99 protein-coding genes (2 of these 99 cut by a window edge) are annotated in these 114,042 nt (G+C 62.7%); 42 read left to right on the forward strand and 57 right to left on the reverse strand.

The window, feature by feature from the left end; translation table 11 throughout:
- From ABDB87_RS10135 to ABDB87_RS10175, 9 genes are all read right to left on the reverse strand, one after another.
- A protein-coding gene (locus ABDB87_RS10135; protein WP_345926575.1) for a S9 family peptidase crosses the window boundary here: on the reverse strand, positions 1-1,299 show its 5' portion. The gene continues 831 nt to the left of window position 1, outside the view; only the first 1,299 of its 2,130 coding nucleotides appear in the window; its start codon is at positions 1,297-1,299; its stop codon lies off the left edge, out of view.
- Positions 1,299-2,198 carry a pirin family protein gene (locus tag ABDB87_RS10140; protein ID WP_345926577.1) on the reverse strand — a complete coding sequence of 300 codons (900 nt, stop codon included), beginning with the start codon at positions 2,196-2,198 and terminating at the stop codon, positions 1,299-1,301. The genes ABDB87_RS10135 and ABDB87_RS10140 overlap by 1 nt, the downstream gene beginning before the upstream one ends.
- Positions 2,199-2,294: 96 nt before the next feature.
- Complete coding sequence (gene aspS / locus ABDB87_RS10145) at positions 2,295-4,091, reverse strand: aspartate--tRNA ligase (RefSeq protein ID WP_345926579.1); 1,797 nt, start codon at positions 4,089-4,091, stop codon at positions 2,295-2,297.
- Between the two features lie 66 nt (positions 4,092-4,157).
- On the reverse strand, positions 4,158-4,757 hold the full coding sequence (locus ABDB87_RS10150) for a DUF502 domain-containing protein (protein ID WP_345926581.1): 600 nt from the start codon (positions 4,755-4,757) through the stop codon (positions 4,158-4,160).
- Between the two features lie 15 nt (positions 4,758-4,772).
- On the reverse strand, positions 4,773-5,024 hold the full coding sequence (locus ABDB87_RS10155; RefSeq protein WP_345926583.1) for an FmdB family zinc ribbon protein: 252 nt from the start codon (positions 5,022-5,024) through the stop codon (positions 4,773-4,775).
- Positions 5,025-5,148: 124 nt separating this feature from the next.
- Positions 5,149-5,997 carry a prepilin peptidase gene (locus ABDB87_RS10160; protein ID WP_345926585.1) on the reverse strand — a complete coding sequence of 283 codons (849 nt, stop codon included), beginning with the start codon at positions 5,995-5,997 and terminating at the stop codon, positions 5,149-5,151.
- Between the two features lie 75 nt (positions 5,998-6,072).
- On the reverse strand, positions 6,073-7,311 hold the full coding sequence (locus ABDB87_RS10165; protein WP_345926587.1) for a type II secretion system F family protein: 1,239 nt from the start codon (positions 7,309-7,311) through the stop codon (positions 6,073-6,075).
- 18 nt (positions 7,312-7,329) lie between these two features.
- A complete protein-coding gene (pilB, locus tag ABDB87_RS10170) occupies positions 7,330-9,045 on the reverse strand; it encodes a type IV-A pilus assembly ATPase PilB (protein WP_345926588.1) in 1,716 nt (571 codons plus the stop codon).
- A 148-nt stretch (positions 9,046-9,193) separates the two neighbouring features.
- Positions 9,194-10,006: a cytochrome C assembly family protein gene (locus tag ABDB87_RS10175; protein WP_345926589.1), complete on the reverse strand. Its 813-nt coding sequence runs from the start codon at positions 10,004-10,006 to the stop codon at positions 9,194-9,196.
- Positions 10,007-10,068: 62 nt separating this feature from the next.
- Here ABDB87_RS10175 and ffh point away from each other — a divergent pair, with 62 nt between their 5' ends.
- Positions 10,069-11,439, forward strand: coding sequence for a signal recognition particle protein (gene ffh / locus ABDB87_RS10180; RefSeq protein WP_345926591.1), 1,371 nt, complete (start codon positions 10,069-10,071; stop codon positions 11,437-11,439).
- Positions 11,440-11,611: 172 nt separating this feature from the next.
- Here ffh and ABDB87_RS10185 read toward each other — a convergent pair whose 3' ends face one another.
- Positions 11,612-12,244, reverse strand: a complete 633-nt coding sequence (locus ABDB87_RS10185; RefSeq protein ID WP_345926593.1) for a c-type cytochrome — start codon at positions 12,242-12,244, stop codon at positions 11,612-11,614.
- Positions 12,245-12,356: 112 nt separating this feature from the next.
- On the opposite strand from ABDB87_RS10185, the gene yihA reads away from it, so the two are divergent.
- The 3 genes from yihA (at position 12,357) to ABDB87_RS10200 (ending at position 14,755) form a co-directional block, all read left to right on the forward strand.
- Positions 12,357-12,986: a ribosome biogenesis GTP-binding protein YihA/YsxC gene (gene yihA / locus ABDB87_RS10190; RefSeq protein WP_345927289.1), complete on the forward strand. Its 630-nt coding sequence runs from the start codon at positions 12,357-12,359 to the stop codon at positions 12,984-12,986.
- 274 nt (positions 12,987-13,260) lie between these two features.
- Positions 13,261-14,262 (forward strand): porphobilinogen synthase, encoded by a 1,002-nt coding sequence (gene hemB / locus ABDB87_RS10195; RefSeq protein WP_345926594.1) that lies wholly within the window; start codon positions 13,261-13,263, stop codon positions 14,260-14,262.
- Positions 14,263-14,278: 16 nt separating this feature from the next.
- Positions 14,279-14,755 carry a GNAT family N-acetyltransferase gene (locus ABDB87_RS10200; protein WP_345926596.1) on the forward strand — a complete coding sequence of 159 codons (477 nt, stop codon included), beginning with the start codon at positions 14,279-14,281 and terminating at the stop codon, positions 14,753-14,755.
- On the opposite strand, the gene ABDB87_RS10205 is transcribed toward ABDB87_RS10200, so the two are convergent.
- From ABDB87_RS10205 to ABDB87_RS10245, 9 genes are all read right to left on the reverse strand, one after another.
- Positions 14,741-15,391: a pyrimidine 5'-nucleotidase gene (locus ABDB87_RS10205; RefSeq protein WP_345926598.1), complete on the reverse strand. Its 651-nt coding sequence runs from the start codon at positions 15,389-15,391 to the stop codon at positions 14,741-14,743. The genes ABDB87_RS10200 and ABDB87_RS10205 overlap by 15 nt on opposite strands.
- Positions 15,392-15,446: 55 nt before the next feature.
- On the reverse strand, positions 15,447-16,325 hold the full coding sequence (locus tag ABDB87_RS10210; RefSeq protein ID WP_345926600.1) for a methyltransferase domain-containing protein: 879 nt from the start codon (positions 16,323-16,325) through the stop codon (positions 15,447-15,449).
- An 80-nt stretch (positions 16,326-16,405) separates the two neighbouring features.
- A complete protein-coding gene (gene recJ / locus ABDB87_RS10215; RefSeq protein ID WP_345926602.1) occupies positions 16,406-18,115 on the reverse strand; it encodes a single-stranded-DNA-specific exonuclease RecJ in 1,710 nt (569 codons plus the stop codon).
- A 146-nt stretch (positions 18,116-18,261) separates the two neighbouring features.
- Positions 18,262-19,461, reverse strand: coding sequence for a flagellin (locus tag ABDB87_RS10220; protein ID WP_345926604.1), 1,200 nt, complete (start codon positions 19,459-19,461; stop codon positions 18,262-18,264).
- Between the two features lie 374 nt (positions 19,462-19,835).
- Positions 19,836-23,594: a glycosyltransferase gene (locus ABDB87_RS10225; protein WP_345926607.1), complete on the reverse strand. Its 3,759-nt coding sequence runs from the start codon at positions 23,592-23,594 to the stop codon at positions 19,836-19,838.
- Complete coding sequence (locus ABDB87_RS10230; protein ID WP_345926609.1) at positions 23,591-24,715, reverse strand: DegT/DnrJ/EryC1/StrS family aminotransferase; 1,125 nt, start codon at positions 24,713-24,715, stop codon at positions 23,591-23,593. Before ABDB87_RS10230 ends, ABDB87_RS10225 begins: the two co-directional genes overlap by 4 nt.
- Entirely contained in the window at positions 24,715-25,131 is a 417-nt protein-coding gene (locus tag ABDB87_RS10235; RefSeq protein ID WP_345926611.1) for a sugar 3,4-ketoisomerase, read from the reverse strand. The genes ABDB87_RS10230 and ABDB87_RS10235 overlap by 1 nt, the downstream gene beginning before the upstream one ends.
- 11 nt (positions 25,132-25,142) lie before the next feature.
- Positions 25,143-26,234 (reverse strand): formyltransferase family protein, encoded by a 1,092-nt coding sequence (locus ABDB87_RS10240; protein WP_345926613.1) that lies wholly within the window; start codon positions 26,232-26,234, stop codon positions 25,143-25,145.
- Between the two features lie 106 nt (positions 26,235-26,340).
- Positions 26,341-27,471: a flagellin gene (locus tag ABDB87_RS10245; protein ID WP_345926615.1), complete on the reverse strand. Its 1,131-nt coding sequence runs from the start codon at positions 27,469-27,471 to the stop codon at positions 26,341-26,343.
- A 522-nt stretch (positions 27,472-27,993) separates the two neighbouring features.
- On the opposite strand from ABDB87_RS10245, the gene ABDB87_RS10250 reads away from it, so the two are divergent.
- From ABDB87_RS10250 to ABDB87_RS10265, 4 genes are all read left to right on the forward strand, one after another.
- Complete coding sequence (locus ABDB87_RS10250) at positions 27,994-28,332, forward strand: P-II family nitrogen regulator (RefSeq protein WP_345926617.1); 339 nt, start codon at positions 27,994-27,996, stop codon at positions 28,330-28,332.
- A 167-nt stretch (positions 28,333-28,499) separates the two neighbouring features.
- Positions 28,500-29,633 carry a chorismate synthase gene (gene aroC / locus ABDB87_RS10255; protein ID WP_345926619.1) on the forward strand — a complete coding sequence of 378 codons (1,134 nt, stop codon included), beginning with the start codon at positions 28,500-28,502 and terminating at the stop codon, positions 29,631-29,633.
- A complete protein-coding gene (locus ABDB87_RS10260) occupies positions 29,626-30,807 on the forward strand; it encodes an MFS transporter (RefSeq protein WP_345926621.1) in 1,182 nt (393 codons plus the stop codon). Before aroC ends, ABDB87_RS10260 begins: the two co-directional genes overlap by 8 nt.
- Before the next feature lie 5 nt (positions 30,808-30,812).
- On the forward strand, positions 30,813-31,649 hold the full coding sequence (locus ABDB87_RS10265; RefSeq protein WP_345926622.1) for a M48 family metallopeptidase: 837 nt from the start codon (positions 30,813-30,815) through the stop codon (positions 31,647-31,649).
- On the opposite strand, the gene ABDB87_RS10270 is transcribed toward ABDB87_RS10265, so the two are convergent.
- Entirely contained in the window at positions 31,650-32,447 is a 798-nt protein-coding gene (locus tag ABDB87_RS10270) for a helix-turn-helix transcriptional regulator (RefSeq protein WP_345926624.1), read from the reverse strand.
- Between the two features lie 161 nt (positions 32,448-32,608).
- Between ABDB87_RS10270 and leuC the strand changes: the two genes are divergently transcribed.
- From leuC to purF, 15 genes are all read left to right on the forward strand, one after another.
- Positions 32,609-34,012, forward strand: coding sequence for a 3-isopropylmalate dehydratase large subunit (leuC, locus tag ABDB87_RS10275; RefSeq protein ID WP_345926626.1), 1,404 nt, complete (start codon positions 32,609-32,611; stop codon positions 34,010-34,012).
- A gap of 12 nt (positions 34,013-34,024) precedes the next feature.
- Positions 34,025-34,663, forward strand: coding sequence for a 3-isopropylmalate dehydratase small subunit (gene leuD, locus ABDB87_RS10280; protein WP_345926628.1), 639 nt, complete (start codon positions 34,025-34,027; stop codon positions 34,661-34,663).
- Positions 34,664-34,727: 64 nt separating this feature from the next.
- Positions 34,728-35,789 carry a 3-isopropylmalate dehydrogenase gene (gene leuB, locus ABDB87_RS10285; RefSeq protein ID WP_345926630.1) on the forward strand — a complete coding sequence of 354 codons (1,062 nt, stop codon included), beginning with the start codon at positions 34,728-34,730 and terminating at the stop codon, positions 35,787-35,789.
- 297 nt (positions 35,790-36,086) lie between these two features.
- Positions 36,087-37,211, forward strand: a complete 1,125-nt coding sequence (asd, locus tag ABDB87_RS10290; protein ID WP_345926632.1) for an aspartate-semialdehyde dehydrogenase — start codon at positions 36,087-36,089, stop codon at positions 37,209-37,211.
- A 324-nt stretch (positions 37,212-37,535) separates the two neighbouring features.
- The gene (locus ABDB87_RS10295; protein WP_345926635.1) at positions 37,536-40,268 is read left to right on the forward strand and encodes a motility hub landmark protein FimV; all 2,733 of its coding nucleotides are present in this window, start codon (positions 37,536-37,538) and stop codon (positions 40,266-40,268) included.
- A gap of 27 nt (positions 40,269-40,295) precedes the next feature.
- The gene (locus ABDB87_RS10300) at positions 40,296-40,907 is read left to right on the forward strand and encodes an energy-coupling factor transporter transmembrane component T family protein (RefSeq protein ID WP_345926637.1); all 612 of its coding nucleotides are present in this window, start codon (positions 40,296-40,298) and stop codon (positions 40,905-40,907) included.
- Positions 40,895-41,695: a tRNA pseudouridine(38-40) synthase TruA gene (truA, locus tag ABDB87_RS10305; RefSeq protein ID WP_345927292.1), complete on the forward strand. Its 801-nt coding sequence runs from the start codon at positions 40,895-40,897 to the stop codon at positions 41,693-41,695. The genes ABDB87_RS10300 and truA overlap by 13 nt, the downstream gene beginning before the upstream one ends.
- Before the next feature lies 1 nt (position 41,696).
- Positions 41,697-42,320, forward strand: a complete 624-nt coding sequence (locus ABDB87_RS10310) for a phosphoribosylanthranilate isomerase (protein ID WP_345926639.1) — start codon at positions 41,697-41,699, stop codon at positions 42,318-42,320.
- Entirely contained in the window at positions 42,310-43,521 is a 1,212-nt protein-coding gene (gene trpB / locus ABDB87_RS10315; protein ID WP_345927294.1) for a tryptophan synthase subunit beta, read from the forward strand. The genes ABDB87_RS10310 and trpB overlap by 11 nt, the downstream gene beginning before the upstream one ends.
- Positions 43,522-43,540: 19 nt before the next feature.
- Positions 43,541-44,353: a tryptophan synthase subunit alpha gene (gene trpA, locus ABDB87_RS10320; RefSeq protein ID WP_345926641.1), complete on the forward strand. Its 813-nt coding sequence runs from the start codon at positions 43,541-43,543 to the stop codon at positions 44,351-44,353.
- A 16-nt stretch (positions 44,354-44,369) separates the two neighbouring features.
- Complete coding sequence (gene accD, locus ABDB87_RS10325) at positions 44,370-45,233, forward strand: acetyl-CoA carboxylase, carboxyltransferase subunit beta (protein ID WP_345926643.1); 864 nt, start codon at positions 44,370-44,372, stop codon at positions 45,231-45,233.
- Between the two features lie 3 nt (positions 45,234-45,236).
- Positions 45,237-46,511, forward strand: a complete 1,275-nt coding sequence (gene folC / locus ABDB87_RS10330; protein WP_345926645.1) for a bifunctional tetrahydrofolate synthase/dihydrofolate synthase — start codon at positions 45,237-45,239, stop codon at positions 46,509-46,511.
- 5 nt (positions 46,512-46,516) lie between these two features.
- Positions 46,517-47,230 carry an SPOR domain-containing protein gene (locus ABDB87_RS10335; RefSeq protein WP_345926647.1) on the forward strand — a complete coding sequence of 238 codons (714 nt, stop codon included), beginning with the start codon at positions 46,517-46,519 and terminating at the stop codon, positions 47,228-47,230.
- Positions 47,227-47,715: a CvpA family protein gene (locus tag ABDB87_RS10340; protein ID WP_345926649.1), complete on the forward strand. Its 489-nt coding sequence runs from the start codon at positions 47,227-47,229 to the stop codon at positions 47,713-47,715. The genes ABDB87_RS10335 and ABDB87_RS10340 overlap by 4 nt, the downstream gene beginning before the upstream one ends.
- 16 nt (positions 47,716-47,731) lie before the next feature.
- Positions 47,732-49,258: an amidophosphoribosyltransferase gene (purF, locus tag ABDB87_RS10345; RefSeq protein ID WP_345926652.1), complete on the forward strand. Its 1,527-nt coding sequence runs from the start codon at positions 47,732-47,734 to the stop codon at positions 49,256-49,258.
- A gap of 49 nt (positions 49,259-49,307) precedes the next feature.
- On the opposite strand, the gene ABDB87_RS10350 is transcribed toward purF, so the two are convergent.
- From ABDB87_RS10350 to ABDB87_RS10370, 5 genes are all read right to left on the reverse strand, one after another.
- On the reverse strand, positions 49,308-50,033 hold the full coding sequence (locus ABDB87_RS10350; RefSeq protein ID WP_345926654.1) for a UDP-2,3-diacylglucosamine diphosphatase: 726 nt from the start codon (positions 50,031-50,033) through the stop codon (positions 49,308-49,310).
- A 66-nt stretch (positions 50,034-50,099) separates the two neighbouring features.
- Positions 50,100-50,591 (reverse strand): peptidylprolyl isomerase, encoded by a 492-nt coding sequence (locus tag ABDB87_RS10355; protein WP_345926656.1) that lies wholly within the window; start codon positions 50,589-50,591, stop codon positions 50,100-50,102.
- A 50-nt stretch (positions 50,592-50,641) separates the two neighbouring features.
- Complete coding sequence (locus tag ABDB87_RS10360; protein ID WP_345926658.1) at positions 50,642-51,244, reverse strand: peptidylprolyl isomerase; 603 nt, start codon at positions 51,242-51,244, stop codon at positions 50,642-50,644.
- The gene (locus tag ABDB87_RS10365) at positions 51,241-52,461 is read right to left on the reverse strand and encodes a L,D-transpeptidase family protein (RefSeq protein WP_345926660.1); all 1,221 of its coding nucleotides are present in this window, start codon (positions 52,459-52,461) and stop codon (positions 51,241-51,243) included. The genes ABDB87_RS10360 and ABDB87_RS10365 overlap by 4 nt, the downstream gene beginning before the upstream one ends.
- Positions 52,458-53,570, reverse strand: a complete 1,113-nt coding sequence (locus ABDB87_RS10370) for a nuclear transport factor 2 family protein (protein ID WP_345926662.1) — start codon at positions 53,568-53,570, stop codon at positions 52,458-52,460. The genes ABDB87_RS10365 and ABDB87_RS10370 overlap by 4 nt, the downstream gene beginning before the upstream one ends.
- Before the next feature lie 158 nt (positions 53,571-53,728).
- Here ABDB87_RS10370 and cysS point away from each other — a divergent pair, with 158 nt between their 5' ends.
- Both cysS and ABDB87_RS10380 read left to right on the forward strand, forming a co-directional pair.
- On the forward strand, positions 53,729-55,117 hold the full coding sequence (gene cysS, locus ABDB87_RS10375) for a cysteine--tRNA ligase (protein WP_345926664.1): 1,389 nt from the start codon (positions 53,729-53,731) through the stop codon (positions 55,115-55,117).
- A gap of 105 nt (positions 55,118-55,222) precedes the next feature.
- Complete coding sequence (locus ABDB87_RS10380; protein WP_345926666.1) at positions 55,223-55,855, forward strand: nucleotide-binding protein; 633 nt, start codon at positions 55,223-55,225, stop codon at positions 55,853-55,855.
- Here the strand turns inward: ABDB87_RS10380 and ABDB87_RS10385 are convergent.
- Entirely contained in the window at positions 55,852-56,358 is a 507-nt protein-coding gene (locus tag ABDB87_RS10385) for a hypothetical protein (protein WP_345926668.1), read from the reverse strand. The genes ABDB87_RS10380 and ABDB87_RS10385 overlap by 4 nt on opposite strands.
- A gap of 182 nt (positions 56,359-56,540) precedes the next feature.
- On the opposite strand from ABDB87_RS10385, the gene ABDB87_RS10390 reads away from it, so the two are divergent.
- Positions 56,541-57,125: a DUF4124 domain-containing protein gene (locus tag ABDB87_RS10390; RefSeq protein WP_345926670.1), complete on the forward strand. Its 585-nt coding sequence runs from the start codon at positions 56,541-56,543 to the stop codon at positions 57,123-57,125.
- A gap of 7 nt (positions 57,126-57,132) precedes the next feature.
- On the opposite strand, the gene ABDB87_RS10395 is transcribed toward ABDB87_RS10390, so the two are convergent.
- Entirely contained in the window at positions 57,133-57,741 is a 609-nt protein-coding gene (locus ABDB87_RS10395; protein ID WP_345926672.1) for an arylesterase, read from the reverse strand.
- Here ABDB87_RS10395 and ABDB87_RS10400 point away from each other — a divergent pair.
- Complete coding sequence (locus ABDB87_RS10400) at positions 57,740-58,441, forward strand: ABC transporter ATP-binding protein (RefSeq protein WP_345926674.1); 702 nt, start codon at positions 57,740-57,742, stop codon at positions 58,439-58,441. The two genes, ABDB87_RS10395 and ABDB87_RS10400, sit on opposite strands and share 2 nt — an antisense overlap.
- Positions 58,442-58,476: 35 nt before the next feature.
- Here the strand turns inward: ABDB87_RS10400 and ABDB87_RS10405 are convergent, their stop codons facing one another.
- Both ABDB87_RS10405 and ABDB87_RS10410 read right to left on the reverse strand, forming a co-directional pair.
- Positions 58,477-59,799 carry a sodium-dependent transporter gene (locus ABDB87_RS10405; protein ID WP_345926676.1) on the reverse strand — a complete coding sequence of 441 codons (1,323 nt, stop codon included), beginning with the start codon at positions 59,797-59,799 and terminating at the stop codon, positions 58,477-58,479.
- A gap of 205 nt (positions 59,800-60,004) precedes the next feature.
- Positions 60,005-60,871, reverse strand: coding sequence for a UDP-2,3-diacylglucosamine diphosphatase (locus ABDB87_RS10410; RefSeq protein ID WP_345926678.1), 867 nt, complete (start codon positions 60,869-60,871; stop codon positions 60,005-60,007).
- 139 nt (positions 60,872-61,010) lie between these two features.
- Between ABDB87_RS10410 and ABDB87_RS10415 the strand changes: the two genes are divergently transcribed.
- Together ABDB87_RS10415 and ABDB87_RS10420 are read left to right on the forward strand one after the other, a co-directional pair.
- Positions 61,011-64,766: a DUF748 domain-containing protein gene (locus ABDB87_RS10415; protein WP_345926680.1), complete on the forward strand. Its 3,756-nt coding sequence runs from the start codon at positions 61,011-61,013 to the stop codon at positions 64,764-64,766.
- 109 nt (positions 64,767-64,875) lie between these two features.
- Positions 64,876-67,155, forward strand: a complete 2,280-nt coding sequence (locus ABDB87_RS10420) for a GGDEF/EAL domain-containing response regulator (protein WP_345926682.1) — start codon at positions 64,876-64,878, stop codon at positions 67,153-67,155.
- On the opposite strand, the gene pabB is transcribed toward ABDB87_RS10420, so the two are convergent.
- The 10 genes from pabB to cysT all read right to left on the reverse strand — a co-directional run bounded on the left by pabB (position 67,152) and on the right by cysT (position 79,319).
- The gene (gene pabB, locus ABDB87_RS10425; protein WP_345926684.1) at positions 67,152-68,942 is read right to left on the reverse strand and encodes an aminodeoxychorismate synthase component I; all 1,791 of its coding nucleotides are present in this window, start codon (positions 68,940-68,942) and stop codon (positions 67,152-67,154) included. The genes ABDB87_RS10420 and pabB overlap by 4 nt on opposite strands.
- Before the next feature lie 6 nt (positions 68,943-68,948).
- Positions 68,949-70,178: a transglycosylase SLT domain-containing protein gene (locus tag ABDB87_RS10430; RefSeq protein WP_345926686.1), complete on the reverse strand. Its 1,230-nt coding sequence runs from the start codon at positions 70,176-70,178 to the stop codon at positions 68,949-68,951.
- A gap of 324 nt (positions 70,179-70,502) precedes the next feature.
- Positions 70,503-72,320 carry a translational GTPase TypA gene (gene typA / locus ABDB87_RS10435; protein ID WP_345926688.1) on the reverse strand — a complete coding sequence of 606 codons (1,818 nt, stop codon included), beginning with the start codon at positions 72,318-72,320 and terminating at the stop codon, positions 70,503-70,505.
- A 203-nt stretch (positions 72,321-72,523) separates the two neighbouring features.
- A complete protein-coding gene (locus ABDB87_RS10440) occupies positions 72,524-73,672 on the reverse strand; it encodes a methionine aminotransferase (protein WP_345926690.1) in 1,149 nt (382 codons plus the stop codon).
- Between the two features lie 69 nt (positions 73,673-73,741).
- Complete coding sequence (locus ABDB87_RS10445; protein WP_345926692.1) at positions 73,742-74,275, reverse strand: RBBP9/YdeN family alpha/beta hydrolase; 534 nt, start codon at positions 74,273-74,275, stop codon at positions 73,742-73,744.
- A 47-nt stretch (positions 74,276-74,322) separates the two neighbouring features.
- Entirely contained in the window at positions 74,323-75,330 is a 1,008-nt protein-coding gene (locus ABDB87_RS10450; RefSeq protein WP_345926694.1) for a sulfate ABC transporter substrate-binding protein, read from the reverse strand.
- 197 nt (positions 75,331-75,527) lie between these two features.
- A complete protein-coding gene (locus ABDB87_RS10455; protein WP_345926696.1) occupies positions 75,528-76,466 on the reverse strand; it encodes a CysB family HTH-type transcriptional regulator in 939 nt (312 codons plus the stop codon).
- Positions 76,467-76,468: 2 nt separating this feature from the next.
- On the reverse strand, positions 76,469-77,572 hold the full coding sequence (locus tag ABDB87_RS10460; RefSeq protein WP_345926698.1) for a sulfate/molybdate ABC transporter ATP-binding protein: 1,104 nt from the start codon (positions 77,570-77,572) through the stop codon (positions 76,469-76,471).
- The gene (gene cysW, locus ABDB87_RS10465) at positions 77,569-78,477 is read right to left on the reverse strand and encodes a sulfate ABC transporter permease subunit CysW (protein ID WP_385917868.1); all 909 of its coding nucleotides are present in this window, start codon (positions 78,475-78,477) and stop codon (positions 77,569-77,571) included. The genes ABDB87_RS10460 and cysW overlap by 4 nt, the downstream gene beginning before the upstream one ends.
- A complete protein-coding gene (gene cysT, locus ABDB87_RS10470) occupies positions 78,477-79,319 on the reverse strand; it encodes a sulfate ABC transporter permease subunit CysT (RefSeq protein WP_345926700.1) in 843 nt (280 codons plus the stop codon). The genes cysW and cysT overlap by 1 nt, the downstream gene beginning before the upstream one ends.
- Before the next feature lie 226 nt (positions 79,320-79,545).
- Here cysT and ABDB87_RS10475 point away from each other — a divergent pair, with 226 nt between their 5' ends.
- Complete coding sequence (locus ABDB87_RS10475) at positions 79,546-80,310, forward strand: class II glutamine amidotransferase (protein ID WP_345926702.1); 765 nt, start codon at positions 79,546-79,548, stop codon at positions 80,308-80,310.
- On the opposite strand, the gene ABDB87_RS10480 is transcribed toward ABDB87_RS10475, so the two are convergent.
- The 6 genes from ABDB87_RS10480 to ABDB87_RS10505 all read right to left on the reverse strand — a co-directional run bounded on the left by ABDB87_RS10480 (position 80,302) and on the right by ABDB87_RS10505 (position 86,705).
- Complete coding sequence (locus ABDB87_RS10480; RefSeq protein ID WP_345926704.1) at positions 80,302-81,303, reverse strand: amino acid ABC transporter permease; 1,002 nt, start codon at positions 81,301-81,303, stop codon at positions 80,302-80,304. The genes ABDB87_RS10475 and ABDB87_RS10480 overlap by 9 nt on opposite strands.
- 5 nt (positions 81,304-81,308) lie before the next feature.
- Positions 81,309-82,286 (reverse strand): amino acid ABC transporter permease, encoded by a 978-nt coding sequence (locus tag ABDB87_RS10485; RefSeq protein ID WP_345926706.1) that lies wholly within the window; start codon positions 82,284-82,286, stop codon positions 81,309-81,311.
- A gap of 46 nt (positions 82,287-82,332) precedes the next feature.
- Positions 82,333-83,367, reverse strand: a complete 1,035-nt coding sequence (locus ABDB87_RS10490; RefSeq protein WP_345926708.1) for an amino acid ABC transporter substrate-binding protein — start codon at positions 83,365-83,367, stop codon at positions 82,333-82,335.
- 176 nt (positions 83,368-83,543) lie between these two features.
- The gene (locus ABDB87_RS10495) at positions 83,544-83,981 is read right to left on the reverse strand and encodes an RrF2 family transcriptional regulator (RefSeq protein WP_345926710.1); all 438 of its coding nucleotides are present in this window, start codon (positions 83,979-83,981) and stop codon (positions 83,544-83,546) included.
- Complete coding sequence (locus ABDB87_RS10500) at positions 83,978-84,517, reverse strand: SirB2 family protein (protein ID WP_385917861.1); 540 nt, start codon at positions 84,515-84,517, stop codon at positions 83,978-83,980. Before ABDB87_RS10500 ends, ABDB87_RS10495 begins: the two co-directional genes overlap by 4 nt.
- A complete protein-coding gene (locus ABDB87_RS10505; RefSeq protein ID WP_345926712.1) occupies positions 84,429-86,705 on the reverse strand; it encodes a nitric-oxide reductase large subunit in 2,277 nt (758 codons plus the stop codon). The genes ABDB87_RS10500 and ABDB87_RS10505 overlap by 89 nt, the downstream gene beginning before the upstream one ends.
- Positions 86,706-87,080: 375 nt before the next feature.
- On the opposite strand from ABDB87_RS10505, the gene ABDB87_RS10510 reads away from it, so the two are divergent.
- The 3 genes from ABDB87_RS10510 to ABDB87_RS10520 all read left to right on the forward strand — a co-directional run bounded on the left by ABDB87_RS10510 (position 87,081) and on the right by ABDB87_RS10520 (position 89,719).
- Entirely contained in the window at positions 87,081-88,124 is a 1,044-nt protein-coding gene (locus ABDB87_RS10510) for a methionine ABC transporter ATP-binding protein (RefSeq protein WP_345926714.1), read from the forward strand.
- Positions 88,124-88,798, forward strand: a complete 675-nt coding sequence (locus tag ABDB87_RS10515; protein WP_345926716.1) for a methionine ABC transporter permease — start codon at positions 88,124-88,126, stop codon at positions 88,796-88,798. Before ABDB87_RS10510 ends, ABDB87_RS10515 begins: the two co-directional genes overlap by 1 nt.
- A 135-nt stretch (positions 88,799-88,933) precedes the next feature.
- Positions 88,934-89,719 carry a MetQ/NlpA family ABC transporter substrate-binding protein gene (locus ABDB87_RS10520; protein ID WP_345926718.1) on the forward strand — a complete coding sequence of 262 codons (786 nt, stop codon included), beginning with the start codon at positions 88,934-88,936 and terminating at the stop codon, positions 89,717-89,719.
- Positions 89,720-89,792: 73 nt separating this feature from the next.
- On the opposite strand, the gene ABDB87_RS10525 is transcribed toward ABDB87_RS10520, so the two are convergent.
- The 7 genes from ABDB87_RS10525 to ABDB87_RS10555 form a co-directional block, all read right to left on the reverse strand.
- The gene (locus ABDB87_RS10525) at positions 89,793-90,407 is read right to left on the reverse strand and encodes a PqiC family protein (RefSeq protein ID WP_345926720.1); all 615 of its coding nucleotides are present in this window, start codon (positions 90,405-90,407) and stop codon (positions 89,793-89,795) included.
- The gene (locus tag ABDB87_RS10530; protein WP_345926722.1) at positions 90,404-92,077 is read right to left on the reverse strand and encodes a PqiB family protein; all 1,674 of its coding nucleotides are present in this window, start codon (positions 92,075-92,077) and stop codon (positions 90,404-90,406) included. The genes ABDB87_RS10525 and ABDB87_RS10530 overlap by 4 nt, the downstream gene beginning before the upstream one ends.
- Positions 92,061-92,702, reverse strand: coding sequence for a paraquat-inducible protein A (locus ABDB87_RS10535; protein WP_345926723.1), 642 nt, complete (start codon positions 92,700-92,702; stop codon positions 92,061-92,063). The genes ABDB87_RS10530 and ABDB87_RS10535 overlap by 17 nt, the downstream gene beginning before the upstream one ends.
- Positions 92,699-93,355 (reverse strand): paraquat-inducible protein A, encoded by a 657-nt coding sequence (locus ABDB87_RS10540; protein ID WP_345926725.1) that lies wholly within the window; start codon positions 93,353-93,355, stop codon positions 92,699-92,701. The genes ABDB87_RS10535 and ABDB87_RS10540 overlap by 4 nt, the downstream gene beginning before the upstream one ends.
- 64 nt (positions 93,356-93,419) lie before the next feature.
- Positions 93,420-94,823: an efflux transporter outer membrane subunit gene (locus ABDB87_RS10545; RefSeq protein ID WP_345926727.1), complete on the reverse strand. Its 1,404-nt coding sequence runs from the start codon at positions 94,821-94,823 to the stop codon at positions 93,420-93,422.
- A 2-nt stretch (positions 94,824-94,825) separates the two neighbouring features.
- On the reverse strand, positions 94,826-96,778 hold the full coding sequence (locus tag ABDB87_RS10550) for a MacB family efflux pump subunit (protein ID WP_345926729.1): 1,953 nt from the start codon (positions 96,776-96,778) through the stop codon (positions 94,826-94,828).
- A gap of 15 nt (positions 96,779-96,793) precedes the next feature.
- Positions 96,794-98,008, reverse strand: coding sequence for an efflux RND transporter periplasmic adaptor subunit (locus ABDB87_RS10555; RefSeq protein ID WP_345926731.1), 1,215 nt, complete (start codon positions 98,006-98,008; stop codon positions 96,794-96,796).
- A 348-nt stretch (positions 98,009-98,356) separates the two neighbouring features.
- Between ABDB87_RS10555 and ABDB87_RS10560 the strand changes: the two genes are divergently transcribed.
- The 4 genes from ABDB87_RS10560 (at position 98,357) to ABDB87_RS10575 (ending at position 104,761) form a co-directional block, all read left to right on the forward strand.
- Entirely contained in the window at positions 98,357-99,220 is an 864-nt protein-coding gene (locus tag ABDB87_RS10560) for a cysteine hydrolase family protein (RefSeq protein ID WP_345926733.1), read from the forward strand.
- 11 nt (positions 99,221-99,231) lie between these two features.
- Positions 99,232-100,440, forward strand: a complete 1,209-nt coding sequence (pncB, locus tag ABDB87_RS10565) for a nicotinate phosphoribosyltransferase (RefSeq protein ID WP_345926735.1) — start codon at positions 99,232-99,234, stop codon at positions 100,438-100,440.
- A 128-nt stretch (positions 100,441-100,568) separates the two neighbouring features.
- Positions 100,569-101,714, forward strand: a complete 1,146-nt coding sequence (locus ABDB87_RS10570) for an exonuclease SbcCD subunit D (RefSeq protein WP_345926737.1) — start codon at positions 100,569-100,571, stop codon at positions 101,712-101,714.
- Positions 101,711-104,761 (forward strand): AAA family ATPase, encoded by a 3,051-nt coding sequence (locus ABDB87_RS10575; RefSeq protein ID WP_345926740.1) that lies wholly within the window; start codon positions 101,711-101,713, stop codon positions 104,759-104,761. Before ABDB87_RS10570 ends, ABDB87_RS10575 begins: the two co-directional genes overlap by 4 nt.
- A gap of 5 nt (positions 104,762-104,766) precedes the next feature.
- On the opposite strand, the gene ABDB87_RS10580 is transcribed toward ABDB87_RS10575, so the two are convergent.
- From ABDB87_RS10580 to ABDB87_RS10595, 4 genes are all read right to left on the reverse strand, one after another.
- Positions 104,767-105,147: a hypothetical protein gene (locus tag ABDB87_RS10580; protein WP_345926742.1), complete on the reverse strand. Its 381-nt coding sequence runs from the start codon at positions 105,145-105,147 to the stop codon at positions 104,767-104,769.
- Positions 105,148-105,263: 116 nt separating this feature from the next.
- Entirely contained in the window at positions 105,264-105,971 is a 708-nt protein-coding gene (locus ABDB87_RS10585; RefSeq protein ID WP_345926744.1) for a pectate lyase, read from the reverse strand.
- A gap of 377 nt (positions 105,972-106,348) precedes the next feature.
- Complete coding sequence (locus ABDB87_RS10590) at positions 106,349-107,758, reverse strand: ATP-binding protein (RefSeq protein WP_345926746.1); 1,410 nt, start codon at positions 107,756-107,758, stop codon at positions 106,349-106,351.
- Entirely contained in the window at positions 107,755-108,465 is a 711-nt protein-coding gene (locus tag ABDB87_RS10595; RefSeq protein ID WP_345926748.1) for a response regulator, read from the reverse strand. Before ABDB87_RS10595 ends, ABDB87_RS10590 begins: the two co-directional genes overlap by 4 nt.
- 214 nt (positions 108,466-108,679) lie before the next feature.
- On the opposite strand from ABDB87_RS10595, the gene ABDB87_RS10600 reads away from it, so the two are divergent.
- From ABDB87_RS10600 to ABDB87_RS10620, 5 genes are all read left to right on the forward strand, one after another.
- Positions 108,680-109,348 (forward strand): PepSY-associated TM helix domain-containing protein, encoded by a 669-nt coding sequence (locus ABDB87_RS10600; RefSeq protein ID WP_345926750.1) that lies wholly within the window; start codon positions 108,680-108,682, stop codon positions 109,346-109,348.
- A 16-nt stretch (positions 109,349-109,364) separates the two neighbouring features.
- On the forward strand, positions 109,365-109,886 hold the full coding sequence (locus ABDB87_RS10605; protein ID WP_345926752.1) for a DUF2271 domain-containing protein: 522 nt from the start codon (positions 109,365-109,367) through the stop codon (positions 109,884-109,886).
- The gene (locus ABDB87_RS10610; RefSeq protein WP_345926753.1) at positions 109,883-110,905 is read left to right on the forward strand and encodes an FAD:protein FMN transferase; all 1,023 of its coding nucleotides are present in this window, start codon (positions 109,883-109,885) and stop codon (positions 110,903-110,905) included. Before ABDB87_RS10605 ends, ABDB87_RS10610 begins: the two co-directional genes overlap by 4 nt.
- Positions 110,902-112,311: an NADPH cytochrome P450 oxidoreductase family protein gene (locus ABDB87_RS10615; RefSeq protein WP_345926755.1), complete on the forward strand. Its 1,410-nt coding sequence runs from the start codon at positions 110,902-110,904 to the stop codon at positions 112,309-112,311. The genes ABDB87_RS10610 and ABDB87_RS10615 overlap by 4 nt, the downstream gene beginning before the upstream one ends.
- A 353-nt stretch (positions 112,312-112,664) precedes the next feature.
- Positions 112,665-113,618 carry a PepSY-associated TM helix domain-containing protein gene (locus tag ABDB87_RS10620; RefSeq protein WP_345926756.1) on the forward strand — a complete coding sequence of 318 codons (954 nt, stop codon included), beginning with the start codon at positions 112,665-112,667 and terminating at the stop codon, positions 113,616-113,618.
- Positions 113,619-113,648: 30 nt separating this feature from the next.
- Here the strand turns inward: ABDB87_RS10620 and mfd are convergent, their stop codons facing one another.
- Positions 113,649-114,042, reverse strand: the 3' portion of a protein-coding gene (gene mfd / locus ABDB87_RS10625; protein WP_345926757.1) for a transcription-repair coupling factor. 3,041 nt of this gene lie beyond the right edge of the window; only the last 394 of its 3,435 coding nucleotides appear in the window; the start codon falls outside the window, past its right edge — the gene reads right to left on this strand; the stop codon is at positions 113,649-113,651.

Here is a 114,042-nt window from a genome sequence, read left to right on the forward strand (position 1 = left end):
TTTGAGCAGGGTGGATTGTCGTGTGATGGGGTCGTAGTCGAAGACCGAATCGGGCGTCGTCATCGATTCGTAGGTATAACGAAGGATCGGCGTGTCCCACTCCGGAAGGTCTTCCAGATCGACGACGCAGGCAGGATCGCTGAACGCGACGGGGTGCGTTTCTCCGGTGGCGAAGCGGGTCACTGCGAGTCGGGGTACGCCGTCGAGGCGTTCAGTAGCGATCATCCAGTCGCGGTAGAGATCGATGCCTTCGAGCACAATCGATTCGCGATGGGGCAGGACTTCTTCCCATGGCGATTCGTCAGCGTCGGGACGTATGCCGAGGCGCGCGGTGCAAGGGGCGCGGAGCAGCCGGAAGTTGGGCCCGATGTCGTTGCTGCGGAGGTAGAGGTGCTCGCCATGGTGATCCACTTCGTATTCCACGCCGGCACGCCGTTTTTGCACCACGCGCCACCGGCCGCAGGGTAGCAACGCCGGAAGCACGCGCGCTTCGCTGGTGATGTGGCTGCTGCTGCTGGCCACGATAAAGCCGCGCGAGCGGGTCTTGAAAACCAGCAGATTGAAGCGCTCATCGGTTTCCTCGAAGAGCAGCGTCGGTGTTTTTTCACTCAGGTGCTGACGCCAGAGCGAGCAGGCGCGGCGCGTCCTGGGGTCTTCCGTGACGAAGAAGAGCGTGAGGCCCGTATCGCTCTCGTCTTCTGCCCAGGCAAGACTGACCACGCCCTGGCGAGTCAGACGAAGATTCCGACCCGTTTTCAGATCGCGCAGGCGCAGCCGATAGCTGCGTTGCCCGCGGGTGTCTTCCGTCCAGGCCAGATAGCGGCCGCTCGGGCTGATTTCATAGTCGCCCACTTCGTAGAAGGCCTTGCCAGTAGCCTCAAGGTTTTCGTCAAGCAGGATTTCTTCGGCCGAGTCTTCCCAGTTGCCCGGGCCGTCTGGAATGCGCTTGCGCAGATGAACCGGATACTGCGCCCCCTGCTCGGTGCGACTGAGGTACATCCATTTGCCATATTTCACCGGAACGGAAAGGTCCGTTTCCTGGATTCGCGCGAGCATTTCTTCATAGAGCGCGTTCTGCAAATCCTGGGTCGGAGCCAGGACCCCGGACGCATAGGCGTTCTCCGCCTCCAGGTGCGCAAGGAGTGCCCGCGAGCGAGGCTTGTTCATCCAGAAATAGTCATCCGTCCGGACATGGCCATGCTGCGTCAGGACTTTGGGTTTGCGCTCGGCAAGCGGCGCGGTGGCGCTCAGTTCGAAGCGGCAGGATGTTTTCTTGCGGTCGTCGTGGGCTGCAGACATCAGTTTCTCTGTTCTGGTTTGAGTGCAGGTGCGGGAATGCGATCGTGTTCGCCGGGGACTTCCGGGAATCTGCCGGCGTTCCAGTCTGCCGCTGCTTTTTCGATCCGCTCGCGCGAACTCGAGACGAAGTTCCACCACATGTACCGCGGACCGTCGAGCGGGGCGCCGCCCAGCAACATGACGCGGGCAGATTCCGTGGCGCGAAAGACAGGCGTGCTGCCTGGTGCGAGGACGACGAGACTGCCAGCCTGCAGCCTTTGGCCGTCCGACACCAGGGCGCCCTGCGCCACGTACACGGCGCGTTCTTCGACCTCCGCAGGAAACTCGAATATCGCCTCTGCACCGAGCTTGCCGGCGGCATAGAAGGTGCTGGAGGGTACGGCAACCGGTGAGCGGCGTGTGCCCCATTCACCAATCAGGAGATGCCAGTCTGCGCCGTCCTGTTGCCAAGCGGGCAGCGCGCTTTCAGGGTAGTGGCGAAAGGCCGGTTCGGCTTCCTGAAGGGGTTCTGGCAGAGCCAACCACATCTGGATGCCTTCCACTGCCTCATCCGCCGCACGTACATCCTCCGGGATGCGCTCGGAATGGCTGATGCCACGACCCGCACACATCCAGTTGACAGCGCCCGGCAGGATCCTCTGCACAACACCGAGACTGTCCCGGTGCATCATGGCGCCACTGAACAGATAGGTGAGTGTGCCCAGTCCGATGTGAGGGTGCGGCCGCACGTCGTTTTCCGTGCTGCCTGCCGGAAATCTGGCAGGGCCCATGTGGTCGAGAAAAACGAAGGGGCCGATGGAGCGCCGGGAGATCTGGGGAAGCAGACGGCGGACAGGAAAGCCGATGTCGCGTGTCTGTGCATTCAGGATCTGCAGTGCTTCGTTTTCTGCTGCCATCATGGCCTCCCGGTACTCTTGGGGATTGCCGGCATGGGGGCCGGAAGAATGAAAAAGGGCGGGCCTCAAGCCCGCCCCCGATTCTGCGTCAGACCGGATTTATTCCGCAGCACTTTCCGCCTTGGGCAGATTGCGCAGACGGATGTGCAGCTCGCGCAACTGCTTCTCGTCGACCGGGCTCGGGGCCTGCGTGAGCAGACACTGTGCGCGTTGCGTCTTGGGGAAGGCGATCACGTCGCGGATCGATTCGGCGCCGGTCATCATGGTCACGATGCGGTCCAGGCCGAAGGCGAGACCACCGTGCGGCGGCGCGCCATACTTCAGCGCGTCGAGCAGGAAGCCGAACTTCAGTTGCGCTTCTTCCTCGCCGATGCCGAGCGCCTTGAAGACCTTCTCCTGCACGTCGGCGCGGTGGATACGCACCGAGCCGCCGCCCAGTTCCCAGCCGTTCAATGCCAGATCGTAGGCCTTGGCGAGGCACTTGCCCGGATCGGTCTCCAGGAACTCGAGGTGCTCGTCCTTGGGCGAGGTGAAGGGGTGGTGACAGGCGACCCAGCGCTTGGCTTCCTCGTCGTAGTCGAACATCGGGAAGTCGATCACCCAGGCCGGCGCCCACTTGCGACCGTCGACATGCCCCTTCTCGTGGCCGATCTTGGTGCGCAGCGCGCCCAGGGCGTCGGACACGACCTTGGCCTTGTCGGCACCGAAGAAGATGAGGTCGCCGGACTGTGCGCCGGTGCGCTCCATGACGATCTTCAGGGAGGCTTCGGACAGGTTCTTGACGATGGGCGACTGCAGGCCTTCTTCGTTCAGCTTGGTGACGTCATTGACCTTGATGTAGGCCAGGCCTTTGGCACCGTAGATCTTCACGAACTCGGTGTAGCCGTCGATCTCACCGCGCGACAGTGCCGCACCGCCCGGGATGCGCAGTGCCGTGACACGGCAGCTCGGGTCGTTGGCAGCACCCGCGAACACCTTGAAGGCCACGTCCTTCATCGCGTCGGCAACGTCGACGAGTTCCAGCGTCACGCGCAGGTCGGGCTTGTCGGAGCCGTAGCGCGCCATGGCTTCCTGGTAGGTGATGCGCGGGAAGGGATTCGGCAGATCGACGTCGATGGCATCCTTGAACACGTGACGGATCAGGTTCTCCATGATCGCCGTGATCTCGCCCTCGTCGAGGAATGAGGTTTCCATATCGACCTGGGTGAACTCGGGCTGGCGATCGGCGCGCAGGTCCTCGTCACGGAAGCACTTGGTGATCTGGTAGTAGCGGTCGTAGCCGGCCACCATCAGCAACTGCTTGAAGAGCTGGGGAGACTGGGGCAGGGCAAAGAACTGACCGTCATGCACGCGGCTCGGCACGAGGTAGTCGCGTGCGCCTTCCGGCGTGCTCTTGGTCAGCATCGGGGTTTCGATGTCGATGAAACCGGCGTCATCCAGGAAACGACGGAAAGCACGCGCCGTCTTGTAACGCAGCAGCATGTTGCGCTGCATGGCAGGGCGACGGAGGTCAATGACGCGGTGCGTCAGACGGACGTTTTCGGACAGGTTTTCGTCGTCGAGCGGGAAAGGCGGCGTGACCGATGCATTCAGCACTTCTACTTCATGCGCCAGCACTTCGACTTCACCGGAGATGAGGTTGGCGTTGGTGGTGCCTTCCGGACGGCGACGGACCTTGCCTGTTACCCGCAGGCAGAATTCGTTGCGGACGCCTTCGGCAACCTTGAAAGTGTCGGCCCGATCGGGGTCGCACACCACCTGAACCAGACCTTCGCGGTCACGCAGATCAATGAAGATCACGCCACCGTGGTCACGACGACGGTGGGCCCAGCCAAAGAGGGTAACGGTCTGGTCAAGCAGAGCGGCAGAAACAAGGCCGCTATAGGTGGTACGCATCAATGATCTCCATGATCCGGTTTTGTATTGGATGACCGGCTTCTCGCGGGAAGCTCGGTCCGATGTTCAGTCGCGCACCGGCAGCGGGGCAACAGAACCCATCGAAATGATGTATTTGAGTGCCTCATCGACCGACATGTCGAGTTCCACGACATCCTTGCGATCCATCATGAGGAAAAAGCCCGATGTCGGGTTGGGCGTGGTCGGCACATAGACGCTGACTGCTTCGGCAGGGAGAAGGCTTGCGAGCTGACCGGCCGGCGTTCCGGTCTGGAACGCGATGGTCCAGCTTCCCTGACGAGGATATTGAACGAGGAGCGCTTTCCGGAAGGCTTGACCGCCCGGCCCCAGAAGAGTGTCTGAAACCTGTTTGACGCTCGAATAGATCTGCCTGACAACCGGAATCCTGTTGAGGATGCCTTCCCAGGTCCGCACGAGGCGCTGGCCAAAGAAGTTGCTGGTAGCCATGCCTGTGAGCATGACAACCAGAATCGTGACCAGCGTGCCGAACCCCCAGAGCTTGAATCCGATCAGATTGCTGGGTTGCCAGGCTTGCGGTAACAGCAGCAGTGACTGGTCAAGCGTATTGACCACTGCACTGAGCACCCAGACCGTCACGATCAGGGGAGCCCACACCAGCAGTCCTGTAATCAGGTATTTCTTCATGTGGCCAGACGGCGGTCAGTGACAGGCGCAGTTGTCTGCACAGGGCGGCGGCGGGGCGTCCGGCGCTGCAGGGCAGGATGCTGAGCTACCCTTGAAGTCGGTTGCATACCAGCCACTGCCCTTGAGTTGGAAGCCTGCTGCAGTCAGCTGCTTGGCGTAAGTCTTGCTGCCACATGCCGGGCAGCTTTCAATGGGTGCATCACTGTGCTTCTGAAGGTGATCCTTCTTGTGGCCGCAGTCACCACAACGGTATTCATAGATGGGCATATCGTTCTCCTGAGCCGGTGATTCTATCTCATTGGCGGCGCACCAAAAACAGCGGAGTTGCGTGCGCTGTCAAAGGTTGCCGCCCGGAGCGGAAATCAGGGCAAGAACGAAAAGTTCAAGCCCCTCACACCGGAAGAAAAACTGAAATCAGGCTGCTTCCGGAGAACAGCGAAATGACTCCCGCTGCTGCCAGATAGGGGCCGAACGGGATGGGCGTCTCCCTGGCGTGCTTGGCGAACACCATGAGCGAAATCCCGACAATAGCGCCCACGACCGACGAAAGCAGGATCACTGCCGGCAGGACTTGCCAGCCAAGAAAAGCCCCGATGGCGGCCAGAAGCTTGAAGTCACCGTAACCCATTCCTTCCTTGCCCGTGACCAGCTTGAACAGCCAGAAAACCGACCAGAGCGAGAGATAGCCTGCCATGGCACCGATTACGGCACTTTCAAGGGTCGTGAAAACGCCTTGAACGTTGAAGGCGAGACCCAGCCACAGGAGTGGCAGGGTAATGTCGTCAGGGAGCAGATAAGTGTCCAGATCGATGAAGGTCAGGGCAATCAGCGACCACACCATGATCAGCGCTCCGGCTGTTGCAAGGCTTGGCCCGAATTTCCATGCAACCGCGACTGACAGGGCTGCACTGAGACATTCGATGATCGGATAGCGGGGGCTGATGGCAGCCTTGCAGTGGTTGCATTTGCCTCGCAAAACCAGATAGCTCACAAGCGGAATGTTCTCCAGGGCGGTGATCTGGTGCCCGCAGTGAGGACAGCGCGAGCGGGGGGTAGACAAGGTAAGCGGTGCGTGCGCAGCAGAATCTTCTCCCCGCATTTCAGCTGCTTCCGCCTCCCAGCGGCGCTCGAGCATCTTGGGCAATCGATGGATCACCACATTGAGGAAACTGCCTACACAAAGGCCAACGATTCCGCATGCGAAAGCCAGATTGATCGGAGTGTTCAGAAGTTCGAACATGAAAGTGAAATAGCCTGCTGAATGAAAAGAGCGGCGCCTGGGCGCCGCGTGACGGATCAGATAGCCTGTTGGTGTTTAGACAACCTGGCCGAGTTTGAAGATCGGGAGGTACATTGCGACGACCATGCCGCCAATAACCGTACCGAGAAATACGATGATGATCGGCTCAAGCAACTGTGAGAGACCTGCGACAAGGTCATCGACTTCACGTTCGAAAAAGTCGGCAACTTTTCCGCACATGCTGTCCAACTGGCCGGACTCCTCCCCGATGGAGACCATCTGAACCACCATTGCAGGAAAAACTTGGGAGCCTTGCATGGCTACAGTCAGACTTGTGCCGGTAGCGACCTCATTCTGAATGTTTTTTGTAGCGACTTTATAAATGTGATTTCCAGATGCCCCGGCTACGGAGTCCAGTGCCTCGACAAGCGGCACGCCCGCGGCAAACATCGTTGATAGAGTTCGAGTCCAGCGTGCGATGCTGCCTTTGCGAAGGATGTCTCCAACGACGGGGAGTTGGAGACTCATTCTGTCTATTGAAGCTTGCATCGCTGGCGAGCGCTTGTACGCAAACACAAATCCTACAATTGCGGCGATCAGCGCAAGCAGTATGAAAAAGCCATTTTCAACAAAAAAGTCGGAGAGAGCCATCACAAATAGTGTTGGGGCAGGGAGATCGGCTCCAAAGCTGGTAAAGACCTTTTTAAACTCCGGAATGACGAAAATCATCATGACAGCGGTAACGGCACCGGCGACAACGAGCACCGAGATAGGGTAAAACATGGCCGACTTCAATTTACTTTTCAGGGCGAGCATCTTTTCCTGATAAATCGCAATTCGGTCCAGCAGGTTTTCCAGCGCGCCTGATTGCTCGCCGGCAGCAACAAGATTGCAGTAGAGCGCATCAAAGTGAGCGGGATGCTTTCTTAAGGCGTTTGCGAGATTGGTCCCCGTTTCAATGTCGCTGCGAATATCGTTCAAAAGACGACCGAGCGCTGCATTTGATGTGCCTTTTATCGCGATATCGAATGATTGGAGTAGCGGCACTCCTGCTCGCATCATTGTGGCCAACTGCCTGGTAAATATTGCTATATCTTTTTGTTTGACCTTGCTGCCTCGGCCAAATGAGCGTCTTTTGATTTTTGTGACTGCTATGCCTTGCCTACGCAACGTGGCTTGCACGACATTTTCCGTCTGGGCGCGAAGTTCGCCGCGAACGATTTTTCCTGACTTGTCTTTTCCCTCCCAGACAAACAGGTTTTCCTGTTGTTGTGCCGTGGCGGGACGTCGTACGGTGCGGGCTGCAGTTGCCATGTTCGTTTTCCGGTGCGTTTATTCGTTTGTACTGGCCAGAACTTCTGTCAGGGAGGTCAGCCCCTGCTTGACCTTTCTCAGGCCTGATTGGCGCAGGTCACTGATGCCTTCCAGTTGTGCTTGCGCCGCAATATCCATCGAGTTGCCACCCGACATGATGATGCGCTGGATCTCGTCAGTGATCGGCATGACCTGGTAGATGCCGACCCGGCCCTTGTATCCCGAGCCCTTGCAGCGATCACAGCCGCCGGGGCCGTAAGCCTGCCAGCTTCCGTCCAGGTCGGACTCGCTGAAGCCCGCCTCGATCAGGGCTTCAAGGGGAATGTCGAGCGGTTTCTTGCAGCTGCAAAGACGTCGGGCAAGGCGCTGTGCCGTGATCAGGATGACTGAAGACGCAATGTTGAATGGGGCTACACCCATATTGCGGAGACGTTCCAGGGTCGTTGGGGCGTCATTCGTGTGCAGTGTCGACAGCACCATGTGGCCGGTCTGTGCTGCCTTGATCGAAATCTCGGCCGTCTCCAAGTCCCGGATTTCACCCACCATGATGACGTCGGGATCCTGGCGCAGGAAGGCCTTGAGCGACACGGCGAAGGTCAGCCCGGCCTTGTCGTTCATTGAAACCTGATTGATGCCTGGAAGATTGATTTCTGCAGGATCTTCAGCCGTCGAGATATTGACGCCCGGCTTGTTGAGGATGTTCAGACAGGTATAGAGCGAAACGGTTTTGCCCGAGCCGGTTGGTCCGGTGACCAGCACCATGCCGTATGGGCGCTCGATGGCGTCCAGAAGCGCGGCTTTCTGGTCTGGATCGTAGCCTAGTGCGTCGATCCCTAGCATGGCACTGCTTGGGTCCAGGATCCGCATGACGATTTTTTCGCCATGCAGTGTGGGAAGCGTTGAAACCCGAAAATCGATCGCCTTGTTTTTTGACAGGACGAGCTTCATCCGCCCATCCTGCGGAACGCGTTTCTCGGATATGTCGAGACGGGAAATCACCTTGATCCGCGCCGCGATTTTTTCTTTCAGCGCCAGCGGCGGCTGCGAGATTTCCCTGAGGATGCCGTCGGTTCGGAAACGGATCCGGTAGTACTTTTCGTAGGGCTCGAAATGGATGTCGGAAGCGCCTTCGTTGATGGCGTCGACGAGCATTTTCTGGATGAAGCGCACGACGGGCGCATCATCGACTTCCGCTGCGCCGGCGTCGGACACCGCTTCCTCAGGGTTTGCCTCGGACAGGGTGTCCAGGTCGAAGTCGTCCGTGGTTGAAAGATTGGACAGCGCAGAAGACAGCGACTCGGTGAGCTTGGCAAGCAGGCGCCCCAGCTTATCCACTTCGACCACAACGGGGTCGACGGCGAGGCCTGTCTGAAACCGGATTTCATCCAGCGCACGAAGGTTACTGGGGTCCGGGAGGGCAACGAAGATCCTGTTGCCGCGTTTTGAGAGGCCTATGACCTGATGTTTCGCCATCAGCTTGGCGTCAATGGCGTCCTTGGCAACATAGCTTTCGTCATAGGACGCGAGATCCAGCCAGGGGTAGCCGAAAGTTGTTGCGCAGAAGGACGCAAGGTCGGCAGCCTTGATGAAGCCCTTCTGAACCACTTCGGCGGCAAAGCCACCCGGAGAGTTTCCAGAGGCTGAGCAGGCCAGCGCATCAGCTTCGCTCAGAAGCTTGTGCTGAATCAGTGCTCTGGCCAGACCACTCAGTGCCGATTGCGGGGAAGTTGCCATTTTTTTATGAATTTAAAGCCGGTCAAACAACGGGTTAAAGCTGATACTTCATGTTGGCTTGGAATTCATGCAATTGTAAACCCTCGAGGGTTTTCATATCCGGCAGATGGAGCGCCTCCCGTCAGTCCGTCGGGGCCACCGGTGCCTCCTAGATGCTGCGGTTCAGGATGTATTCGAGGACAAATCTCGAGCCCGCGTAAGCAAGCAGGAGGCAGGCGAACCCCGCGAGAAGCCAGTGCGTCGCTGTCTTTCCGCGCCAGCCACGATGCCAGCGCCCGGCCAGCAGGATCGCGAACAGCAGCCACGATGCGATTCCGAAAACCGCCTTGTGCGTCAAAGTGAAGGGTTTTCCGAAAATCTGCTCCGAAAACAACACCCCGGAAGCAACAGTCAATGTCAGAAAAGTAAAGGCGGTGCTGATCAACCGGAACAGCAGGCGTTCAAGCGTGAGCAGCGGCGGGAGTGCGTGCTCGATGCTGACTGAAGTGCGTCCGTGCAAATGACGTTCTGCTGCGGCGATCAGCAGTGCATGAAAGACCGCGAGAGTGAATAGGCTGTAGGCCAGCATCGCGACCACAACATGCATTCGAAATGCCCAGTTTCCAGCATCCAGGGTGTGAGGGTGGCCCGGGCTCAGGATCGGAAGCACCACAAAGACGGCAGATGCTATCGATACGACGGAGAGCAGTGGCTTGATTGGACGCACCAGGCTCTCCAGACTGTAGAAGAGCATGGCCAGCCAGAGGGTGAGCGACAGGGCGATGGAAAGTCCGAAGTGGAATTCGCCGTCTCCCAGCATCACCTCACCCAGGGCAAAGGCATGGCTGCACAAGGCCGTGAATAGCAGCAGGGCTGCTATGTGCCTGCCGTCGGAGTGGCGTGCTCCAGTCCGAGGGAGGCTGAAAACCGCAAGCGCCACATAAAACGTGGCCGGAAGCAGATGCAGTAGAATGAGAGACATTCATCCAGTTTAACGCCCAACAGAACCGGCGCAAACCCGGTTCCTGCCAACGAAACTCCGTAATGCTCGATAACCTTACAAACCGATTTGCTCAGGTCGTCAAGACACTGCGTGGCCAGGCCCGCCTGACCGAAGACAATATTGCCGACATGTTGCGCGAAGTGCGCATGGCTTTGCTTGAAGCCGATGTGGCACTGCCTGTTGTCAAGGAACTGATCGCCCGGATCAAGGAAAAGGCACTCGGGCAAGAGGTTGTCGGTTCGCTGACGCCAGGGCAGGCGCTTGTCGGCGTGGTGCAGGACGAGCTCGCAGCCATCATGGGAGGCGCCCAGTCCGGCCTCAACTTTGCAACCCAGCCTCCTGCCGTAATGCTCATGGCTGGTCTTCAGGGGGCGGGCAAGACCACTACTGTTGGCAAGCTGGCGAAATACCTGAAGGAAAAGCACCGCAAGAAGGTGCTGACGGTGTCATGCGACGTCTATCGTCCAGCGGCGATCGCCCAGCTTGAGACGGTGACAGGGCAGGCCGGCGCGGAATTCTTCCCGTCGTCGTCGGACCAGAAGCCCGTTGATATTGCGCTGGCTGCCATCGATTACGCGAAGCGTCACTATTTTGACGTGCTGCTTGTTGATACCGCTGGCCGCATCACGATCGACGAACAGATGATGGCTGAAATCAAGCAGCTTCAGACCAGCATCAAACCCATCGAGACGCTGTTTGTTGTGGATGCCATGTTGGGGCAGGATGCTGTCAATACCGCGCGTGCATTCAACGAGGCGCTTTCGCTGACCGGCGTTGTGCTCACCAAGCTGGATGGTGATTCACGTGGTGGTGCGGCGCTCTCCGTTCGTCATGTGACCGGGGCGCCGATCAAGTTCACTGGCGTAGGCGAGAAGCTGACGGGGCTTGACGAGTTTCATCCGGATCGCATGGCCAGCCGTATTCTGGGCATGGGAGACATCCTGTCCCTTGTGGAGGAAGCTCGCACGGCCGTCGATGAAAAAGCGGCTCGCGACCTTGCTGACAAACTGCGCAAGGGAAAGGGCTTCGATCTGAATGACTTCAAGGATCAGATGGCACAGATGCGCAAGATGGGCGGGCTGTCCAGCCTGATGGATAAGATGCCGGCCCAGATTGCGCAGGCTGCCTCCCAGATGCAGGCCGGCGCGCCTGAAAAAGCCATGGCCCGGGTTGAAGGCATCATCAATTCGATGACGCCTGCCGAACGTTCGAATCCCGATCTCATCAAGGCTTCGCGCAAGCGGCGCATTGCGGCGGGGGCAGGGGTTCAGGTTCAGGAGGTGAATCGCCTGCTGAATCAGTTCGAGCAGATGCAGAAAATGATGAAGCAGTTTTCCGGCGGCGGGATGGCCAAGCTCATGCGGAGCATGGGAGGTCTGAAGGGCCTCAAGGGCATGATGCCGAGGATGTAGTTCCTGCTTCAGGCTGCGTGAGCCGCGTACCCGATTGAATGCCGCTCATTGAGCGGCATTTTGTTTTTATTCGTGCTGCAAAGACCCGCCCGTGAGCATTAAAAATGCCGCGCAGCCAAGGCTGGGCGGCATGGAGCTTCTTGCACTGCCTGATTTCAGGCAGGTCTGGACGTCAGCGCAGGCCTGCAGCGTAGTCGGAAACCGCCTTGATTTCCGCATCGGTCAGACGTGATGCGAATCCGCGCATCATGCTGTTGGGGTCATTGGCGCGCTCGCCGCTCCGGAATGCTTTCAGCTGAGCTTCGATGTAGTCGGCATACTGGCCGGAGACTTGCGGATATTGCGCCGGCATTCCCCGGCCCGAGGGGCCATGGCAGCCCGCACAGGCCGGAACGCCCGTTGCTGCGTTACCCGAGCGCCAGAGTTTCCGACCCGCTTCCATTGATGCCATGTTCTTGGCGAACTCCGGCTTGAGTTTCTGCTGCGAAAAATACTTGGCCAGTCCTTTCATGTCAGCATCCGTGAGGGTTGCGACCATCGGCGCCATCGAGGCATTGACACGCTCAGCCGGCTTGCCTTCGGCGGCCTTGAAATTGTGGAGTTGCTTGAGCAGGTATTGCTCATGCTGACCGGCGATCTTGGGGAAGGTCGGCGCAGCCGAGTTGCCATCGGCTCCGTGGCAGGCGGCGCAGACGGTTTCCGCGATCTGTTTCGCACGTGCCGAATCGGGTTGGGGAGCGCCTGCCTGAGCGAAAACGCTGCTGGCAGTCAGGGCAAGTGTCAGGACGGAAATGCGCGCGATCATCGTCACCTCTCGGGGCGTGGCGTTCTTGAATCCTGATATTCTATACCGACACAGACCGTTTCGACCTCAGGGTTTCTGCGCTTGTGTGTTCCTCACACCTTATGGTTTTCCCATGTCTCTTTTTCACGCAGCACGCTTCGAAATTTCCATTGCCCGTCCGCAGGATCTTCCGCCTTCAATGGGGGCTGAAATCGCCTTTGCCGGGCGCTCGAATGCAGGCAAATCCAGTGCGATCAACACACTCGTCGGGCATACCCGGTTGGCATTTGTCAGCAAGACGCCCGGCCGTACCCAGCTGATCAATATTTTCCGGATGAACAACGGCGCTGCCCTGGTTGATCTGCCCGGCTATGGCTACGCAAAAGTACCGGAGGCGATCCGCAAGCAATGGGTCAAGCTGCTGGAAAACTACCTGACCCAGCGTGACAGCCTGATTGGCCTGATCCTCATCATGGATTCCCGTCACCCCCTCACGCCGCTTGATCAGCAGATGCTGGGCTGGTTTGCGCCAACGGGCCGCCCGGTGCACGTGCTGCTGACGAAGTCCGACAAGCTGACCCGCGGGCCTGCTGCGCAGACGCTTGCGCGCGTGCGAAAAGAGCTCGCGGCCTGGGGGCCGAACATTACCGTCCAGCTGTTTTCAAGCCTGAAGAAAACGGGCGTCGACGACGTCGAGAAGATCGTAGGGAGCTGGTTGGGGCTGGGTGCGCAGGGAGCAGCGGAAGAAGCGGAGCCCTCCTGAAAAACAAACCCCGGTGCGTGTATGCACACCGGGGCGAAATGACCTGCATGACCCGGGGGAGTTCATCCAGGTTCCCGCTCAGGGAGGTGAAGCGGGAGATAGCTTGCGCTACCTGGCTCTAAGAACGGCAACTGCCGGCAAAGGTTCAGATCTCAATTGTAAATTTCTGTAAATTGATGGCTTCCCTTGAGTTCAGTTTCGTGAGGCGCGCCGGAAGGGCGATTTGTCCGTGACTGATATCTTGAGGGAGGCGCTTGAACAGGACGATCCAATCATGACCCAGTCTTCATTTCCGGCCTGCCGCCCGCGCCGCATGCGGCGTGACGAGTTTTCCCGTCGGCTGATGCGTGAGTCCAGGCTCTCGACCGATGATCTGATCTATCCCGTGTTCGTACTCGAGGGAGATCAGCGCCGTGAAGTGGTGGCGTCCATGCCGGGCGTTTCCAGGGTATCGATCGATTTGCTGCTGGAGCTGGCCGCCGAGGCTGTTGAACTGGGTGTTCCGGCGCTGGCGCTGTTTCCAGTCATCGAGTCCGGCAAGACGGACGGCGCGGAAGAAGCATGGAATCCGGACGGGCTGGTTCCACGTACCGTGCGGGCACTCAAGGCGCGTTTTCCTGCGCTGGGCGTGATTACCGATGTGGCGCTGGATCCGTATACCTCCCATGGTCAGGATGGTCTGACTGACGCGTCCGGCTATGTGCTGAACGACGAGACCCTGGCGGCACTCGAGAAACAGGCCTTGTGTCACGCTCGTGCCGGTGCGGATGTGGTGGCGCCCTCAGACATGATGGACGGTCGGGTAGGGCGGATCCGGGCGGCACTTGAGGCGGAAGGCCTGATCCACACGCGGATTCTGGCGTATTCCGCCAAATATGCGTCGGCCTTCTATGGTCCGTTCCGCGATGCCGTGGGCTCATCAGGCAATCTCGGCAAGGGCAACAAGTACAGCTATCAGATGGATCCGGCCAACACCGACGAGGCGCTTCGCGAGGTGCGGCAAGACATAGCCGAAGGTGCCGACATGTTCATGGTCAAGCCCGGCATGCCGTACCTCGACATTGTCCGCAGGGTGAAGCACGAGCTTGAGGTGCCGACTTTCGTTTATCAGGTCAGCGGCGAGTACGCGATGCTCAAGGCTGCTGCCGCCAACGGCTGGCTGGCCGAGGAAGCGGTTTTCATGGAATCCCTGCTGGCCTTCAAGCGTGCAGGGGCGGACGGCATCCTGACCTATTACGCGCTCGAGGCGGCACGCCTCCTCAAGCGTGACGCCTGAGCTCCGCATCCGGCCGATGCGGAACTCGGATCTCGCATCGGTGCACAGGATCCAGTGCAGCCGCTATCCCGTGGCCTGCCATGAGCCGCAGGTGGCGCTCCAGAGCCGGCTGGAGGCCGCACCGGCGTTCTGCTTTGTTGCGGAGCACCAAGGCCGGACTCTGGCCTATGTGCTGGCGCATCCCTGGCGAGGTCCTGCTCCCCGGCTTCATGAGCGCCTGGCCGCGTGTGACGAGCCAGACCATGTTTTTCTCCACGATTTGTGCGTATCCATCGAGGCGCAAGGCCTGGCTTGCGGACGCGCGCTTTTCGGCGCAGTGGAGGCCGCTGCGCGTCTTCGTGCGCATGAGCGCATCCGCATCGTGGCGCTGGAACAGGCCGAGGGTTTCTGGTCGCGCCTCGGATTCCAGGACGAGCATCAGCCGGCCGGTGAGGGCTATGGCAGGGCGCGACTGATGGCCCGGGACGTTTCGAAGGCTTCAGCGCCGACCTGAGGCGCTTGCGGGAGGCGCCTTGAGCGCACGCGCACTGCGTAGCTGAGCATCCACCCAGACGGGGCGAGGCTGACTGCCCGGGGTGATCCAGACCGTGCGCATGCCCAGCCGCTTGGCGGGAAGCAGGTTCTTAGCGGTGTCCTCAACCATGATGCAGTCGGACGCGCGTACACGCAGATGGCGGAGTACGCACTGATAACCGACGACGGCGGGTTTGGGCTGGTAGCGGAGATCTTCGACGGCGAAGCTTCCGTCCATGACGCGATCCAGCCCTGATAGCCGGAGAATGGCATCGACATAACTGCGTGGCGCGTTCGAGAAAATGTATTTGCGTCCGGGAAGTTTGCGCAGGTGGCGCAGCAGCGCCTTGTCGAAAACCAGCATGCTGGCCAGATCCGTGAATCGGTGCGTGGCCTCGAGGAAGTCTCCAGGCCGGACCTTGTGGTGCCTGACCATGCCGTGCAGCGTGGCGCCGTATCGCGTCCAGTAGTGGCCACGCAAGGCGTGAGCGTCCTCGATGCTCAATGAGAGTCGTTCCGCCATGTAGGCCGTCATGGCGTTGTTGATGTGCGGAAAGATGTGTCGTCCCGCGTCATGCAGGGTGTTGTCGAGGTCGAACAGCCAGACGGGTTTCATCGGAAGAGGGGGTGCGCAGCGAAGCCCTGATTGTACTGGCAGGCTGCGGCCGGCTTCAGCTCTCGCGTGAGCGGAAGCGGATGATCGCTCGGCCGTCGTCGATGGTTTTGGGTTCGGGCTTCCAGGCATGTCCGAAGACGACTTCCAGCGTGGCCGGGATCCGTCCCGCCTGGCGCAGTGCGTCGAGTCTCGCGCACGCATCCGCCCAGGCGCGCCGGCCCGTGAGGCCACGTGGGCGTGTGCGGGACGCCGAGCTGCTGGCGCTGGCCCGCAACTCGGCAAACAGGCTGCGGGCATCCGGATAGGTCAGCGTGAGGGTCTGCATGTCCATGACCGGGTCGGAAAAACCGGCCTTGACCAGGCAGTCCCCGATGTCGTGCATGTCGATGAAGCGATGCACCCGTGCGCCGAGGGGCCCCGGCAGGGCGTCGCGCAGCTCGCGCAAGGTGTCCGGGCCGAGGGTGGAGAACATCAGCAGGCCATCGACGGCCAGCACGCGATGCGCTTCCCTCAGGGCATCGGCCGGATCGCTCAGCCAGTTGAGCAGCAGGTTGCTCCAGACCAGATGCACGCTGTCGCGCGCAAGCGGGAGCTGTGCGGCATCTCCGCAGATCAGCGCCGGACCTTCGTCACGACGCAGCACCCGCTGCAGGAAGGATCTCTGCGGGCGGGCCAGTTGCAGCAGGGGCAAGGCGTTGTCGAGCGCCAGACGCCTTGCGTCCGGGTAGCGCTCGGCGAGCATTGCCTGGTCCGGGCCATGGCCGCTGCCCAGATCAAGGATGAGGCCGGGCGCGAGCCGGATGTAGTCGAGGCGCTCGGCCATTCGTGACGAGATTTCCCGGGCGACGAAATCATGCTTGCTGACCGACTGGGCCGCCGCCGAAAAGCGACGACGGATCAGGGCGTGGTCAAGCGAGAAGTCTTCTGCGGACATGGTGAGGCGTAGGTGTGATCGGGGCGTAGGGTGTGGCCCGAGTGTAGCGCACCGGTCTGGTTGAAACCTGCCCGGGCGTGTCAGGCCGCTTCGAAATGCTCCAGCATCAGCTGCAGGCTGGCAACGCCCTGATACTCGTTGACCGAGAGCCGGTAGGCGGCACGGATGCGTTGCGGAACCGGGTCGGTGCAGTTGAAACGCACCGCTTCGAAGCTCGCTCCGGGCTTGGCCAGTTCGAGCTTGAGATGGCGGTCCTTCATCAGGCGCTGACGCCGGACTTCGAAGACATCCTCGAAGACGGGGGCCGCGAAGCCCTGGCCCCAGATTTCTTCGTCCAGCATGCGCGCCGTCTCGAGGCTCATGTAGCCCGTTTCGAGGGCGCCGTCGGTTTCGAGGGTGTGCTGAAGTTCGGCAGGACTCACCAGTTCGGCGACGGTGTCGGCAAAGACCGTGCGGAAGCGCGGGAAATCCCGCTCCAGGATCGTGACGCCCGCTGCCATGGCGTGACCGCCGAAGCGCATGATCAGATCGGGGTGGCGCTTGGTGATCAGGTCCAGCGCGTCGCGCAGATGAAGTGCCGGAATGCTGCGGCCCGAGCCCTTCAGCTCCCCGTCGCCCTCATGATCGCTGGCGCGAGCGAACGCGAAGGTCGGGCGATGCGCCCGCTCCTTGATGCGGCCAGCCACGATGCCGATCACGCCCTGATGCCATTCGGGTTCGAAGAGTGCGATGGCCGGGCCTTCATCGATGCGCGTAGCGTCGAGTGTTGCCAGCGCGGCATCACGCATTTCCGCCTCGATCTCGCGACGTTCGACGTTGAGCGCCTGGAGCTGCTGCGCAATGTTGAAGGCCCGTGCGTAATCATCGGTCAGCAGGCATTCGATGCCCAGGCTCATGTCTGAGAGCCGGCCTGCGGCGTTGAGGCGTGGCCCCAGCGCGAACCCCATGTCGAAGGTGCTGGCCCGGCCGGGCTGGCGCCCTGCCACGGCAAACAGCGCACGCAGTCCGGCGCACATGCGTTCGGCACGCATCCTGACCAGCCCCTGGCGCACCAGCAGGCGGTTGTTCGGGTCAAGACGCACCACGTCGGCGACCGTGCCGAGTGCAACCAGGTCGAGCAGGCTTGCGAGATTCGGCGCCGGGCGGGCCTCGTCAAACACGCCGCGAGCTCGCAGCTCGGCGCGCAAAGCCAGTGCAACGTAGAACATCACGCCGACGCCGGCCAGGTGCTTGCTGGCGAAGGTGCAGCCGGGCTGGTTGGGATTTACGATTACATCCGCGTCCGGCAGGGTTTCTCCCGGCAGATGGTGATCGGTGACGACGACGGTCATGCCCAGGGCGCGGGCAGCGGCGACGCCTTCGACGCTTGCGATGCCGTTATCCACCGTGATCAGGATGTCCGCCTCAAGGCGCGCGACTTCAGCCACAACGCTGGGCGAAAGGCCGTAACCATGGACGACCCGGTCGGGCACAAAATAATGCAGGTCGGTGGCGCCCAGCATGCGAAGCGCGCGGATGCCGACGGCACAGGCCGTAGCGCCGTCACAGTCATAGTCGGCCACGATCACCATGCGTACCCCCGCCTCGATCCCGTCTGCCAGCAGGCGAGCGGCGTCCGCGATGCCCTTGAGCCCGTCGGGCGGCAGCAGCGCACCGAGCTCTGTCACCAGCTCGGCGCCGGAGCGGATGCCGCGGGCGGCGTAGAGACGCGCGATCAGCGGATGCAGGCCGGCTTCGTTGAGACGGCGGGCAATGGCGGCATCTGCCGAGCGTGGGAGAAGACGGGTCATGGTCCGGGTGGGCACGGGAGTCGATCGAGCCCGGTATTGTGCGACGAAGCAGGAGCGGCGTCATGTGCCAGCTGCCTGCGCAGTCACCGCCGTGCAAAGAGGAACAGGGGCCGAAGCCCCTGTTCCGTGTTGCAAGGCCGGCTGACTTAGCCTTGCAGCAACTTGAGAACCTGCTGCGGCAGCGCGTTGGCCTGGGCCAGCATCGCCGTACCGGCTTGCTGCAGGATCTGCGAGCGGCTCAGGTTGGCGGTTTCTGCCGCGAAGTCTGCATCCTGGATCCGGCCGCGCGACGCGGAGAGGTTTTCCGAAGAGGTCTGCAGGTTCGTGATCGTGGAGGTGAAACGGTTCTGGATGGCGCCCATGTCGGCTCGCGAGGAGTTCACCGAGGTCAGCGCCTTGTCGACGATTTCCAGCGCACGCTCGCTGCCGAGGAAGGTCGAGATATCCAGGTCTTCCACATGAAGCGCGGTCGCGCTGGGTGCGCTGGTCGTGATCCCGGAGAGCCCGTACTGCGCGAGCGTGCTTGAGCCACCCGCCGTCACGCCAAAGGTGATGCCTTCCTTGACAGATTGCAGCGTGACGATGCCATTGGCATCCGCGGTGGCGTAGACCCCCGTGGTGTCGAGCTTGGCGTTGATGCCCTGGGCGACGAGCTGGCCCATTTCCGAGGCCGTGGCACCAGCCGGATAATTGATGTCGCTCAGCGCAATATTGCTCACCGTGCCTGCCGAGCCCGTCACGTCGATGGTGAGGCCGGTCAGCGTGCCGGATGTGGCGGCGCCGGTCAGCGAGGAGGCGGCCGAGCCGGAGACGTCTGCTGCGAAGAAGCTCTTGCCGAGCATGTTCACGTTCGAGTCGACCACGGCGTCGATGCCGATGGTCTGTCCGGAGTCCGCTCCGACCTGGAACAGCGCACCGGTGAAGCTGCCGTCGAGCAGCTTGGTGCCGTTGAATGTGGTCTGGTTGGCGACGCGGTCGATTTCCTGCACGAGCTGCTGGACTTCCGCATTCAGAGCATTGCGGTCGGACTGCGAATTCGTGGCGTTTGCGGACTGCACCGACAGCTCGCGGATGCGCTGCAGGTTGTTGCCGATTTCAACCATCGCACCTTCTGCGGTCTGGGCCAGCGAAATCCCGTCGTTGGCGTTGCGCGCGGCCTGTGTCAGACCGCGGATCTGGGTTGTCATACGTTCCGAGATCGCGAGACCGGCAGCGTCGTCCTTGGCGCTGTTGATGCGCAGGCCGGACGAAAGACGCTGCAGCGAAGTGGCCAGCGACCCCTGGGAAGCATTCAGATTTCGTTGCGAGTTCAGCGACGCCACATTGGTGTTGATGGTCATGGCCATGATTCGTTCTCCACAAAAAGTTTTGCATTGAGTCCGGAGTCGAGCTCAGTCAGCCTGGCATCGCCGGAAATCGATCCCGCTTTGGGCGGAGCGACTTGACTGCTTCAATGCATGGCCTGTGCCAGTTTTGCGAAATGACCATCTGGTGTGGGTTTCGGGAGGTTTTGCGAGTCTTGGTGGGTGTGGCGGTGAACTGTTCTCGGCGGAATTTGCCGTTCTCTATCCGGACGCATCGCCGTGCGCGCCGGCAATACTTGCCGGCAGGCTGGCGTCGCTGCCGGTTGGCGGCAGGGCGTCTGAAAATGCTTCGGGCCGGCCCTCGATGGAGGTGCCGGCCCGAACTGATGTATGCACTTGGCATGTGCTGAAAAGGTCTAGCTATCAGGCCCCAGGAGCCAGCCGTCGCGCCAGCGCAGCAGGTTTTCGCCTTCGAGCATCCAGCCTGCCCGGACGAAAGCCTGCAAGGCTCTGCCTTCTGCGAAGAGGGCTTCCCGGTCGGCGAGCTTGCCCTCGATGGCTGCAATCCAGTCCCGGAAGCGATTGCGAACCAGCGTGACCGGAAAGCCGCAGCGGTAGGGCTCGAGGTCGGTCGCAATCACCGGGTATCCGCAAATGCCATACTCCAGCAGGCGCAGATTGCTCTTGCATTCATTGAAGATGTTCTCCTCCAGCGGCGCGATCGCCAGATCGAGGTCCAGCGCAGCCAGCGCGGCCGGATACTGGCTCAGATGCACGCCCGGATGGAACTCCGCGATGCAGGCATCCACGCCTTCCGGCTTCATGCCGAAGAATACCCAGTCAACACGGTCTGCCAGGGCTTTCACCACGTCCGCGATGAGTCGCAGGTCGCCGGTGTGGCTGGAGCCGCCTGCCCAGCCCACGCGTGGTCTGCGGGTCGGGTCCGCCGGCTTGCGATCGGGAATCCCTCCCCACAGACGGTGAGGAAGGTAGTTGGGCAGGACCACGATGTCGTCATGAAACGGCTGCATGGCTTCACGCAGCGCCTGGGTAGAGACAACCATGCGATCACAGATGCTCATGGCCTTGCGCAGACGCTTGACGAGGTCAGGCGGCAGCAGTTTCTTGTGGACGTTCGAAGTCGGGAGGTTGGGCAGGTAGTCGTCGACTTCGAAGATCAGCCGCGCGTTGCAGTAGGAGCGGTAATCCGCGGCGTGCTTGAGTTGCATGTCGGAGGTCTGGCGCTGGAGCACGATGGTGTCCGGCTCGATGCGTGCGACTTCGGCCGGCAGGAAATACTCCGAATAGCAGCCGCCTGAAACGAGAGCTTCTTCACCCAGCACGGTTGCCGGCGCGATCATCCGGTAGAGGCCGGAACCCCACAGATCACCGCAGTGGGCGAGGAGCTTCTTGCGGCCCGGCAGCGACGGCCGGAAAACCGGGTTGGATTCCAGCTCGAATCCCGTGCCCTTGAGCCGGAAGTTCGGGTTGTAGGCGGGGTCTGCCTTGATCCACGGCATCCAGCGCCGATACATCTCATGCTGTTCCGCGGCGAAGCGAGCCTGCTTGGCTTCCAGCTTTGCCGGATCTTCTGCCTTCTGGCTGACGTTGGCGACATGCATGAGCCGCGCATAAGGCGTCCAGACGACGGAGTAACCTGCCGTTCTGACCTTCAGGCAGAGATCGATGTCGTTGTAGGAGACCGCAAAGGCCTGTTCGTCCAGCCCGCCCACCTCTTCATAGATCCGCTTCCGGATCATCAGACAGGCTGCCGTGACGGCGGAGTACTGCTGGTCGAGCATCAGGCGGCCACCGTAACCGGTCGCGTTCATCGGCTCGCCAATGAAAGGGTGGTCCGCCGGGCCGCGCAGGCCCAGGATCACGCCGCCATGCTGGATGCGACCGTCGGGAAACAGCAGCTTTGCGCCGACAATCCCCACCTCAGGTCGTTGTGCATGGTTGAGCAAGGCATCGAGCCAGCCTGCTTCGAGTATGGCTGTGTCATTGTTGAGCAGCACGAGGTAATCCCCTCGTGCTTCCCGTGCGGCAAGGTTATTGACCGCGGAATAGTTGAAGGGCTTGTCATAGTGGAGCACGCGCAACTGCGGGAGCGCGAGATCCTCGATGCCCTTGATATAGGCAACCGCCTCCGGCTCATCGCTCTGGTTATCGACAATCAGGAGTTCGTAGTTGTCATAAGCGGTTTTCGAAGTCAGCGTCTCGATGCAGCGTGCCAGCATGGCCTGCTGGTTTCTGGTCGGAATGATGATCGAGACGAGGGGGCGATCGGGATGTGCATAGCAGACCCGGAGGCTGTCGGGCAGCAAGCCTTGTTCAAGCGAGGCTTCTATGCCGCAGCGCGCCAGATGCGCCCGCAGTACTTCCTGAAGTTTTGAGGAATCGTCCGCGGGAGTATGGGTTCCGTGAAAAATCAGCTCAGGCAGGTGGCTGATTGCCTTCGGGCCGAAGCGTTCAAAGATCCGGAACGCGAGATCCTGATACCAGACCGTTTCATCCAGTTCTGCGAGTCCGTTCAGTTCGCTCAGGGCATGGCTGTTGAGAACCAGGAAGCGGCCAATGTAGGGGCGCGAGCGTAAATGGTCGATATCAAAATCGGATTTGAAGCGGGGGAGCTCCGGAGTGTTCTGTTCGTCCAGCTGGGTTTCGTCGGTATAGATGAGCGCCTGATCGGGCTGCGAACAGATCGCAGCCTGCAGTTTGTTCGCTGCATGTGCCGCAATCTGGTCGCCGGGTAACATCACTACCAGCCAGTGCTTTTCAGTGCTGTAGTCACGAAGTATGGTTCCGAGCGCAGCTGACGTGATGTGGCGAACAGCGTGGGCAGGTGTTGGTGTTGCATGCTGTGCTTCGATGATGACGACATTGTCTGGCGGCATTTGTGCGAGCAGGCCGTCCAAGGTGCGTGTCATTGCGACAGCAGAGGCTTCTGCGCGTGCATCAACAAGGAAGGTGATCCGCGCGCTCTCGGTGGACACTTGCGTGGCGATCGGTGCATGCAGCATGTCTTCGGCTGCTGCGTGTTTCTGCAACCAGTCGAGAAATCCGATGTCTTTGCGAAGGCCTGCATAGAGCTGCGAGAGACCGCGCTGCAAGACTCCGATCGAGCATCGTAATGCCTCGGTTTTCAGGCTCTCGGGTACATTCGAAAAGGAGTTTGTCTGCTGTGACCATTCCCGGAAACTCAGCCGGCCGCTGCTGCAGGCCCGCTCACTGTCGCCGATCAGGTGAAGGATGAGATTAAGAGTGTCGCGGAAACCGGGGTTGTCCGGCTCAAGCCTCACCGCGTCAAGCATCAGCTCGAAGGCTTTGCTCGTGCCGAGAAAGGGGCGACTGGCATAGTGCTTGTCCAGCGCGATGCAGTGTTGCGCCAGCAGGTGTTTGATGCGAGCCGGCGGGGCTTTGCCGAAGAGCATTGACAGGGCCGAGGATTGGCTTCTGCGCGTGACAGCCGCGACCAGAATGGCGATCGTTTCGTAGACCGCTGCAGCGGCGAGTTTTTCCCGATTCTGGATGCTCAGGTTTTCGCCGTGGATGCGGTATCTGACCCACTTAGCGTTGCTCAGCGCGACCGGGTGCTCGTCGGTGATGCGCAGCCACAGGTCGAGGTCTTCGGTTGAGCGGAGCGCTGCATTGACCGAGTGCTGTTTGGCAATCGCGCTTCGCATCATCACGCTTGGCGCGCAGAGAAAGTTACCGTTCAACAGATCCAGCGACAGGTTCTGACCGTTGTAGGTATTGAACGGGACAGGGATCTGGGGCGTGAGCCTGCTTTCAGAGTCCATCACGTCTACTCGCGAGAACACGGCAGCAATCGACGGATTCTCCTGCAGGAAGCGGACAGACTCCTTCGTGCGGTACGGATAGCAGGCATCGTCCGCGCCAAGGATGGCGATGTACTCTCCGCTTGCCATGTCAATGGCCAATCTCTGGCTGTTGGCCTGCCCGGCGTTTTTCTCGACGAATACGGGTTTGATGGAGGCGTGCTGAGCTGCGAGGGCTTCGATTACCGCCCGGCTGTCATCCGTCGAGGCGTCGTCGACGACGATGATTTCAAGATTTTCCCAATCCTGCTCGAGTACCGAGCCGATCGTTTCCGGAAGATACCGGGCGTAGTTGTAGGAGGGTATGACGTAGGTAACCAGCGGTTCGCTCATGTTGGTTGGCCGCTCGCTGAATGGTTGGCAAAAAAATCGCGGATGCTGTCAATGACATGTTGCTGCATGGCTTCGCTCAGATGGGGGCCCAGCGGCAGGCTCAGGCAGGTTCTTGAGAAGGTTTCGGCCTCCGGATAATGCCGGTTTCGCCATTGCGCGTAGGCTGCCTGGAGATGGGGTGGATTCGGGTAATGGATCAGGGTGTCGATTTCCCGATTGCGAAGCCAGTGCTGCAAGGCATCGCGAGCAGACGTGCGTATGACATAGAGGTGCCAGACAGGCTCCTGATCATTCGATGGCGTGAGAAGCCGCAGATCGCCCAGCCCATTCAGCGCTTCGTGGTAGTACGCTGCCTGACGGACGCGCAGGGCGTTCATGACATCCAGATCTTTCAGCTTGATGCGCAGAAATGCCGCCTGCAGCTCGTCGAGTCGGGAGTTGATTCCGATTTCTTCGTGGACGTACTTCTGGCTTGAACCATAGTTCCGGAGACGCTGGATACGTTTGGCGATCTTTTCATCTTGGCAGGTGACTGCCCCGCCGTCTCCGAGTGCGCCCAGGTTTTTACCCGGGTAGAAACTGAAACATCCCGTCGCGCCGAAGCTCCCTGCGCGCTGACCAAACAGCCTGGCTCCGTGCGCTTGCGCGGCATCTTCGATGATGGCGATGTCGCGTCCTGCCGAGAGCTGCGCGATCCGCGGCATGTTGGCCATCAGACCATACAGATGCACCGGGATGATGGCGCGTGTTCTCGGGCTCAATACCTCCGCGATCCGGTCAGGAGCAATGCTGCCGGTTTTGGGATCGATGTCGGCGGGTACGAGGTCAGCACCCACCGACGATACGGCGAGCCAGGTCGCGATGAAAGTGTGGGCAGGAACGATAACTTCGTCGCCGGGGCCCACATCGAGCGCCAGCAGAGAGAGGCGGAGTGCGTCCAGACCATTCGCAACGCCGCAGGCCTCAGCGCAATTGCAGTACCGGGCGAACTCCCGCTCAAAGCCTGCGAGCTCCTCACCGAGAATGTAGTGTCCGTTTTCCAGGAAGGACTCGAATGCTGCCCGGAACGAGTCATGGCAGGGGCGATGAATAGCGGCGAGGTCGAGGAATGGAACCTTCATCACCGGCCTCTGGCGCTGGCGTCTGCCTGGAAACTCTCGTAATCGCGGTAGTAGTCGGCTTCGTCGTAGAAGTCCGATGCCAGGACCATGCAAACGGAGCCGGAAGAAAAATTGTCGATCTCTCGCCACATCATGGGAGGAATGTAGAGTCCGTAATACGAGCGGTTCAGGTGGTACTTGAATTTCGTTCGGCCGTCGTCAAGAAGAATGTCGAAACTGCCTGACATTGCGATCATGAACTGGTGAAGATTCTTGTGACCGTGTCCGCCGCGATGGGCGCCACCCGGCACGTCATAGAGGTAATACACCCGCTTGATGTCGAAGGGGATGTGCTTGTTGCCTTCGATGAAGGTGAGGTTTCCCCTGGGGTCGAGGATGCGGGGCAGATCGAAGATCCTGACGTCCTGCAGTGACATGGAACTGCTCCTTAAAGTTTTATTCCCCGGGCCTCTGAAAGGCTTCTGACGGGAATTCGGTTGCGTGTGAGGCGATCCGGATCAGCACCTTTTGAAACGAAATAGCGTGCGAGTCCGGCGTCCGGCTGTTGAAGAGAAGCCAGCAAAGGTGTCGTCCCTTCCTCATCTTCATCGTCAATATGCGTGATGTTCCGGATCAGACCTTTGGCCGTGGCAAGATCTCCGTCGCGGCAAGCAGCGAGCATTGCGTCAAGCTGGTCGTGCCACAAGACGAGATCATGGTCGAGAGTGGCTACCGTACTCGCGTGCCTGTCCCGGGTGATGATCGTTCCGGGGGCTGAAGTGCTTCGCCGGGTGGATACAGTGGCGTTCGCGATCCTGATCTCTCCCAGCAACGGAAGCTGGTACGCCCGGAAGGCTAGCGCCTTGACCTGCCGGTACGCCTGAAAGGCGGTCTGACGGCAGTTGATCTGCATGTTCGAGTAGTCAATCGCGTTGCGCGAAAAATAGGTGGCCTGGCGTCCGGCCTGTCTGCGAGCGGAGATGTTTGCCGCTTCATCAAGGAGCATTCCCATCCATTTCATGGCGAGTTCAGTACCTTCTTTCATGAGCGCGTCATAAAGCTGCCTGCAGTTCCAGTCTGACTGGATACGCACGGACGCCGCGTCAATGATGTCGCCGGTATCGATTCCATGATCGATCAGGTGGAGGGTTACGCCTGTGCTTCTGGCTCCGTGCAGGATCGGCAGCGCTGATGTCAGGACGCCACGGTAGCGCGGAAGTTTCGAGAAATGCAGGTTGAAGAGTTTTTGACTGCTGAACCGCTCCGGGCGAACGATCCTGTCATATTCCAGGGAGAGAAAGGTCAGATCGGACCGGCCTTCCGCTTCTGGCAGTCCGATGATGGGGACGTTCATCAGCCTTGCCGTGCGGATCAACGAAGGCTGCCAGCCATCCTCTCCAGTGTCGGTTCTGTTCGGCACCACGCAAAGATCAATATGCGGGAACTCCTCGCGAACCCGTTGCAGGACGTTTGTCGCGATAAGGTTTTTGCCTGCGATGCAGAGTGCTCGATGCATGGACGGTCCGGAACGGGAGTTCATTCCGGTCGATCCTACGCTGGCCCGGCAAGTGCTTTCTGCTGAAAAGACGAGAAAAAGCCCGCCATCTTTCGATGGCGGGCTCTGGATGCCGCAGGTCTGATCTGGCTCAGCGCAGGAGGCTGAGAACCTGTTGCGGCAAGCTGTTGGCTTGCGCCAGCATCGCTGTGCCTGCTTGCTGAAGGATCTGCGCACGGCTCAGGTTTGCGGTTTCCGACGCGAAGTCCGCGTCGGTGATCCGTCCCTTCGCGGCTGACAGGTTTTCCGAGGACGTGGCCAGGTTGGCAATCGTGGAGGTGAAGCGGTTTTGCACTGCGCCCATGTCGGCACGGGCGCTGTTGATCGATGTCAGGGCGTTATCGACAGTTTCCAGTGCGCGCTGAGCTCCGACGAAAGTAGAGATGTCGAGGTTGCCGACGTAGGTAGCAGCGCTGCCGCTTGCCGCAGTCGTACCCGAGGTCAGGCCGCTGTCGCTATCGACCGTGCCGCTGACCACGAGGTCGGTGCCGTCCTTGACCGAGCTCAGGGTGATCGCTGCTCCGCTCACGGAAGCATAGACACCCGTCTGATCCATCTTTGCGTTGATGGCGTTGGCCAGTGCGGTTGCATTGTCGGCTGCGACACCGGTGTTGATGTTCGAGTCGATGGAAACCCCGTTGATGGTGAGGCCCGACGAAATCGCGCCGGTTGTGACCGTGCCGCTAACGTCTGCAGCGAAGGTCGATTTTCCGAGTGCGGCCACGTTGGCGTCGACAATGCTGTTGATGCCGATGGTCTGGCCGGCGTCGGAGCCGACCTGGAACAGCTTGCTGGTGAAGCTGCCGTCGAGGAGCTTGGTGCCGTTGAAGGTGGTCTGGTTGGCAACGCGGTCGATTTCATCGACGAGCTGACCGACTTCTGCCTGGAGGGCATCGCGGTCTGACTGTGAGTTCGTCGCATTGGCAGACTGGACTGACAGTTCGCGGATACGTTGCAGGTTGTCGCCGATGGTGGAGAGGGCGCCTTCAGCCGTCTGGCTCAGGGAGATGCCGTCGTTGGCATTGCGGGACGCCACGGAGAGCCCCTTGAGTTGGGAGTTCATCCGCTCGGAAATCGCGAGGCCGGCGGCATCGTCCTTTGCCGAGTTGATGCGCAGGCCGGAGGAGAGGCGCTGCAGGGAGGTCGTCAGAGAGCTCGTGGTGCCGCCGATGTTGCGTTGGGCATTCAGGGAAGCCACGTTGGTGTTGATGGTCATTGCCATTTTGATACTCCTTGGAGTTAGCGTTTCTCACTTCAGTCCGGTGGGCCCGCTGCCAACCGGCTGCGAATACCGTTTCTTTCCTGACTGGTGGCCGGTTCTCGTTGAGTGCCGTGCCATGAGCAAACTAACGACCGCAATTCGCGTGTCTTCAGGGTTATCAGGTTTTACAGGCAGATATTTTTTTCTTTCCGGACGAACTCCGGCTGAAATCCTTGTGCCGCAAGGCTTTGATTCATATGAGCGAAGTGCTTTTCTGCTGGTTGGGGCTCAAGTTCTCAGGCGACCTGTCCGTAATCGAAGTTAGTCCGGCATTGTGTCCGGCATCTGAAATTGCCGCCGGAGTGCGGTTTTTTTTACGCCATTCGTCGCCGGGATATGAAGTTGAGTGGTCTTTCGCCTTCTTTTCGGAAGACTGCTTTGAGACATTCTGTGAGTCATCGGGGTCGGGAGTCTGTCCTCCCGGCACGCGACAGGGCCGAGTTGGCTATACTCCTTGCGACTCAACCGTGCTGGAGAACATTCGTGAAGAAAATCGAAGCCATCATCAAGCCCTTCAAACTGGACGAAGTGCGTGAGGCGCTTTCCGACGTCGGCATCACCGGTCTGACCGTGACGGAAGTCAAGGGTTTTGGCCGCCAGAAAGGACATACCGAGCTTTATCGCGGTGCCGAATATGTGGTTGATTTCCTCCCCAAGATCAAGGTGGAGGTCGTGGTGGCGGATGACATCGTTGATCAGACCGTCGAGGCCATCATCAAGGCCGCGCACACGGGCAAGATCGGTGACGGCAAGATCTTCGTGTCGCCGGTTGAACAGGTTGTACGTATCCGGACCGGCGAAACGAATGAACAGGCGATCTGAGGCCTGACACCGCAGCCAGCAGAAAACCCCGCGCGAGCGGGGTTTTTCATTTCCGGATGGTGGATTTTCAGAATCGAGGCGTTGACTTTGGAGGACCGGAAACCACGGGGTTCGTGGCGGCACGCATGATAAAATCCGCTCCCTTTCTGGTCTGATGGGTTCATTTCATGTCCGGCAGCACTTTCGGCACGCTCTTCACGGTCACTTCTTTCGGCGAATCGCACGGCGCGGCCATCGGCTGCGTGGTGGACGGTTGCCCGCCCGGGCTGGCACTGACCGAAGCGGATATCCAGCTCGAGCTGGATCGTCGCAAGCCGGGCACCTCGCGCCACGTGACCCAGCGCAAGGAGCCGGATACGGTCGAGATCCTCTCCGGCGTGTTCGAGGGCAAGACCACCGGCACGCCGATCGCGCTGCTGATCCGCAATCAGGATCAGCGCAGCGGCGACTACTCCAAGATCATGAACACCTTCCGCCCGGGCCATGCGGACTACGCTTACGAGCACAAGTACGGCGTGCGCGACTACCGTGGCGGCGGCCGATCCTCGGCACGCGAAACCGCGGTGCGCGTGGCCGCTGGCGCGATTGCCAAGAAGTGGCTGCGTGAAAAGCACGGCATCGCGATCCGTGGTTTCATGAGCCAGCTCGGCTGCATCGAAATTCCATTCCAGAGCTGGGACGAGGTCGGCAACAACGCCTTCTTCGCGCCGAATGCTGAAATCGTGCCGCAGCTCGAAGCGCTGATGGACCAGATCCGCAGCGAGCGCGATTCGATTGGCGCCAAAATCGACGTGGTGGCCACCGGCGTGCCGCCGGGCTGGGGCGAGCCGGTGTTCGATCGCCTGGACGCTGACATCGCCTACGCCATGATGAGCATCAACGCCGTCAAGGGCGTGGAGATCGGCGACGGCTTCGGCGTGGTGGCCCAGCGCGGCACCGAGCATTGCGACGAACTCTCGCCGGAAGGTTTTCTGTCGAACCATGCCGGCGGCGTGCTGGGCGGGATTTCCTCGGGCCAGGACATTCATGTATCGATGGCCATCAAGCCGACTTCCTCGCTGCCGCAGGAGCGTCGCTCGATCGACCGCGACGGCAATCCGGTGATGATGATGACCACCGGCCGCCATGACCCCTGCGTGGGCATCCGTGCCACGCCGATTGCCGAGGCCATGCTGGCGCTGGTGCTGATCGATCACGCCTTGCGTCAGCGCGCGCAGAACGCCGACATCACGCCGCCGCTGCCAAAGATTGGCGGCCTTGCGCCGGGTGCCAAGCAGACCATCCCTTCACCGCGTGACTGACAAGAGCCTGTCGGGCGGGGCAGGGCGCGTGCCCTTTGCGAGCCTCTCCGCCTACTACTTCTTCTATTACGCCTTCATCGGCATCTTCCTGCCGTATTTCACGCTCTATCTTCAGAGCCGTGGATTCTCTTCGGCCCGCATCGGACTCTTGCTGGCGCTGATGCAGTGGATGCGGCTGATCGCGCCGAACATGTGGGGCTGGCTGGCTGACCGCCTGGGGCGCAGGATGCCGATCCTGCGGCTGGCGGCCGCGATCTCCCTGGCCGGGTTTGCAATCATCCTGCTGGATGACAGCTTTGCCGGCATAGCGATCGCCATTGCCATCATGGGATTTTTCTGGACCGCACAGAGTCCTCTGGCCGAAGCGACGACCTTCAGTCATCTGGCGGGGCGCCATGGCTATGGCGTGGTGAGAGCCTGGGGATCCTTCGGATTCATTGTTGCCGTGCTGGCCATGGGCTGGTGGCTGGCGCAGGCAGGAATCGAATGGGTGATTTATGGAGGCACCGGCATTCTGGCGGCGGTTGCGCTCAGTGCACTGCTGGTGCCCGAGGCGCCCCGCGCGCAGCACGCAGCCGGTGCCGGCAGCCTGCTTGTGCTGCTTCGCCGGCGCGAGATTCTGGCGTTGCTCGCTTCCTGCATGTTCATGACCGCCGCGCATGGCGCGCTGAGCGTGTTCTATTCGATTCATCTGGTCGACGTGGGCTACAGCAAGGGAACGGTAGGCTTGCTGTGGACGCTTGGCGTGCTGGCTGAAATTCTGGTTTTCATCCGTGCGCCGTCGATCATGGCGCGCTTTGCGCTGCGCGGTCTGCTGGTTTTTGCGCTGATCGTCGCTTGCGTGCGATTCGTGCTGATCGGTTGGGCAGTCGGCTGGATCTGGCTGATCGTCCCCCTGCAGTTGCTGCATGGCATTACGTTCGGCCTGAACCATATTGCGGCGGTGTCTGCGATCAGCCGCTGGTTTGGCGGCATCCACCAGGCCCAGGGGCAGGCACTCTATGGCAGCATTTCGGCCGGTGCCGGCGGAATTATCGGCAGTGTGATCAGCGGCTGCCTGTGGGATTGGCTGGGCGCGGGCTGGACCTTTACGACCGCCTCCGCATTGGCTCTCGCAGGTTTGCTGGTACTTGTGACAGGCTGGCGCAAGGCGCCGGAACAGGCAGAAACATGACGATCATGAAAAGATTTGCGCGCAGCTTGCCCATCGTTCAGGCCGGCGTCCTGGCGACGCTCGCCCTGGTTGTCGCCGGCTGTGAAACCGTACAGACCACGCAGCCTGGCGTAGTGGGTGTTCAGCGGCAGCAATATGTGTCGCCGCTGGTCAATCGTGCCGCTCTGAACAAGCAGGCGACCGTGCTCTACAAGGAAACGCTGGGGGATGCCGAGAAAAAGCAGCTTCTCAACCGCGATCCCGAGGCCGTCAGCCGGGTTCGCGCGATCGCTCATCGCATCATCCCTCAGGTAGGCGCTTTCCGGCCGGATGCCAGAAACTGGCAGTGGGAAATCAATGTCATCAGCTCGAAGGAGCTCAACGCCTGGTGCATGCCGGGTGGAAAGATAGCGGTCTATACCGGTCTCATCGAGCAGCTTCAGGCCTCTGACGATGAACTGGCCCAGGTCATGGGGCACGAGATAGCGCACGCTTTGCGCGAACATGCCTGGGAGCGTGCCTCGCGACAGGCGGCAGCCGGGCTGGGCATGACCATCGTGGGGATTGCGTTGGGCGTCGGACAGGACGGAATAGATCTTGCCAGTACGGTCTACAACGTGACCTTCCAGTTGCCGAACTCGCGCGAGCATGAAACCGAGGCAGACCGCATCGGCATCGAACTGGCGGCACGAGCCGGCTATGATCCCCGCGCCGCGGTCACGCTGTGGCAGAAGATGGCCAAGGCGAGCGATGGCGCGCCACCGAAGTGGTTATCGACTCACCCCGCTGCGGCTGATCGCGAGCAGGATCTGCGTTTTTATGGCGAAAAAGTGATGCCGCTGTATCAACAGGCGAAGCGCTGATCAGCGCTTGCTCAAGGGGCGCAGCATCACGAGCTTGATGTGCTCCTGCTCTACTGGCCTGAGTGTGGTTTGCTGGCAGGTGATCAGCCCGCGCTTCGGATGCTGGAAACGGCGTTCTCCGCCTTGGCGTTCAAGCACGTCATGCTGCTTCCAGAAGCGGGCGAAATCCGTGCTGCCCGCCGACAGTTCGCTGACGAGGCGGAGCAGGGCGGGCTCGTCCAGGCGCGCTCGGCAGTCTGCGCGAAATTCAGCCGTGATGCGCCGGGCTCGCGTTTCCCAGTCGACGAGAAATTCACGCGTTTCAGCCCGCAGGAAAACAAAACGCAGCATGTTGGGAGGCGGCGCATTGGCGTCGTGGGGCTGGTCCAGCCAGCCGGAGAAAAGATCGGCCGCTGCCGCATTCCAGTCAAGGATGTCCCAGTAGCGCCCCATTAGATAGGCAGGAACACCGATTTCGGGAAGCAGGGTGCTGTAGATCGGTGCGGCGTCGTCATCTTCGGGCTGGCTCGCCTGGGGGTCACGGCGATCTGCCATTTCGAATACGTAGGCGCGCTCAGAGCGGTTCAGACGGAGGCTGCGCGCGAGCCGGTCCAGCACTTCCGCCGAGACATTCACCTCGCGTCCCTGTTCGATCCAGGTGTACCAGGTCGGGCTGATTCCGATGAGCTGGGCCATTTCCTCGCGGCGCAGCCCTGCCGTGCGGCGCCTGCTGCCGCTGGCAAAGCCGAAGTCTGCTGGCTGGCTGCGGTGGCGCAGCACCTGGATGAACTCCCCGAGTTCCTTGCGACGGCTATCCATGCGTATCGGTGCTCCTGCAGATCCTGTTAGTTCTGATACTAGTATTGATGCTTGTATTGTGCGGGTATTGGATCACGCATAGTATCCGCTCCGCAAACCGGGCTTTTGCCCCGGACCCAGATCCGCGCCACCTGTTCGGCGCCCAGGCAAGGAGTGATTGAATGGCCAAGACTCTCTACGACAAGCTGTGGGATTCCCACGTTGTCCGTCAGGAAGAAGACGGTACCTGTCTTCTCTACATCGACCGTCACCTGATGCACGAAGTGACCAGCCCGCAAGCCTTCGAGGGCCTGCGTCTGGCCGGCCGCAAGGCATGGCGCAACACCTCGATCGTGGCCGTGCCGGATCACAACACACCGACCAACAACTGGGATCGCGATATCGAAGACCCGATCTCGAAGACCCAGGTCGATACGCTGGACGCGAACATCAAGGAATTCGGCTCGCTGATCTACTTCCCGTTCAAGCACAAGAACCAGGGCATCATCCACGTGATCGCCCCGGAAAACGGCGCGACCCTGCCGGGCATGACGGTGGTGTGCGGCGACAGCCACACCGCGACCCACGGCGCTTTTGGCGCCTTGGCTCACGGCATCGGCACCTCGGAAGTCGAGCACGTGCTGGCCACGCAAACCCTGGTGCAGAAGAAGTCCAAGGCCATGCTGGTGAAGGTGGAAGGCCAGCTCGGCGCGGGCGTGACCGCCAAGGACATCGCGCTCGCCATCATTGGCAAGATCGGCACCGCCGGCGGTACGGGCTATTGCATCGAGTTCGCCGGCTCGGCGATCCGTGGCCTGTCCATGGAAGGCCGCATGACGGTCTGCAACCTCGCTATCGAAGCCGGTGCGCGTGCAGGCATCATCGGTGTGGACCAGACCACCATCGATTACCTGCAGGGCCGCGAGCATGCGCCGAAGGGTGCTGACTGGGACAAGGCTGTTGCTTACTGGAAGACGCTGCACTCGGAAGAGGGCGCTTCGTTTGACGCCGTGGTCGAGATGAAGGCTGAAGAAATCGAGCCGCAGGTGACCTGGGGCACTTCGCCGGAGCAGGTGCTGGCGGTGGGCGGCAAGGTGCCGAACCCGGCCAACGAGGCTGATCCGGTGAAGCGTGCCGGCATCGAGCGCGCGCTGCAGTACATGGGCCTGACCGCCGACATGCCGATCACCGAGATCCAGATCGACAAGGTCTTCATCGGTTCCTGCACCAACAGCCGCATCGAAGACATGCGTGCCGCCGCCGCGGTGGCCAAGGGCAAGAAGGTGGCTGGCAACGTGAAGCTGGCGATGGTGGTGCCGGGCTCCGGCATCGTGAAGCGCCAGGCTGAAGCTGAAGGCCTCGACAAAATCTTCATCGAAGCCGGTTTCGAATGGCGTGAGCCGGGTTGCTCGATGTGTCTGGCGATGAATGCCGACCGTCTGAGCCCGGGCGAGCGTTGCGCTTCGACCTCCAACCGCAACTTCGAAGGTCGCCAGGGCCCCGGTGGTCGCACCCATCTGGTGAGCCCGGCTATGGCCGCCGCCGCCGCGATCGCCGGTCACTTCGTCGACATCCGTCAGGCCTAAGAGGAGAAACAGATGAAAGCATTTACCCGTCTCAATGGCCTCGTGTGCCCGCTGGATCGCGCCAACGTCGATACCGACGCGATCATCCCGAAGCAGTTCCTGAAGTCGATCAAGCGCAGCGGCTTCGGCCCCTACCTGTTCGACGAGTGGCGCTACACCAACTACGGTGAGCCCGGCATGGACTGCACGAACCGTCCGAAGAACCCGGACTTCGTGCTGAACCAGCCGCGTTACCAGGGCGCGCAAGTGCTGCTGGCGCGCGACAACTTCGGCTGCGGCTCCTCGCGCGAACACGCGCCCTGGGCCATCGAGGACTACGGCTTCCGCGTGATGATTGCACCGTCATTCGCCGACATCTTCTTCAGCAACAGCTACAAGAACGCGATCCTGCCGATCGTGGCTTCCGCTGAAATCGTCGACCGCCTGTTCAAGGAATGCGAAGCGACTGAAGGCTACAAGCTGGACGTGGATCTGGAATCGCAGACCGTGACTACGCCGGGCGGCTTCTCCTTCAAGTTCGAGATCACCGAGCACCGCAAGCACTGCCTGCTCAACGGCCTCGATGACATCGGCCTGACCTTGCAGCACGCTGATGAGATCAAGGCCTTCGAGACCAAGCACAAAGCTGCTCAGCCTTGGCTGTTCGCCTGATCAACCCATATTGAAATGCAGAGTGCCGGCGCAAGCCGGCCTTTGTTCATGCAAAGGAAAAGAAATGAAGATCTGTGTTCTGCCGGGTGACGGCATTGGTGTCGAGATCATTGCTGAAGCCGTGCGCGTGCTGGATGCGCTCAAGAGCGACGGCCTCAAGATGGAAATGGAATACGCCGAGCTGGGCGGTTGCGCGGTGGATTCCACCGGCTCGCCTTACCCGGAAGCTACCCAGAAGCTGGCGCGTGAAGCCGACGCCGTGCTGCTCGGCGCCGTGGGCGGCCCGAAGTGGGACGTGCTGCCGCGTCCGCAGCGTCCGGAGCGTGGCCTGCTGGGTATCCGCAAGGATCTGAACCTGTTCGCCAACCTGCGCCCGGCCGTGCTCTACCCTGAGCTGGCCAATGCTTCCTCGCTGAAGCCGGAAATCGTGTCGGGTCTGGACATCCTGATCGTGCGTGAGCTGACCGGTGACATCTACTTCGGCGAGCCGCGTGGTATCGCGGTGGAAGACGGCAAGCGCGTCGGCCGCAACACCATGATCTACAACGAAGACGAAATCCGCCGCATCGGCCACGTTGCCTTCAAGTCCGCCCAAAAGCGCAACAAGAAGCTGTGCTCGGTCGACAAGATGAACGTGCTGGAAACCACCCAGCTGTGGCGCGACGTGATGATCGAAGTCGCCAAGGACTACCCGGATGTCGAGCTGAGCCACATGCTGGTCGACAACGCCGCGATGCAGCTCGTGCGCGCGCCGAAGCAGTTCGACGTGGTCGTCACCGGCAACATGTTTGGCGACATCCTGTCTGACGAAGCCTCGATGCTGACCGGCTCCATCGGCATGCTGCCGTCTGCCTCGCTGGACCAGAACAACAAGGGCATGTACGAGCCCTGTCACGGTTCCGCACCGGACATTGCCGGCAAGGGCGTGGCCAATCCGCTCGCGACCATCTTGTCCGCCGCGATGATGCTGCGTTACAGTGGCAACAACGAAGCGGCAGCTGTCCGCATCGAAAATGCCGTCAAGAAGGTGCTGGCCGCTGGCCTGCGCACTGGCGACATCTGGGAAGAAGGCACCAAGCGCGTTGGTACGCGCGAAATGGGCGACGCGGTGATCGCAGCGCTCTGAGTTTTGGCCCCCGGCTAAATTCTTGGGAATTTAGCCGCCCCCCGAGGTGGCGCAAGTCAATCTTGGGGCGGCCCTGCAATTGACTTGGCGAAAACGTGATGCAACGGACACTGAATACATTCGGGCTGGAAGCTTTCTGCGCTGCAGAGGCCTCCACTCGCGTGTCTGTTGCCACGACCGTCACCACCACGACCAAAAAAACCACCACGGTTTAGCCCTGTCACGCCGCTTGATGTCTCCGCGGCGGCGGAGACAGGCTAAAGCGAGCGGAGGCGGTTCAGGCAAAAGGTAATCACGATGAAGAGAGTTGGTATTGTCGGCTGGCGCGGTATGGTCGGCTCGGTGCTCATGCAACGCATGCGCGAGGAAAATGATTTCGCCCTGATCGAACCGGTGTTCTTCACCACCTCGAACGCGGGCGGGGCCGGCCCGGCCGAGAGCGGCGGCGCGCCCTTGAAGGATGCCAAGTCCATCGCTGATCTGGCGCAGATGGACGTGATCATCACCTGTCAGGGCGGTGACTACACCAACGAAGTCTTTCCCCAACTGCGCGCGGCTGGCTGGAAGGGCTACTGGATCGACGCGGCTTCGAGCCTGCGCATGAAGGACGATGCGATCATCATCCTTGATCCTGTCAACAAGAACGTGATCCAGAACGGCCTCGCCAAGGGCGTCAAGAACTATGTCGGTGGCAACTGCACGGTCAGCCTGATGCTGATGGCGCTGGGCGGTCTGTTCCAGAACGACATGGTCGAGTGGGCGACCTCGATGACCTATCAGGCTGCGTCCGGTGCCGGTGCGCAGAACATGCGCGAGCTGATTGCGCAGATGGGCAAGATCCACGCTTCCGTTGCCGATCTGCTGGCCGATCCGGCTTCCGCCATCCTTGAGATCGACCGCAAGGTGGCCGAAACCATGCGCTCGAGCGAGATGCCGGTGCAGAACTTCCGTGGCGTGCCGCTGGCCGGCAGTCTGATTCCGTGGATCGACGTACCCTACGAGCATGGTCAGAGCAAGGAAGAGTGGAAGGGCGGCGCCGAGTGCAACAAGATCCTCGGCAAGCCGGCTTTCCGCACGGCAGGCTCGGTGCCCATTGATGGCCTCTGTGTACGGATCGGCGCGATGCGTTGTCACAGCCAGGCGCTGACCATCAAGCTGCGTCAGGACGTGCCGCTGGACGAGATCCACGAAATTCTCGCCGGCGCCAATGACTGGGTGCGCGTGATCCCGAATGAGCGCGAGCGCAGCGAGCGCGAACTGGCGCCCAATGCAGTAACCGGCCATCTGCATGTGCCCGTTGGTCGCCTTCACAAGATGGCGATGGGCGGCGAATACCTTGCCGCGTTCACTGTAGGTGATCAGTTGCTTTGGGGCGCGGCCGAGCCACTGCGCCGCATGTTGAGGATCCTGCTTGAGTCCTGATTCAGTCGTGTAGCCTGAATAGGCTCATTTTTATGTTTTGTAAGGGCTTGATTGTTAAGCCATGTTTTGGCGGTCATTCCAGCGGGATGGCCGCCAAAATCATTTGCAGCGCAAGGGTGCCATCTGCAAGCGAGAAGATCCGGGTGATTTCGATTGCTTGAAATGCCCCGCCCGAGGCGCTTTCTGCCCATGTTGTAATACAGGTACTGATGTTTTGCCTTAGCTTGCGGCTCTAAACTGTTGATGTTATTTTGATCTCGCTCTCTAACTCTAAGAGACGGTGCTTGGATTAATGCACCGCGCATACTAGACATGAAAACTCCGATGCTTCGCAAGACACTAGCTGCCGCGATAATGTTTGCCTTCTGGGGCAGCGCTGGTGCCGCTGGTTTGGGACGCTTGAACGTGATGAGCTCCCTTGGTCAGCCGCTCCGTGCCGAGGTGGAAATCACCGCGACGCCCGAAGAGCTCGAAACAATGGTCGCCAAGCTTGCGTCGGCCGAAGCTTTCAAGCGAGCCAACATCGATTATCTCGGTGCTTACGGTGATGTAAGACTATCCGTCGAGAAACGTGCCGGCAACTCGGTTTTGCGGATTCAGAGTGCTCGTCCCTTCAATGAGCCCTATGTTGATCTGCTGGTGGATCTGAACTGGGCGGGTGGTCGCCTGTTGCGTGAATTTACCTTCCTGCTTGATCCGGCAGAAGTGACAAGCAGGCCTGCTGCTCCGGCTGTTGCCGCACCGCAGGCGTCCCGCATGGAAAGCCAGGCCATTGCTCCCGTGGCACCGCGGCCTGCGCCGGCTTCTGCATCGGCCAAGGCCGAGGCTCCTGCATCAACGTCCCGCAAGTCCTCTGCTGCACGCCCGGCTCCTGCACAGAGTGCCGATGGTCAATATACGGTTGCCAAGGGCGACACGCTCAATAGCATCGTTCATGAGTTCAAGCCGGATGAAGTCAGTCAGGAGCAGATGCTTGCGGCTTTTTACAGGGCCAATACCGAGGCTTTCGCTGGTGGAAACATCAATCGACTGCGGGCTGGCAGGATCCTGAAGGTTCCGTCTGCAGAAGAGGCGACAGCCATTCCGCGCAAGGAAGCTCGTCAGGTCGTGCTCAAGGCTTCCAGCTTCGAGTCCTATCGCCAGTCGGTAGCAGGTGCCGCAGCGGCGGCGCCGGCGCGTGAATCGGCTGCCGGCCAGGGCAACTCCGGAAAAATCGCCTCGAAGGTTGAGGAAAAAGCTGCTTCTGGCGTGGCACGTGACAAGGTGACGGTCACGGCCAGCGAACAGGCGAAGCCTGCTGCTGCCCAGGGGGATGCCAATGCGAAGGCTCGCATCCAGTCCTTGCAGGACGAGCTTGCTTCACGTGACAAGGCGCTCAAGGAGGCGAATTCCCGTGTCTCGGATCTGGAAAACAACATCCGTGAGCTCCAGAAGCTTGTTGAGCTGAAGAATCAGGGGCTTGCCGATGCGCAGCGTCAGGCTGCAGCTCAACAGGCCTCGAGTGCGGCGGCATCAAGCCAGGCCAGTTCTGCTCCGGTCGTGGAGCAGCAGGCGACCAGCAGTATTGCTTCCGTGCCCATTGAGCCGGTCGCTGAAGATTCTGCTCCGGTGGTCGCGACCCCTGTTGCGGAAGCGTCTCCTGTACTGGAGGCTCGCCCGAAGCCGGTCGCACCGCAGCCGCTTCCGCCCGAACCTGAAGAAGAGGGCTTCCTCGGCATGCATTTGTGGGCATTGCTGGGCGCCTTGGGCGTTGTCGGAGCGTTGGGTTATGTCATCGTCAAGCAGCGCCGCAAACGCGCTGCCGAGGGGACGGGCAATACGCAGATGACCGAATCTTCGACGATGAGCCCCAACTCGGTTTTTGGGAGCGCCGGCGGACAGACCGTTGATACGGGGGGCACGAGCCTGCTCCATACCGACTTCAGTCAGTCCGGCATGTCGGCGATCGATGCTGATGAAGGAGTTGATCCCGTAGCCGAGGCAGATGTTTACATGGCCTATGGTCGGGATGCGCAGGCCGAAGAAATCCTGCTGGATGCGCTGAAGAATGATCCCGCACGCACCGCCGTCTACGTGAAGCTGCTGGAAATCTATGCTCAGCGGCATGAGATCAAGTCCTTTGAGAACGTGGCGACGGACCTGTATAGCCAGACCGCGGGTGCAGGCGATGACTGGGCCAAGGCTTCGGCGATCGGCCTTCGCCTGGATCCGGAGAATCCGCTTTATCGCATGGGTGCTTCGGTAGCCGAGGCGCCTCAGGTTGCTGCTCCGGTGCCTCAGGCAGCCCCGGTCGTAAGTTTCGGAACCAGCAATGTTTCGCAGGTGAAGTCCACCTGGACGATGCCGGGTGAGATCAATCAGTTTGCCGAAGGCGAGTTGCCCGTTGTTGCCGAGCCGGAGCGCACTCCGACTCCTCAACCGGTGCCTGAATCTCTGAATCTGGATTTCGATCTCGATCTTGAAACGCCGGCGAATGTTGACGCGCCGACAGAAGTCGAAATGCGTGAGTCGGACGAGCTTCAAATGGATGAGGCGACCGCAACGCATCCGTCCTTCGGTGAGGATTCCGCACCGCTTGAGTTCGATATCGGTTTTGATGAGGGGCCCGCTACGGTTCAGCCGTTGCCTGAGGTGGCGGAGTCGTCCGCCAAGGCTGACGCCGACCTGGGGATTGAGTCTGCTTCAGGGCATGATGATTTTGCAGAGGTTGATCTGGAAAAAACCAATTTCGAAAGCAGCCTGCTTGACTTCGACTTCGAGCTTGGCGAGGAAACGAATACCAAGCCGACGCTGGATCTCTCCGGCGTAAAACTCTCGCAGTCGGACGCTTCTCCTGCCAGCCATACGGCTACTTCGCTTGCTTCGTCGGTTGTTCTTGAGCCGATCCAGGACAGCATCGATGTGAATGAGGAAGTTGCTACCAAGCTTGAGCTTGCCAAGGCCTATGAAGAAATGGGCGACATGGAAGGTGCGCGTGAGCTGCTCGAAGAGGTTATCTCCGACGGCGGCGATTCGCAGAAGGAGCATGCACGTGCGCTCCTCGCTCGTCTCTCCTGACGCCATGGATTTCATCTAGGGCGTTTGATGAGCAAGTCGATACATCCGGCCGTCCTTGTGACGGCCGGTTTTTTTTGGATCCTGCTCTTACAGCAGCTGGAAGGGCGGGCTTTATGCTTTATTGCAGCAGGAAGCCTGTTCTCCGCTTTCTGCGCAGCCAGCGGGCGACTGTGGAAAATCTTGCGCCGCATGCGCTTCATATTTCTTGCGCTGCTTGTCCTTTATCTCTGGGATACACCGGGTCGCCTGCTTGTTCCCGCGATGGGCGATACGAGTCCGTCTGCCGAAGGACTGATTCTGTTTTTCTGGCAGGCCGCCCGGTTGCTGGGTGTCGTCTCCGTCGTGTCGATCATGTTGTCGAGACTCTCGACTACTGACTGGATCAGCAGTCTTGTAGTGATTTTTGGTCCCTTGCGCGGTGTTGGCATGTCGGCGGATCGTTTTGCCGTTCGTTTGAGTCTCGTTCTGGGTTATACAGAGCAAGGGGATTTGAACTGGCGCACTGTTCTTCAAGGCCTTCCGGAAGAACATGAAATTGCAGCGCTTCGGCTCGCGCAAGCTGATCCGGATACTCTTGATTATTGTCTGATGCTTGCTGCGTGCTTGGTGTTTGTCTGGGGATGGTTTTGGCTAGGATAGTGTTGGGGGTCGAATATTGCGGTGCGGGTTTCGAGGGGTGGCAGACTCAGCCTCACGGCAGGACAGTGCAGGATTGCCTGACAGCAGCGGTAGTGACCATTGCTGGAGCTCCCTTGCACATCCAGTGCGCAGGGCGAACGGATACCGGCGTGCATGCCGCGGTACAGGTTGCGCATTTCGATACCGAAGCAAAACGTCCGCTTACCGCCTGGGTTCGGGGCGTGAATGCTCATTTGCCCGATGGCGTTGCCGTGACCTGGGCGCGCGAAGTAGGGGATGATTTTCATGCGCGCTTCTCTGCCCGCGCGCGCACCTATCGCTATGTCTTGCACAACCGCCCGGTGAGGAATGTGCTCCTGAACGGGCGGGTTGGCTGGTTTCATGCGCCACTTGATCTCGCCGCCATGCAGGCTGGCGTAGCCCATGTGCGGGGTACGCATGATTTTTCGTCTTTCCGGGCGGCGCAGTGTCAGGCTCATTCTCCGGTCCGGAGTCTGATGAGAGCCGAAGTAAGCGCCATCGGAGAGTGGTTTGTATTCGAGTTTGAGGCCAACGCCTTTCTTCATCACATGATCAGGAATCTGGTGGGTGCCCTGGTTCATGTGGGGAAGGGGAGTTGCTCACCGGAATGGATGGCAGAGTTGCTGGCGCAGCGCGATCGCCGATACGCGCCACCCACCTTTGCGCCGGATGGACTCTATCTCGCGGGCGTGGATTACCCCGATAGCTGGCAGCTCCCGGATGGCGGCCGTATCATTGCGCCCGCTTTCATGCCTTCAGGATTCTGAGATGCGTACCCGGATCAAGATATGTGGCCTGACACGACCGCAGGACGTTCATGACGCGGTAAGCGCAGGCGCTGATGCGCTCGGCTTCGTGTTCTATGCGCCGAGCCCTCGCGCCATTGACATCGATCAGGCACGCGAGCTGGTGGCGATGGTGCCGCCTTTCGTAACGACCGTCGGCCTGTTCGTGAATGAGTCCGTTGAAGGTGTTCGACGGGTGATCGACGAGGTGCCGCTTGGCATGCTGCAGTTTCATGGTGATGAGGATGCCGGGTTCTGCGAAGCTTTCGGCAGACCCTGGTTGAAGGCGGCCAGGGTCAGGGCGGGCTTCGATCTGGTAGACTACGCGGCCCGCTATCCGGGGGCCTCAGGTTTGTTGACCGATGCCTGGGTGGAAGGATTTGGTGGTGGCGGCGAGGTCTTTGACTGGTCTTTGCTGCCGCGGGATTTTTCCCGCCCCGTCATTCTTGCAGGTGGTCTTGACCCTTCAAATGTCTGTGAAGCTGTGCGCCGCGTCCGCCCTTGGGGGGTAGATGTCAGCAGCGGAGTGGAGTCAGCCAGGGGTATCAAGGATGCTGCCTTGATCAAAGCGTTTATTGCTGGAGTACGTGAAGCAGATGGGCGATAACAGTTCTTACGTTTTTCCTGACGCAACCGGTCATTTCGGTCAGTTTGGCGGCGTTTATGTGGCCGAGACGCTCATTCCTGCATTGGACGAGCTCCGCACCGAGTATGAAAAAGCCATCAATGACCCGGAGTTCATGGCTGAGTATCGTTTCGAGCTCAAACACTACGTCGGACGTCCGAGCCCTCTTTATCACGCCCGTCGCTGGTCGGATGAGCTTGGTGGCGCGCAGATTTTCCTGAAGCGGGAAGACCTGAACCATACCGGCGCGCACAAGGTGAATAACACCATTGGTCAGGCGCTGCTGGCTCGCCGCATGGGCAAGAAGCGGGTCATTGCGGAGACTGGCGCAGGACAGCACGGAGTGGCATCCGCCACCGTCGCTGCGCGATATGGTCTGGAGTGCGTGGTCTACATGGGCGCGGAGGACGTTGCCCGGCAGGCTCCGAACGTGTTCCGGATGAAGCTGCTCGGCGCAACGGTAGTGCCGGTGACGAGCGGCTCCAGAACACTCAAGGACGCCATGAACGAAGCGATGCGTGACTGGGTCACGAATGTCGACTCCACTTACTACATCATCGGCACCTGTGCCGGACCCCATCCTTATCCGATGCTCGTGCGTGATTTCCAGGCCGTGATCGGTGAAGAGTGCAAAGTCCAGTGTGCGGAGCAGATCGGTCGTCAGCCCGACGCCGTCATAGCCTGTGTTGGCGGTGGATCGAATGCCATCGGCATCTTCTATCCCTACATCGATGTGCCGGGCGTTCGGCTGATCGGCGTTGAGGCGGGAGGTCTCGGGATCGAAACCGGCAAGCATGCCGCGCCGCTGACCACCAACGCTCGTCCGGGCGTGCTGCATGGCGAGCGCGTGAATCTGATGCAGGATGAAAACGGCCAGATCGTGGATACCCATTCGATTTCGGCGGGTCTGGACTACCCCGGCGTCGGGCCCGAGCACTGCCACCTGAACGAAATCCGGCGGGCGGAGTATGTCGCTGCAAACGATGATGAGGCGCTTGCTGCTTTCCACGACCTGTGCCGGTACGAGGGCATCATTCCTGCCCTGGAGTCGAGCCACGCGCTGGCGCACGCCAAGAAACTCGCCCCGACGATGTCTCGCGATCAGGTCATCGTGATCAATCTCTCAGGTCGTGGCGACAAGGATATTCCGACCATCGCCCGTCTCGACGGCATCCTGCTGTAAGCGCAGTCAGGCAATTCAAATGTCCCGCATCCAGAAAACATTTACCCGGCTCAAGGCCGAGGGCCGAAAAGCCCTGATTCCCTACATTACCGCCGGTGATCCGGCACCAGGCGCCACCGTCAGCCTGATGCATGCGCTTGTTGCCGGCGGCGCCGATATTCTCGAGCTGGGTGTGCCGTTTACCGACCCGTCTGCGGACGGCCCTGTCATCCAGCGGGCTGCTGAGCGGGCGCTGGCGCACGGCACCAGTCTGCGTCAAGTGATCTCTATGGTGGCTGAGTTCCGCAAGACAAACGAGCAGACGCCCGTTGTGCTGATGGGCTACGCCAATCCGGTTGAAGCGATGGGTTATGAGACGTTCTCGGAAATCGCATCCGCTGCCGGGGTGGATGGTCTGCTCACTGTTGATCTGCCGCCGGAAGAGGCTGCCGGACGGGTAGAAGTTCTCAAGCGTGCCGGGATTGCGCCGATCTTCCTGCTCGCTCCGACCACGCCGCCTTCAAGAGCCCGTGCGGTCGCCGCGCTGGCAGATGGCTATGTGTATTACGTCTCGCTCAAGGGTGTGACGGGCGCGGCCAACCTTGATGTCGCCAGCGTGGCCGCCAAGCTTGAAGAGTTGCGACAGTTCATCCACTTGCCCATCGGTGTCGGCTTCGGTATTCGCGATGAAGCATCGGCGAGTGCGGTGGCGGGCGTTGCAGATGCGGTCGTGATCGGCTCCCGGATCGTTCAGGAGGTCGAGTCCGGTGAGGCCGGGCTGGGTAATCGACTGACGAGCTTCGTGTCCGGCATCCGGCGCGCCATGGACGCAGCGACGTCTGCGAACAAATGATTCATGAGGTATTGAAATGAGCTGGCTGACCAAACTTCTTCCGCCCAAGATCAAGCGTGATCAACCTGCGCGAAAATCCATTCCCGAAGGACTCTGGATCAAATGTGAGTCCTGCGAGGCCGTTCTCTATCGCTCGGACCTTGAAGCCAGTCAGTTCGTCTGTCCGAAGTGCGGACATCATCGTCGGATCCGTGCCCGGCAGCGGCTGGACCTGTTGCTGGATGCCGAAGGCCGCTTCGAAATTGGCGCCGAGGTGCTTCCCGTCGACCCGCTGAAGTTCAGGGACAGCAAGAAATACGTTGACCGCCTCGCCGCAGCCAATGAGGAAACCGGCGAAGCCGATGCGATGGTCGTCATGCAGGGCGCGATCAAGACTGTTCCGGCCGTGGTAGCGGTTTTCGAGTTTGATTTCCAGGGCGGCTCCATGGGCTCGGTTGTGGGCGAGCGCTTTGTGCGTGGGGTGACGGCCGCCTTGGAGCAGGGCGTTCCCTTTATCTGTTTCACCGCAACAGGTGGCGCGCGGATGCAGGAAGGTCTTTTCTCGCTGATGCAGATGGCCAAGACGACCGCTGCCATCACGCGCCTCGCGGAGCGCAAGCTGCCCTTTGTCACGGTCTTGACCGATCCGACCATGGGCGGCGTGTCCGCCAGTTTTGCCTTCATGGGTGATGTGGTGATGGCCGAGCCCAATGCCCTGATCGGCTTTGCCGGGCCGCGGGTCATCGAGCAGACCGTCCGGGAGAAGCTACCCGAAGGTTTCCAGCGTTCGGAGTTCCTGCTTGAAAAAGGAGCCATTGACATGGTTGTCGATCGTCGCGAGTTGCGCGACCGTATCGCCCAGGTCCTGACGCTGTTGTCACGTCAGCCAGCGGTTGCCTGATTGATGCTTGCGGTACCGGCAACACTTGAAGCCTGGCTGACTTACATCGAAGCGCAGCACAGCCGACCGATCGATCTCGGGCTTGATCGGGTTGGGCGTGTGTTGTCTGCGTTGGGCCTGGGCAGCCCGATGCGGGTCATCACCGTTGGCGGGACCAATGGCAAGGGTTCTACCTGTGCCATGCTGGAGGCCATCCTTCATGCAGCGGGCTACCGTGTCGGTCTCTATACCTCGCCGCATCTGCTGCGTTACAACGAGCGGGTCCGCATCAATCTGACCGAGGCCAGTGATGATGCGCTCTGCGGGGCGTTTGCAGCCGTGGAAGCCGCGCGAGGCGAGGTTCCGCTCACCTATTTCGAATATGCGACGCTGGCTGCGTGGCAGCTTTTTTCCGGCAGCAATCTGGATGTGGCGATCCTTGAGGTCGGTCTGGGCGGGCGACTTGACGCGGTCAATGCCATCGAGCCCGATTGCAGCATCGTGACAGGTGTTGCCATGGATCACATGGACTATCTGGGGGACACCCGGGAGGCCATCGGATTCGAGAAGGCTGGCATCTTTCGTTCCGGGAAGCCCGCGGTCTGCGGCGATCCTGAACCTCCGTCTAGCCTTGTTGCGCATGCGATGCGGATCGGTGCGGACTTGCGCATCCAGGGGCGTGACTACGGCTTCACCGGTGACAAGAACCAATGGAGTTTCGTAGGCAAGGACAGTCGTCGCAACAGCCTGGCTTACCCCGCGTTGCGAGGCGCCAATCAGTTGCTGAACGCCTCGACGGTACTGGCCGCGCTGGAGTGTCTGGCCGAGGTGCTCCCGGTGCCGATGCAGGCCGTACGTCAAGGCTTGATGACAGTCGAACTGCCCGCGCGTTTCCAGATCCTGCCCGGCAAGCCCGCGGTGGTGCTTGACGTGGCACATAATCCGCAGGCCGCTGCAGTGCTCGCCGAGAATCTGATGAACATGGGTTTCTTTCCGGAAACCTGGGCGGTGTGCGGGATGCTGGCCGACAAGGATATCGCTGGCTCCCTCGTTTATCTTGCGCCCCGTGTTGATCACTGGCTGCTGTGCCAGCTGCCCGGGCCGCGTGCGGCATCTCCGGATGTGCTGGAGAAGGCGCTTCGCGACGCTGGTTCCAGCGCAACTTTCGAGCACTTTGAAACGCCCGAGCTCGCGTTCGCATCGGCGCGAAGCCGGGCAGGGGACGGTGATAGAATCGTCGCCTTCGGATCCTTCCTGACAGTTGCGGGCGCCATGCGTGCGAACGCTGCCCGGCGGTGAGTCAAATGCCTGAGAATGATGTTCAGACCGACCTCAAGAAGCGCGCTCGCCGTCGCTTGGTTGGCGCAATTGCCCTCGCGCTGATTGCTGCCATCGTGCTTCCCATGGTGATGGACAGCGAACCTCGTTCAGGCAGTAACGAGTTGTCGATCCGTATCCCGAGCCAGGAGGGCGGCAACACTGCGGCCAACCTGATCAAGGGGAACGCCCCCGCGCCCGAGGCGCCAGGCATGCCGGCAGACAGTGCAGCGAGCCAGCAGCTTCCCGTGCCGGTCGAAGTGCCGCCCGATGAGCCCGTACCCGATCCGGAAAGTTCTGCCAGACCCGTTGTACCTCCTCCTTCAGCGGTTGTGGCGTCGTCCGCCGCTTCGAAAAGCGCCTCGTCACGTCAAGCCAGTTCGCGTGCCGCGTCTTCGCGTCATGTCGACGAGGCGCAGCGGGCGCGCGAGATTCTTGAGGGGCGTTCCGGCGCGGCTTCCGCATCGTCTTCACGGGCCTCGGTCGGAAAGGTCCATGTACAGGTCGGTATCTACAAGGATGAGGCCAATGCGCGCGAGACCGTGGCGCGGGCTGCAGCTGCCGGCGTGAGCTTGCGCACCGAAAAGGCCGGTGACAAGACCCGTGTGATCAGTGCTGCGCTCGACGATCGTGCAGCAGCGGAAAAGTTGATTGATAAACTGAAGAAGGCGGGTCTGAACGGCTTCGTGACAGCGAAGTGAGCATTTTTGACCAGGTCTTCCTGGCGGTGCTTTGCGCCAGCATTTTGCTGGGGCTCTGGCGAGGACTCGTCAGCGAGATTTTCACCTTGCTGGGTTGGGTTGTCGCCCTTGCTCTCGCTTGGAAACTCGCTCCGGTGTGCGTGCCTTTGCTCGGGACTGCCGTCAAGGCGGAGTGGGCGCGTTGGCCTGTCGCCTTCGCTGCGATTTTTATCGGTGTTTTGTTGTTGCTGGCTTTGCTGCGTTTCTTGTTGCGCAGCCTGCTGAGCATCTCCGGACTGAGCCTTTTTGACAGGCTGGCCGGCGCAGGGTTCGGTGTCTTGCGAGGTCTGGTTCTGGCGCTTCTGTTCGTGGCCGGAGCTGGATTGACCGAGTTGCCAAAGAAGCAGTGGTGGCGCGAATCCATTTTCGCGCCGCCACTTGTTACGGCAGTGATTGCCGCCAAGCCATGGCTCCCCGGAGAGTTGGCTGAGCGGCTCAGGTATTGATAACAGGCGAGGATGTATGTGCGGAATCATCGGCGTAATGGCCAAAACACCGGTAAACCAGTTGCTTTATGATGGTCTGCTGGTGCTGCAGCATCGTGGTCAGGATGCGGCAGGCATCGCGACGGCCGAGGCCGGTCGTTTCCACATGCACAAGGGGTCAGGGCTTGTCAGCGAGGTATTCCGCACGCGCAACATGCGCAACCTTGAAGGCAACTGGGGGATCGGCCACTGCCGTTATCCGACCGCAGGCTCGGCCTTCAATGCCGCAGAAGCCCAGCCCTTCTATGTGAACTCCCCCTTTGGATTGATGCTTGCCCACAACGGCAATCTGACCAACTCCGAAGAACTCAAGCGGGAAATGTATCTGGGCGACCTGCGCCACATGAACACCAATTCCGACTCGGAAGTGCTGCTCAATGTGCTGGCGCATGAGTTGCAGGTGGCTTCCAACGGCGCTTTCCGGCTTGATGAGGACACGATCTTCAAGGCCGTGGCGGGAACCCACAAGCGTGCCAAGGGCGCTTATGCGGCAGTGGTAATGATTGCGGGCTACGGTTTGCTGGCCTTCCGTGATCCGAACGGCATCCGCCCCTTGATTCTGGGCAAGAACGAAACGCGTGACGGCACCGAATACATGGTGGCGTCCGAATCCGTGGCGCTGGATGTGCTGGGGTTCAAGACGGTTCGCGATATCGCGCCAGGCGAAGCTGTGCTGATCGACAAGAGCGGAAAGCTGTCGATGCGCCTGTGTGCCGAGCCGCGTCCCTTCGCGCCGTGCATGTTCGAGTACGTCTACCTTGCTCGTCCTGACTCGATCATCGATGGCATTTCGGTCTACGACAGCCGGGTCAAGATGGGCGTCTATCTGGCCGAAAAGATCCAGCGCGAGTATTCGCATCTGAAAATCGATGTGGTGATTCCGATTCCGGATTCGAGTCGTTCCTCGGCAATGGAACTGGCCAGCCGACTGGGAGTTTCCTATCGCGAAGGTTTCGTAAAGAACCGCTATATCGGCCGCACCTTCATCATGCCGGGGCAGGGCGTCCGCAAGAAATCCGTCCGCCAGAAACTCAACGCCATGCACCAGGAGTTTGCCGGCAAGAACGTGCTGCTGGTGGATGATTCGATCGTTCGTGGCACCACCAGTCGTGAAATCATCAGCATGGCCCGCGAGGCTGGTGCGACCAAGGTTTTCATGGCGTCTGCCGCGCCTCCTGTGCGTCATGCGAACGTCTATGGCATTGACATGCCCAGCCGCAACGAACTGATTGCGGCTTACCGGGATGCGGAGCAGGTTGCGTCCGAGATCGGTGCCGATGCTTTGATCTATCAGGATCTTGAAGATCTGCGCAAGGCGGTGGGAGACCTCAATCCTGACATCGTCCAGTTCGAGTGCTCGTGTTTTGACGGTGTCTACGTCACCGGTGATGTGACGACGGCCTATCTGGACAGCGTTGAGGATGAGCGCGGTGCGCTGGCCAAGGCTGCAGACGACGACGCCGACCAGGCAGATCTGAACATGATGGCCGGTTCGAATCATTGAACGACGAAAGTATCGCCACTCGATCACCCCGGATGAACTCCGGGGTTTTTTATGCCTGCTCTTCGCGGAAGGTGAGCCCTTCCGGCCCCAGTTCCAGCCAGCGCGCACGCTCATGCCAGTCGGGCAGTACCCAGCGCTCCGCCATCCGGGTGTCGGGAAGCGTAAAACAATGACGTGCCGAACGATGGGTGTGACCGTGGATCAGGTAACGGGCGTCGTGGCGGCCAAGCAGTTCACTCACTGCAGTGGGTGACAGGTCGCCGTAGGCTGACGGCTCGCGTTGCTTGCGAAACTCGCTGCCTTGGCGGATGCGCTGAGCCAGACGCCGGCGCCAGCTCAACGGCAGGCTGCGCAGCAGGGCGACTGAAAAGCGGGAGCGGATGCGGCGACGATAGCGCTGGTAGGCATGGTCGTCGGTGCACTCGGCATCACCGTGGACGAGAACAAAGGTTTTGTTGCCCTGGCGAAGAACGGCCGGCTCGGCAACCAGCTCGCCGCCAGACGCCCGGGCAAAACCCTGACCGAGCAGGAAGTCGCGATTGCCGACCATGATTTTGAGTCTCACACCGCTGGCACTCAGTTGCGATAGCGCATCAGCGATGGCGGCGTGAAAAGGGTCGCCCAGGTCATCGTCACCGATCCAGAACTCGAAGAGGTCGCCCAGGATCCACAAAGCCTCTGCCTGGCGAGCCGGTCCATCCAGAAAACGCATGAACGCTGCCGCGCTTTCCGGGGCGCTTGCCTGGAGATGAAGGTCGGAGATGAAAAGGATCAAGCGTGCTCCCGGTGATGAAAAAACGCCGGCTTTGCGCCGGCGTTCCTGATCAGGCAGGGAAATGGCTCAGGCCACTTCAGCCTTGGTGATCACGACGGCCTCCAGCGGCACATCGGAGTGATAGCCGCTGCGGCCAGTCTTGACGGCACGGATGGCGTCGACCACCTCCATGCCCTCAACAACCTTCCCGAACACGGCGTAACCCCAACCCTGCACCGATTCGCTGCGGAAATTGAGGAAGTCATTGTCGACCGTGTTGATGAAGAACTGAGCCGTGGCCGAATGCGGATCGGAGGTACGGGCCATCGCGATGCTGCCGCGCACGTTCTTCAGACCGTTGTTGGCTTCATTCTTGATCGGGGCCTGGGTGGGCTTCTGGCTCATGTCGGGCAGCATGCCGCCGCCCTGGATCATGAAGTCCTTGATGACACGGTGGAAGATGGTGCCATCGAAATGACCGGCTTCAACATAGGCCAGGAAATTCCTGACTGATTCAGGCGCCTTTTCGGCATCCAGTTCGAGGGTGATGACGCCGTGGCTGGTGTGCAGCTTGACCATGGGATTGACTCCGTAAAAAGGGGGACAGATTCGTGTCCTGGTTGGAATGCCTATCTGGCTTCGTTTGCGCGCCGCATGCTCTGGATGACGACGGGCGTGGCCGGTACGTCCTGATACATGCCGGCCGATCGGGTGCTTACGTTACGGATCTTGTCGACGACGTCCATGCCGGCCACGACCCTGCCGAACACGGCATAGCCCCAGCCGTCCTGGCCTGGCGCATCGAGAAAGCTATTGTCGACCGTATTGACGAAGAACTGCGAGGTGGCCGAGTGAGGGGCGCCGGTGCGGGCCATGGCTACGCTTCCGCGTAAGTTCTTCAGCCCGTTCCGGGCTTCGTTGCGGATCGGTGCGCGCGTCGGCTTCTCGCTCATGTCGGGCAGCATGCCGCCGCCCTGGATCATGAAGTCCTTGATGACACGGTGGAAGATGGTGCCATCGTAGTGCTTGTCATCGACATAGCGAAGAAAGTTGGCGACGGTTTCAGGCGCCTTGAGCGGATCAAGCTCGAGCGTGAAGGCGCCAAGGCTGGTCGTGACACGCACCTGCGGGGCCGTGTCCTGTGCGCTCACGGGCAGTGCTGACAGGGCGGCCAGGCTGGCCGCGAGCGCCAGGAACAGACGGCGTCCGGAATCAAGGCTCAGGTATTTCATGCGTTTCCTTCGTAAATGATTTTCCAGTGCCCGTTTTCCTTGACCCAGTACTGGCGTTTCTGGACGACGTTGCTGAGGTTGTTGCTGCTGTAGTCCTGCTCGAAGGTGACCATGACCACTTCTTCGTTCTTGCCCGGATTTCGCAACACGCTGAGCTTGCGCAAGCCGACCTTGATCCAGCTCTTGCCGGAGGTCACGTTCTCCTTCTGTCTGGACCAAGCCGCAAGATCCAGCTTGCCTGAGCGGAAACGGGAGGAATAGTGACCAAGATAGCGCGCCGTATCACGGCTCTCCCAGTCCTTCCGCCAATCCTCGATGGTCTTGTTCAGCGAGGCGCGCTCATTTTGCCAGTCATCAAGGGACAGCCATTCGATCCCGTTGCTGATGATGACCGGGGTCACGCCGATCTGCAGATAGCCCGACAGTGCGTCCAGATCCTGGTTCGCCAGAACGACGCAGCCTTCCGAGGCCAGCGGCGGTCTGGCGTAAGTGTCGCTGGGGACGCCATGCAGCCAGATGCCGTGACCATTACGGCCATTCATGCGGTCCCACTCGTTCGGATAATTGATCGGAAAGGCACGCTTGCCGTAAAAGTCCGTCAGCTTTTCGGGCGCCATGACGCTGGTGACGCGGTACACGCCGACGGGGGTCTTGTTGTCGCCTTCGCGCTCCTTCTCGGCACCCGCCTTGCCCTGGCTGACATACCAGTCAGCCACGAATACGGGGCGGCCTTTTTCGTTCCGGTACAGATAAAGCCTGGATTGGCGGGTGTCGACGACAATCGCGTAGTTCTGATCGTCCCGCATCTGAAGCAGATAGCGCGGCACACGTTCGTTGGTCGGCTTGTTGCGGTAGCCGTGCAGGCGCGCGATCGCTTCGTCTCGCAGATCCTTGAGCTTGGCGCTGTCCGCTGCACCTGCGTTGCCGAAGGTGCTGATCGGCTGAACGCGTGCAAGCAGCAGGTCACCGCGGATCAGGTGGGCCAATCTGAAGTTCGGATGCAGGCTGATCAGGTTTTCCGTGCGCGCGAGCGCCACATCAAGTCTGTTCTGGTCGATGTCACGCAGAATCAGGGCAATGGTGGCGTCGGGTCCGCCATCTGACACGCCGGCAAACAGTCCGGTAGGTGCCCAGGCACGGCCGGGAATCGTCAGTGCAGCCGCCGCCGTGGCGCAAAGCAGCGTGTTCTGGAGCAGTCGTCCGAGTGTGCGTTTCAACGTCCGATCCGTTCCTGCGTGATGAGCCAGCGTCCGTTCTGCAGGGCGAGTTCAAGTGTCTTGCCGCTGGCAGAGTTGAAGCCGGCGGATTGATAGTTCTGCTTGAAACGCACGGTGGCCTTGTCACCATTGACCCGCACATCGATCTCGGAGAGCGAGACCTTGATAGCTCCGGGTTTCTCGATGCGTTCGGTCCGTTCCTTTTCCCAGGCAGAGCGTCCTTTCTTGCCGGGTACGGCGAAGTCCCTGGCGTAGAAGCCGAGATAGGCTTTCACGTTTTTCGCCGACCAGGCGTCCGCCCAGGCATTGACTGCCGTCACGACGGCCTTGCGGCCATCGGGGGCAGCCGGCTCCTTGGCCGGTTTGCCGCGGGAGGATTCGGCCGAGGAGGCGCTTGCCGCACTGGCCGCTGCCACCACTGCGGGACTACTGCTGCTCCGAGCCGCCGCGGCACTGCTTGAGGCAACACTGCTGCTAGAGGCTGCCGGTGCTTGTGTGGCGGTGACGGGGCGGACTTCGACGCTGCCTTGCGAACTGACCGGTGCGGTCGTAGCGACGGTAACCGGCTTGACCGCGGCCGGGCGGGCCGCAGCGGTGTTGAGCTCGCGCAAGAGATTCAGCTTGGCTTGCGCGTTGGTGTTCTTCGAGTCGATCTGCAGGGCACGGTCATAAGCCTGACGGGCCATGCGGGCGTAAAGGTCGCCAAGGTTCTCATGCGCAACGGCATAGGACGGATGGGTACGAATCGCCATCTCGAGCGCCGCCTTGGCCTTGTCGAACTGCTGCTGCTGGGCGTAGATCACCGCCAGATTGTTGTAGGGCTCGGGGAGTTCGGGTGCTTCTTCGGTCAGCTTGAGAAAAACCGCGGCGGCATCGTCGAGCTTGTTGAGCTCAGCCAGGATGACCCCCTTCAGAAATCGGGCCTGCCGGTCTTTGGGATTGGCGGCAATCGCACGTTCGACTTTCTCCAGCGCCTGTGTGCGCTGGCCCTGGGCGAGGAGCGTCTGAGCATCGGATAGCGCTGTCTGGGCGTGTGATGCAGCGGGCAATACGATTGAAGACAGTGCAAGGAGTGCGGCAACGCAGATGCGGGTACGACAGGAGTTCATAGTGCGCATTATGGTAGAGTCGTTCTGGTTTTTGCGTTGTTCGGCGATTTGCGAGCGCGATTTTACGTTACATCGCGGCCTTATCCCAACGCATTCGCGACAGGCCCCTTTCGGCGCGCGAATCGGCCGATAGTTCCCTTCAGTTTCCAGAATCCAAAATGCTCAGGATCCACAATACGCTGGCCCGCGAGAAGCAGGCCTTTACGCCCATTGAATCCGGCAAGGTGCGCATGTATGTCTGCGGCCTCACCGTTTATGACTATTTCCACATTGGTAACGCCCGCACGCTGACCGTGTTTGACATGGTCTACCGATGGCTGACTGCCGCCGGCTACGAGGTGAAATACGTTCGCAACATCACTGATGTGGACGACAAGATCATCGAGCGCGCCAACAGGAACGGCGAGCCGATCGACGCGCTCACCGAGCGCATGGTGGCGGCCATGCATGAGGACTGCGACCGCCTGCTGATGCTGAGACCCTCTGTCGAGCCGCGTGCCACGCAACACATCGACAACATGCTCGGTCTGATCGGCGATCTGGTGGAAAACGGCAAGGCCTACCCCGCCAGCAATGGCGACGTGTATTACGCCGTGCGCGAGTTCCCTGGCTACGGCAAGCTTTCCGGCAAGTCCATCGACGATCTGCGCGCGGGCGAGCGCGTGGCGGTGGATGGCCACAAGCGTGATCCGCTCGACTTCGTGCTGTGGAAGGCCGCCAAGCCGCAGGAGCCGCACTGGTGCTCGTGCTACGGCGAAGGGCGCCCAGGCTGGCATATCGAGTGCTCGGCGATGAGCAAGGCCGAACTGGGCGACACCGTGGATATTCACGGCGGCGGCTGGGATCTGCAGTTCCCGCACCACGAGAACGAGATCGCCCAGAGCGAGGGCGCCTCCGGCAAGCCCTTCGTCAATTACTGGATGCACGCGGCCTTCCTGAACATGGACAACGAGAAGATGTCCAAGTCGCTGGGCAACGTGTTCACCACCCGCGAAGTGCTCAACAAGCTCGACCCGGTGCAGGGCGGTGAAGCCGTGCGCTTCTTCCTGCTGCGCGGCCACTACCGCTCCGAGATCAATTACACCTGGGACATCCTGCAGGACGCGCGCGGCGCGCTGGTTTCGCTCTACACCGCGCTGCGCGATGTGCCGCCGGAAAGCGCCCCGGCAGCGTTCCGGATCGACTGGAACGATCCTTGGGCGAAGCGCTTTTTCGACGCCATGTGCGATGACTTCAATACGCCGATGGCATTTGCGGTGCTGTTCGAGTTGCGCAACGAGATCAATCGCAGCCGTTCGGCGGAACTTTCCGCGCTCCTGCGTGCGCTCGCGGGTACGCTGGGCTTCCTGCAGGCTGATCCCGCTGCATTCGTTCAGGGTGAGGCGAGTGGCGATGAAGCCAGCGAGATCGAGGCGCTGATCGTGGCCAGGGCGGAAGCCAAGCAAGCCCGCAATTTTGCCGAGGCGGACCGGATCCGTGATGAAATCAAGGCGCGTGGCATCGTGCTTGAGGATGGTGCGGGCGGTACGACCTGGCGCAAGGCCTGATCCAGCCTGAGGGTTTTCCCTTTGGCGGACCGTTGTCCATGCGGAACGGATATGCTGATTTGATAAGCCGGCGGTGAAGTCCGGACTTTGAGTGGAGGAATTGAAATGCAGGTCTATCTCGTAGCCAATCCGAAGGGTGGCGCCGGAAAAAGCACCCTGTCGACGAACCTTGCCGGGATGCTGGCATGGCGCGGGCTCTCGTCAGGCGCCCGGGTTCTGCTCGGAGACGTGGATCGCCAGCAGTCGTCGAGATTCTGGATTGACCGGCGTCCCGCAGAATTGCCCCGTGTCGAGGCCTGGCTCCTCGAGGCGGAAAGCAAGGTGGTCAAGCCTCCGCGCGGCACGACGCATGTGGTGCTCGATACGCCCGCGGGCCTGCACGGTGATCGCCTCAAGGAATGCATCCGTCTGGCAGACAAGGTGCTGGTGCCTGTGCAACCTTCGATGTTCGACATCATGGCGACCCAGGATTTCTTCGACGAGCTGGCGCACATGAAGGCGGCTCAAGGCGTCGAGGTCGGCCTGATCGGCATGCGCATGCATGACCGCACGCACGCCGCAGACGAGTTTCACCGCTATATCGAAACCACCGGCTTGCCGCTGATTGCCACGCTGCGGGATACGCAGAACTATGTGCATCTGGCAGCACACGGGATGACGCTGTTCGATGTGACGCCTTCCCGTGTGACGCGCGACCTTGATCAGTGGAAACCGATCGAGAAGTGGCTGGCCGCCTAGGCTTCGGTCGAGGAGGAGGGCGGCAGCCGCTTTTCGATGGCCTCCCACAGGCCAACCGGATCATTCGTGCCGAGCGCGAACTGCTTGCCGTCCTTCATCGTGACCACGACCGCGTCACGTCCCGATACGCTGTAGAGCCAGCCGTTGCGCGTGTAGTGAATGCCGATGCCATCGAGCAGACGCGTGCGGACGATGCGTGCGGCGGCGATCCCGCTCAGTGGAACCTCCTTGCGGATCAGTCCCGGCCCGAAGTGCCAGGCCAGCGCCTGACGGCCGACCGTGATGGTCAGCGATGAGAACAGCATGAAGACCAGCAGAAAGCCCGTGCTCAGCAGCCAGAGGCTCAGTCCGTGTGCGGAGCGGCTCATCGCGGCCAGCAGGCAGACCAGCATCGGAATGCCGAGAATGACTGCGAGCGCCCGTGCGGGCTGGCGATTGAGATAGGTTTCGAAGTCGGATCGGATTCGGTTCTGACGATGGGCTCGGCGGCCGGGTTTGCTCATGGTGTTTCCAGTGTTTCGGTGATCCGGTTGGAAGATAATCGAAGTCCTGCTTTCCGTGCCTGCCGTCGCGCAAGGATTGACGCATTTCCGCGAATCGGCGAATTTCCGGCCTGGAGTCAGGGTGCCGGGGTGGCGGCCGTTCAGACAGCCATACTTCCGGTGTGTTCATGAGGAGAGCGGAAATGCGTGTACTTGGATTCCTTTTGCTGCTTGTCTGTCTGCCGGCCATCGCGGGCAACGAGGTCTACAAGTGGGTGGATGCCGACGGTAGTGTTCATTACGGCAACGAACCGCCCAAGGGGGCGAAGGTGAAGCCGGTGTCGGGTGGTGTCACGGTGATGCCGGCTTTCAAGGCTCCCGAAAAACCGATTGCGGCGCCCGCACCTCCGGCTGCGCCGGCAGCAGCACCTGCCAGGCCCGAGCCTGCTGCGACGGAGCGCCCGCAGGGCGAGACTGGGGCGCAGTCCTCTCCCGCTGAGCGCGCCGCAGAGCTTCAGGCTGCTCGTCGGCAGAAACTGCTCGATACCTGCAGGAAGAATCGGGGCACTAATTGCGAGGAAGAAGTCGACGCGAAAATCGATGGGCTGGACGGCACAAGCTTCGTGCCGGTGCCCGGCTGGAGTCAGCCGCCCATCCGGCCCTCGCGGCCTGTGCAGCCTGTGGCCAAGCCCGCAAGCTCGGCGCCGTCGCACAAGGAGTCCCGCGTCAGGGAAGCGCCCCGGAAGGCGGACGCTTCGCAATCTTCCGAGAGCCCGGCGCGTCGCTAGTCGGTGTTCAGCGCTTGCCGAGCAGGGGTTTGAGCGCCGGCCAGATGTTGTCGAGTACGAGCGACTGAGCTTCCGCGGTCGGGTGCAGGTTGTCGTTCTGAAAGAGTTCGCTGCGCCCGGCAAAGCCTTCCATCATGAAGGGCACCAGTGCGGTCCGGTGCTGCGCAGCGAGATCGGTGAAAACCTGCTGGAACTTTTGCGTATAGACCGGGCCGAAGTTGGGCGGCATGCGCATGCCGACCAGCAGCACCCGTGCATTGGCCTTCGTTGCCAGGCGGATCATGGCGTCGAGATTGCCTTGCATGGCCTTGACGGGAAGACCTCGCAGACCGTCATTTGCGCCAAGTTCGATGATGACCACCGCAGGTTTGATCCGGCTGAGGGCTTCAGGCAGGCGCGCCAGGCCTCCGGCAGTGGTTTCACCGCTGATGCTGGCGTTGCTGATCTCGTGCTTGTAGCCTTCTGACGCGAGCCGTGTGGCGAGCAGTTTCGGCCAGGCCTTGTCCTGCGGGATGCCGTACCCGGCCGAGAGGCTGTCGCCCCAGACGAGAATTCCGGCAGCGCTGGCTGTCTGGAATGAGAACACCGCTAACAGGATGAACAGGAATCTTGACATGCCTTCTGGATCCGGAAATGTGCTTGAAGTAGCCGGGCTTGGCAAAACCGTGGCGCTTGCCGACGGCGGCCGCCTGGACATTCTGCAGGAGATCGATTTTTCGGTCGAATCAGGTGAGACGCTGGCCATCGTCGGTGCGTCCGGCTCGGGCAAGTCCACGCTCCTCGGACTGCTTGCGGGGCTGGATGTTCCCACTGCGGGGACCGTCCGCTTGCAGGGGCACGACATGTACGCGCTGGATGAGGACGGCCGCGCTGCGCTGCGCGGCAAGCATATCGGCTTCGTCTTCCAGTCATTCCAGCTCTTGCCTGCCCTGACCGCGATCGAGAACGTGATGATGCCGCTCGAACTTGCAGGCCTGCCCGGGGCACGCGAAGCCGCGCGCCACTGGCTGGTCCGGGTCGGCCTGGAGCATCGCATGACGCATTATCCCAAGCATCTGTCGGGGGGCGAGCAGCAACGGGTGGCACTCGCCCGCGCCTTTGCAACGCGCCCCGCCTTGCTGCTCGCCGATGAGCCGACCGGCAATCTGGATGCCCAGACAGGTCAGAACATCATCGAACTCATCTTCACGCTCAACCGCGAAGCCGGCACCACGCTGGTTCTCGTGACCCATGACGACGAGCTCGCCGCGGCCTGCCAGCGCAGCATCCGTCTGCGCAATGGCCGCATGGTCGAGGCCGGAGCCCTCCTCGTCTGAGCAGTGGCCCTGTGTGCCGCGCTGCTGTGAGGGCGTCAGGCGCCTCGCAGCAGGATCACCGAGATGGCGAGTGGCGCCACCAGTGCAACGATGATCCGGGTGGCCGCGAGCAGGGAGCGCCGGGCGCGATTCCGATAGCGGAGCTGGGCCCCGATTTCGCGCCAGCAGAACCAGCCACAGAATACGGCAGTGGCAATGCCGCCCAGAGGTAGCATGATGTTTGATGTCAGCTGATCCATCAGGTCGAAGGCCGTATGGCCCAGCAGGCTGAGCGTGTTTTCTGGACTGAAGCTCAGCGCTGCCGGTACGCCGAGTACGAAGATGCCGGCCGAGCTTGCAAGGACCGCCATGCGCCGGCTGAGTCCCAGCTCGTCGATGGCGAAGCGCGCGCAGACTTCCAGCAGCGACACGGAAGACGTCAGCGCCGCGACGAGCAGCAGAACGAAGAACAGGACTGCGAAGAGCTCGCCGCCCGGCATGCTGGCAAAGATGGCGGGCATGCTGATGAAGGTGAGGCCCGGGCCGCCCTGAGGGCCGATGCCCAGCGCAAAGGCCGGTGGCACGACCAGCAGGCCGCCGAGCAGGCAGACGAAGAGTGTCAGCGCCACGACCCATGCCGCGGCGCCGGGCAGGTCGCTGTCGGCCTTCAGGTAGGCGCCATACGTGACCATGGCGCCCATGCCGAGGGAGAGCGAGAAGAAGGCGAGCCCCAGCGCGGCGAGCAGGGTGTTGAAGCTGAACGCGGAGAAATCCGGCCGCAGCAGGAATATGACGCCTTCCCAGGCGCCGGGCAGCGTGATGCCGCGTGCGATCAGCAACAGCATCAGGATGAACAGCAGCGGCATGAGCTTGCGCGACATCATTTCGATGCCGCGCTGCACGCCGCCGAGTACGACCAGTGCGGTCAGCCCGAGAAACCCGGCCAGCCACAGGATGGCCTGAGCCGGATGCGCGATCAGCGTGTTGAAGCGCTCCGTGAGCAGGGCTGCGTCCTGACTCACTGCCTGGCCGGCGAGCGCTTTGAACACATAGGCCAGGGACCAGCCGCCGACCACGCAGTAGAAGCCCATGATGACGAAGGCGGTGGCGACCGGCAGGTAGCCGCAGTAACGCCAGCGCTTGCTGCCCAGACTGCTGAACGCGCCGCAGACGCCCTGGCCGCTGGCGCGCCCGAGCGCCATTTCGGCGCTCATCAGGGCCAGCCCGAGGGTGAGCGCCAGCGCGAGATAGACGAGGAAGAAGGCGCCGCCGCCATGCTGGGTGGCCATGTAGGGAAACTTCCAGATGCAGCCAAGGCCGATCGCCGAGCCGGCGGAAGACAGGATGAATCCCAGACGGGAAGAGAAGGTGTTGGACATGGTTCGGGCATCGGGTGAATGCGGCGCGTCCACCCTTGAGGAGCATCGGGCCACGCGTCGCGAGGCGCGATAGGGCATGCCGGGAGGCTGCGCGGTCGCTTGCAAGCGGAAATGGACTCTTCAGTCCGCCGGGAGTTGCAGGCGGGAGGCGGTGTGCCCTGAAATCGCAAAGCCTGTGCAGCGGAACAACACCGGCGGCCTGCGCTCAGTGCCGGTGCTGTTCCGGCTGCAGCAGCGCAATGCCGGCTTCCGGCATGACTGATGCGGCGATCTCTTCGACGAGTGCTTCGGTAGCGGGCTGCGGTTCCGCAGGCGTGGCCGTTAAACCGGCGAGGCGGGCGCTGCGCCATTCCACGAGTTCCATGCCGCCATCGAAGTGCTCGACGATGGCCGTACAGCTATCCACCCAGTCCCCGCAGTTGATGTAGGTGATGCCCTGGATCTGGCGGATCGTGGCCGCGTGGATATGGCCACAGATGACACCGTCCACGCCTCGCTCGCGGATGGCCCGCACCACGCAATCCTCGAAATCGAAGATGAAACTGACGGCGCTCTTGACCTTGCGTTTGGCATAACCTGCCAGCGACCAGTAACCTGCCATGCGCAGTCCGCGGCGCAGGATGGACAGCCAGGCGTTGATGCGGACCAGCGCGTTGTAGGCCACATCGCCGAGCAGCGCGACCCAGCGGTGATGACGCGTGACCTGATCGAACTCATCACCATGAATCAGCATGTAGCGCTTGCCGTCTGCCGCCACGTGCAGATGCTCATGCTTGAGTTCGATGTCGCCGAAGCGGATGCCGCAATGCTCGCGCAGGGCCTCGTCGTGATTGCCGGGAATGAACGTCACCTTCACGCCCTTGCGGGCAGAACGCAGAATTTTCTGAACGAAAGTGTTCTGTGCCGGCGTCCAATGAACACCCCGGCTCATGGCCCAGAAATCGATGATGTCGCCGATCAGGAAGATCTGTTCGGCTTCATAGTGGCGGAGGAAATCGAGCAGGCTGTCTGCCTGGCAGCCCCGGGTGCCGAGGTGAATGTCGGAGAGGAAAATCGAGCGGACCTGAGTCATGGGCCGGAGGCACGAGCGGAATGATCTGCCGGCGCAGCCTACGCAGAGAGCGTGACATTCTGATTACATCCGCCCCGCGCGGTTGGATGGTGAGAAAATGCGGCGCAGTGTCCGCCACAGAGAAATCCGGGAGATCGATTTGACTACACATCGCGTCCAGTTCAGGCAGCTTTCACCCCGCGCCCGGGGTGTCCTGAAAAAGGCACGCTACGCAGCCTATGCGTTTGTCGTACTGCTGCTGCTCGCCTGGCTGGCCTTGCCGCCGGTGATCCGGTGGGGGATCGAGAGCCGGGGCAGCGAAGCGCTCGGACGCAGGATGACGGTCGAGTCCGTGCAGTTCAATCCCTTCCGCCTGTCTGCCGAGCTGAGCGGCCTGCGGATCGCCGAAGCGGATGGCCAGCAGGACTGGATCCGCCTGGGCAGCGTGTCTTTCAACCTTTCCCTGTCATCCCTCTGGCATCGCGCGCTCGTGCTCGACGCGCTGCGCATCGACCAGCCGAGCGTGCGGATCCTGCGACTCGAGGGCGCCCGCTTCAACTTCAGCGACCTCGTCGAGCGCTTTGCGAGCGCGCCGCAGGCTCCCGCCTCCGAGCCGCTGCATTTTTCGGTCAACAACATCGAACTTCATCAGGGCACGCTCGAGTTCGATGACCGCCCGGCAGGGCGCGTTCATCATGCCGAAGCGATCAATCTGGGCCTGCCGTTCATCTCCAATCTGCCGGCCCGTGTGGCAATCGACGTGCAACCGCTGCTCGAAGCCCGGATCAATGGCAGCCCCTTCAGTCTCAAGGGCGAAGTGCGCCCCTTCAGCACGCCTCGCGAAGCCACGCTGGATCTCGCTTTCGACGCGCTCGATCTGTCGAGTTACCTCTACTACATCAAGGATGCCATTCCCCTGGGGATCCAGAAGGCGGTGGTGAAGTCCGGTCTGCATCTGGTCTGGCGCGAGGCGGCCGACGCCCGGCCGGCCAGTCTGGGGCTCAGTGGCACGGCCTCGCTGTCCGATCTCGTGGTGCAGGACAAGGCGGGTGCGCCGCTGCTGAGTGTGGGCGCGCTGGAAGTCGATATTGCCGCGCTCGAACCGCTGGCCAACCCGGTCCGGGCCGATTTTCGCCAGATCCTGCTCAAGTCGCCCCAGGTCGATATCCATCGTTTCGGCAATGGCGAGCTCAATCTGAGCCGTGCGTTCGCTGCCGGCGAGGGTGGGAAAAAGCCTGATGCGACACCCGCAAAATCTGGTCCGGTTGAGGCCTCCCGGCCGGTTGTCACCGCACCGGCAGCCAGCCCGTCCGAGCCGGCAGAGGTGAAGATCCAGCGCTTCGAGTTGCAGGATGGTGTGGTGCGCTGGTTCGACGAAGCCGTGCCGGGCACTTACCGGCAGACGCTCAAGGATCTCTCGGTCGTGGTGCAGCGGCTCGATCTGAGTGGCAAGGCGCCTGCCGCGCTCACGGTTCGGGGCAAGGGGGAGCAGGGCGAATCGCTTGAGCTCAACGCCGCGGTGGGAATCAAGACTCTGCAACTGGGAGGCGAAATCAGTGCGGCCGGTTTGCAGCTCGGCGCGCTGAGCCCGTATTACCAGGCGGTGATCGGTCGCGCGCGGCTGGGCGGTGAAGCGACACTCAAGGGGCGCTTTGCCGCGGATTTCAGCAAGGAAGCCTCGGCGCTGAAGCTCGAGGATTTCTCGCTGGACCTCAAGTCCTTTGCACTGTCGGATGGCAAGTCCAAAGATACGCTGCTCTCGATGGCCAGCTTCGGCCTCCGGGAGAGCAGCCTGGATCTGGCCCGGCAGGAGCTGAAGATCGGCGCACTGGAGTCAGCCGGCGGCGCACTGCGCATGGACCGCAGCAAGACCGGACGTATCAATCTGCTTGATGTGCTTCAGGACGCTGCGGAAGCCGAAGGCAAGGAAGTGCTCGTCAAGGCCGAGGAGGCCTTGCGCAAGGCGCCCGAGAAAGCGAAGGAAGCAGGCGTTGCGCCCGATGGGGCGAGCGAGGCGAAGCTCGCCCGGAAGCCTGCCGAATGGGTCATTACCCTTGGCAAGGGTCAGCTTGCCGATTGGCGCGCGAGCCTGGTCGACCGGACCGGGCTTGAGCCCGTCAAGGTGGAGCTGAGCGCGCTGGGCCTGAAAATCCATGACTGGAGCAGCAAGGCGGGCAGCGAGGCCGGTCTGGTGTTCGACAGCCTGGTGAATGGCAAGGGAACCTTGCATGCCGACGGCAAGCTCGCCAGCGTGCCATTCCGGGCCGGATTCAATCTCCGGCTTGACGGTGTCGACATCCTGGCGGCTCAGCCCTATGTCGATGATCTCTACAAGATCCTGATCACGCGGGGCCAGATTTCGGGCCAGGGCCGGCTGCAAGTCGATACCGCCGCCAAGGGCGGTGTGGATGTGCGCTACGCAGGCAGTCTGGCCGTGGATAATTTCAATGCGCTTGACCGTCTGAACGAAACGGATTTCATGCGCTGGAAGCGGTTCTCCGTCGCTGGCCTGAAGTTCCAGACTCAGCCGCTGACCTTGCAGAGCACCGAAGTGAGGCTCAACGACTTCTTTACCCGCTTGATCCTGGACGACAAGGGGCGGCTGAACGTGCGCGAGCTCGGTGCGGACGATGAACCGCCCGTTGCCGCCGCTTCGGCTCCAGCCAGTGCGCCGGGGAACAAGGCGGTCGCGGTGCTGCCGCCACCTGCCAGCCCGCCTCCGGTCGTGGAGATCGGCAAGATCGTGCTGGCCGATGGCAGCATCGTCTATTCGGATCACTTCGTGAAACCCAATTACGAAGCGCGCCTGATGGCGCTCAACGGCGAGATCGGCGGGCTTTCCTCGAACCCCGAGAAGCTCGCGAAGCTGGGGCTCAAGGCCAGCATGGATGGCGCCGCCCCGGTCAATATCACCGGCACGCTCAATCCTTTCCGGCAGGATCGCCTGCTGGACATCGAGGCTCAGGTGCGTGACGTCGATCTCACCAGTGCGTCGACCTATGCTGGCCGCTATGTGGGCTACGGGATCGACAAGGGCAAGCTCTCGATGGACGTGCATTACGAAATCCGCGAGCGGCGGCTCACTGCCAGCAACCGGGTGAAGCTCGATCAGCTGACCTTCGGTGACCGGGTCGAGAGCCCTCAGGCAACCAAGCTCCCGGTCCTGTTTGCCGTCTCCCTGCTCAAGGACCGCAACGGCGTGATCGACGTCAATCTGCCGATCTCGGGCTCGCTCGATGATCCGCAGTTCTCGATCGGCTCGGTGGTGTTGCGGGTCATCACCAACCTCATCAGCAAGGCGGTGACGGCTCCCTTTGCCTTGCTGGGCTCGGCCTTTGGCGGCCACGCTGAGGAGCTGGCCTTCATCGACTTCGAGGCGGGCAGCAGCGTGCTGAGTGCCAAGGCGCTGAAGAAGCTCGCAGACCTGTCCAAGGCCCTGACCGACCGGCCTTCACTGTCGCTCGATGTCAGCGGCCGGGCTGATCCGGCAGCGGACGCCAGCGCGCTCAAGCGCATCCGCATGGAAAACGCGATGCGCGCCCTGAAGGCGGAGCAACTGGTGCGACGCGGGCAATCGATCAACGAGGTCGCCAGCCTGCCGATTTCCGCCGAGGAATATCCGGTGCTCCTCAAACAGGTGTACGAGCGTACCAAGATCGACGCACGGCAGCGCAACGTGATCGGCCTGCTCAAGTCGGTGCCGACGGAGGAGATGGAGCGCCTCCTGCTGGGCAGCTACGTCATCTCCGAAGAAGATCTCCAGGCGCTTGCCCGGGATCGGGCCGGCGCCGTGAGAACCTGGCTGCTGGACCAGGGCAGGATTGCGTCCGGTCGGATCTACATGACGGCAGCGGAGGCCACCTCGGCTCAGGATGGAAAGTCTGCCCAAGCCAGGGTTGAATTTGCCCTGCACTGAAAACTCGGGGTTTACGCGAAAGTTTTGCGGAATGCTGCCGTTATGAAGAGCTGGTTCGTGCAGGGAGGATCCCCCTGACGGTGCCCTGATACATCACGGAGAGGTCGGCATGGCGGCTCGATTCGATACGGAGACTTGTGCTGAAGCGCTGGCAGCCGCAGGCGGGCTGCATGACGACCCGCCCGTCTCGTTCCGGAGTGGTCCGGAAGACGCCGCGCCGGATCTGCCGGGCCAGGCAAAGCCCTGGCGCATCCTGGTGGCCGACGACGATCCGGAGGTGCATTCGGCCACGATGTTCGCGCTGGCGAAGGTGCTTATTGATGGGCGTTCGCTCGAGCTGCTGCATGCACACAGCGCCGCCCAGGCTGAAGCCGTGCTGCGCAGCGAGACGGACATCGCGGTGGCCATGCTCGATGTGGTCATGGAAACGCCGGATGCGGGTCTGCAGCTCGTGGCGCTCATTCGCGATGAACTTGGTCTGGATGCAATGCGCATCGTGTTGCGTACCGGTCAGCCGGGTTATGCCCCGGAGCTGAAAGTCATCCAGCAGTACGACATCAATGATTACCGGACCAAGTCCGAACTCAGCCGGACCCGGCTCGTGACCACGCTGACGGCTGCAGTCCGGGCATATGACCAGATCGAATCCGAGCGCGCCGCAGGCCGGGCCATGGATGCGCTGGCCCGTTCCTCCGGTACGCTCTTCCAGTGTCGCGACGGGCAGTCCTTCGCCGGAGCCGTGCTGCACCGTCTGGGCTCGGTGCTGGGCGGCAGCTTCGATGCCTTTGTGGCCATGGAGGGCTGCGCGTCGGCGTCCGAGGCGCAGGGCATGCACATCCAGATTGCTTCAGGGCGGTTTTCCGGCGTCGAAGGGCGCCTGGTCGAGCAGGTCGGCGACATCGAGCTGATCCGTTCGGTACGACGGGTCATGGCGGCCCGTACCAGCGTGTTCGAGTCGGGACGTTTCACGCTCTGGATCGGCAACGGCAGCCGCGATGCGGTCGTGGTGGTCGATCATGCCGAAGCGATGAGGCCGCTCCAGCGCAAGCTCATCGGCATCTTTGCCGAAACGCTGGGCGTGGTGTTCGAGAATGTCGATCTCATCGAGCGGCTCGAGTTCTTTGCTTTCTGCGACCCGCTGACGCGCTTGCCGAACCGGACCCGATTCATCTCGGAAGTGGACCAGGATCTCTTCGCACACCCCGGCGCCGCGCGCTCCCTGCTGATCGTCGATGTTCTCCGCTTCTCCGCCTACAACGAAAACCTCGGTCTCCGCTGTGGCGACACGCTGCTAGGCGCCATTGCCCGGCGCCTGCGTGGCATGTTCGCCCCTGGCGTGCTGGTGGCCAGGATCGGAGCCGACGCGTTTGCAATTTACGGGCCGGATGGCGAAATCCAGCCGACCGGCATCTATCGGGCGTTTGACGCACCGTTTTTCGTTCACGGTCATGTGGTCGAAGTCAGGCTTCATATCGGGCAGGTGCGGGTGGCAGACTGCAAGGGCAATGCGGTCGAGCTGCTGCGCAATGCCAGTCTGGCCCTCAATGCGGCCCGCCACAGCGGCAATGGCTGTGCGCGCTGTTTTGACGAAAGCATGGCAGATGCGCTGCAGCAGCGCACCCGGATGCTTCACGGCCTGCGTGCCTCCGTCGATTTCCGGCGCGGGCTTGGCCTGCACTATCAGCCGCTGGTGAGTGGTCGTGACGGTCGCGTGCTGGCGATCGAGGTCCTGGCGCGCTGGCGCAGTGAATCCGGCGAGAGCGTGCCGCCTGCCGTTTTCATTCCGCTGGCAGAGCAGTCCGGCCTCATCAACGAACTCGGCCGATGGACCATGGAGCAGGCGATCGAGCGACTCGCCCGGCTGCGCAGCGCGGGCTGGCCCGAGCTTGGTCTCGTGATCAACATCTCCGGTGTGCAGTTGCGCAACGCCGACTTCGTCTCGCAACTCGCTGCACTGCTTGAGATCAGCGCACTGCCCCCGGCCTGCATCACGCTCGATCTGGGCAAGGACATCCGCGAAGAGACGCCGGAGCTTCTGAGCCGGCAGTTCGCCGCGCTGCAGGCGCTTGGCGTGAAACTGGCGCTGGATGATTTCAGCCCCTTGCTGGCGGCGCCTGAAGCGCTTTCCGGATGGCCGATCCAGACGCTCAAGCTCGCATTGCCCGAGACTCCGGCGGGTTCAGGCGCTGAGCACAGCCTGCCGTTCGTTGAATCCCTCAGACAGCTTGCACGGCTGCGCGGTCTCGATTTCGTCGCAAAAGGTGTGGAGCAGGCCGAGCAGGCCAGGGCTCTGAGCGAACTCGGTTGCGACGGCATGCAGGGATTCCACTTCGCGGCGCCGATGCCGGGTGAAAAGCTGGAGGCCTGGCTGCGTCAGCGTAGCCATTAAGGCTGCAACCGGACCTCGACCAGGCCGCGCAAGGCGTTACCCAGCCAGATGCGATCCGCGCGGACAAGGTCCTCCGGATACAGCACAGCCTCCCTTGCCGTACCCTGTTTGAGCAGCGAGGCGCGCAGTACGCCGGGCAGCACACCGCACGAGAGCGCAGGCGTGAGCAAGGCTCCGTCACGTTCGATGAAGAGATTGCTGCGCGCACCTTCGGCAAGCTCACCACGCCGGTTGCAGAACAGCAGATCGAACAGCCCGCGCTGGGTCGCGAGCTTCAGTGCATCGTCATAGAACACGCGGGCGGTGGTCTTGTGGCAAAGCCTGGGGTCCGTTTCGTCCAGAGCCCAGTCCGCGAGCGCGAAGAGATTTTCCGGGGGCAGGGGCGTGAGCGGGGCTGTTTCGATCTCGAAGCTGCCATTTCGTGCAAGAAGCAGGCGGACACGCACGGGCGTCTTCGCCAGGCGGTCTTGCAACCGGGCGAATTCTGCTTCGATCCGGTCTGGCTCATGCGCAAAGCCCAAGGTGTGTGCAGATCGCTCGAGCCGGGCAAGATGTCCTGCCAGCAAGGGAAACCGGGTGCCATCCCAGCGCAGGGTTTCGATCAGACCGAGGCTTTCGGCGGTCTGCCGGGCAAAGGCCGCCTTCGCGAGGCACTCCTGATACTCGGCGACCGGATTCGAGTCGGCCACGATGCCACTGCCGGTATTCAGGCGGCAGCGGCGATCGGCGCTGACCATGAGTGTCCGGATCGGCACATTGAGGCTGAAGTCGCCGTCCGGTGCCAGCCAGCCCAGCGCACCGCAGTAGAGGCCGCGAGCGTCGTCTTCCAGTTCCCCGATGATCTGCATGGCCCGGATTTTCGGTGCGCCCGTGACCGAACCGCAGGGAAACAGCGCCGACATCGTGGTCGCGAAGTCGGCTTCTGCCGGTTCGGCATGGATCGACGAGGTCAGCTGAAAGACGCTGGCATAGGTTTCGAGCTCGAACAGGCGCGCCACGCTGACGCCACCGGCGGGCGTCAGCCGGCCCAGGTCATTCCGGATCAGATCCACGATCATCAGGTTTTCGGCGCGCTCCTTGTCCGAGGCAAGGAGTGCGGCAGCGTTCGCGCTGTCCTGCGCCGGATCCGCATGGCGTGCAGCGGTACCTTTCATGGGCCGGCACGAGAGGCGTTTGCCTTTGCGCTCGACGAAGAGCTCGGGGGAGCGCGAGAGCACCCAGTCCGTGCCGTCGTGAATCAGCACGCCATGGGCGACGGGCTGGGCTTCGCGCAGACGCTGGAACAGCGCCAGGGGATGGCCATAAATGGCGCCATCAAACGGAAACGTCAGGTTGATCTGGTAGCAGTCGCCGGCCTGGATATAGGCAAGCACGCGGCGGACCGCCGTTTCGTGCCGCGCGGCTGACCAGCATGGGTTCAGGGCGAGCAGGCCGCCGTCCCGTTCCTGAGGCGTCAGATGCCCCAGCCTTGCTGCCCACCAGGCGTCGAGTTCGGACCCTGCCAGATCCTGTTTGCGTCTGAAGATCCAGGCACGAGCCAGCGGCATGCTGGCAGGGGGGGCGGGCAGACTGTGTTCGAGCGCATGGCCCAACTCATAATGCGCAGCCAGTGCCAGCCAGTAGCCCGAGGCGAGTGCCCGCCGGATTTCAGCAAAAAAAAACGCGGCCTGGGCCGGATCACTCAGCAGAAGGCTGCCGGCGCAGTCTTCCAGAAGGCGCGCGGAACCGGGATGCGCGAGATTGTTTTCGAACAGCGCGAACGGCTGTCCGGGGGCTGCTCCGGTCATCCGGCCTCAGCCCCGGGCCGCCTTGCTGCCGTGTTTCGGAGCCGTTGCTGAAGTCTTGCGAACCTTGTTTTCGCTGCGCTTTCCCGCCGTTTTTGGTTCGCTTGCGGCAGGTTTGGCCGACGCTTTGGCAATGCTCTTGCGAACCGTGCGGGTCGGCGCTTTCTTCGCCACAGGGCCTGCCGCCGGCGGTTCGACGATGGCGGTTACGTCGGTAGCATGTGGAATGAGGAGCGTGTAACCCGCAGCCAAGCGGGCTTTGGCCGGCAGGCCATTGGTCTTGCGCAACGATTCGGCACTCAGGCGGAGTCGCTGGGCAACCTGCTCGACGCGTTCGGCCCGCGGCAGTGAGTAGGTCTTCCAAGTCACCAGCGGGCCACCGTGGGCCGCAAGGTTTTCCTTGAATTTCTGGGCATTGCGGACCGGCAGGATCAGGTCCGCATCATGACTGCCAGGAATGACAGGCCGGTTATAGGCCGGGTTGAGTGCCAGAAAATCGGACATGGGCATTTCGGCGAGTCGGGCCGCGAGCTCGAGATCGATGCCCTGGCTGCGTTCAACCGTCACGAAATAGGGTTCGTTCGGGATATCCGGCAGGGTGATGCCGTATCTGGCGGGATTCGCCACGATCATCTTGATTGCCTGCAGCTTGGGTACGTACTGACTGGTTTCGGCCGGCATGCGCAGGCTGTTGAAATCCGTTGGTCGCCCGGCATTGCGATTGGAGTTCACGGCGCGCAGCACCGAGTTTTCACCCCAGTTATACGAGGCCAGGGCCAGGTGCCAGTCGCCCTGCAGTTCATAGACGGCCTGCAGGTAGGTCAGTGCAGCTTCGGTGGAGGCCAGGATGTCGCGGCGCTCATCCACCCACCAGTTCTGCTGCAGGCTGAAATCCTTGCCTGTCGAGGGAATGAACTGCCACAACCCGGCCGCCTTGGCGGGCGAGAAGGCCATCGGATTGAAAGAGGACTCTACCAGTGGCAGCAAGGCCAGCTCGGTCGGCATGCCGCGTTTTTCGAGCTCCGACACGATGTGGTAGAGGTACTTCCGGCCCCGGTCCAAGGTGTTGTAGACCGTTTGCGGATGAGCCTGGAAGGCCGCCAGGTGACGGTCTACGTTGGCGTTGTCGAGGTCCTGCATGCCGAACCCGCGGCGGATGCGTTCCCAGATGTCACTTGACTGGGCGGTGAGGTCGACAGTCGCAACGGGGGGCGGAAGGATGTCGTTGTTCGGGCGCACATTGGCGACCGGAGCCGCATTCTGGGCAGCCCTGGGTGCGCTCGCATGCCGCACAACCGCTGCGGGACGAGCAACGGGGGCTTCCTGTGTGCCGGCACCTTCAGGCGCCGGTGCGGGAGCGTCGGGCACGGGCAGCGTCGAACAACTGCAGGCAAGAAAAATACTGGAGATGACAAGCAGTGTGCGCGAAAGCAAGGCGACGCTCCCATGAAGCATTGAGCGGGCATTTTACGGACGAGCACCGCAAAATGCGTTTCATGTTTTTTATGACGTTTTTGCGGCAGAAGGCACCGGCGCAGATGCCTTCTGCCGTTCAGGCTCCGATCAGAGCTCTTCGGCGCGGGCCGCGCGCTTGCGCTCGTGCTCCTTGAGGTGACGTTTGCGCAGGCGGATCGATTTCGGCGTGATTTCGACGAGTTCGTCATCAGCAATGAATTCGATGGCGGACTCCAGCGTCAGCTGGATGGGCGGCACCAGGCGTACGGCTTCGTCGGTGCCGGAAGCGCGGATGTTGGTCAGCTGCTTGCCCTTGATCGGATTCACCACCAGGTCGTTGTCACGCGAGTGGATGCCGATGATCATGCCTTCGTACACCGGGTCATTGTGGGTCGAGAACATGCGGCCGCGATCCTGCAGCTTCCAAAGTGCGTAGGCCACGGCGGTGCCGTCGTCCTGGCTGATCAGCACGCCGTTGCGGCGCTCGCTCATGGTGCCGGCCACCGGTGCATATTCGTCGAACACGTGGCTGGCAAGCCCCGTGCCGCGGGTCAGCGTCATGAATTCGCCCTGGAAGCCGATCAGACCACGGGCGGGGATGCGGTATTCGAGACGCACGCGGCCCTTGCCGTCCGGCGCCATGTCCTGCAGTTCGCCACGGCGACGGCCGAGTTCTTCCATCACGCCGCCCTGGTTGTCTTCTTCCACGTCGACGGTGAGCATTTCGTAGGGCTCGCACTTCACGCCGTCGATTTCCTTGAAAACCACGCGCGGGCGGCCCACGGCCAGTTCGAAGCCTTCACGACGCATCGATTCGAGCAGCACGGTAAGGTGGAGTTCGCCGCGACCCGAAACTTCGAACACGTCGGCGTCGTTGGTGTAGGTCACGCGCAGCGCGACGTTCTTGAGCAGTTCCTTTTCCAGGCGCTCGCGGATCTGGCGGCTGGTGACGTACTTGCCTTCGCGGCCCGCCAGCGGTGAGGAGTTCACCATGAAGTTCATGGTGAGCGTGGGTTCGTCAACCGCGATGGGCTTGAGGCCTTCGAGCTTTTCCGGGTCGCAGAGGGTCACGCCGATGCCGACCTGCTCGATGCCGGAGACCAGCACGATGTCGCCCGCTTCCGCGGATTCGGAGGACTTGCGCTCCAGGCCTTCAAAGGTGAGGATCTGACTGATCTTGGCCTTGCCCTTGTTCTCGGCGCCGTACATCACGACGACTTCCTGGTTCGGACGGATGCGACCACGCTTGATGCGGCCGATGCCGAGCTGACCGATGTAGGTGGAGTAGTCCAGCGAGCAGATCTGCAGCAGCAGCGGGCCTTCGGAATCCACTTCGGGTTGCGGCACATGGCGCAGGATGGCGTCGAACAGCGGCTTCATGTCGGTGCCGGGCTGGTCAGCGTCGAGCATCGCGAAACCGTTGAGTGCGGAGGCATACACGACCGGGAAGTCGAGCTGCTCGTCGGTAGCACCGAGCTTGTCGAAGAGGTCGAAAGTCTGGTCGATCACCCAGTTCGGGCGCGCGCCCGGACGGTCGATCTTGTTGATCACCACGATGGGCTTGAGCCCCATGCCCAGTGCCTTGCGGGTCACGAAACGGGTCTGCGGCATCGGGCCTTCCACGGCGTCAACCAGCAGCAGCACGGAGTCAACCATCGACAGCACGCGCTCCACTTCACCACCGAAGTCGGCGTGCCCCGGGGTGTCGACGATGTTGATGTGGGTGTCGCCGTACTGGATGGCGCAGTTCTTGGCCAGGATGGTGATGCCGCGTTCCTTTTCCTGGTCGTTGCTGTCCATCACGCGCTCGGCAACCTGCTGGTTCTCGCGGAAGGTGCCGGACTGGCGGAGAAGCTGGTCGACCAGCGTGGTCTTGCCGTGGTCGACGTGGGCAATGATGGCAATGTTGCGGATGGCGCGGCTCATGGTAACTTTCTGGCTATCGGGGGTATGTAGGCGGGTCAGCCAACCAAGATGGCCAGACCACAAAGCCCCCCATTCTATCATGCCGACGGTGCGCCTCCATGTCCGCATTCGGGCTAGCCCCGGTCCGTCGCCCGCGCTGCCCGCCGCAGTCCGTTGCGCTGGCCGCCTGCTGACCGGGACTGCCGGGTTGGGGCGGCAGACTTTCAGCCCAAGGCTTTCAGCTTCTCAAGAGCGGCTTCAAGCGTGGCGTGCTGCTTGGCAAAGCAGAACCGGACGATCCGTTCCCGTGATCCGTGCTCGCTGAAGGGAGACAGCGGGATGCTGGCCACCTTGTGTTCGATGGTCAGCCAGCGGGCGAAATCCACATCTTCAAGATCCGGCCGGATGGCGGAGTAATCGGCAAGCTGGAAATAGGTTGCGGCCGAAGGGATCAGCCGGAAACCCGCTGCTTCGAGTCCGGCGGCGAGCAGATCGCGCCGTGGCTGGAAAAATGCGGGCAGGCTCTGCCAGCTCTGGCTGAGGCGCAGATAGGCCGCCAGAGCATGCTGCGCAGGGCTATTGACCGCGAAGACGAGAAACTGGTGGAGCTTGCGGAACTCGTTTGTCAGCCGGGCCGGCGCGACGCAGTAGCCCACTTTCCAGCCGGTCGCATGGAAGGTCTTGCCGAAGGAATAGACCGCGAAGCTCCTGTCGCGCAGACGCGAGTGGGCGAGCACGCTGCGATGGGGCTGTCCGTCGAACACCAGGTGTTCATAGACCTCGTCGGCCAGCACGAGCAGGTCGTGAGCTTCCGCAAGGTCGGCCAGGGCGTCGAGATCGGCCGCTGGCAGATTGCTGGTCGCCGGGTTGTTGGGGTTGTTGATCAGGATGAGGCGGGTGCGCGGCGTGATTTGCCGGGCAATGAGCGCCCAGTCTGGCCGGAAGTCCGGCGCGGGCATCGCGATGCGGACGGCCTTCGCGCCCTGCGCCTGGATCGCCGGTGCATAACTGTCGTAGCTTGGGTCCAGCACGATGGCTTCATCTCCCGGATGCAGCACGGCAGCGATGGCAGTGTAGAGCGCCTGGGTCGCACCGGCCGTCACGGTGATTTCCGTCGCAGGGTCGAACTCAAGGCCATGCTGGGCATGAAGCTTCGCGGCAATGGCATCCCTCAGCGCCGGCAGTCCTGCCATCGGCGCGTACTGGTTGTGGCCCGCGCGGGCGGCTTCGGCGAGAGCGTTCAGCAAGTCCGGGTCACAGGGATAGTCCGGGAAGCCCTGGGAGAGGTTGATGGCCTGATGTTCGGCCGCGAGCGCACTCATCAGTGTGAAGATGGTGGTTCCGACGTCGGGCAGCTTGGAGGCGAGTTTCATGCGGAGTCCGGAAGGCAAAAGCTCGCCGCTAACTTATACGTTTCGAAGCTGGCCTGGCAAACCGTGTCTTCATTCGGTGAAGCCGCCGCGGGGCATGGCTTGATGCGTGTGTTGCAACGCGAGGAAGAGGGTGAGGAGCTCCGGCCACTCGCCGGCCCCCTGTGCCTCCGGTTCGGCGTGATCGGGGCGGTAGAGGCGCAGCCCGCAGCGTTCTGCGAGATAGGCCGCCGAGGTCAGACGCAGGGCGGAGTCGTGCGGGCGTGCAATGACGGCGCCGGGGATGCCCGGGTTTCTGACCCGATCAGGCGGATAACCGAAGTGCTCGGGTGCTGCGGGGGCAACGAGCAGCATGCCCAGCAGGCGTGAGGAAGCCGGCGCGGGGAGATTCAGTGCGGCCAGGGCGCCGAAGTCTCTGGCGATGAGCCAGCAGGGTGCGTCCAGGTGATCGAGTGCGTGCGAGAGCGCTTGTGTCCAGATGGTGAGGTCGGGCTGGCCGGGCTGGCTCATGACAAGGCGGGAGGCCTTGTCCAGGGTTGCACAGAGCCAGCCTTGCCAGTTACGGCCCCGATCGTTCAGACCGGGGACTATCAGCGTCGTGCTCATGACAGGTCATCAGGCAGGGGCGCCGGAGCGCCCCTTGCCTGACTGCCTCAGCGGATGCTGATCTGGTCAAACACGCCGCCGTCGGCGAAGTGCGTTTTCTGCGCCTTCTGCCAGCCACCGAAGACTTCGTCGATGGTCACGAGCTTGACCTTGGCGAACTGGTTCTCGTACTTCTTGGCAATGGCCGGATCAATCGGGCGATAGTAGTTCTTCGCGGCGATTTCCTGCCCGACCGGGCTGTACAGATAGTTCAGGTAGGCTTCGGCCACCTTGCGGGTGCCACGCTTGTCGACCACCTTGTCGACCACCGAAACCGGCGGCTCGGTCAGGATGGAGAGCGAAGGCGTCACGATGTCGAACTTGTCCGGTCCGAGTTCCTTCACCGCCAGATAGGCCTCGTTTTCCCAGGCGATCAGCACGTCACCGATGCCGCGTTCGACGAAGGTGGTGGTCGCGCCCCGTGCGCCGGAATCCAGCACCTTGACGTTGGCATAGATCGACTTCACGAACTCGCGTGCCTTGGTGTCATTGCCGCCCGGTTGCTTGAGCGCGTAGGCCCAGGCGGCCAGATAGTTCCAGCGTGCGCCACCGGATGTCTTGGGGTTCGGCGTCACGATCTCGATGCCCTTGCGCGGCAGGTCGTTCCAGTCCTTGATGCCCTTCGGATTGCCTTTCCTGACCAGCAGCACGATGGTCGAAGTGTAGGGCGAGGCGTTGTGGGGCAGGCGGCTCTGCCAGTTTGCGGGGATGGATTTGGCGATGCTGGAGATCTCGTCGATGTCATAGGCCAGCGCGAGCGTGGTGACATCGGCCTCCAGACCGTCGATCACCGAGCGGGCCTGCTTGCCGGAGCCGCCGTGAGACTGGCGGATGGTGACCGTTTCGCCGGTCTTGGCTTTCCAGTCGGCAGCGAAGGCCTTGTTGAAGTCTTCATACAACTCGCGCGTCGGATCGTAGGAGACGTTGAGCAGGCTGACGTCTGCGAGGGCCTGGCCGGCACCAAGAAGGCCGATCAGGGCTGCTGCGGCCAGACGTTTCGGGAAACCGGATTTCATGTTTTTCCTTTCGTTTGAGAGTTCGGGCTGACAGGAAGACTGTATGGGAGCTCGCTTATCAGACAAACGAATAAAAACTGAATTGCTAATAAGATATTGGCAGGGTCCGCTGCCGCTCAGAGGAAAGAAAACGGGCGCATCGCCGTGATGGCAATGCGCCCGACAAGGACAGCGAGGAGACAGCAGTCGTGATCCGTTCAGAAGCCGTTTTCGCGATGTGGCGCGACGGCCGCCCTGACGTTCGGTTCGGTCAGTTCCGGCGAGCACAATTCCATGAAGCGCAGCGTGAAACCGCGCAGGTAGTGACCGCGCCTGACCGCGATCCGCGTCGTGTTGCGGGCAAAGAGATGGGAGGCGTCGATCAGCCGCAGGTCGTGATCCTTGAGCGGATTGAAGGCACCGGGCGCGATGATGCCGACGCCGAGTCCCAGCTCCACATACGACTTGATGACATCCGCATCGAGCGCGGACATCACGATATCCGGCGCCAGGCCCGCTTCGGCGAAGGATCTGTCGATCTTGCTGCGTCCGGTAAAACCGCTGTGATAGGTGATCAGCGGATGTTCGGCGAGCTGGGCCAGCGTGATCTCGGCGGCTTCGAGCAGGGGATGGCCGACCGGCACGACGATCGCATGGTGCCAGTCGTAATATGGAAAGGTGACCAGCTCCGCTTCCGCGTCAACCGCTTCGGTCGCGATGCCGATATCGGCTTCTCCCGAGATCAGCTGCTGGACGATTTCCTGCGGGCTGCCCTGATGCAGGGCGAGATGCACCTTCGGATACTCCTGCTTGAAGGCTTTCACCACGCCGGGCAGTGCGTAGCGCGCCTGGGTGTGGGTGGTCACGACCGTGAGCTGGCCCTGGTCGCACTGGGTGAATTGATCGGCGAGCTTCTTGATGTTGCGGGCGTCCAGCAGCATGCGTTCGACGATCACCACCAGTTCCTTGCCTGGCTCGGTGAGCCCCAGCAGACGCTTGCCGCGGCGGATGAAAAGCTCTACGCCGAGCTCGTCTTCAAGATCCTTGATGTGTTTCGAGACACCCGGTTGAGAGGTGAAGAGGGCGTTTGCCACCTCGGTAAGGTTGAAGTTCTGCCGTACGGTTTCGCGGACGATCCGCAATTGCTGGAAGTTCATGTTCAGTGCGCTCCTGCGCTGGCCGCAAGTCGTGGCGACGGGTCCGGAAACACGCGCAGCCGGGAAGGCAGCAGGCGGACTTCGCGGCCGGCCTGCAGCTGGAGCTCGATCAGGCGCTCCAGCGACAACTCCACTTCATGATGCTGCAGACGCTGCTCGGCGTCATGACGTTCGAGTTCCACGCGCGCGGTGAGTCCCAGCGCCTGGATGCGTGACACGCGGGCGCGCAGCCCGCCTTCCACACTCAGGTCTGTATCGATTTCCAGTTCGTGCGGTCGCGCAAAGGCGATCACCTGCGCTCCGGCATCGATGCCATGTGTCGTTTGCGAGAAAGCCTGCCGGTCGACTTCCAGCGCCTGCTCGCCAGCACGGCCGTGGAAGAGATTGACCGCCCCCAGAAAGCCATACACGAAAGGAGTCTGGGGTTCGCGCCAGACTTCTTCCGGCGTGCCGATCTGCTCGACCTTGCCCTGGTTCATCAACACGATGCGGTCGGCCACTTCCAGTGCTTCCTCCTGGTCATGGGTCACGAAGATGCTGGTGATGTGCAGCTCGTCATGCAGCCTGCGCAGCCAGCGGCGCAGCTCCTTGCGCACCTTCGCGTCGAGCGCGCCGAAGGGCTCATCCAACAGCAGCACCCGCGGCTCGACAGCAAGGGCCCGGGCCAGTGCGATCCGCTGACGCTGGCCGCCGGAGAGCTGGGAAGGAAAACGGTCGGCCAGCCATTCGAGCTGGACCAGCTTCAACAGATCGGTGACCTTGCGGCGGATGAACTCTTCGGACGGGCGCTGGTCGCGAGGCTTCACCCGCAGTCCGAAGGCCACGTTGTCGAAGACGCTCATGTGGCGGAAGAGTGCGTAATGCTGGAACACGAAGCCCACATTGCGATCCCGCACATGGGTGGCTGATGCGTCCTGTCCGTCCAGAATCACATTGCCGCCGTCGGCTGTCTCAAGGCCAGCGATGATCCGCAGCAGGGTGGTCTTGCCGCAGCCGGACGGGCCGAGCAGGGCGACCAGTTCGCCGCTCGGGAAGTCGAGAGAAACCTGATCGAGTGCGGTGAAACTGCCGAAGCGTTTCTGGATGTTCCTGACCTGGATGCTCATTGCACGGATTCCTTGTTTTGGTCATTGGCGGCAAGGGCGGCGCGCCAGTCGATGAAGCTTTTCAGCACGAGGGTGACGAGGGCCAGCAGGGCCAGCAGGGACGCCACCGCAAAGGCGGCCGCAAACTGGTACTCGTTGTAGAGAATCTCGATCTGCAGGGGCAGGGTGTTGGTGAGGCCGCGGATGTGGCCGGAGACCACGCTCACTGCGCCGAATTCACCCATCGCCCGGGCATTGCTGAGCACCACGCCATAGAGCAGGCCCCAGCGGATGTTCGGCAGCGTCACATGCCAGAAGGTCTGCCAGCCGCTGGCGCCCAGCACGATGGCGGCTTCTTCCTCATCCTTGCCTTGCGCCTGCATCAGCGGAATGAGCTCGCGAGCCACAAACGGAAACGTGACGAACACGGTGGCGAGCACGATGCCGGGCACCGCGAACACGATCTTCAGGTCATGTTCGGCCAGCCAGGGTCCAAGCCAGCCCTGGCTGCCGAAAAGCAGGATGTAGATCAGACCGGCCACGACCGGCGAGACGGAGAAGGGCAGGTCGATCAGGGTGATCAGGAACTGCTTGCCGCGGAACTCGAAGCGCGCGATGGCCCAGGCAGCGGAGACGCCGAAAACCAGATTGAGCGGCACCGCAATCACCGCCGCGAGCAGGGTGAGCTTTACCGCCGAGAGGGCATCGGGCTCGATGATGGCGGCGAGATAGACGTCCCAGCCGCGGCGCAGTGCTTCCACGAAAACCGTGACCAGCGGCAGCAGCAGGAACGCCGCGAAGAACAGCAGTGAAATGCTCACGATGAGCCACTTCACCGCAGCGCTTTCGCGCGTGGCGGTGTTGTCTTCGTAATGGCGACGGCTCGAGACGGCGGCGAGGGCCGGATGAGCAAGGGTGGCAGACATCAGGCTTTCCTTCCGATGCGGCGGGCCGACCAGGCCTGCAGGCTGTTGATGACAAAGAGCAGCACGAAGGAGGCGGCCAGCATGACCGTGGCAATGCCCGTCGCGCCCGAGTAGTCGAACTGCTCCAGCTTGGTGATGATCATCAGCGGCGCGATTTCGGACACCAGCGGAATGTTGCCGGCAATGAAGATCACCGATCCGTATTCGCCGACGGCGCGCGCGAAGGCCAGCGCGAAGCCGGTCAGCAGCGCGGGCAGCAGCGCCGGGAAGAGCACATGACGGAAAGTCTGCCAGCGCTTTGCTCCGAGACTCGCGGCCGCTTCCTCGAGCTCGACCTCGAGGTCTTCCAGTACCGGCTGCACCGTGCGTACGACAAAGGGCAGACCGATGAAAATCAGCGCGATCAGCACGCCCCAGGGCGTGAAGGCGATGCGGATGCCGTGCTCCGCGGCCAGGCTGCCGACCCAGCCCTTGGGCGCGTAGATGGCGGTCAGCGCGATACCAGCCACGGCGGTCGGCAGCGCAAAAGGCAGATCGATCAGCGAATCGACCAGCTTGCGGCCGGGAAATCGGTAGCGCACGAGTGACCAGGCCAGCAGCAGTCCGAAAACCGTGTTGATGGCGGCCGCGACCAGGGACGCGCCGAAGGAAAGCCGGAAGGACGCCAGCACGCGCGGCGAACTGACCGAGGCGATGAAATGGTCCCAGCCGCCGCCGGCGGTCTTGATGAAGACGGCTGAAAGCGGGATCAGGACGATCAGCGAAAGATAGACCAGGGTGTAGCCCAGGGTCAGCCGGAAGCCGGGGAGGACGGCATTGTTCGTGTTCTGTCGGGAGGCCATGATGCTGTGGGGATAAGCGATGGCCCAGAGTCTATGTGCAGTGTTTTAGATAAAGAACCAAGAAAAAACGCGTTGCTTATTCTTTTTCTGAGTAAGCGCCGAAGGCGGGCCGATATTCTCCATACGTCGCCTCGTGATTTGCTTATGCGAACCTGGCTATGGTGCAGATCAAGTCCGGTGTGCAACATGACGTCAACGTGACAGAACCTCCCTGCGTTGAAGCATCATGTGCCAGCTACTTGGAATGAACTCGTTCAAGCCCGCCCGCCTCAGTTTCTCTCTGGCGGGTTTCATCCGCCGGGGCGGTGATACGGACGAGCATGCCGATGGCTGGGGGCTCGCAATGTATGAGGAGCGGCGCTGCCGCCTGACGGTGGATCCACAGCCCTCGGCACGTTCGCCACTGGCCGATCTGGCAGCGCGCAACGCGATCCACTCGCGCAATGTGATTGCCCACATCCGCAAGGCCACGCAGGGTGACATCAGCCAGCTCAACTGCCATCCCTTCGTGCGCGAGCTCTGGGGGCGGGAGTGGTCCTTCGCCCACAACGGCAACCTCGACAAGGCCGGGCTCGCCGCGGTGCATTTCCATGTTCCGCGCGGCCAGACCGACAGCGAATGGGCTTTCTGCCTGCTGATGGATGCGCTGCAGAGTGCCTTCGGCGAAGTCGAGCCTTCGCTCGCCGACGCTCAGGTGGTGCTGGCCGAGGCCACGCGGCGCATTGCGCTTTGCGGCACTTTCAACTTCATGCTCTCCAATGGCGAAGTGCTTTTCGTCCATCGCAGCACCGAGCTGCATTTCCTGCAGCGCCGCCATCCCTTCGGCTGCGCCCGGCTGCTTGATTGCCCGATGGATATCGACTTCTCCCGCGTCAATCATCCGGACGACAGGATGAGCATCATCGCGACCAAACCGCTGACCAACGAATGCTGGCAGCCTTTGCCGACCGGTGAACTGGTCGCCTTCCGGGACGGTGCGCGCTCAGCCTGATGCGGGGCGGGGCTGTTCCAGCTGACGGCTGGCGCGTGACAGCGCAAAACAGAAGCACCAGTAAATCAGCGCGATGAAAAGATAGGCTTCGAGGTAGAAGCTGCGCCAGTCCGCGTCGCCACCCAGTGCGATCGACAGGGCGCCGGTGAGCTCATGCAGGCTCACGATCGAGATCAGCGAGCTGTCCTTGAAAATCCCGATGAAGCTGTTGACCAGGGCCGGCAGCGCGTGGCGCAGCGCCTGCGGCAGCACCACATGGCGCATCGCCTGCCAGCGCGTCAGTCCTATTGCCAGTGCCGCGACATATTGCCCTGGCGGCACGGCTTGCAGGCCGCCCCGGATCACTTCCGCGAGATAGGCTGCGGCAAAGCCGGCGATGGTCAGAATCACGCGCGGCAGGATGTCCGGCCGCCAGTCCGGCGGCAGCATCAAGGGGAACAGGAAGGCCGCCATGAACAGCAGGCTGATGAGTGGTACGCCGCGTACAAGTTCGATATAGAGCGTGGCCGAGAGGCGCAGCATCGGCAGGCTCGAGCGGCGCGCGAGCGCCAGCAGCACCGCCAGCGGAAAAGCCAGCAGCGTGCCGCCCAGCGACACCAGCAGTGTCAGCGGCAGCCCACCCCAGAGCTTGGTAGGCACCGCACTCAGGCCGGCGAATCCGCCTGCCATCAGCAGCACGGCGAGCAGCAGCCCCAGCCCGGCGACGCCGGCAAAACCCGGGTTCCGGAAACGGGGGCGGCAAGCGGCCGCCAGCAGACCGACGATGATCGCGGTGGCCAGCAGGGGGCGCCATTGCTCCGCATAGGGATAGCGCCCGAAGAAGAGCACGCGGTGCTTCTCGGCGATCACACCCCAGCATGCGCCGAGGCCGCGTGCGGCGCGGCAGGCTTCGAGATCCGGCGTCCAGACCGCATGCAGCAGGCCCCAATTGATCACCGGCCAGAGCAGCAGGGCCACCAGCAGCGACCAGAGCAGCGTACGTTTTCGAGGCATCCGGATCATGCCGTACCCCGCAAGGCGACCAGACGGTTGTAGAGATTCACCAGCAGTGCGGTGAGCAAGGAGAGCGCAAGATAGACCGCCATCACGATCACGATGCATTCGAAGGCCCGGCCGGTCTGATTCAGCGAGGTGTTGGCCACCGACACCAGTTCCGGATAACCCACCGCGACCGCCAGCGAGGAGTTCTTGATCAGGTTGAGATACTGGTTGCCCAGCGGAGGCACGATTGCCCGCAGGGCAAGCGGGGCGACGACATGACGCAGGACCTGAAAGGGGCGCAGGCCGATGGCCCGCGCTGCGTCGATCTGCCCGCGTGACACCGACTGGATGCCGCCGCGCACGATTTCGGCAATGAACACCGCGCTGTAGAAAGTGAGTGCGATCAGGACGGCCAGGAACTCCGGACTCAGCGACCAGCCGCCCGATACGCCGAAACCTTCGGCTTCCGGAAAGGACCAGCCGCAGGCCCCTTCCTCGCAGCCCCAGCCGGGCAGAAAGAGGCCGCCTTTGGTGAGCAGGGTGCCGGGCATGGGCGAGATGGCGGCAGAGGCCTCGGGCAGCAGGCTGGTGAGTGCGAAGTAACACATCAGCAGTTGCAGCAGCAACGGGATGTTGCGCAGGGTTTCGACCAGGGTGGTGCAGACGGCGCGCGGCACCGCGTGGCTGGCCAGGCGCCCCAGTCCAATCAGGCTGCCCAGGATGGTGGAGAGCACGATGGCCGGCAGTGCGACGCGCAGCGTGTTGGCGGTGCCGGTCAGGAAGGCTCGCCAGAGCGGCTGGCCCGAATCATAGGCGAACAGGCTTTCGCCGATTTCGAATCCGGCGGGGTCGGAGAGAAAATCGAAGCCCGCGCGAATGCCTCGCCCTCGCAGGTTTTCGAGCACGTTGTGGCCGAACCAGAGCAGCAGCGCGAGCACGGCCAGGAGCAGCACGGCCTGGGGCAGCAGACGGAGGAGTTGCTTGCGAAAAGGCATCAGGGATCATGAAAAGGGCCGCCTCAGCGGCCCGGTGGGATGAGGCTCAGCGAACCGGCGGGGCAAACAGGATGCCGCCCTTGTTCCACAGATTGTTGAGCCCGCGCGGCAGCTTCAGCACGGAGTCCGGCCCGACGTTGCGGGCGAAGACTTCCCCGTAGTTGCCGACAGCCTTGATCGAGCGGTAGGCCCATTCCCTGTCGAGCCCGAGCAGCTTGCCGGTGTCTTCCGTCGTGCCGAGCAGGCGCCCGATGGCGGGATCCTTGCTCTCGGCGCGGATGCCATCGACGTTGGCCTGGGTGATGCCCTGTTCTTCGGCTTCGATCAGTGCGAAGCCGACCCAGCGCACGATGGCGAACCATTCGTCGTCACCGCGGCGAACCGCCGGGCCGAGCGGCTCCTTGGAGATCACTTCCGGCAGGATCATGTAGTCGTCCGGATTCTTCGCTTCCTTGTTGCGGACACCGGCCAGCCCGGATATGTCAGTGGTATAGGCTTGGCAGCGGCCCGAGAAGAAAGCCTTGAACGAGGCTTCAAATCCTTCGAACACGACCGGCTTCACTTTCACGCCCACGCTGCGGAAGTAGTCGGCGAGATTTTTCTCGTTGGTGGTGCCGGACTGCACGCAGATCTCCGCGTTCTTCAACTGCTTCGCGCTGGTGAGCTTGAGTTTCTTCGGCACCAGGAAGCCCTGTCCGTCGTAATAGGTCACGCCGGTGAATGAGAGGCCCAGCGACGCATCGCGATTGAGGGTCCAGGTCGTGTTGCGCGCAAGGATGTCGACTTCCCCCGCCTGGATGGCAGAGAAGCGCTGCTGCGAGTTGAGCGGCACGAAGCTCACCTTGTTCGCGTCTCCCAGCACGGCGGCAGCGATGGCGCGGCAGAGGTCCACATCGAAGCCGCTCCACTTGCCCTGACTGTCGGGCAGCGAAAAGCCGGCGACCCCGGTGCTGACGCCGCACTGGATATTGCCGCGCTGCTTGATGGCGTCCAGGGTCTTGCCGGCCTGGGCCGGTGGGCAGAAGGCTGCGGCCAGCAGTGCGCCGAGCGGGAGCAGATGTCGGAAGGTCGGGATCTTCATGCAGGACTCCTCGATGGGTGTGAGCCCGGGAAGCGGGCACAAGCCTTCATGCTAACGCCGCGCCCGCCCCGGACGGAAGTGATTTGCTCGAGCCTGCGGCAATGCAGGTGGCATCAAGCCGGTCAGGTCTGCCGGAAAACCCGTGGGCGCCTGAAACCGGTTTGCCGGGCTGGTGTTCAGAGTGCCTTGATTTCAAAGAGCGAGCGCAGTGGCGCGGGTTGCTCGATGAGATCGGCAAGCGTGTAGCCGTCCAGCACGGCATACATCGCATTGAAAGCCTGTTTGAGCACGCCTGCGAGCTTGCAGCGCGGCGTGATGCGGCAGGCGTCATCCGGTCCGAAACATTCCACGATGGGGGTCTTGCCCTCGGCCTGCCGGATCACGTCTCCCAGACGGATCTCGGACGCAGGCCGGCCCAGGCGGATGCCGCCGCCCTTGCCGCGCACCGATTCGAGCGCGCCGGTCTGGGCCAGATGGTGGACAACCTTGGTCAGGTGACTGGCCGAGATGCCATAGGCATCCGCGATGCCCTGGATGGTGGCGAGCCGTTCCGGATGGAGTGCCACATACATCAGCACGCGCAGCGCGTAGTCGGTAAAGGTGTTGAGTTTCATGCGTAGCCCAGACTGGCCGAATGCGTGATGGCGACAGCCACGATGTAGGCAACCGCCAGCAGGGCGGCCGCGAAGAACGCGGCGGCCCGGCTGCGTGGCAGGCCGGGCCTCAGTGCCTGCCTGCCCAGCAGCACATAGGCGACCAGTGCGAGCACCTTGGCGGTGATCCAGTTCGCCGAAAAGGGGTATTGCTGCAGGAGGAGCGCCAGCCAGATCGCGGCAGCGAGCAGGATCGTGTCGACGAGGTGCGGCGCAATGCGTAGCAGCTTCCAGCGCCGCCAGTCGATGCCGGCGAGCTGCAGGCTGCCCCGCAGCGCGAAGAGCGCGATGCTCACGGCCGCACAGCTCATGTGCAGGTGTTTGACGGCGAGGTAGTCCAGGGCTTTGTCTCCATCAAAAGGCCCGCGGCGAGCGCGGGCCGTTTGCCAGGGCAGGGCGGCGGCGTGCTCAGCCGCGCAGCGCGCTGGCTTGTGCGGCCGGAGCGGTCTGCCCGCGCTTGTGGGCGAGCAGTCGCAGTGCGAATGCGCCGAGGGCAATCACGCCTGCCGCGAAGACCAGGTCTCCCGGCACGCGCAGCCACACCAGGGCGGTCATCAGCTTGGAGTGAATGATCTCCGGTGAGCGGGCATACCACAAGCCCTGGCTCACGCTGGCCCAGGCCTGGTAGATTCCGGCGGGCACGAGCGAGATGAAGACCATCATCGCCAGACCGCCATTGAGCAGCCAGAAGGCGGCGCGCAGCAGCTTGTCGCTCCAGGCTTCACGGGGCATCAGGCCGCGCAGGCAGAAGAGCATCAGACCGATGCCGAGCATGCCATACACACCGAAGAGTGCAGCGTGGCCGTGTGCCGGCGTCATGTTGAGACCCTGCACGTAGTAGAGCGAGATCGGCGGATTGATCGAGAAACCGAGCACCCCGGCACCCAGCGTGTTCCAGAACCCCACGGCCACGAAGAACAGGATGATCCAGCGATAGTTGGCGACCCAGGGGGCGGCCTGGCTGCGCTTGTAGTTGCGGTAGCCCTCGAAGCCGATGAGCGCTAGCGGCACCACTTCAAGCGCCGAGAAGATCGCTCCGACGGCGATGACCGAAGTCGGCGTGCCGGTGAAGTAGAGGTGATGCAGCGTGCCGAGAATGCCGCCGAACAGGAACACGATCGTTTCGAGCACGATGGCCGCGTTGGCCGCTGCCGTGCGGATGAGTCCCAGGCGGGTGAAGATCAGTGCGATTACCGCAGTGGCAAACACTTCGAAAAAGCCTTCAACCCACAGATGGACCAGCCACCAGCGCCAGTATTCGATCATCGAGTAATGACTGTGCTGGCCCCACATCAGCGAGCTCGCATAGAAGCCGCCGATACAGGTGGCCGACAGGAAGACCATGGCGATCAGGCCGCGTGACTCCGACGGGCGCTTGAGTGCGGGCCACAGACCGCGCGCCATCAGACCCAGCCAGATCATCAGGCCGGCGAAGAGCCCGTACTGCCAGATGCGGCCCATGCTGGTGTATTCGAGCCCCTGATTACCCAGCCAGAACGAGAAGTTCGTGCCCAGGCGCTGAAGGGTGCCGACCCAGCCGAAGGCAATCGAGCCCACCACGATCAGCAGCAGCGCATAGAAGAGCACATTCACGCCCAGCTTCTGGAAGCGCGGTTCATGACCGGAGAGCGCCGGTGCAATGTAGAGACCGGTTGCGAGCCAGGCGGTGGCAATCCACAGCACGCCGAGCTGGGTATGAATGGTGCGGCTGACCGTGAAGGGCAGGACTTCTGCCAGCGGAATGCCGAAGAAGCTCTGACCCTCCACTGCGTAGTGCGCCGAGATCGCGCCCATGGCTACCTGGAGCAGGAGCAGACCGATCACCACGTAGAAATACTTGATGGTCGCGCGCATCGAGGGCGTCGGCTTGAGTTCGAAGAGCGGATCGTGTGCAGGCGGCACCGGGTCTGCTTCCTCGCCCTGGGCGGAGTGCCAGGCCACCATGAAGGCCACGCCGGCAATCAGCAGCACGATGCTGGCAATCGACCAGATACCGTTGCCCGCGGTCGGCACGTTATTGACCAGCGGCTCATGTGGCCAGTTGCTGGTGTAGGAGAGATGCGTCTCGCCGGGCCGGTTGGTGGCGGCAGCCCAGGCGGACCAGAAGAAGAAAGCCGGCAGTGCCTGCAGATCGCCTTCGTCGCGGAGTGTTGCGCGCACCATCGCATACTGTTCGCGCAGGCTTTCCTGACTCGCGTCATTCCCGAAAAGCCCGGTGTAGTGGCGGACCAGCGCCTGAACGACGGCGGCGCGCTCAGGGCTGATGGTGATCGTTTTCGTTGCGGCGTCATAGCTGTTGTGGCGCAGCTCTTCCTGCACGCGTGCGGCGATCACCGACTGCTGCTCGGGCGTGAGCTGATCGAAAGGCGCCTGGTGGCGTACCTGAGCCAGCTGTTCGCGCAGACCGACAGCCTCGCGATGCAACCAGTCCGCGGACCAGTCCGGCGCGACATAACTGCCGTGGCCCCAGACCGAACCGAGCTGCTGCCCGCCCGCGGAAAGCCAGGCTTCCTGCCCGTGCAGGACTTGTCCCTCACCAAAGATCACCGTGCCATCGGGCGTCTGGACACGCTCGGGGATCGGTGGCGCCGAGAGGTAGATCTCGTGACCCATCCAGCCCAGTACGGCAAAAGAGAGAAAGAAGATGGCGGCGAGCCATTTCCAGAGTCTGCGTGACGATTTCATGAGCGTTCCTTCCAGCGGAGAGGCGTGACAATAAGATTCATAATAAATGAATCTTTATAAAGATTCAAATTAAATGAATCTTAATGATCGTGTGAGGTCGGTTGCCTGGAAACGCGAGAGCACAGCGCGGCATGCGGCTGGCCCGGGCGGAAGGGCTGGCTTATAATTCGCGCTCTCTTTTTCTGCCCGGGCGGGCAGGAAGACCGCCAGCCAGGCGGCTTCCGCAGAGGTCGCGCGGCGCCATGTGGCGTTCTGACAGCCTCTCCGTCCGCGCCTTCCGGACCTTTTCATGTCCCCACAGATCCTTACGTCCGCAGCCGGTGCTGCGGTACGGGCGCTTTCCGCTGACGGAAAGCCCTTGCCCCGGAGCCTCCGATGATCCGTCTGCAGAACGTAGGCAAGGTATTCAATGCGGCGGGCCGCGAGATTCACGCGCTGCGCGACGTCAATCTGGACATCGCCCGGGGCGAGATCTTCGGCATCGTCGGTCACTCCGGTGCCGGCAAGTCCACGCTGATCCGCCTGCTCAACCGGCTCGAAGGCGTGAGCAGCGGCCGCATCGAGCTCGATGGTGAAGATGTGACCGCGCTCGATGGCGAAGCCCTGCGCCAGATGCGCCAGCATGTCGGCATGATCTTCCAGCACTTCAACCTGCTGGGGTCGCGCACCGTGGCACAAAACGTTGCAATGCCTCTGCGGATTGCCGGCATGAAGGACGGTGCGGCGATGGCCGCACGTGTCGCAGAGCTGCTCGAACTGGTCGGTCTGGCCGATCAGGGCGACAAATATCCATCGCAACTCTCCGGTGGCCAGAAGCAGCGGGTGGGCATTGCGCGGGCGCTCGCCAATTCACCGAAGCTGCTGCTGTGTGACGAAGCCACCAGCGCGCTGGATCCGCAAACCACCCGCTCGGTGCTGGATCTGCTGCTGCAGATCAACGAGAAGCTCGGGCTCACCATCGTGCTTATCACCCATGAGATGGATGTCGTGCGCGCGATCTGCGATCACGTGGCCGTACTCGATGGCGGCGTGATCGTGGAGCAGGGGCCGGTTACGCAGGTCTTCCTGCATCCGCAGCACCCCACCACGCGGCGCTTCGTGCTCGAAGCGGAGAACCTCGACGAGAACGACGAGGACCAGATGCTCGCGAGCGTGCCAGGTTGCATCGTGCGGCTGAGCTATGTCGGCGAACGGGTGTACGAACCCATGCTGGCTACGGTGGCACGCGAATACGGGGTGGATTTCTGCATCCTGTCCGGCCGTGTCGAGCGCATCAAGCACACGCCTTGTGGCCAGCTCACGCTGGCGCTGACGGCGGAAGCGGCTGCCGTGAGGGGCGCCATTGCCGCGCTGGAAGCGCGCGGCGTTCATGTCGACGTGCTGCGTGAAACCAGCCCGGCCACCAAGGGAGCACTCTGATGGACAGCCTGCTGCAGATCATCCTGGCCATTGACTGGGCCGAAATCGCTCAGGCCTCGCTCGACACCCTGCTCATGCTGGGTGCCTCGCTCTTCTTCACCGCGCTGGCCGGCCTGCCGCTGGGCGTGCTGCTGTTCCTGACCGGCCCGCGCCAGTTGCTGTCGCAGCCCGTTGTGTACGGCGGGCTTTCGTTCATGGTGAACGTGCTGCGTTCGCTGCCTTTCATCATCCTGCTGATCCTGATGATTCCGGTGACGGTACAGCTGACCGGCACTTCGCTCGGGGTGGCCGGGGCGATACCGCCGCTGGTGGTCGCGACGATTCCCTTCTTTGCCCGTCTGGTCGAGACGGCGCTGCGCGAAGTGGACCGCGGCATCGTGGAAGCCATGCTGGCCAGCGGCGCCAGCACGCGTCAGATCGTGCTCTGGGCGCTGCTGCCCGAAGCCCTGCCGGGCGTCATCGCCGCGCTGACGGTCACAGCCATCACGCTGGTGGCCTATACCGCGATGTCGGGCGTGATCGGCGGAGGCGGTCTGGGTGACCTCGCCGTGCGCTTCGGCTACCAGCGCTTCCGCAGCGATGTGATGGCCGTCACGGTCATCCTGTTGCTCGTACTGGTGCAGCTTCTGCAGATGGCGGGCGATCGTCTCGTTCATCATTTCAGCCGGAAATGATTCCTTTGTCTGGCAGTAGAACCAAAGGGAATTAGGAAATGCCGGTTTCACGCTTGTCGCGCATTTGAAGTGCAAGGATCATGCACTACATGGCACTCAGACTGCCGGTTCGTGAATAACTTATAAGGAAACAGCATGAAAAAGATCATTACGCCCTTGCTGGCCAGCCTGGTGGCGGTCCTGTCTGTCGGAGCACACGCAGCCGAGCATCTGAGTGTGGCTGCAACGCCGGTACCGCACGCCGAGATCCTCGAGTTCATCAAGCCCGAACTCGCCAAGCAGGGCGTTGAACTGGATGTGAAGGTCTTCACCGACTACGTACAGCCGAACGTCCAGGTCGAGGAAAAGCGTCTGGATGCCAACTTCTTCCAGCACCAGCCCTACCTCGACAGCTTCAACAAGGAAAAGGGCACGCACCTCATCAGCGTGGCGCAGGTGCACGTCGAGCCTTTCGGCATCTACAGCCGCAAGGTCAAGGCCCTGAGCGAGCTGAAGGAAGGCGCGACGGTCGCGATTCCGAATGACCCCACCAACGGCGGCCGCGCGCTGCTGCTGCTGGAGAAGGCCGGCCTCATCAAGCTCAAGGACAGCAAGAACCTGCAGGCCACCGCGAAGGACATCGTTAGCAATCCGAAGAAGCTGAAGGTGCGCGAACTCGAAGCCGCCACGCTGCCGCGCATCGTGGGCCAGGTGGATGCCGCCGCGATCAATACCAACTACGCGCTTGAAGCCGGTCTGGTGCCGACCAAGGATGCGCTGGCGATCGAAGGCAGCGAATCTGCCTATGCCAACATCCTGGTGGTGCGCTCGGGCAACGAAAACAATCCGGCCGTGCAGAAGCTGGTCGCCGCGCTGAAGACCCCGGCCGTGAAGAAGTTCATCGCCGACAAGTACAAGGGCGCGGTGGTGCCGGCGTTCTGATCGCCCGCAATCACGCTGACTGAAACGGAACGGGCCGCACAACGCGGCCCGTTTTCATTGGCGTGACGGTGGCTCAGTCCGGGCAGCGGGCGGAGCCCGAAGCCTGGGCTCGGGCGCCCGCGTCGAGCGCGCTGGCAAGTGTCTGAACCAGTTTCTGCTGGGCTTCCACCATTGAACTGGCGGTATTGCCGGCCTCGGCCGAGAGACGCGTACTGCAGGTGAGGGTGGGCAACTCGCGGCGGGCAGCGCGTTCCAGCGTCCAGTCTGCCGTCAGGATGGCCTTTGCGCCGGCCTGCAGCTCGAAGCTGCGCACGGCCACACGGATCTGCAACACATCGGCGTCGACCGGCGAAGGCAGACCGGAGACGTTGCGCGCGCCGAGCGTGCTGCCGAGACTGTTCGCCAGCGCCTGACGCAGCTCGTCGGCAAGCGGTGCGGACCAGCGATCATTTTCCAGCAGGCCGAGGCCGGCCGTGCCTTGCCGGACCACCAGCTCCTGACGATCGACACCGGCCGGCACGATCACGCTGGCGATATCCAGTCGATCAAGCAGTGCCGGCGAGGCGGGGGCGGTGGTGCTGGCCGGCGCCACCAGGGTATGGAAGCGGATGGCGGGAGCGCTGGCGCAGGCGCCGAGCGTGGCCGCAAGCAGGCACACTGTGCCGCAGCGAAGGAAAGGGCGGTTCATCGTGCTTTCTCCTGTTGGGCCGGCGGGGCCATCGGCGGAATCACCGGCGCGGGGGCCGGCTGCGCGCTGCCGGCGCCACGGCCACGCAGCAGCGATTCCGGATGACGGCCGAGCAGCTCGGTCAGCTGGCGCAGGGACCAGGCACTGCGCTGGAGGGCGTCCAGCGTCTGGCCAAGATCCTGTTGCAGGTGGCCGTTCTCCGACAGCATGCGGTTGGCATTGTCCAGCGTCTGCTGCGTGCCCTGCAGCGTCGTGCGGAATTCGGGCAGCACGCCCTCGTTCACGTTCTTGAGCGTCTTGTTGAGTTCGACGATGCTGGCGTTGGCATTCCTGCCGATGTCATCGAAGGGAATCTTCTCAACCTTGGTGACGATGCTCGCCACCTGCTGCTGCAGGTCTTCGAGACTGCTGCGCACCGTAGGCATGGTCAGCGGGCGGGCGGCCGGGTTGAAGGCGACCGGCGGCGCATTCGGGATGAAGTCGATCGCGATGTAGAGCTGACCGGTCAGCAGGTTGCCGGTGCGGGCCTGGGCACGCAGACCCTTTGCCACGAGCGGCACGAGGAAGGTCGGCGTGTCGTCCTTGTCATTCGGCCCGCGCTTTTCGCTGATGCCTTCCAGTCGGTCCGGATAGATCACGGCGTCGACCACGACCGGGAAGCGGTGACGCGGCGCGTCGTATTCGAGTCTCACCGAGCGCACATGGCCAATGTTGATGCCGAAGAACTCGACCGGCGCGTTTTCGGTCAGCCCGCGCATGGTCTGGTCAAAGCGCATGCGCAGCAGGCGCGGCGCGCCATCGGGCTTAGCGAGCGCCTGCTTCTGGGAACTCGCCAGGCTGAAGCGGCTGTCAGCCGGTGCAGGCTTGGCGGTTTCGGCGGAGTCTTCTGGCGTAGCGAAAGCAATACCGCCCGAGACCACGGTGGCCAGCGACTGCGAGTCGACCTGCAGGCCTTCGGCGCCGATGGACACATCCACGCCGCTGGCATTCCAGAAGCGGCTGTCGGTGGTCACGAAGGCATCATTCGGTGCGAACACGAAGATCTGCAGGGTCACGCCCTGACCATCGCTGTCGAGCTTGTAGCCGGTGACCTGGCCGACCTGGATGCGACGGAACAGGACCGGGGATCCGATATCGAGCGAACCCAGATCGTCCGCATGCAGTTCGAAGCTCTTGCCGGGCGTTCCCTTGATAACGGAGGGGGGCGTTTCGAGCCCCTGGAACTCGTACTGGTCGTCCCCCTGGGCTTCGGAATCCACGCCGATGTAGGCGCCCGAGAGCACGGTGTCGATGCCGGAAATCCCGCCGGCACCGATGCGCGGACGCACCACCCAGAAACGGGAGCCTTCGCGGGCGAAGCGGGCGGCATCCTTCCTCAGCTCGACCGTGACATTTACGCGGGAGAGATCCCGTTGCAGCGCGATCGACTTCACGCTGCCAATGACAACGTCCTTGTACTTCACCGGCGTCTTGCCGGCCTCCAGACCCGTCGCGCTCTCGAAGCTGATCTCGATCGTGGGGCCAACGGAGAGCCAGGCATTGACCAGCAGCGAGAGGCCGACCACGGCGGCAATCAGCGGCACCAGCCAGACCAGCGAGAGATGCAGGCGTGGCCGCTTCACCTGGGCAGGCGGGGCGGTCGGAACGGGGTCTTCAGGTGTCGGATTCATCTTTTTCCTTGCCCTCCCAGATCAGGCGGGGATCGAATTGCATGGCCGAGAGCATGGTCAGGATCACGACCACTCCGAAATACAGGATGCCCGGTCGCGGCTCGGCAGCGCTCAGCGCATGGAACTGTACCAGCGCACACACGATGGCGACGACCAGCACGTCGAGCATCGACCAGTAACCGACCAGTTCGACGATGCGGTAGAGCCCGGCGCGCTCGCGCATGCCCTGGGCACTCTTGCGGAAACTGCTCCAGAACAGCGTGCCCAGCGCAATGAACTTGGTGCAGGGCACCGCGATGCTGGCCACGAATATGATGAGTGCAATGCCGATTTCGCCGTTCGCCCAGAAGTCGAGCACGCCTTCCATGATGGTGCGGTCAACCACGTCACCGAGCTGCGTCGTGCGCATCACCGGCATCAGGTTGGCGGGAAAATACAGGATCAGTGCGGCCAGCAGCAGCGCACTGGCCCGCCCCAGCGCGCCTTCATGCAGACCGGCCAGGACGCTGCCGCAGCGAGGGCACACGACCTTGCCCATGTCATGATCGGCCGGGCGCGCGCAGACAAGGCCGCAGCCGTGGCAAGCGATGACGCCGGCTTGGCGGGCCGTCGGGGCCCGGCTCATTTTCCGCCCTCGCTGGTGAGCTCCCACAACCAGTGGATGTCGCGATTGGCGATCAGCGTAAGCAGGATGGTCAGCGCTGCCAGCGCCCAGGTGCCGACACCGACGACGACAGCGACCTGCGAGCTGAGCTTGATCACGGAGACCAGCGCCCCCAGAAGGCAGACCTCCAGCATGCTCCAGGGTCGCAGCGAGTCGAGCAGCTTCATCGCATGGGCGAAACCGGGTGCTCGCTGGCCGGCCCGGGCAAAAAGCAGCACCCAGCCGAGCAGGATGATCTGGAGCATCGGGATCAGGATCACGGTCAATGCCGATGGAATCGCGATCAGCGCAGCGGAGCTGTGTCCCATGGCTGCGAAGGACTGCCACAGCGTGACCTCGCGGCTCATGCCCTGCAGCTGGATGCGGATCACCGGATAGCAGTTGGCCAGCAGGAAGATCATGGCGGCCGTCAGGGTGAGTGCCAGCCACTGATCGAGATTGAGCCGCCCCGCACGATAGAGCACGGCGCCGCAGACTTCGCAGTGCGCCACTTCATGGCGCTGCAGTTCGACGCGCTCGAATACATGGTCGCAGTGCTCGCACACCACGAGATCGGGAAAGGTCTTCATCAGCAGCAGGGGCAAGGGACCGGCGGATCTGCGGGAGCGCGGCATGCGCTCCCCGACCCGCATTGTAAGCATCTCGGGCCCTGTCCGCGGAATGCCCCGGTGGTCCGGCCTATTGCGCGCTGAAGTTTCCGCCCAGGGCGAGGTTCAGCGTGGCCTGCGAGGCGAGCAGGTTGTAGCGCGTCTGGATCAGCGAGGTCTGTGCGCTGCGGCGGGTCTGCTGCGCGTCGAGCAGGGTCTGCAGCGGAATGGCGCCTGCCCGGTAGCGCGCGTCATTGATGCGCTCGATTTCCTCTGCGGCGGCGAGCGAACGCTCGAGTTCAGCGGCCTGTTCCTGATATTGCCTGCGGGCCGAGAGCGCGTTCTCCACATCGCCGAGTGCGGTGTAGAAGGTCTTGCGGAAATTCACCACCGCGAGATCGTAGTCGGCCTGGGCCACCTGCTTGCTGAGCCGCATTTCGCGAGCATTCAGGAAGGGCAGACTCAGCTCGGTGGCCAGTGCCGCCACCGGATTGTTGAGCACGCTGCGCAGGCGATCACTGCTGCTGCCGAGCGAGCCGGTCAGCGAGAGGTCGGGGTAGTAGCTCGCGCGCGTGGCGTCGCCGCTGGCGAGCGTGCTGCGCAGGCGCAGTTCCGCTGCCTTCAGGTCGGGGCGGGCGGCGAGCAGCGACGCGGGCAGGCCGGGCTCTACCTCCGGCAGGTTCGAGCGGGGCAGCGTGGCGGGCTCGTCGAAGCGCCGCTGGGGCGCGCCGCCAAACAGCAGCGCGAAGCTCGTCCGGGCTTCTTCCTGTTGCTGAATCAGGTTGGCGAGGCTGGAGCGCTGACTGGCGATGCTCTGCTCGGCAGAGAGCACATCCAGCCGCGATACGGCGCCGGCCGCGAACTTGCGGCGGGTCAGATCGAGAGTTTTCTCGGAATACTCGAGATTCTGGCGCGAGAGCGCGACTTCTTCGTTGAGCAGACCCAGCTGCCAGTAAAAGGTCGCCACGCTTCCGCTCAGGCTGAGCGCCGTCGCGTTACGGTCTTCCTCGGTTGCGCTGGCTTCCCACTGGCTGGCGTCGCGCGCGCTGGCAAGCTTGCCCCAGAGATCCAGCTGCCACGACAGCCCCGCACTGGCGGAATAGCTGCGCGAAATGCTCTTCTCGCCGCGCATCGGACGGCTCAGCTTCTGTCCGACCGATGCGCTGGCCGTCGGCCACAGATCGCTGTCGGCGAGCCCTGCCTGCAGGCGGGCGCGGCGCAGCGTGATGGCCGCGGCGGCGAGGTCGGCATTGCTGCGCAGCGCCTCTTCCATATGGGCGTTCAGCGCCGGATCGGCAAAGGCCTCCCACCATCGTTGCAGGCTGGCGGGCGTCGTGCTGCCCGTCTTGTCCGCATGCAGCCAGCTGGCTGGTGACTCGAGTCTGGGGGCGGTGTAGGGCGTGCGGATCAGGCTGCTGCAGCCAGAGAGCGTCAGGGCTGCTGCGAGCAGCGCGCACAGCGCACGGCGGGAGGAGGGGGCGGATGACATGGACATGATCATTCCCTGGCCAGCGCATCCACCGGATTGAGGCGGGCGGCATTGCGCGCCGGCACGAATCCGAAGACGAGGCCGATGAGGGTCGAGCAGCCGAAGGCCGCGATGATGGAAGCGGTGGAGTAGATCATCGAGAAGTCAGGACTGATCAGGCCCACCAGCACGCCGACCAGGCGCGCCAGCAGCACACCGAGGATGCCGCCTGCGAGGCAGACCAGCACGGCTTCGATGAGGAACTGCTGCATGATGTCGCCCTGGCGCGCGCCAACGGCCATGCGCACGCCGATTTCGCGCGTCCGCTCCGTCACCGACACCAGCATGATGTTCATCACGCCGATGCCGCCCACCACCAGCGAGATCACCGCGATGGCCGAGATCAGCAGCGTCATGGTCTGCGTGGTTTTCTCGATGGTCTGGCGGATGCTGTCGGTATTGAAAAGGTAGAAATCCTCGCGGCCGTGCCGCAACAGCATCAGGCTCTTGATGCCTTCCTCGGCGGCAGAGGTCGAGACGTTGTCGCGCACGCGCACGGTGATGCTGCGCAGATAGCGCTGACCGAGCAGGCGGTTCTGTGCCGTGGTGTAGGGCACCCAGACGTTGAGCGCATCGTTGTTGCCGAAGCCGCTTTCCTTCTTCTGGGTCACGCCGATGATCCGCGCCGGCATGCTGCCCAGCAGGATGACCTTGCCGACGACGTTGCGTGTTTCGGCAAAGAGCGCCTTGCGCGTGTTTTCGTCGATCACCACTTCCTGTGCCGAGCGTTTTTCGCTGTCAGCATCGAAGGCGCTGCCCTCGGCGAACTCCAGGCCCCGCACGCGGAAATACTGCATGCCCACGCCATTGACCGTGCCCGAGGCTGCGATGTTTTCGAAAACCAGCGTCTTGGAGGTGCTGACCGCCGGCGTCACGCTGTCGACATAGGATTGCTCGGCCAGCGCGTCGGCGTCAGACGAGACCAGCGTCTGCACGCGCGCCGAGCGGATGTCGCCGAAACCTGCGCCCGGATACACGTCGATGGTGTTGGTGCCCATCGCCGAGATGTTTTTCAGCACGCTTTCCTGCGAGCCCTTGCCGAGTGCCACGACCGACACCACCGAAGCGATGCCGATGATGATCCCCAGCATGGTGAGAAAGGTGCGCATGCGATGCGAGGCCATGGCCACGACGGCCATGCGGAAAGCCTCGCCGAAGCGGTCACGCATGGCTTGCCAGGCGCGCGCCGCCGGTGCTGGGTGCTCGTCCTTGCGGGCGGCAGGGGCGGGCGCATCATCCTTGCGGCGGTCTGCAGTGATCACGCCGTCGCTGATCTCGATGATCCGGTGGGCGTGGCTGGCGACCTGCAAGTCGTGCGTCACGATGATGATCGTGTGGCCGTCGGCGTGCAGTTCCTTGAGCACGGCCATGACTTCCTGGCCGCTGTGGGTGTCGAGTGCGCCGGTCGGCTCGTCGGCCAGGATCACCTGGCCCCCGTTCATGAGCGCCCGTGCGATCGAAACCCGCTGCTGCTGGCCGCCCGAGAGCTGACCCGGCTTGTGGTGCATGCGATCCGAGAGTCCCAGCCGAGCGAGCAGCTGCTCGGCCCGGGCATGGCGCTCGCGCCGGTCGCGGCCGGCATAGATGGCCGGAATCTCGACGTTGCCGCGCGCGTTCAGATCCGACAGCAGGTGATAGCGCTGGAAGATGAAGCCGAAGTGCTCACGGCGCAGCTCGGCCAGTTCATCGGGTTCGAGACTGCCGGTTTCGCGGCCCGCCACGCGGTAGCTGCCTTCGGTGGGCCGGTCCAGACAGCCCAGGATGTTCATCAGCGTCGATTTGCCCGAACCCGAAGCGCCCACGATGGCGACGAGTTCGCCGGCCTCGATGGTCAGATTCACATGGTCGAGGACGCGCAGCGTGCCTTCGCCGGCCGGGTAGTCCCGGCACAGCTCGCGCAATTCAAGAAGAGGTGTGCTCATGTGTGAAGCCCCGGATCACATCATGGGCGGCGGACGCATGCGGTTGTTGCGCTGCGAGCCGGCCGTCCCCGCGGCCGCCTGACCGAGTACGACTTCATCGCCCTCGCCGAGGCCCTCAAGCACTTCGGCATTGCTCTTGTTGTTGAGCCCGATCTTCACCTGACGGGGCACGGCCATGCCGTGCTCATCCAGCACCCGGACTTCGTAGCGGCCATCGCGGCCCTTGCGGCCCAGCGCGGTGCTCGGGATCAGCAGCGCCTTTTCCGACTCCGCCAGCACGATGTTGACCTGGGTGGTCATCGAGATGCGCAGGCGGTCATCCGGATTGTCGACCTCGAAGCGACCGTTGTAATAGATGGCCGTGCTGGTGGAGGTCGTGCTGGTCGTGGTGGTCGAGGTCGTGGTGCTGCTGATCGAGTCCGGCGCCGGCTCGATCGATGCGAGCGTGGTGGTGTAGCGCTTGTCCGGCTCGCCGAGGATGGTGAAATAGACCTTCTGGCCGGGTTTGACGCGGGTCACGTCCGCTTCGGAGATCTGCGCCTTGACGCTGACCCGGTCAAGCCGGGCGAGCTTGATGATGGTCGGTGTGCTCTGGTTGGCGTTCACCGTGGTGCCTTCCTCGTTGATCACCGCGACGACCGTGCCGTCGATCGGTGCGAGGATGCGGGTGTAGCCCAGATTCACCCTGGCGGTATCGACCGTGATGCGGGCCTGGGCGATTTCGGCTTCCAGCTGCTTGACCGCGGCCTGGCTGCTGATCAGCGTGGCTTCGGCCGTTTCGAAATCTTCGCGCGAGCCGGCATCCTGCTCCATCAGGCTCTTGGCGCGCTTGAAGGAAAGCTCGGCCTGGCGCAGCGTAGCCTGCTTGGAGCCCAGCTGCGCCGTCGAACTGTTGAGCGCCGCCTCGGCGTTGCGCAGGTTGTTCTGCTGGGTGAGCGAATCGATCTCGGCGATCAGGTCGCCTTTCTTTACCTTGTCGCCCAGCTTCACCTTGAGCGACTTGATCTGGCCCGAGACCTGCGAGCCTACCCCCACCAGCTTGGCGGCTTCGATCGTGCCGGTGGCCAGCACCGATTCCTCTATCGACCCGGCGCGCGCCGGCGTGGTGACATAGGCCGGAGCGGGTGGCGGCGAGAAGACTTTCCACGCGATCAGGCCGAGAATGATCAGGACGATCAGGGCGATGATGAGGTTGCGCGGGCGCAGCCAGCGCTTCTTGTTCGTCTGCATGGTGGTGATGGACTCGACGGGCAGCGTGAGCGGAATAACTGGAAACCCTGATTATTCGCGAGCTTTGCGTAATCCGCACGCCTGGCTCGGTAAGGCCTTGTAAAAATCCGGTGTCGAACGGTGAGCGCCGGTGCATGCCGGCATGGCGTCGCCTGGCTTGCGGCGCAAGCCACCCGCCCATGCTCTTCATTCAACGCGAATGAGCGGAATATCGGCATCCGCATGACAACGGGCTGCAGGCTGGCGAAATCGGCCTCTGGCGCGCGCCCGCGGTTGCTGCCGCGCAGGCATGCGGAGTAGAGTCGGCCGTCGGTCCGCATGCCGCGGACGCATTTGCGGAGAAGGTGCATGCCACAGGGCGGCCAGCATTTGCTGATCATTGATCCACAGAACGATTTCTGCGACCTGCCGGAGGAGGCCTGCGCGCTCATCGACGGCCAGCGCAGCGTGCCTGCCTTGCCGGTGCCGGGGGCGCACGCCGACATGCTGCGGCTCGCGGAGCTGATCGACCGGGCGGGTGCGGCAATCGATGCCATCAGCATCACGCTGGATTCTCACCACCACTTCGACATCGGGCACCCCGCCTTCTGGCAGGACGCGGGCGGTGAGGCCGTGTCGGCCTTCACCCCGGTGCAGGCGGCCGATGTGCGGGCAGGGCGCATCCTGCCGCGCAGGGCGGAGCGCCGCGAGCGGGTGCTCGCCTATCTCGATGCGCTGGAAGCCGCCGGCCGCTACACCCACATGATCTGGCCGCAACACTGCGAGATCGGCAGCTGGGGCCATGGCATCCATGCCGCGCTGCTGGCCTCGTGCCAGCGCTGGGAGGCGTCCAGGCTGGAAGCCGTCAACACGATCTTCAAGGGCAGCAATCCCTGGACGGAGCATTACAGCGCGGTGATGGCCGAAGTGCCCGATCCGGCTGACCCGGCTTCGGGGCTCAATCAGGCACTGATCGATCAGCTTCTCGCCGCCACGCGCGTGTTCATTGCCGGTGAGGCCGGCAGCCATTGCGTGAAAGCCAGCACCGAGCACATCGTGGCCGCGTTTGCGCCGGCGGCGCGGGGGCGGATCGTGCTGCTCACCGATTGCATGAGCCCGGTCAGCGGTTTCGAAGCGGCCCAGCGAGACTTCCTTGCGGCCATGCAGGCGCAGGGCGTGGGCCTGCTCGACGCATCACAAGCGGCCGCCAGCCTGCTGGCCGGCCCGCGCTGAACGGAGGCCGCATGCTGTCGGGAAATGACGCGCCGGTCGTGCGCAGCCTGCTGGAGAACGACCTCTACAAATTCACGATGTGGCAGGCCCTGCTGCACAGCAACCCCGGTGCACAGGCCGAGTACCGCTTCGTGTGCCGCAATACGCCGGCTTTTCCGCTGGCCGAACTGAAGCCGGCCCTCGATGCCGAGCTCGACCGCCTGTGTGCGATGAATTTCGCCCAGGAGGAGCTGGACTACCTTTCCAGCCTGCGCTTCATCAAGAGCGACTTCGTCGACTTCCTCTCGGTCTTCCGCTTCCAGCGGCGCTTTGTGGAAGTGGGCGTCGAAGGCGAGACGCTGACCGTGGTGGCCCGCGGGCCGCTCGTGCACGTGATGGGCTTCGAGATCTTCGTGCTCTACATCGTCAATGAACTCTATTTCAGGCGCCTGCCGGTGCAGGGCGTAATGGAGGTGGCCCGCGAGCGCCTGGCGGCCAAGATAGCCCAGGTCAAGGCCGTGCAGGACGAGATGGCCGCAGACGGCCCCTGGCCGTTCGTGTTTTTCGATTTCGGCCTGCGTCGCCGCTACTCCGGCGCCTGGCATGAAGAGGTGGTCACGAGCTTCGCGCGCGAGCTGCCCGGCCATTTTCGCGGCACCAGCAATGTTCATCTGGCCCGGAAGCTGGGTCTCACGCCGATCGGCACGATGGCGCATGAATATCTGCAGGCCTATCAGTCATTCGGGTTCCGCCTGCGCGATTTCCAGAAAGCCGCGCTGGAAGGCTGGGTGCAGGAGTTCCGCGGCGACCTGGGTGTGGCGCTGACCGATGTCGTGGGCATGGACGCCTTCCTGCGCGACTTCGATCTCTACTTTGCCAAGCTCTTCGACGGTCTGCGCCACGACTCGGGCGACCCGGTGCTCTGGGGCGAGAAAGCCATCGCCCATTACCGCAGCCTGCGCATCGACCCGCTGAGCAAGCGCCTGGTGTTCTCGGACGGCCTCAACATTCCGCGCGCGCTGGAGCTCTATCGCCACTTCCGCGGCCGCATCCATACGAGCTACGGCATCGGTACCGATCTGAGCAACGACGTGCCGCACAAGCCGCTCAACATCGTCATGAAGATGACGGTCTGCAACGGCCAGCCGGTGGCCAAGCTTTCCGACGCGCCAGGCAAGACGCTCTGCGAGGATGAAACCTTCTTGGCTTATCTGCGTCAGGTCTTCCAGCATCCGCGCTGAATCGGCCCGATTTTCATGAATGCATGGACTGGCTCCTCGGGTGAGCCAGTCCATGCGGCATCATGTCGGCCCTGACGGCAGGCTGCCTGCCGGTTCCGCCGGTTTTTCTGCCCGGAGACTGATTCCGCATGCGATTCCTTCACACTGCCGACTGGCATCTCGGCCGCATCTTCAACGCCCGCAGCCTGCTCGAGGACCAGCGCCATCTGCTCGACCAGCTCGTCGGGCTGGTCGCGCAACGCAAGCCCGACGCCGTCCTGATCGCCGGGGATGTCTTTGACCGGGCCGTGCCGCCGCCCGAGGCCGTCGCGCTGCTGAGCGAGGTGCTCTCGCGCATCGTGATCGGGCTGCGGACGCCGGTCCTGATGATTGCCGGCAATCATGACAGCGGCGAGCGCCTGGGTTTTGGCGCACCCTTGCTCGCGGCCGGCGGATTGCATCTGGCCGGGCCCGCCGGGCAGGTGGCCACACTGCGTCTGGCTGACGCGCACGGGCCGGTAGATGTCATCGGCCTGCCGTATGCCGAGCCCGCCGAGGTCCGCGCCCTGCATGCACTGGATGACACCCCGGATCATGCCGAAAGCATGCGTCTGCAGCTCGACGCGCTGCGGGCCCGGCCGGACAAGGCGGCGCGCACCGTGCTGGTCGGGCATGCCTTCGTGATGGGCGGCGAAGGCTGCGACTCGGAGCGCCCGCTGTCGGTCGGCGGCAGCGGCGCCATCGGTGCCGAGGTCTTTGCCGGCTTTGACTATGTCGCACTGGGGCATCTGCATCGGCCGCAGACGTTCGCAGGTGGCCGGGTGCATTACTCAGGCTCGCTGATGAAGTATTCGCTGTCCGAAGTGGATCAGGCCAAATCGGTGTCGCTCGTCGAGCTCGATGGAAACGGCGCGGTGAGCATCGAGCGGATCGCGCTCGAACCGCTGCGCGCGTTGCGCATTCTCGAAGGATCGCTGGAGGACCTGCTTCAGCGCGGCGCGCAGGATCCGCGCAAGGAGGATTACATCCATGCGCGCCTGACCGACGCCGGGGCGCTGCTGGACCCGATGAGCCGTCTGCGGGAAGTCTGGCCCAACGCGCTCTCGATCGAGCGTCTGGTGCTGAGTCAGCGGGGCGAAGGGCTCACGCGCCGGGCTTCGACCCGGCAACTCGCGCCGGCCGAGCTTTTTGCCTCCTTCCTCAGGGAAGTAGCCGATGAAGACCTGGACGAGGCCCGCCGGGCCGCGTTTGCAGAGGTTTTGCAGACGCTGGGCGGTGAAAGGGGCGCCGCATGAAGCCGCTCCGCATCCGCATGCAGGCCTTCGGGCCCTTCGCCGGCAGTGAAACGGTGGATTTCACCCGGCTGGGCGAGCGCGCCTTCTTTCTCATTCACGGCCCGACCGGGGCCGGCAAGACCACGCTGCTCGATGCACTCTGCTTTGCGCTCTACGGCGACACCTCAGGGGGCGAGCGTGACGCCCGGGCGATGCGTTCCGATCATGCCGCGCCGGACCTGCCGACGCAGGTTGAGCTCGAGTTCTCGCTCGGCGCGGCACGCTACCGGGTGCTGCGCAGCCCTGCCCAGAGCCGGCCAAAGCTGCGCGGCGAGGGGCTGCGCGAGGAGCCGGCGAGCGCCGAGCTCTACGAATGGCGCGAGGGTGCGTGGCAGGCGCTTGCCCTGCGCCAGGTCGGCAAGGTCAATGACCGGGTGCGCGAGCTCATCGGCTTTGACGGTGCGCAGTTCAGGCAGGTCATCGTGTTGCCGCAGGGGCGATTCCGGGAAGTGCTCACGGCCGACTCGAAGGGGCGCCAGGCCATCATGGAAAAGCTCTTCCGCACCGAGCTCTATTCCCGCATCGAGCGGGCCCTCAAGGAAGCCGCGGCCGGACTGGTGGCCGAGGTCGCCCGGCTCGATCAGCAGCGCGCCGGCATCCTGAACCAAGTGCAGCTCGAAGCCAGCGAAGCGCTCACCCAAGCCCTGGCTGCCCAGGATGCGCTGCTGGGCGAAGCCGCGACTGCGCTCGCGGCGCGGCGCGAGTCCTGGCTGCAGGCGCAGGCACAGCTTGATCTGGGAAGAAAAGCGGCCGCCGGCCTGCAGGCGCTGGAAGAGGCTCGCCACGCCTGCGCAGGCCTCGAGGCGAGCGTGCCGGCGCATGAGGCTCGTCTGGCATTGCTCCTGCGTGCCCGTGAGGCAGAAGTGCTGCGCCCGGTGCAGGCCGAGCAGTTGCGCAGCGAGCAGGCACTGCAGGTTTCCGGGCGCTTGCTCGACGAAGCCCGGCAGACGCTTGAGCGCGCCACGCTGGCGGCAGAGACGGCGGCCGCGACGCTGCAGATCGAGCAGGCACGCGAACCCGAGCGAGAGCTTGCGCGCGCGCGCCTCGCAACGCTCGAACACGCCGGCCAGGCCCTGCAACGGTGGCAGGAGGCCGGCGCCCGGCATGAGCAGGCCCGCGCGGAGTTGAGTCGCCTGCAGCGCGAGCAGGAGGCCGGTCGGAACAAGCGGGCCGCTCTTGCAACGGCCCTGAATGCAGCGGAGCAGGGTTTGCAGCAGCAGGCCGCGCTGGCGGCTGCGCTCACCTTGCGTCGTGATGCGCATGAGCAGCTGGCGCGCCGGCTGCGCAGCCTCGAAATGCTGGATCGCGCGGTGCAGGAAGAGCGTGTCGAGGCCGAGCGGGCGAACCGCAGCCTGGCGCTCGCGCAGGCAGCCCGGGACGCGCGCGAGCGGGCCGGAGTGCGTCGCGAGCAGGCGGAGCGAGCCTGGCTGGCCGGGCAGGCGGCGCGGCTGGCGAAAGTGCTGGTCGAAGGCGAAGCGTGCCCGGTGTGCGGCGGGCGCGATCATCCCGCGCCGGCGCAGGAAGCCGGTGATCATCTGGATGACGAGGCGCTCGAAGCGGTGCGTGCGGCCGTGCTTGAGGCGGAGGCTGCCGAGCGGCAGGCCGGGCTCGACAGCAACAGCGCGCAGGCCAGGCTCCAGTCCGCGCAATCGCGCGTCCAGACCCTGATCGAGACGCTGGGCGACGATGCCAGCCTCGGCCTGGATCAGCTCCGGCTGACCCTGAGCGAGGCCGCCGCCGCACTCGACGAGGCGACGAAGGCCGAGGCCCGTGTGCCGGCGCTGACTGCCGCGCGAGAAGCTGCAAACCGTGCGCTGGTCGCACAGGACGAGGCCTCGGCGGCGCTCGAGGAAGGGCTGCAGGCCGTGCAGACGCATCTCGCAGTGCTGGCCGAGCGCCGGCAGGAAGCGGAGCAGTCCGTCCCCGAGCCCTTGCGGCTGCCGGGCGCGCTGGACACCGCGCTGAGCCAGGCGCGCTCAGACCTTCAGGCCCTGCAGCAGGCGCTGGTGCGCGCCACCGAAGCGGAGCGCAGCGCAGCCAGCGCGCTGGCTGCCAGCCGGGCCGCGTGCGACACACTGGGCAAGCGGCAGGAAGCGGATCGCCTCAGCCATGAGCGGGCCGTCGCCGCACTGGCCGAGGCGCTGGCTGCCAGGCGGTTTGCCGATGTCATGAGCTGGCAGGCTGCCCTGATGACACCGGCCGCCCTGGCCGAGGCGGGCAAGGCGGCCGAATTGTTCGACCGGCAACTCGCCGCCGCGCGGGACCGGCTCAGTCGCGCCACAGAGGCGGCCAGCGGCCTGCTTCCACCGGATTTGGCCGGGCTCGAGCGCGCGCTGGGCGAGGCGTCGGAGGCCATGAGCCAGGCCATTTCCCTGCAGGAGCAGTTGCGTGGCCGGCGCGAGGAGCTCGGCCGTGCGGCCGGCAAGCTGGAGGCGCTCGCTGCGGCCGGTGCGGAGATCCAGGCGCGCTATGCGGTGCTGGGCCGGATTTCGGAAATCGCCAACGGACAGAATCCGCTGAACATGAGTTTCCAGCGCTATGTGCTGGCGACCTTGCTGGACGAGGTGCTGGAAGCGGCATCGCTGCGCCTGTTGCGGATGAGCCGGCGTCGTTACGAGTTGCGTCGCGTGACCACCCAGGCCGACAAGCGCCAGGCCGGCGGGCTGGACCTGGAAGTGTTCGATCACCAGACCGGCAGCGCGCGCCCGGCCAATACGCTGTCCGGCGGCGAGGGTTTTATCGCGGCGCTTTCGCTGGCATTGGGGCTTGCTGATGTGGTGCAGTCACGCACCGGCGGCATTCAGCTCGAGACCCTGTTCATTGACGAGGGCTTTGGCACGCTGGATCCGGAAAGTCTGGATTTCGCCATCAATACGCTGATCGATCTGCAGCAGGGCGGCCGCCTGGTGGGCATCATCAGCCATGTGGCCGAGCTGCGGGAGCGGATCGATGTGCGTCTGGAGGTGAGGCCGGCAGAGCAGGGCAGCCGGATCGCTTTCGTGATCTGAGTGGCTCAGGCTTCGGGCCATTCGGCCTTCAGTACGCGCACGCATTCTTGCATGATCGAGGCGCCGATCTCGGATGCGTGACGCGGGTCGAGGGATTCCATGAGCTCATGGGCGGTGAAGAGGCCGGCTTCCCGCGAGAGGCTGTCGCGGATCTGGCTGGCGATGTCATCGCTGAGCTCCGATATCCGGCGCCGCTCCTGCAGCGGGAAATTCCGCCGGTTGCGCATCGCCCATTCGCCGCAGAGCGTGGCGCCCTGGGCGGGCGTCATCCAGTGACCATGCTCGTAGAAGGTATCGAGACGGTGCGCCACGAGCGCATAGATGCTGGCTGCGCGCGCGCCGAATTCCGTGTCACTGCCGCTGGTTCCGAAACCTTCTTCTGCCATTGCTGCTTCATGTCCGCCTGATCCTGGCGCAATGATGCCGCATTGGAAGGGCGGATCGCAGGGGCGGATCAAAAAAGTGCCCCGCGGGCGCGGGGCAAAGACTCGCTTGGCAGTACTCAGTAGGCGGTGACGTTGCTCGTCGAGACCACACAGTTGCTGGTGTTCCACTTCTCGCCGAGGCTGGTGGGCTCGGCACCGGTGTTGTTGCCGGTGTAGGTGACGCAGACCTTGGGCTTGCCGGAGCTGTAGCCCTTGATCTGGAGATTGGTGATGGTGGCCTTGTCGCCGTAGTTGGAGTTGATGCCGACCACAGCCGAATTCACGGTGTTGAGCTTGACGCTGTCGATCACCACATAGCGGGCGCTGCCGTTGGTGCTGCAGTTGCCGCAGGAGCGATACAGCTTGCCGATGTTTTCGCCATAGAAGCCGCCGTAGATCTGCACGGTCGAACCCAGACCGTTGTGCTGGAAGACCTTGTCGGCCGCCGCATAGGCCGCACCGCCCTTCACATACATGGTCGTGCCCGAGCCGCCCTTCATCGTGGCGGCGTCTTCGCAGACATCGGCCCAGGTCACGTTCTCCAGCTTGCAGTTGCCCAGGCAATGGATGCCGTCAGCGGCCGCGCCGGCCTTGATGACGACGTTCTTGATGGTGGCTCCGGCGGCGAGCACGAAAACCGGTTGCTGGCTTTCGGATTGCCCGTCACACGAGGTGCCGACGGTGGCGCCGCTGTAATCGACGGTGCCGGTGATGGTGGTGGTGGCCGAAGCCGACCAGGCGCTGGCGGCGAGCACCAGGCCAAGCAGGATCTTGCTGACGTTCATGTTTGCTGTCTCCGGTTTGATTGCTTTGTCATGGGCGCGGAGCCATCGCCTGTCTGTGGGCGTGGACCGTGCAATGACAAATGTGACCAGTAACACGGAGCGCGTCAATCCATGCGAACGGCATTTCATGATGCCTTGCCCGGTGCGCTTTCTGCTGCGCTGCGCAAGAAATGTTTCCGGTAACTTGTGCTGCGAAGCCCGCTGCAGGCCAGCGCACCAGAGCCTGTGAGCGCACTCCGGCGAGGCAGGATGGCACGCGTGCTGAGGCCGCTTCAGCCGGATGTTGCGCTGCGGCAGAGTGCGCTTCCGGCGCCGGGATCAAACTTTCTGATCGAGGGTAAATCCTGATGCCGACGGCATGCCGCGCGGATTGGCGTTCAGCCTGTCTGCTCGCTCAGCGCTGCACGGGGCAGGATGACGCAGGCGCAAAGCCCGGATCCCGCAGGCGAGTGCAGCACGATGCGGCCGCCATGGGCTTCAGCGATGGCTTTGGCGATGGGCAGGCCAAGACCGGTGCCGCCGGTGTGGCGGGCACGTGAAGCCTCGAGCCTGAAATAGGGCTCGAACACCCGCTCGAGATCAGCCTCCGGTATGCCGGGGCCATGATCCTGGATGCTGACGCGCACCTCGTGACCGGCATCCTCGATCCGCATGCGGATGCGGCCGCCGCCATAGAAGCGGGCGTTGTCGAGCAGATTTGCAAAGCAGCGCCGCAAGGCGTGAGGGCGCGCCATGACCGGTCTGGCAAGCTGGCCTTCGCGCTCGATGACGGCCCCCAGTTCTTCCATGTCTTCGACAACGCTGTCGAGCAGGGCATCGAGATTCACCGCCACGCGCGGCTCGGTGTTGGAGCCGGCCCGCAGGAAATCGAGCGTGTGACCGATCATGCTGTCCATCTCGGCCAGATCGTGTTCCATCTTGTTGCGCAGCTCGGGCGCGATATCGCCCTCAAGGCGCAATCGCATGCGCGTGATCGGCAGGCGCAGATCGTGAGAGACGGCTGAGAGCGCCTGGGCGCGGGTTTCGATGAGTCGCTTGAGGTCTCGCTGCATTGCATTGAAGGCCTGCACCGCCTGGCGGACCTCCAGCGGGCCGGCTTCGGGCAGCGGCGCCTGATCGAGGTTGCGGGCCAGGCCGGCAGCCGCGGCCGAGAAGCTCGCCAGTGGCCGGGTGAGGCGGCGCACCGCCCAGATCGAGAGCACTCCGGTGGACGCGCCGAGCAGGCACATCAGCGCGATCAGGCGATAGGGGAGATCACCGGATGGCACCGGCAGCAGATGGTGAAAGGTGACGACGGTGCCATCGCCCAGTCGTATCTGGGCGACATAGGTGCGGGCGAAGAGCTTGGAGCGGGGCGGATCGTCGCGATCGAAATCGCGTACGCCCGGCGGGGGCGGATGCACCCCGACCAGACGGGGATCGATGCGTTCGAGCTTCAGCATCTGGATCGGCAAGGCTCGCGGCAACAGGCGGAGGGCTTCGCGCATGAAGTTCGCGGCATCTTCCGAATCGTCGATGTTGTCACTCGCCCAGGGCAGGCTCAGCGAGAGCGTGGTGGGTTGAACGCTCAGCGCCTTGACCAGTGCCGGTCGCTCTTCGGGTGTGGCGAGTTCGAGCACGGTCGCGAAGCCCGCCATGCGCTGTGCGGAATATTCCGCGAGCAACTTGTAGTTCAGGCGGCCGCGATCATCGAGCAGCAGCCACAGGCCGGCGAGCTGCACGATCATCAGCACCGCGAAGAGTGCGAGCGCGATCTGGCCGAACAGGGTGCGTGGCAGCGCTTTCATCCGTGCGCGTCCACGCGGGTGGCCAGCATGTAGCCTTCACTGCGAACGGTCTTGATCAGCTGCGGGTCACGCGCATCGTCGTTGAGGCGCCGGCGCAGGCGCGAAATCATCACGTCGATGGTGCGGTCGAAGGGGCCCGCGTCGCGCCCGGAGAGTGCGTCGGTGAGCTGATCACGCGAGAAGACGCAGTTGGGGGTTTCGGCCAGCAGATGCAGCAGGCGGAATTCGCCGGTCGACAGCGCAATGACGACGCCATCCGCACCGATCAGGTTGCGTGCGGCGAGGTCCAGCGTCCAGCCGGCGAAATGCAGCGAGCGGGCCGGCCGTTCGCGCGGGCTCGCATCTTCGGCGCGGCGCAGGATGCTCTTGACCCGGGCCAGCAGTTCGCGCGGATTGAAGGGCTTGGGCAGGTAGTCGTCCGCCCCCATTTCGAGGCCGATGATGCGGTCCATGTCGTCTCCGCGCGCGGTCAGCATCAGGATCGGAAGACGGGAGGCCGCACGCAGATTGCGACACAGCGTGAGCCCGTCCTCGCCAGGCAGCATCAGATCGAGGATCAGGAGGTCGGGCGTGAAGCGCTCGATCATCGTGCGCATGCCATTGCCATCAACCGCGCACTCTACCGTGAAGCCATTGTTGCCGAGATAATCGCGCAGCAGGGTGGTGAGTTCGGGGTCGTCATCAACGACCAGGATTTTCTTGCTCATGGCGGCAGGTCCGGTTTCTCATGCGATACAGCATAGCCCGGATTCCGACCCGGAAAGCCCATTGCATGCCTGCCGGAACGCGCTGTTACAGCGGTTTACATGGCATTTACAAAACCCCCGGAAAACCCCGTTCCCGGTTTACAAGAACCGTGTCAAATGCTCGCCATGCAGAAGCCCTCACGGCAGCCTGCGAGCCAGCGAAAGGAATGATGAAGTGACAACAGCTCCCGCAAACGGGTCAGATACCGCAAGCGCCACGAGTCCCAATCCGGCCGTGCGTCGGGCCGCATGGCTGCGCCTGCTGACCCAGTGGCACTGGATCAGCTCGGCGCTCTGTCTGGTGGGCATGCTTTTCTTTGCCGTCACCGGCGTGACGCTGGTTAATGCCGAATACTTCGAGAACACGCGACCGGCCATGACACGTCTGTCCGCGAGCCTGCCCGCAGCCGTGCTGGCCGATCTGCAGGCCGCAGCCGGCGAGGACGAACCGACGCTGCCCGCTTCGCTTGGCGCCTGGGTCACGCAGACCTGGCACTTCAGCTTCGCGCCCAAGTCGGTCGAGTGGAACGAGGATGAGGTTTTCATCGATCTCAAGCGGCCCGGCGTCGATGTGTCGCTCAGCATTGATCCGCACAGCGGCAAGGCCAGCTATGAGGCCGGTGATCGCGGCTGGGTGGCGTGGCTCAACGAACTGCACAAGGGCCGCAATGCCGGCCCGGTCTGGAACGGATTCCTCACCGTTTTCGCCCTGGCCTGCGTGATATTCAGCGTGACCGGCCTGCTGATCCTCCAGGTGCATGCGCGCTCCAGATGGACGGTCTGGCCGGTCACCGGCCTGGGCCTGGTGATTCCCTTGCTGTTGATCCTCCTCTTCATTCATTGATCCGAAAGGCAGAAAAATGAAACCCCGTGCCATTGCTTCGCTGCTCTCCCTCATTTCGTTCGGTCTGTCGTCCCACGCCTGGGGGGCCGAAGCCCAGCTGACCATCAATCTGCCGCAGATCGAGGGCGCCCGCGTGAAGCGCCCCTATGTGGCGATCTGGCTCGAGAAGTCGGGTGACTTCGCCGGCAACATTGCGGTCTGGTATGACGTGCGCAAGCCCAACAATATCGGCGCTACCAAGTGGCTGCCGGATCTGCGCAGCTGGTGGCGCGTGAGCGGTGCGGATGCGAGCTTCCCGATCGATGGTGTGTCCGGTGCCACGCGGCCGGCCGGCGAGCATGTGCTCAACATCGCGACCAGCGAGGCGGTGAAGAAACTCGCACCGGGCAACTACGAAGTGGTGGTCGAAGTGGCTCGCGAGCACGGCGGGCATGAGCTGGTCCGTCTGCCGCTGCAGTGGCCACCCAAGGCGCCGGCGAAGGCGGATGCGGCCGGCAAGGAAGAACTCGGTGCGGTGAGCCTGAGCAGCAAACCATGAGCCACGATGCTTCGAGCATGCGCGTATTGCTGCCGTCACGCATTCAGCCTCCCGATCTGCCTGCCGGCGCGGTGGTCGCAAGCTTCTCCGGCGCCTGCATGGGAACGGGCTGGAGCGTGCGCTGCGTGAGCGAGGATTCGCTGCTGAGCGCCAGGGCCCGGCAGGAAGTTCCGGCGCTGCTCGAGCAGCTCGAAGCACAGATGAGCCATTTTCGCGAGCATTCGGACCTGCGTCGATTCGGCCGTCATGCAGCGGGGGAGTGGATGCAGCTTCCCCCGGCGTTTGCATCCGTCATGCGGGCGGCTCTCGAGGTGGCGCAGGCAAGCGAGGGCGCTTTCGACCCGGCGCTCGGCGCGGAAGTGGATGCCTGGGGCTTCGGCAGCGCGCGCCACTTCAGTGACCCGGCCTTCTCGCCGCCGGCTGAAGGGCGCCGGCCTCCGCGCGCGGCCTGGTCCGCGCTGCGCCTTGACGAGGCGGGCCGCCTGTTTCAGCCCGGCGATGTGCAGCTCAACCTTTCCGCCATCGCCAAGGGCTTTGCGGTGGATGCCGTGTCGGCCCTGCTGAGCCGGCTTGGGCTTCACAACCATCTGGTGGAGGTGGGGGGCGAACTGCGGGGCGCGGGCATGAAGCCCGATTTCCAACCCTGGTGGGTGGCACTGGAGTTGCCCGCGCGTGATTGTCCGCTGCCCGCCACCCGGATCGCCCTGCACGGCCTGGCCGTTGCCACCTCGGGGGACTATCGGCGCCGCTATCACCATGATGGCCGGGCGCTGCAGCACACGCTGGACCCCGCTACCGGTGCGCCGCTCACGCATGGCACAGCCTCGGTGACGGTGCTGCACGAGCAGTGCATGCTGGCAGACGCGTGGGCGACCGCCCTGATGGTGCGCGGGCCGGATGCGGGCCTGACGCTGGCCGAAGAACACAAACTCTGCGCGCTGATCCAGTGGCGCAACAACAAGGACGAATGGGTTGAAGCTGCCAGCTCCGCATTCACCGCCCTGCAGCAGTCATCATGAACACCTTCACGCTTTTCGGTCAGGAGGGCTGGCGTCTTGTCGGGGCTCTCGCGCTGGTGCTTGCCTATCTCGCCCTGTGCGCACGCCTCTACTGCCGCTCGCACCCCGGAAACCTGAGCTGCCAGAGCTTCATGCCGGTCAGGCGCGGGAGCGGCCAGGCTCCCGCTGTATGCATCGTGTATGCGAGTCAGACCGGTCAGGCTCAGGCCATTGCCGAGCAGAGCGCACGCGCGCTGGCTTCAAGCGACGTTCCGGTGCGGCTCTACCGCTTCGAACAGGACTGGCTTGCCGAGGCCGCGCGTGCGTCCTGCGTGCTGTTCGTCGTCAGTACCTCCGGTGAAGGGGATGCGCCGGACCATGCAGCCAGCGCCTGGCGTCGCCTCTGTGCGTCAGACGCCGGCCTGGCTGGCGTCCGCCATGGCGTGCTTGCGCTGGGCGATCGTCAGTACACGCGGTTCTGCGGCTTTGGCCGCGAGCTGGACCAATGGCTGGCCAGCCGTGGGGCCGCGCAGGCCTTCGAGCGCATCGAACTCGACCGGCTGGATGCCGTCGGGCTCGCCCGCTGGCAGGCCGAGGTCGGCCGCCGCGGCGCGCGTGTCGAGCTGCCGCTGGCCGCACAGGTTGTGCCCTCGGAAGACTGGCGCTTCATCGATCGTGTGCACCTCAATAAAGGCAGTGCCGGTGCTCCGATGTGCCGTGTGCGTGTCGCCCCGGCAGCCGGCCGGGCGCACTGGCAGGCGGGTGATCTGCTTGACGTTGTCATTCCCGGCGGCGACGGTCATCCGCGCAGCTATTCGATTGCCAATTGCGACACGGACGGCGTGGTGGAACTGATCGTGCGGAGTCACTTCCGGGAAGACGGCAGTGCGGGTGAAGCCTCGGCCTGGCTCAACGAGCGGGCCTCAGCGGATGCACTGCTCAAGGCCGGTGTGCGCCACAATCCGTCCTTCCATCTCGATGCCAGCCCGCAGACACCTCTGATCCTGATCGGCGCAGGCAGCGGGCTGGCCGGCCTGCGCAGCCACCTGCAGGCACGCGCGAAGGCGCTCGCCGACCGGCAGACCGCGGCGCCTGCGCTCAGCGCCTGGCTGGTCTATGGCGAACGCTCGGCGGCCTTCGATGCGATGTGCAGTGAAGAATTCGATGCCATGTTGAGCACCGGCGCGCTCAGCCGGCTCGATCGCGTCTTCTCGCGCGATACGCCGGACGCTCCGTATGTTCAGCATCGTCTGCTGACCGAGCAGGATCGTGTTCGCCAGTGGGTCGAGGCCGGCGCCATCGTGCTGGTGTGCGGCAGCGCAGGCGCCATGGCGCGCGGCGTGGACGAGGCGCTCGGCCGGATTCTGGGCCGCGAGCAGGTGGCGCAACTCCTCGAAGCCGGCAGGATCCGGCGGGACGTGTTCTGAGCCTGCATCTGCCGGGGCGCTGGCCGGCTCGCAACGGTCTTTCCGCAAATGAATGAGAGCAGCCAGTCGCCTGCTCTTGCGGCAGGCCTGGCGCTTCTCACGTTCCGGACCTTGCCGGCCCGGCAGCGCGCTTCGGTCGATATGAAGGTCCGCCACATGCGGATGAATCCCTGCCGAGCGTCCAGAACAGCGATGCCTGTCTCTGGAATTCGTTTCGTGTTGCATCGGCTCACGAGTTCGTACAAGGCATTCACAAATCGCGTCCCCGGTTGCAAACCCGGTTTACAAGCCCCTTGTCAAATAGTGGGCATTCAAACCCACCGGGAACCCGCATCATGTCGCTGAGACCAACTTTGCTGAAACTGCATCGCTGGGTGGCTCTGGCCACCGCACCTTTCTTCTTCCTGATCCTGCTCTCGGGCATGGTGCTGGCCTTCAAGCCCATCCTGCAGTCCGGAAGTGATGGCAAGCTGGAGACGCAGACCCTGCTCGCGGCCATTGCCCGTGCAGATCCGAACTCCGAGGCAGGTGTCCTGACGGTGTCAGAGGACGGTGAGCGGTTCACGCTCGAGTCGCGCAGGTCTGGCCCCTCCGGGACCTTCGACGTTCAGACGGCCCAACGTACCGGATCCGTGCTGCCTGATGTCTTCGAGTTTGCACGGGATCTGCACGTCAGTCTGCTGCTTCAGGCGCGCTGGCTCGTGACCACCGTCACGCTGCTGTCGGTGCTGGTTATCGCCTCGGGCTTTGCCGGCAAGCTGAAAAAATTCCGGCCCACTCTCGGAGGATGGCATAACAGACTCGGCTGGTTCTCCATTCCGCTGGTCGCCCTGACGCCGCTGACCGGTGCCCTGATGGCCCTGCATGTCGGGATGCCCGGGCACGAGGCCGGGAGCGGCGCACGAGACAGTGCCGGGCGCTCCGGTGCGGCCCGGATGTCAATTGAACGCGCCATCGAAATGGCAGCGCCGGAACTAGATCTGCCCCACCTCACGCAAGTGCGTACCACGCGTGGCGGAACCGTGGTCATCTCGGTCCAGGATGGCCTTCGCCCGACGCAGTACCAGGTGGACAGGAATGGCATGGTCACGGGCTCAACCGGCCCCGGTTTGGTACGGATGCTGCACGAGGGGACCTGGGCAGGCGCCTGGTCGGGTGTTTTTACGCTGGTTTCGACCTTTCCGCTGCTGAGCCTGCTCGTGACCGGCGTGCTGAAATGGTGGCGCCGCAGCCATGACAAAACCTGCAGCAAGTCAATGCAGGAGGCCGGTGTTCGCGTGCCGGCATCGCCCCGCACCAGTCACTGAACCGGACTCCGGGCGTGTCCCGGCGTGGTTTCAACCCGCCAGTTGCTTGAGCGTATTCCGCACCTTGTTCACGCGCTCGGAGAAACTCTCCGCCGTGATGTTGACGGTGAGCTTGTCCTGCCCGGCCAGTTTCCAGTTCCGGTTGTTCTGGATGAGTTTGATGATGCGGATCGGCTCGATCGGCGGGTTGGGCTCGAAGTGCAGATGGATGCGCGAGTCCGACGCATCGATCTTGATGATCCCGAGGGGCTTGGCGGCGATGCGCAGGCGATGCGTTTCCATCAGGGCCTGGGCCTGCGGCGGCAGTTCGCCGAAGCGGTCGATCAGCTCTTCCTGAATGGCCTGCAGCTCGTCGGCGTCTTCGCAGTTGGCCATGCGCTTGTAGAGCGTGAGCCGTTCCTGCACGTCCGGACTGTAGGCGCTG

The organism is Uliginosibacterium paludis (assembly GCF_039631355.1).
Classification (GTDB): Bacteria; Pseudomonadota; Gammaproteobacteria; order Burkholderiales; family Rhodocyclaceae; genus Uliginosibacterium; species Uliginosibacterium paludis.

Excerpts from the sequence above, each read along its gene's own strand:
- ABDB87_RS10295 (WP_345926635.1), top strand. The coding sequence starts at position 37,536 with ATGCTTCGCAAGACACTAGCTGCCGCGATAATGTTTGCCTTCTGGGGC.
- trpA (WP_345926641.1), top strand. The coding sequence starts at position 43,541 with ATGTCCCGCATCCAGAAAACATTTACCCGGCTCAAGGCCGAGGGCCGA.
- ABDB87_RS10380 (WP_345926666.1), top strand. The coding sequence starts at position 55,223 with ATGCAGGTCTATCTCGTAGCCAATCCGAAGGGTGGCGCCGGAAAAAGC.
- aroC (WP_345926619.1), top strand. The coding sequence starts at position 28,500 with ATGTCCGGCAGCACTTTCGGCACGCTCTTCACGGTCACTTCTTTCGGC.
- ABDB87_RS10335 (WP_345926647.1), top strand. The coding sequence starts at position 46,517 with ATGCCTGAGAATGATGTTCAGACCGACCTCAAGAAGCGCGCTCGCCGT.
- accD (WP_345926643.1), top strand. The coding sequence starts at position 44,370 with ATGAGCTGGCTGACCAAACTTCTTCCGCCCAAGATCAAGCGTGATCAA.
- ABDB87_RS10240 (WP_345926613.1), bottom strand. The coding sequence starts at position 26,234 with ATGAACTCCCGTTCCGGACCGTCCATGCATCGAGCACTCTGCATCGCA.
- ABDB87_RS10400 (WP_345926674.1), top strand. The coding sequence starts at position 57,740 with ATGCCTTCTGGATCCGGAAATGTGCTTGAAGTAGCCGGGCTTGGCAAA.
- folC (WP_345926645.1), top strand. The coding sequence starts at position 45,237 with ATGCTTGCGGTACCGGCAACACTTGAAGCCTGGCTGACTTACATCGAA.
- ABDB87_RS10160 (WP_345926585.1), bottom strand. The coding sequence starts at position 5,997 with ATGTTCGAACTTCTGAACACTCCGATCAATCTGGCTTTCGCATGCGGA.
- hemB (WP_345926594.1), top strand. The coding sequence starts at position 13,261 with ATGACCCAGTCTTCATTTCCGGCCTGCCGCCCGCGCCGCATGCGGCGT.
- asd (WP_345926632.1), top strand. The coding sequence starts at position 36,087 with ATGAAGAGAGTTGGTATTGTCGGCTGGCGCGGTATGGTCGGCTCGGTG.
- ABDB87_RS10475 (WP_345926702.1), top strand. The coding sequence starts at position 79,546 with ATGTGCCAGCTACTTGGAATGAACTCGTTCAAGCCCGCCCGCCTCAGT.
- ffh (WP_345926591.1), top strand. The coding sequence starts at position 10,069 with ATGCTCGATAACCTTACAAACCGATTTGCTCAGGTCGTCAAGACACTG.
- ABDB87_RS10595 (WP_345926748.1), bottom strand. The coding sequence starts at position 108,465 with ATGAGCAAGAAAATCCTGGTCGTTGATGACGACCCCGAACTCACCACC.
- ABDB87_RS10205 (WP_345926598.1), bottom strand. The coding sequence starts at position 15,391 with ATGAAACCCGTCTGGCTGTTCGACCTCGACAACACCCTGCATGACGCG.
- ABDB87_RS10605 (WP_345926752.1), top strand. The coding sequence starts at position 109,365 with ATGAAACCCCGTGCCATTGCTTCGCTGCTCTCCCTCATTTCGTTCGGT.
- ABDB87_RS10360 (WP_345926658.1), bottom strand. The coding sequence starts at position 51,244 with ATGAAATACCTGAGCCTTGATTCCGGACGCCGTCTGTTCCTGGCGCTC.
- ABDB87_RS10580 (WP_345926742.1), bottom strand. The coding sequence starts at position 105,147 with ATGGCAGAAGAAGGTTTCGGAACCAGCGGCAGTGACACGGAATTCGGC.
- ABDB87_RS10230 (WP_345926609.1), bottom strand. The coding sequence starts at position 24,715 with ATGAAGGTTCCATTCCTCGACCTCGCCGCTATTCATCGCCCCTGCCAT.
- ABDB87_RS10445 (WP_345926692.1), bottom strand. The coding sequence starts at position 74,275 with ATGAGCACGACGCTGATAGTCCCCGGTCTGAACGATCGGGGCCGTAAC.
- ABDB87_RS10575 (WP_345926740.1), top strand. The coding sequence starts at position 101,711 with ATGAAGCCGCTCCGCATCCGCATGCAGGCCTTCGGGCCCTTCGCCGGC.
- ABDB87_RS10420 (WP_345926682.1), top strand. The coding sequence starts at position 64,876 with ATGGCGGCTCGATTCGATACGGAGACTTGTGCTGAAGCGCTGGCAGCC.
- leuC (WP_345926626.1), top strand. The coding sequence starts at position 32,609 with ATGGCCAAGACTCTCTACGACAAGCTGTGGGATTCCCACGTTGTCCGT.
- ABDB87_RS10140 (WP_345926577.1), bottom strand. The coding sequence starts at position 2,198 with ATGATGGCAGCAGAAAACGAAGCACTGCAGATCCTGAATGCACAGACA.
- ABDB87_RS10175 (WP_345926589.1), bottom strand. The coding sequence starts at position 10,006 with ATGTCTCTCATTCTACTGCATCTGCTTCCGGCCACGTTTTATGTGGCG.
- ABDB87_RS10455 (WP_345926696.1), bottom strand. The coding sequence starts at position 76,466 with ATGAACTTCCAGCAATTGCGGATCGTCCGCGAAACCGTACGGCAGAAC.
- ABDB87_RS10155 (WP_345926583.1), bottom strand. The coding sequence starts at position 5,024 with ATGCCCATCTATGAATACCGTTGTGGTGACTGCGGCCACAAGAAGGAT.
- ABDB87_RS10210 (WP_345926600.1), bottom strand. The coding sequence starts at position 16,325 with ATGTCCGCAGAAGACTTCTCGCTTGACCACGCCCTGATCCGTCGTCGC.
- ABDB87_RS10570 (WP_345926737.1), top strand. The coding sequence starts at position 100,569 with ATGCGATTCCTTCACACTGCCGACTGGCATCTCGGCCGCATCTTCAAC.
- ABDB87_RS10525 (WP_345926720.1), bottom strand. The coding sequence starts at position 90,407 with ATGAACCGCCCTTTCCTTCGCTGCGGCACAGTGTGCCTGCTTGCGGCC.
- ABDB87_RS10245 (WP_345926615.1), bottom strand. The coding sequence starts at position 27,471 with ATGGCAATGACCATCAACACCAACGTGGCTTCCCTGAATGCCCAACGC.
- ABDB87_RS10460 (WP_345926698.1), bottom strand. The coding sequence starts at position 77,572 with ATGAGCATCCAGGTCAGGAACATCCAGAAACGCTTCGGCAGTTTCACC.
- ABDB87_RS10590 (WP_345926746.1), bottom strand. The coding sequence starts at position 107,758 with ATGAAAGCGCTGCCACGCACCCTGTTCGGCCAGATCGCGCTCGCACTC.
- aspS (WP_345926579.1), bottom strand. The coding sequence starts at position 4,091 with ATGCGTACCACCTATAGCGGCCTTGTTTCTGCCGCTCTGCTTGACCAG.
- ABDB87_RS10225 (WP_345926607.1), bottom strand. The coding sequence starts at position 23,594 with ATGAGCGAACCGCTGGTTACCTACGTCATACCCTCCTACAACTACGCC.
- ABDB87_RS10310 (WP_345926639.1), top strand. The coding sequence starts at position 41,697 with ATGCGTACCCGGATCAAGATATGTGGCCTGACACGACCGCAGGACGTT.
- ABDB87_RS10490 (WP_345926708.1), bottom strand. The coding sequence starts at position 83,367 with ATGAAGATCCCGACCTTCCGACATCTGCTCCCGCTCGGCGCACTGCTG.
- ABDB87_RS10535 (WP_345926723.1), bottom strand. The coding sequence starts at position 92,702 with ATGAGCCGGGCCCCGACGGCCCGCCAAGCCGGCGTCATCGCTTGCCAC.
- ABDB87_RS10530 (WP_345926722.1), bottom strand. The coding sequence starts at position 92,077 with ATGAATCCGACACCTGAAGACCCCGTTCCGACCGCCCCGCCTGCCCAG.
- ABDB87_RS10300 (WP_345926637.1), top strand. The coding sequence starts at position 40,296 with ATGAGCAAGTCGATACATCCGGCCGTCCTTGTGACGGCCGGTTTTTTT.
- ABDB87_RS10540 (WP_345926725.1), bottom strand. The coding sequence starts at position 93,355 with ATGCCGCGCTCCCGCAGATCCGCCGGTCCCTTGCCCCTGCTGCTGATG.
- ABDB87_RS10220 (WP_345926604.1), bottom strand. The coding sequence starts at position 19,461 with ATGGCCATGACCATCAACACCAATGTGGCGTCGCTGAACTCGCAACGA.
- leuB (WP_345926630.1), top strand. The coding sequence starts at position 34,728 with ATGAAGATCTGTGTTCTGCCGGGTGACGGCATTGGTGTCGAGATCATT.
- ABDB87_RS10200 (WP_345926596.1), top strand. The coding sequence starts at position 14,279 with ATGCGGAACTCGGATCTCGCATCGGTGCACAGGATCCAGTGCAGCCGC.
- ABDB87_RS10585 (WP_345926744.1), bottom strand. The coding sequence starts at position 105,971 with ATGAACGTCAGCAAGATCCTGCTTGGCCTGGTGCTCGCCGCCAGCGCC.
- ABDB87_RS10405 (WP_345926676.1), bottom strand. The coding sequence starts at position 59,799 with ATGTCCAACACCTTCTCTTCCCGTCTGGGATTCATCCTGTCTTCCGCC.
- ABDB87_RS10440 (WP_345926690.1), bottom strand. The coding sequence starts at position 73,672 with ATGAAACTCGCCTCCAAGCTGCCCGACGTCGGAACCACCATCTTCACA.
- ABDB87_RS10495 (WP_345926710.1), bottom strand. The coding sequence starts at position 83,981 with ATGAAACTCAACACCTTTACCGACTACGCGCTGCGCGTGCTGATGTAT.
- ABDB87_RS10235 (WP_345926611.1), bottom strand. The coding sequence starts at position 25,131 with ATGTCACTGCAGGACGTCAGGATCTTCGATCTGCCCCGCATCCTCGAC.
- purF (WP_345926652.1), top strand. The coding sequence starts at position 47,732 with ATGTGCGGAATCATCGGCGTAATGGCCAAAACACCGGTAAACCAGTTG.
- ABDB87_RS10545 (WP_345926727.1), bottom strand. The coding sequence starts at position 94,823 with ATGTCCATGTCATCCGCCCCCTCCTCCCGCCGTGCGCTGTGCGCGCTG.
- ABDB87_RS10370 (WP_345926662.1), bottom strand. The coding sequence starts at position 53,570 with ATGAACTCCTGTCGTACCCGCATCTGCGTTGCCGCACTCCTTGCACTG.
- ABDB87_RS10450 (WP_345926694.1), bottom strand. The coding sequence starts at position 75,330 with ATGAAATCCGGTTTCCCGAAACGTCTGGCCGCAGCAGCCCTGATCGGC.
- trpB (WP_345927294.1), top strand. The coding sequence starts at position 42,310 with ATGGGCGATAACAGTTCTTACGTTTTTCCTGACGCAACCGGTCATTTC.
- cysT (WP_345926700.1), bottom strand. The coding sequence starts at position 79,319 with ATGGCCTCCCGACAGAACACGAACAATGCCGTCCTCCCCGGCTTCCGG.
- ABDB87_RS10480 (WP_345926704.1), bottom strand. The coding sequence starts at position 81,303 with ATGCCTCGAAAACGTACGCTGCTCTGGTCGCTGCTGGTGGCCCTGCTG.
- ABDB87_RS10510 (WP_345926714.1), top strand. The coding sequence starts at position 87,081 with ATGATCCGTCTGCAGAACGTAGGCAAGGTATTCAATGCGGCGGGCCGC.
- ABDB87_RS10150 (WP_345926581.1), bottom strand. The coding sequence starts at position 4,757 with ATGAAGAAATACCTGATTACAGGACTGCTGGTGTGGGCTCCCCTGATC.
- ABDB87_RS10270 (WP_345926624.1), bottom strand. The coding sequence starts at position 32,447 with ATGGATAGCCGTCGCAAGGAACTCGGGGAGTTCATCCAGGTGCTGCGC.
- ABDB87_RS10550 (WP_345926729.1), bottom strand. The coding sequence starts at position 96,778 with ATGAGCACACCTCTTCTTGAATTGCGCGAGCTGTGCCGGGACTACCCG.
- ABDB87_RS10520 (WP_345926718.1), top strand. The coding sequence starts at position 88,934 with ATGAAAAAGATCATTACGCCCTTGCTGGCCAGCCTGGTGGCGGTCCTG.
- ABDB87_RS10165 (WP_345926587.1), bottom strand. The coding sequence starts at position 7,311 with ATGGCAACTGCAGCCCGCACCGTACGACGTCCCGCCACGGCACAACAA.
- ABDB87_RS10385 (WP_345926668.1), bottom strand. The coding sequence starts at position 56,358 with ATGAGCAAACCCGGCCGCCGAGCCCATCGTCAGAACCGAATCCGATCC.
- recJ (WP_345926602.1), bottom strand. The coding sequence starts at position 18,115 with ATGACCCGTCTTCTCCCACGCTCGGCAGATGCCGCCATTGCCCGCCGT.
- ABDB87_RS10515 (WP_345926716.1), top strand. The coding sequence starts at position 88,124 with ATGGACAGCCTGCTGCAGATCATCCTGGCCATTGACTGGGCCGAAATC.
- ABDB87_RS10185 (WP_345926593.1), bottom strand. The coding sequence starts at position 12,244 with ATGATCGCGCGCATTTCCGTCCTGACACTTGCCCTGACTGCCAGCAGC.
- ABDB87_RS10610 (WP_345926753.1), top strand. The coding sequence starts at position 109,883 with ATGAGCCACGATGCTTCGAGCATGCGCGTATTGCTGCCGTCACGCATT.
- pilB (WP_345926588.1), bottom strand. The coding sequence starts at position 9,045 with ATGGCAACTTCCCCGCAATCGGCACTGAGTGGTCTGGCCAGAGCACTG.
- pncB (WP_345926735.1), top strand. The coding sequence starts at position 99,232 with ATGCTGTCGGGAAATGACGCGCCGGTCGTGCGCAGCCTGCTGGAGAAC.
- yihA (WP_345927289.1), top strand. The coding sequence starts at position 12,357 with ATGTCTCTTTTTCACGCAGCACGCTTCGAAATTTCCATTGCCCGTCCG.
- cysS (WP_345926664.1), top strand. The coding sequence starts at position 53,729 with ATGCTCAGGATCCACAATACGCTGGCCCGCGAGAAGCAGGCCTTTACG.
- pabB (WP_345926684.1), bottom strand. The coding sequence starts at position 68,942 with ATGACCGGAGCAGCCCCCGGACAGCCGTTCGCGCTGTTCGAAAACAAT.
- ABDB87_RS10485 (WP_345926706.1), bottom strand. The coding sequence starts at position 82,286 with ATGCCTTTTCGCAAGCAACTCCTCCGTCTGCTGCCCCAGGCCGTGCTG.
- ABDB87_RS10410 (WP_345926678.1), bottom strand. The coding sequence starts at position 60,871 with ATGACTCAGGTCCGCTCGATTTTCCTCTCCGACATTCACCTCGGCACC.
- ABDB87_RS10560 (WP_345926733.1), top strand. The coding sequence starts at position 98,357 with ATGCCACAGGGCGGCCAGCATTTGCTGATCATTGATCCACAGAACGAT.
- ABDB87_RS10390 (WP_345926670.1), top strand. The coding sequence starts at position 56,541 with ATGCGTGTACTTGGATTCCTTTTGCTGCTTGTCTGTCTGCCGGCCATC.
- leuD (WP_345926628.1), top strand. The coding sequence starts at position 34,025 with ATGAAAGCATTTACCCGTCTCAATGGCCTCGTGTGCCCGCTGGATCGC.
- ABDB87_RS10265 (WP_345926622.1), top strand. The coding sequence starts at position 30,813 with ATGAAAAGATTTGCGCGCAGCTTGCCCATCGTTCAGGCCGGCGTCCTG.
- typA (WP_345926688.1), bottom strand. The coding sequence starts at position 72,320 with ATGAGCCGCGCCATCCGCAACATTGCCATCATTGCCCACGTCGACCAC.
- ABDB87_RS10505 (WP_345926712.1), bottom strand. The coding sequence starts at position 86,705 with ATGAAATCGTCACGCAGACTCTGGAAATGGCTCGCCGCCATCTTCTTT.
- ABDB87_RS10615 (WP_345926755.1), top strand. The coding sequence starts at position 110,902 with ATGAACACCTTCACGCTTTTCGGTCAGGAGGGCTGGCGTCTTGTCGGG.
- cysW (WP_385917868.1), bottom strand. The coding sequence starts at position 78,477 with ATGTCTGCCACCCTTGCTCATCCGGCCCTCGCCGCCGTCTCGAGCCGT.
- ABDB87_RS10395 (WP_345926672.1), bottom strand. The coding sequence starts at position 57,741 with ATGTCAAGATTCCTGTTCATCCTGTTAGCGGTGTTCTCATTCCAGACA.
- ABDB87_RS10355 (WP_345926656.1), bottom strand. The coding sequence starts at position 50,591 with ATGGTCAAGCTGCACACCAGCCACGGCGTCATCACCCTCGAACTGGAT.
- ABDB87_RS10555 (WP_345926731.1), bottom strand. The coding sequence starts at position 98,008 with ATGCAGACGAACAAGAAGCGCTGGCTGCGCCCGCGCAACCTCATCATC.